Origin of the sequence: Salinivibrio proteolyticus (assembly GCF_001996165.1) — a bacterium.
GTDB lineage: Bacteria > Pseudomonadota > Gammaproteobacteria > Enterobacterales > Vibrionaceae > Salinivibrio > Salinivibrio proteolyticus.
Genome location: NZ_MUFP01000002.1, coordinates 57,672 through 173,014, shown reverse-complemented (window position 1 = coordinate 173,014; position 115,343 = coordinate 57,672). Strand labels below are relative to the sequence as shown.

The 115,343-nt window shown below is 49.4% G+C and carries 95 protein-coding genes, 1 tRNA gene, 1 pseudogene and 1 riboswitch (2 of these 98 cut by a window edge); of the genes and pseudogenes, 53 read left to right on the top strand and 44 right to left on the bottom strand.

Annotation, left to right across the window (positions count from 1 at the left end; genetic code table 11):
* The 3 genes from BZJ19_RS02140 to BZJ19_RS02130 form a co-directional block, all read right to left on the bottom strand.
* Nucleotides 1–676, bottom strand: partial view of a GNAT family N-acetyltransferase gene (locus BZJ19_RS02140; RefSeq protein ID WP_077674461.1) — the start only. It extends 1,349 nt beyond the left edge of the window; 676 of the gene's 2,025 nt are visible here — the first part of the coding sequence; its start codon is at nt 674–676; its stop codon lies off the left edge, out of view.
* Between the two features lie 98 nt (nt 677–774).
* Nucleotides 775–1,749 (bottom strand): ParB/RepB/Spo0J family partition protein, encoded by a 975-nt coding sequence (locus BZJ19_RS02135; protein ID WP_077674460.1) that lies wholly within the window; start codon nt 1,747–1,749, stop codon nt 775–777.
* A gap of 9 nt (nt 1,750–1,758) precedes the next feature.
* Nucleotides 1,759–2,967: a ParA family protein gene (locus BZJ19_RS02130; protein WP_077674459.1), complete on the bottom strand. Its 1,209-nt coding sequence runs from the start codon at nt 2,965–2,967 to the stop codon at nt 1,759–1,761.
* 1,341 nt (nt 2,968–4,308) lie between these two features.
* Between BZJ19_RS02130 and BZJ19_RS02125 the strand changes: the two genes are divergently transcribed.
* The 3 genes from BZJ19_RS02125 to BZJ19_RS02115 all read left to right on the top strand — a co-directional run bounded on the left by BZJ19_RS02125 (nt 4,309) and on the right by BZJ19_RS02115 (nt 8,270).
* On the top strand, nt 4,309–6,285 hold the full coding sequence (locus BZJ19_RS02125) for a replication initiator protein RctB domain-containing protein (protein WP_077674458.1): 1,977 nt from the start codon (nt 4,309–4,311) through the stop codon (nt 6,283–6,285).
* A 285-nt stretch (nt 6,286–6,570) separates the two neighbouring features.
* The gene (locus BZJ19_RS02120; RefSeq protein WP_077674457.1) at nt 6,571–7,440 is read left to right on the top strand and encodes a DMT family transporter; all 870 of its coding nucleotides are present in this window, start codon (nt 6,571–6,573) and stop codon (nt 7,438–7,440) included.
* Nucleotides 7,441–7,625: 185 nt separating this feature from the next.
* A complete protein-coding gene (locus BZJ19_RS02115; RefSeq protein ID WP_235608126.1) occupies nt 7,626–8,270 on the top strand; it encodes a GNAT family N-acetyltransferase in 645 nt (214 codons plus the stop codon).
* On the opposite strand, the gene BZJ19_RS02110 is transcribed toward BZJ19_RS02115, so the two are convergent.
* Nucleotides 8,238–10,505 carry a bifunctional diguanylate cyclase/phosphodiesterase gene (locus BZJ19_RS02110; RefSeq protein WP_162274207.1) on the bottom strand — a complete coding sequence of 756 codons (2,268 nt, stop codon included), beginning with the start codon at nt 10,503–10,505 and terminating at the stop codon, nt 8,238–8,240. The two genes, BZJ19_RS02115 and BZJ19_RS02110, sit on opposite strands and share 33 nt — an antisense overlap.
* A gap of 462 nt (nt 10,506–10,967) precedes the next feature.
* On the opposite strand from BZJ19_RS02110, the gene BZJ19_RS02100 reads away from it, so the two are divergent.
* The 4 genes from BZJ19_RS02100 to BZJ19_RS02085 all read left to right on the top strand — a co-directional run bounded on the left by BZJ19_RS02100 (nt 10,968) and on the right by BZJ19_RS02085 (nt 15,755).
* Nucleotides 10,968–11,756, top strand: a complete 789-nt coding sequence (locus BZJ19_RS02100) for an HAD family hydrolase (RefSeq protein ID WP_077674454.1) — start codon at nt 10,968–10,970, stop codon at nt 11,754–11,756.
* Between the two features lie 17 nt (nt 11,757–11,773).
* On the top strand, nt 11,774–12,040 hold the full coding sequence (locus tag BZJ19_RS02095) for a DUF3081 domain-containing protein (RefSeq protein ID WP_069586758.1): 267 nt from the start codon (nt 11,774–11,776) through the stop codon (nt 12,038–12,040).
* Between the two features lie 62 nt (nt 12,041–12,102).
* Nucleotides 12,103–13,998 carry a PAS domain-containing sensor histidine kinase gene (locus BZJ19_RS02090; RefSeq protein ID WP_077674453.1) on the top strand — a complete coding sequence of 632 codons (1,896 nt, stop codon included), beginning with the start codon at nt 12,103–12,105 and terminating at the stop codon, nt 13,996–13,998.
* On the top strand, nt 13,995–15,755 hold the full coding sequence (locus tag BZJ19_RS02085; protein WP_077674452.1) for a putative bifunctional diguanylate cyclase/phosphodiesterase: 1,761 nt from the start codon (nt 13,995–13,997) through the stop codon (nt 15,753–15,755). The genes BZJ19_RS02090 and BZJ19_RS02085 overlap by 4 nt, the downstream gene beginning before the upstream one ends.
* 35 nt (nt 15,756–15,790) lie before the next feature.
* Here BZJ19_RS02085 and BZJ19_RS02080 read toward each other — a convergent pair whose 3' ends face one another.
* Nucleotides 15,791–16,312 carry an NADPH-dependent FMN reductase gene (locus tag BZJ19_RS02080; RefSeq protein WP_077674451.1) on the bottom strand — a complete coding sequence of 174 codons (522 nt, stop codon included), beginning with the start codon at nt 16,310–16,312 and terminating at the stop codon, nt 15,791–15,793.
* A gap of 173 nt (nt 16,313–16,485) precedes the next feature.
* Nucleotides 16,486–16,586, top strand: a riboswitch (TPP riboswitch).
* A 61-nt stretch (nt 16,587–16,647) separates the two neighbouring features.
* On the opposite strand from BZJ19_RS02080, the gene thiD reads away from it, so the two are divergent.
* Nucleotides 16,648–17,505, top strand: a complete 858-nt coding sequence (gene thiD / locus BZJ19_RS02075) for a bifunctional hydroxymethylpyrimidine kinase/phosphomethylpyrimidine kinase (protein ID WP_077674450.1) — start codon at nt 16,648–16,650, stop codon at nt 17,503–17,505.
* A gap of 83 nt (nt 17,506–17,588) precedes the next feature.
* On the opposite strand, the gene BZJ19_RS02070 is transcribed toward thiD, so the two are convergent.
* Entirely contained in the window at nt 17,589–18,614 is a 1,026-nt protein-coding gene (locus BZJ19_RS02070; RefSeq protein WP_077674449.1) for an ion channel, read from the bottom strand.
* 167 nt (nt 18,615–18,781) lie between these two features.
* Between BZJ19_RS02070 and BZJ19_RS17375 the strand changes: the two genes are divergently transcribed.
* The 5 genes and pseudogenes from BZJ19_RS17375 (at nt 18,782) to BZJ19_RS02050 (ending at nt 22,603) form a co-directional block, all read left to right on the top strand.
* Nucleotides 18,782–19,882 (top strand): methyl-accepting chemotaxis protein, encoded by a 1,101-nt coding sequence (locus BZJ19_RS17375; protein WP_077674448.1) that lies wholly within the window; start codon nt 18,782–18,784, stop codon nt 19,880–19,882.
* An 81-nt stretch (nt 19,883–19,963) separates the two neighbouring features.
* Entirely contained in the window at nt 19,964–20,866 is a 903-nt protein-coding gene (locus BZJ19_RS02060; RefSeq protein ID WP_077674447.1) for a homocysteine S-methyltransferase family protein, read from the top strand.
* Nucleotides 20,867–20,988: 122 nt separating this feature from the next.
* Nucleotides 20,989–21,084, top strand: a pseudogene (locus BZJ19_RS16955) (IS5/IS1182 family transposase); the annotation flags it as partial.
* Between the two features lie 77 nt (nt 21,085–21,161).
* Nucleotides 21,162–22,079, top strand: a complete 918-nt coding sequence (locus BZJ19_RS02055) for an IS5 family transposase (protein WP_077674494.1) — start codon at nt 21,162–21,164, stop codon at nt 22,077–22,079.
* Between the two features lie 116 nt (nt 22,080–22,195).
* Nucleotides 22,196–22,603: a hypothetical protein gene (locus BZJ19_RS02050; protein WP_077674446.1), complete on the top strand. Its 408-nt coding sequence runs from the start codon at nt 22,196–22,198 to the stop codon at nt 22,601–22,603.
* Between the two features lie 89 nt (nt 22,604–22,692).
* Here BZJ19_RS02050 and BZJ19_RS02045 read toward each other — a convergent pair whose 3' ends face one another.
* A complete protein-coding gene (locus BZJ19_RS02045; protein WP_077674445.1) occupies nt 22,693–24,342 on the bottom strand; it encodes a phosphoethanolamine transferase in 1,650 nt (549 codons plus the stop codon).
* Nucleotides 24,339–24,704 (bottom strand): diacylglycerol kinase, encoded by a 366-nt coding sequence (locus BZJ19_RS02040; protein WP_077674444.1) that lies wholly within the window; start codon nt 24,702–24,704, stop codon nt 24,339–24,341. Before BZJ19_RS02040 ends, BZJ19_RS02045 begins: the two co-directional genes overlap by 4 nt.
* A 292-nt stretch (nt 24,705–24,996) precedes the next feature.
* Here BZJ19_RS02040 and BZJ19_RS17035 point away from each other — a divergent pair, with 292 nt between their 5' ends.
* Nucleotides 24,997–25,170 (top strand): DUF6435 family protein, encoded by a 174-nt coding sequence (locus tag BZJ19_RS17035; RefSeq protein ID WP_106406577.1) that lies wholly within the window; start codon nt 24,997–24,999, stop codon nt 25,168–25,170.
* Here the strand turns inward: BZJ19_RS17035 and BZJ19_RS02035 are convergent.
* A complete protein-coding gene (locus tag BZJ19_RS02035) occupies nt 25,167–26,978 on the bottom strand; it encodes an ABC transporter transmembrane domain-containing protein (RefSeq protein WP_077674443.1) in 1,812 nt (603 codons plus the stop codon). The two genes, BZJ19_RS17035 and BZJ19_RS02035, sit on opposite strands and share 4 nt — an antisense overlap.
* Before the next feature lie 29 nt (nt 26,979–27,007).
* Nucleotides 27,008–27,433 (bottom strand): nitric oxide-sensing transcriptional repressor NsrR, encoded by a 426-nt coding sequence (gene nsrR / locus BZJ19_RS02030; protein ID WP_069360987.1) that lies wholly within the window; start codon nt 27,431–27,433, stop codon nt 27,008–27,010.
* A 108-nt stretch (nt 27,434–27,541) separates the two neighbouring features.
* Between nsrR and hmpA the strand changes: the two genes are divergently transcribed.
* The 3 genes from hmpA (at nt 27,542) to arfB (ending at nt 30,073) form a co-directional block, all read left to right on the top strand.
* Nucleotides 27,542–28,726: an NO-inducible flavohemoprotein gene (gene hmpA, locus BZJ19_RS02025; RefSeq protein ID WP_077674442.1), complete on the top strand. Its 1,185-nt coding sequence runs from the start codon at nt 27,542–27,544 to the stop codon at nt 28,724–28,726.
* Nucleotides 28,727–28,869: 143 nt separating this feature from the next.
* Entirely contained in the window at nt 28,870–29,565 is a 696-nt protein-coding gene (locus BZJ19_RS02020; RefSeq protein ID WP_077674441.1) for a pirin family protein, read from the top strand.
* Nucleotides 29,566–29,659: 94 nt separating this feature from the next.
* A complete protein-coding gene (gene arfB, locus BZJ19_RS02015) occupies nt 29,660–30,073 on the top strand; it encodes an alternative ribosome rescue aminoacyl-tRNA hydrolase ArfB (protein ID WP_077479607.1) in 414 nt (137 codons plus the stop codon).
* 5 nt (nt 30,074–30,078) lie between these two features.
* Here arfB and BZJ19_RS02010 read toward each other — a convergent pair whose 3' ends face one another.
* Nucleotides 30,079–31,074 (bottom strand): GGDEF domain-containing protein, encoded by a 996-nt coding sequence (locus BZJ19_RS02010; protein ID WP_235608123.1) that lies wholly within the window; start codon nt 31,072–31,074, stop codon nt 30,079–30,081.
* Between the two features lie 92 nt (nt 31,075–31,166).
* Here BZJ19_RS02010 and BZJ19_RS02005 point away from each other — a divergent pair, with 92 nt between their 5' ends.
* Complete coding sequence (locus BZJ19_RS02005; RefSeq protein ID WP_077674439.1) at nt 31,167–32,216, top strand: linear amide C-N hydrolase; 1,050 nt, start codon at nt 31,167–31,169, stop codon at nt 32,214–32,216.
* A gap of 136 nt (nt 32,217–32,352) precedes the next feature.
* Nucleotides 32,353–33,360, top strand: coding sequence for a substrate-binding domain-containing protein (locus tag BZJ19_RS02000; RefSeq protein WP_167370401.1), 1,008 nt, complete (start codon nt 32,353–32,355; stop codon nt 33,358–33,360).
* 21 nt (nt 33,361–33,381) lie between these two features.
* Here the strand turns inward: BZJ19_RS02000 and edd are convergent, their stop codons facing one another.
* Nucleotides 33,382–35,175 (bottom strand): phosphogluconate dehydratase, encoded by a 1,794-nt coding sequence (gene edd, locus BZJ19_RS01995; RefSeq protein WP_077674437.1) that lies wholly within the window; start codon nt 35,173–35,175, stop codon nt 33,382–33,384.
* Entirely contained in the window at nt 35,172–35,693 is a 522-nt protein-coding gene (locus tag BZJ19_RS01990; protein WP_077674436.1) for a gluconokinase, read from the bottom strand. Before BZJ19_RS01990 ends, edd begins: the two co-directional genes overlap by 4 nt.
* 152 nt (nt 35,694–35,845) lie before the next feature.
* Between BZJ19_RS01990 and BZJ19_RS01985 the strand changes: the two genes are divergently transcribed.
* The 3 genes from BZJ19_RS01985 to BZJ19_RS01975 all read left to right on the top strand — a co-directional run bounded on the left by BZJ19_RS01985 (nt 35,846) and on the right by BZJ19_RS01975 (nt 39,466).
* Nucleotides 35,846–37,225, top strand: coding sequence for a GntP family permease (locus tag BZJ19_RS01985; protein WP_077639737.1), 1,380 nt, complete (start codon nt 35,846–35,848; stop codon nt 37,223–37,225).
* Nucleotides 37,226–37,234: 9 nt separating this feature from the next.
* Nucleotides 37,235–37,849: a bifunctional 4-hydroxy-2-oxoglutarate aldolase/2-dehydro-3-deoxy-phosphogluconate aldolase gene (locus tag BZJ19_RS01980; RefSeq protein ID WP_077674435.1), complete on the top strand. Its 615-nt coding sequence runs from the start codon at nt 37,235–37,237 to the stop codon at nt 37,847–37,849.
* A 276-nt stretch (nt 37,850–38,125) separates the two neighbouring features.
* Nucleotides 38,126–39,466 (top strand): transporter substrate-binding domain-containing diguanylate cyclase, encoded by a 1,341-nt coding sequence (locus tag BZJ19_RS01975; protein WP_162274206.1) that lies wholly within the window; start codon nt 38,126–38,128, stop codon nt 39,464–39,466.
* Between the two features lie 15 nt (nt 39,467–39,481).
* Here the strand turns inward: BZJ19_RS01975 and BZJ19_RS01970 are convergent, their stop codons facing one another.
* The 5 genes from BZJ19_RS01970 to BZJ19_RS01950 all read right to left on the bottom strand — a co-directional run bounded on the left by BZJ19_RS01970 (nt 39,482) and on the right by BZJ19_RS01950 (nt 44,453).
* On the bottom strand, nt 39,482–40,375 hold the full coding sequence (locus tag BZJ19_RS01970) for a type 2 periplasmic-binding domain-containing protein (RefSeq protein WP_077674433.1): 894 nt from the start codon (nt 40,373–40,375) through the stop codon (nt 39,482–39,484).
* A 169-nt stretch (nt 40,376–40,544) separates the two neighbouring features.
* Nucleotides 40,545–41,681 (bottom strand): M20 family metallopeptidase, encoded by a 1,137-nt coding sequence (locus BZJ19_RS01965; RefSeq protein ID WP_077663179.1) that lies wholly within the window; start codon nt 41,679–41,681, stop codon nt 40,545–40,547.
* A gap of 8 nt (nt 41,682–41,689) precedes the next feature.
* Nucleotides 41,690–42,157: a YjiG family protein gene (locus tag BZJ19_RS01960; protein ID WP_069587510.1), complete on the bottom strand. Its 468-nt coding sequence runs from the start codon at nt 42,155–42,157 to the stop codon at nt 41,690–41,692.
* Nucleotides 42,154–42,891 (bottom strand): nucleoside recognition domain-containing protein, encoded by a 738-nt coding sequence (locus BZJ19_RS01955; protein WP_077479598.1) that lies wholly within the window; start codon nt 42,889–42,891, stop codon nt 42,154–42,156. The genes BZJ19_RS01960 and BZJ19_RS01955 overlap by 4 nt, the downstream gene beginning before the upstream one ends.
* Before the next feature lie 314 nt (nt 42,892–43,205).
* Nucleotides 43,206–44,453 (bottom strand): SLC5/6 family protein, encoded by a 1,248-nt coding sequence (locus tag BZJ19_RS01950; RefSeq protein WP_069587508.1) that lies wholly within the window; start codon nt 44,451–44,453, stop codon nt 43,206–43,208.
* Nucleotides 44,454–44,943: 490 nt separating this feature from the next.
* Here BZJ19_RS01950 and rihA point away from each other — a divergent pair, with 490 nt between their 5' ends.
* Nucleotides 44,944–45,879, top strand: a complete 936-nt coding sequence (gene rihA / locus BZJ19_RS01940; RefSeq protein ID WP_077674431.1) for a pyrimidine-specific ribonucleoside hydrolase RihA — start codon at nt 44,944–44,946, stop codon at nt 45,877–45,879.
* 86 nt (nt 45,880–45,965) lie between these two features.
* Here rihA and BZJ19_RS01935 read toward each other — a convergent pair whose 3' ends face one another.
* The 3 genes from BZJ19_RS01935 to BZJ19_RS01925 all read right to left on the bottom strand — a co-directional run bounded on the left by BZJ19_RS01935 (nt 45,966) and on the right by BZJ19_RS01925 (nt 50,016).
* Nucleotides 45,966–47,549 carry a S8 family peptidase gene (locus BZJ19_RS01935; RefSeq protein ID WP_077674430.1) on the bottom strand — a complete coding sequence of 528 codons (1,584 nt, stop codon included), beginning with the start codon at nt 47,547–47,549 and terminating at the stop codon, nt 45,966–45,968.
* 377 nt (nt 47,550–47,926) lie between these two features.
* Nucleotides 47,927–48,430, bottom strand: a complete 504-nt coding sequence (locus BZJ19_RS01930; RefSeq protein ID WP_069587504.1) for a hypothetical protein — start codon at nt 48,428–48,430, stop codon at nt 47,927–47,929.
* Nucleotides 48,431–48,579: 149 nt separating this feature from the next.
* On the bottom strand, nt 48,580–50,016 hold the full coding sequence (locus tag BZJ19_RS01925; protein WP_077674429.1) for a coniferyl aldehyde dehydrogenase: 1,437 nt from the start codon (nt 50,014–50,016) through the stop codon (nt 48,580–48,582).
* Nucleotides 50,017–50,353: 337 nt separating this feature from the next.
* Between BZJ19_RS01925 and BZJ19_RS01920 the strand changes: the two genes are divergently transcribed.
* From BZJ19_RS01920 to BZJ19_RS01905, 4 genes are all read left to right on the top strand, one after another.
* Nucleotides 50,354–50,695 carry a (2Fe-2S)-binding protein gene (locus tag BZJ19_RS01920; protein ID WP_077454934.1) on the top strand — a complete coding sequence of 114 codons (342 nt, stop codon included), beginning with the start codon at nt 50,354–50,356 and terminating at the stop codon, nt 50,693–50,695.
* Nucleotides 50,688–52,067, top strand: coding sequence for an FAD/NAD(P)-dependent oxidoreductase (locus tag BZJ19_RS01915; protein WP_077674428.1), 1,380 nt, complete (start codon nt 50,688–50,690; stop codon nt 52,065–52,067). The genes BZJ19_RS01920 and BZJ19_RS01915 overlap by 8 nt, the downstream gene beginning before the upstream one ends.
* A complete protein-coding gene (locus BZJ19_RS01910; RefSeq protein ID WP_069587500.1) occupies nt 52,064–53,320 on the top strand; it encodes an NAD(P)/FAD-dependent oxidoreductase in 1,257 nt (418 codons plus the stop codon). Before BZJ19_RS01915 ends, BZJ19_RS01910 begins: the two co-directional genes overlap by 4 nt.
* Before the next feature lie 227 nt (nt 53,321–53,547).
* Nucleotides 53,548–54,543 (top strand): chemotaxis protein, encoded by a 996-nt coding sequence (locus tag BZJ19_RS01905; RefSeq protein WP_069587499.1) that lies wholly within the window; start codon nt 53,548–53,550, stop codon nt 54,541–54,543.
* An 88-nt stretch (nt 54,544–54,631) separates the two neighbouring features.
* On the opposite strand, the gene BZJ19_RS01900 is transcribed toward BZJ19_RS01905, so the two are convergent.
* Nucleotides 54,632–56,014, bottom strand: coding sequence for an alanine/glycine:cation symporter family protein (locus BZJ19_RS01900; RefSeq protein WP_201249163.1), 1,383 nt, complete (start codon nt 56,012–56,014; stop codon nt 54,632–54,634).
* A 411-nt stretch (nt 56,015–56,425) separates the two neighbouring features.
* Between BZJ19_RS01900 and trhO the strand changes: the two genes are divergently transcribed.
* Nucleotides 56,426–57,406 (top strand): oxygen-dependent tRNA uridine(34) hydroxylase TrhO, encoded by a 981-nt coding sequence (gene trhO / locus BZJ19_RS01895; RefSeq protein WP_077674427.1) that lies wholly within the window; start codon nt 56,426–56,428, stop codon nt 57,404–57,406.
* A 152-nt stretch (nt 57,407–57,558) separates the two neighbouring features.
* Entirely contained in the window at nt 57,559–59,199 is a 1,641-nt protein-coding gene (locus BZJ19_RS01890; protein ID WP_157891149.1) for a diacylglycerol kinase family protein, read from the top strand.
* Here BZJ19_RS01890 and BZJ19_RS01885 read toward each other — a convergent pair.
* Nucleotides 59,142–60,524, bottom strand: a complete 1,383-nt coding sequence (locus BZJ19_RS01885; RefSeq protein WP_077674425.1) for a sigma-54 interaction domain-containing protein — start codon at nt 60,522–60,524, stop codon at nt 59,142–59,144. The two genes, BZJ19_RS01890 and BZJ19_RS01885, sit on opposite strands and share 58 nt — an antisense overlap.
* A gap of 239 nt (nt 60,525–60,763) precedes the next feature.
* On the opposite strand from BZJ19_RS01885, the gene BZJ19_RS01880 reads away from it, so the two are divergent.
* The 3 genes from BZJ19_RS01880 to BZJ19_RS01870 all read left to right on the top strand — a co-directional run bounded on the left by BZJ19_RS01880 (nt 60,764) and on the right by BZJ19_RS01870 (nt 62,628).
* On the top strand, nt 60,764–61,339 hold the full coding sequence (locus BZJ19_RS01880; protein ID WP_077674424.1) for a BON domain-containing protein: 576 nt from the start codon (nt 60,764–60,766) through the stop codon (nt 61,337–61,339).
* A 51-nt stretch (nt 61,340–61,390) separates the two neighbouring features.
* Nucleotides 61,391–61,672 carry a sll1863 family stress response protein gene (locus BZJ19_RS01875; protein ID WP_069587494.1) on the top strand — a complete coding sequence of 94 codons (282 nt, stop codon included), beginning with the start codon at nt 61,391–61,393 and terminating at the stop codon, nt 61,670–61,672.
* 95 nt (nt 61,673–61,767) lie between these two features.
* On the top strand, nt 61,768–62,628 hold the full coding sequence (locus tag BZJ19_RS01870) for an EamA family transporter (protein ID WP_069587493.1): 861 nt from the start codon (nt 61,768–61,770) through the stop codon (nt 62,626–62,628).
* A 98-nt stretch (nt 62,629–62,726) separates the two neighbouring features.
* Here BZJ19_RS01870 and glpD read toward each other — a convergent pair whose 3' ends face one another.
* From glpD to BZJ19_RS01850, 4 genes are all read right to left on the bottom strand, one after another.
* On the bottom strand, nt 62,727–64,268 hold the full coding sequence (gene glpD / locus BZJ19_RS01865; protein ID WP_077674423.1) for a glycerol-3-phosphate dehydrogenase: 1,542 nt from the start codon (nt 64,266–64,268) through the stop codon (nt 62,727–62,729).
* A gap of 312 nt (nt 64,269–64,580) precedes the next feature.
* The gene (gene glpK, locus BZJ19_RS01860; protein ID WP_077674422.1) at nt 64,581–66,101 is read right to left on the bottom strand and encodes a glycerol kinase GlpK; all 1,521 of its coding nucleotides are present in this window, start codon (nt 66,099–66,101) and stop codon (nt 64,581–64,583) included.
* 65 nt (nt 66,102–66,166) lie between these two features.
* Entirely contained in the window at nt 66,167–67,045 is an 879-nt protein-coding gene (locus tag BZJ19_RS01855) for an MIP/aquaporin family protein (protein ID WP_077482021.1), read from the bottom strand.
* Nucleotides 67,046–67,338: 293 nt separating this feature from the next.
* On the bottom strand, nt 67,339–68,061 hold the full coding sequence (locus BZJ19_RS01850) for a riboflavin synthase subunit alpha (protein ID WP_077674421.1): 723 nt from the start codon (nt 68,059–68,061) through the stop codon (nt 67,339–67,341).
* A 153-nt stretch (nt 68,062–68,214) separates the two neighbouring features.
* On the opposite strand from BZJ19_RS01850, the gene BZJ19_RS01845 reads away from it, so the two are divergent.
* Together BZJ19_RS01845 and BZJ19_RS01840 are read left to right on the top strand one after the other, a co-directional pair.
* Nucleotides 68,215–70,389, top strand: a complete 2,175-nt coding sequence (locus BZJ19_RS01845; protein WP_162274205.1) for a TonB-dependent receptor domain-containing protein — start codon at nt 68,215–68,217, stop codon at nt 70,387–70,389.
* A gap of 167 nt (nt 70,390–70,556) precedes the next feature.
* A complete protein-coding gene (locus BZJ19_RS01840) occupies nt 70,557–71,570 on the top strand; it encodes a 2-hydroxyacid dehydrogenase (RefSeq protein WP_077454924.1) in 1,014 nt (337 codons plus the stop codon).
* A gap of 82 nt (nt 71,571–71,652) precedes the next feature.
* Here the strand turns inward: BZJ19_RS01840 and yiaY are convergent, their stop codons facing one another.
* Nucleotides 71,653–72,801 (bottom strand): L-threonine dehydrogenase, encoded by a 1,149-nt coding sequence (gene yiaY, locus BZJ19_RS01835; RefSeq protein WP_077481489.1) that lies wholly within the window; start codon nt 72,799–72,801, stop codon nt 71,653–71,655.
* Nucleotides 72,802–73,086: 285 nt separating this feature from the next.
* On the opposite strand from yiaY, the gene BZJ19_RS01830 reads away from it, so the two are divergent.
* Nucleotides 73,087–73,719 (top strand): YiaD family glycine zipper/OmpA-like lipoprotein, encoded by a 633-nt coding sequence (locus BZJ19_RS01830; protein WP_077674492.1) that lies wholly within the window; start codon nt 73,087–73,089, stop codon nt 73,717–73,719.
* Between the two features lie 56 nt (nt 73,720–73,775).
* On the opposite strand, the gene BZJ19_RS01825 is transcribed toward BZJ19_RS01830, so the two are convergent.
* A complete protein-coding gene (locus tag BZJ19_RS01825; protein WP_077674419.1) occupies nt 73,776–75,332 on the bottom strand; it encodes a cryptochrome/photolyase family protein in 1,557 nt (518 codons plus the stop codon).
* A 143-nt stretch (nt 75,333–75,475) separates the two neighbouring features.
* Here BZJ19_RS01825 and BZJ19_RS01820 point away from each other — a divergent pair, with 143 nt between their 5' ends.
* The gene (locus BZJ19_RS01820; protein ID WP_235608121.1) at nt 75,476–76,054 is read left to right on the top strand and encodes a hypothetical protein; all 579 of its coding nucleotides are present in this window, start codon (nt 75,476–75,478) and stop codon (nt 76,052–76,054) included.
* A gap of 85 nt (nt 76,055–76,139) precedes the next feature.
* The gene (locus BZJ19_RS01815) at nt 76,140–76,802 is read left to right on the top strand and encodes a glutathione S-transferase family protein (protein WP_077674418.1); all 663 of its coding nucleotides are present in this window, start codon (nt 76,140–76,142) and stop codon (nt 76,800–76,802) included.
* A 38-nt stretch (nt 76,803–76,840) separates the two neighbouring features.
* Here the strand turns inward: BZJ19_RS01815 and BZJ19_RS01810 are convergent, their stop codons facing one another.
* On the bottom strand, nt 76,841–77,449 hold the full coding sequence (locus BZJ19_RS01810; RefSeq protein WP_077674417.1) for a glutathione S-transferase family protein: 609 nt from the start codon (nt 77,447–77,449) through the stop codon (nt 76,841–76,843).
* 185 nt (nt 77,450–77,634) lie between these two features.
* A complete protein-coding gene (locus tag BZJ19_RS01805; RefSeq protein ID WP_077674416.1) occupies nt 77,635–78,132 on the bottom strand; it encodes a GNAT family N-acetyltransferase in 498 nt (165 codons plus the stop codon).
* A 266-nt stretch (nt 78,133–78,398) separates the two neighbouring features.
* Here BZJ19_RS01805 and BZJ19_RS01800 point away from each other — a divergent pair, with 266 nt between their 5' ends.
* Nucleotides 78,399–80,006, top strand: coding sequence for a peptide ABC transporter substrate-binding protein (locus BZJ19_RS01800; RefSeq protein WP_077674415.1), 1,608 nt, complete (start codon nt 78,399–78,401; stop codon nt 80,004–80,006).
* Between the two features lie 774 nt (nt 80,007–80,780).
* Here BZJ19_RS01800 and BZJ19_RS01790 read toward each other — a convergent pair.
* Nucleotides 80,781–80,856: transfer RNA gene (locus BZJ19_RS01790), tRNA-Asn, on the bottom strand.
* A gap of 236 nt (nt 80,857–81,092) precedes the next feature.
* Here BZJ19_RS01790 and BZJ19_RS01785 point away from each other — a divergent pair.
* The 3 genes from BZJ19_RS01785 to BZJ19_RS01775 all read left to right on the top strand — a co-directional run bounded on the left by BZJ19_RS01785 (nt 81,093) and on the right by BZJ19_RS01775 (nt 84,446).
* Complete coding sequence (locus BZJ19_RS01785) at nt 81,093–83,006, top strand: metallophosphoesterase family protein (RefSeq protein WP_077674491.1); 1,914 nt, start codon at nt 81,093–81,095, stop codon at nt 83,004–83,006.
* A gap of 64 nt (nt 83,007–83,070) precedes the next feature.
* A complete protein-coding gene (locus BZJ19_RS01780) occupies nt 83,071–83,310 on the top strand; it encodes an HP1242/YdcH family protein (protein WP_069586641.1) in 240 nt (79 codons plus the stop codon).
* Nucleotides 83,311–83,324: 14 nt separating this feature from the next.
* Nucleotides 83,325–84,446, top strand: a complete 1,122-nt coding sequence (locus tag BZJ19_RS01775; protein WP_077674413.1) for a PQQ-dependent sugar dehydrogenase — start codon at nt 83,325–83,327, stop codon at nt 84,444–84,446.
* A gap of 5 nt (nt 84,447–84,451) precedes the next feature.
* Here BZJ19_RS01775 and BZJ19_RS01770 read toward each other — a convergent pair whose 3' ends face one another.
* Nucleotides 84,452–85,204, bottom strand: a complete 753-nt coding sequence (locus tag BZJ19_RS01770) for a PilZ domain-containing protein (protein ID WP_077674412.1) — start codon at nt 85,202–85,204, stop codon at nt 84,452–84,454.
* A gap of 233 nt (nt 85,205–85,437) precedes the next feature.
* Between BZJ19_RS01770 and BZJ19_RS01765 the strand changes: the two genes are divergently transcribed.
* Nucleotides 85,438–86,451, top strand: a complete 1,014-nt coding sequence (locus BZJ19_RS01765) for a glycine betaine ABC transporter substrate-binding protein (RefSeq protein WP_069586638.1) — start codon at nt 85,438–85,440, stop codon at nt 86,449–86,451.
* A gap of 67 nt (nt 86,452–86,518) precedes the next feature.
* On the opposite strand, the gene BZJ19_RS01760 is transcribed toward BZJ19_RS01765, so the two are convergent.
* A complete protein-coding gene (locus BZJ19_RS01760) occupies nt 86,519–87,358 on the bottom strand; it encodes an isopenicillin N synthase family dioxygenase (RefSeq protein ID WP_077639767.1) in 840 nt (279 codons plus the stop codon).
* Between the two features lie 191 nt (nt 87,359–87,549).
* Here BZJ19_RS01760 and BZJ19_RS01755 point away from each other — a divergent pair, with 191 nt between their 5' ends.
* Nucleotides 87,550–87,927, top strand: a complete 378-nt coding sequence (locus BZJ19_RS01755; protein WP_077639768.1) for a glutaredoxin family protein — start codon at nt 87,550–87,552, stop codon at nt 87,925–87,927.
* A 167-nt stretch (nt 87,928–88,094) separates the two neighbouring features.
* On the opposite strand, the gene BZJ19_RS01750 is transcribed toward BZJ19_RS01755, so the two are convergent.
* Nucleotides 88,095–89,510, bottom strand: a complete 1,416-nt coding sequence (locus BZJ19_RS01750) for a Na+/H+ antiporter NhaC family protein (RefSeq protein WP_077674411.1) — start codon at nt 89,508–89,510, stop codon at nt 88,095–88,097.
* Nucleotides 89,507–90,667 carry a trans-sulfuration enzyme family protein gene (locus BZJ19_RS01745; protein WP_077674410.1) on the bottom strand — a complete coding sequence of 387 codons (1,161 nt, stop codon included), beginning with the start codon at nt 90,665–90,667 and terminating at the stop codon, nt 89,507–89,509. Before BZJ19_RS01745 ends, BZJ19_RS01750 begins: the two co-directional genes overlap by 4 nt.
* 320 nt (nt 90,668–90,987) lie before the next feature.
* Here BZJ19_RS01745 and BZJ19_RS01740 point away from each other — a divergent pair, with 320 nt between their 5' ends.
* Nucleotides 90,988–91,419 carry a putative pterin-binding protein gene (locus tag BZJ19_RS01740; RefSeq protein ID WP_077674490.1) on the top strand — a complete coding sequence of 144 codons (432 nt, stop codon included), beginning with the start codon at nt 90,988–90,990 and terminating at the stop codon, nt 91,417–91,419.
* A 59-nt stretch (nt 91,420–91,478) separates the two neighbouring features.
* Nucleotides 91,479–93,401, top strand: coding sequence for a putative bifunctional diguanylate cyclase/phosphodiesterase (locus BZJ19_RS01735; protein ID WP_077674409.1), 1,923 nt, complete (start codon nt 91,479–91,481; stop codon nt 93,399–93,401).
* Here BZJ19_RS01735 and BZJ19_RS01730 read toward each other — a convergent pair.
* The 3 genes from BZJ19_RS01730 to BZJ19_RS01720 all read right to left on the bottom strand — a co-directional run bounded on the left by BZJ19_RS01730 (nt 93,398) and on the right by BZJ19_RS01720 (nt 96,621).
* Complete coding sequence (locus BZJ19_RS01730; protein WP_077662651.1) at nt 93,398–94,756, bottom strand: hypothetical protein; 1,359 nt, start codon at nt 94,754–94,756, stop codon at nt 93,398–93,400. The two genes, BZJ19_RS01735 and BZJ19_RS01730, sit on opposite strands and share 4 nt — an antisense overlap.
* Nucleotides 94,757–95,057: 301 nt before the next feature.
* Nucleotides 95,058–95,549 (bottom strand): SixA phosphatase family protein, encoded by a 492-nt coding sequence (locus BZJ19_RS01725; protein ID WP_077674408.1) that lies wholly within the window; start codon nt 95,547–95,549, stop codon nt 95,058–95,060.
* A gap of 127 nt (nt 95,550–95,676) precedes the next feature.
* Nucleotides 95,677–96,621: a chemotaxis protein CheV gene (locus BZJ19_RS01720; protein ID WP_077674407.1), complete on the bottom strand. Its 945-nt coding sequence runs from the start codon at nt 96,619–96,621 to the stop codon at nt 95,677–95,679.
* 402 nt (nt 96,622–97,023) lie between these two features.
* Here BZJ19_RS01720 and BZJ19_RS01715 point away from each other — a divergent pair, with 402 nt between their 5' ends.
* Nucleotides 97,024–97,953 (top strand): chemotaxis protein, encoded by a 930-nt coding sequence (locus tag BZJ19_RS01715; protein WP_077454906.1) that lies wholly within the window; start codon nt 97,024–97,026, stop codon nt 97,951–97,953.
* A gap of 276 nt (nt 97,954–98,229) precedes the next feature.
* On the top strand, nt 98,230–98,535 hold the full coding sequence (locus BZJ19_RS01710; protein ID WP_077481972.1) for a DUF496 family protein: 306 nt from the start codon (nt 98,230–98,232) through the stop codon (nt 98,533–98,535).
* 70 nt (nt 98,536–98,605) lie between these two features.
* On the opposite strand, the gene BZJ19_RS01705 is transcribed toward BZJ19_RS01710, so the two are convergent.
* A complete protein-coding gene (locus BZJ19_RS01705; protein ID WP_077674406.1) occupies nt 98,606–100,327 on the bottom strand; it encodes an IucA/IucC family protein in 1,722 nt (573 codons plus the stop codon).
* Nucleotides 100,328–100,531: 204 nt separating this feature from the next.
* Here BZJ19_RS01705 and BZJ19_RS01700 point away from each other — a divergent pair, with 204 nt between their 5' ends.
* From BZJ19_RS01700 to BZJ19_RS01675, 6 genes are all read left to right on the top strand, one after another.
* Nucleotides 100,532–102,697 carry a TonB-dependent receptor gene (locus tag BZJ19_RS01700; protein WP_201249162.1) on the top strand — a complete coding sequence of 722 codons (2,166 nt, stop codon included), beginning with the start codon at nt 100,532–100,534 and terminating at the stop codon, nt 102,695–102,697.
* Between the two features lie 112 nt (nt 102,698–102,809).
* A complete protein-coding gene (locus tag BZJ19_RS01695; protein ID WP_077674404.1) occupies nt 102,810–105,476 on the top strand; it encodes a GNAT family N-acetyltransferase in 2,667 nt (888 codons plus the stop codon).
* Between the two features lie 10 nt (nt 105,477–105,486).
* Nucleotides 105,487–106,806 (top strand): lysine N(6)-hydroxylase/L-ornithine N(5)-oxygenase family protein, encoded by a 1,320-nt coding sequence (locus BZJ19_RS01690; RefSeq protein ID WP_077674403.1) that lies wholly within the window; start codon nt 105,487–105,489, stop codon nt 106,804–106,806.
* Nucleotides 106,806–108,017: an MFS transporter gene (locus tag BZJ19_RS01685; RefSeq protein WP_077674402.1), complete on the top strand. Its 1,212-nt coding sequence runs from the start codon at nt 106,806–106,808 to the stop codon at nt 108,015–108,017. The genes BZJ19_RS01690 and BZJ19_RS01685 overlap by 1 nt, the downstream gene beginning before the upstream one ends.
* A 234-nt stretch (nt 108,018–108,251) precedes the next feature.
* The gene (locus BZJ19_RS01680; RefSeq protein ID WP_077674401.1) at nt 108,252–109,070 is read left to right on the top strand and encodes a phosphate/phosphite/phosphonate ABC transporter substrate-binding protein; all 819 of its coding nucleotides are present in this window, start codon (nt 108,252–108,254) and stop codon (nt 109,068–109,070) included.
* Nucleotides 109,071–109,073: 3 nt separating this feature from the next.
* Nucleotides 109,074–110,711, top strand: a complete 1,638-nt coding sequence (locus tag BZJ19_RS01675; RefSeq protein WP_077674400.1) for a HAMP domain-containing sensor histidine kinase — start codon at nt 109,074–109,076, stop codon at nt 110,709–110,711.
* A gap of 15 nt (nt 110,712–110,726) precedes the next feature.
* Here the strand turns inward: BZJ19_RS01675 and BZJ19_RS01670 are convergent, their stop codons facing one another.
* From BZJ19_RS01670 to BZJ19_RS01655, 4 genes are all read right to left on the bottom strand, one after another.
* Nucleotides 110,727–112,343, bottom strand: a complete 1,617-nt coding sequence (locus BZJ19_RS01670; protein WP_077674399.1) for an EAL domain-containing response regulator — start codon at nt 112,341–112,343, stop codon at nt 110,727–110,729.
* A gap of 5 nt (nt 112,344–112,348) precedes the next feature.
* Nucleotides 112,349–113,671: an ATP-binding protein gene (locus tag BZJ19_RS01665; protein WP_235608119.1), complete on the bottom strand. Its 1,323-nt coding sequence runs from the start codon at nt 113,669–113,671 to the stop codon at nt 112,349–112,351.
* Nucleotides 113,672–113,735: 64 nt separating this feature from the next.
* Nucleotides 113,736–114,878, bottom strand: coding sequence for an HDOD domain-containing protein (locus BZJ19_RS01660; RefSeq protein ID WP_077674397.1), 1,143 nt, complete (start codon nt 114,876–114,878; stop codon nt 113,736–113,738).
* A gap of 269 nt (nt 114,879–115,147) precedes the next feature.
* Nucleotides 115,148–115,343, bottom strand: partial view of a sphingomyelin phosphodiesterase gene (locus tag BZJ19_RS01655; RefSeq protein ID WP_077674396.1) — the 3' portion only. The gene runs 812 nt beyond the window's last position; only the last 196 of its 1,008 coding nucleotides appear in the window; its start codon lies off the right edge, out of view; its stop codon occupies nt 115,148–115,150.

Sequence of the window (115,343 nt, the reverse complement as noted above, 5' to 3'; positions counted from 1 at the left end):
CATCCGTTGTGCCCAGCTGCCGTTTGGCATGCGCGAACAAGGTAGTGACATTGGCGGGGGTTGGTGACGTCACCACAATCTGTCTTGGCGCTTGTAAGGCTAGCTGCGCTGCCGCCATTCCCATCGCCGCGGATTTGCCACGCCCACGATCCGCGGTCAGCAATAAGGGGCGACGGCGATGCCCAGTGACCACTTTTTTTAATCCGTCAACTGCATCTTGTTGTGAAACGAGATGAGATACGTCGGATAAAGACGGAAGGGTGGGCGCCCGCCAGCCTTGATGTGAAATCCAAGCCACACTATCCGTATTTTGCAAAAGCCCTAGCATTCTTCTGACCGATAACGGTAACGTCGCCACATCGTCAGCCACCTGCAAGATGATCAGTGAGCCGGCTCGACAGCAACCACTGATGGCACAGAAAGCCTCGCTATTAAATTTATCATCAACGTCTACCAACAGATGACCACACTCTTGCCCCAACCATTGTTTGGCTTGCCGCCAGCTGATGACATCTGGGAGATCCTGACTTCCTACGCGACGCACTGACGCTTCTCCTAACGCTAAGAGAATCTCAGCCACCGACCGCTCTGAGACCACCAGTTGACGATGCGAGCGGGCTTGGGCTGTTTCAATGAGTTGAGAGAAAAACTGGGACAACAGAGAAGTGGCCGACATGAAATGCCTAATCGAGTAGCAAACAATAGACTGATCATAACTGAAAGCAAAAAAAACGGCACGCAATGCGTGCCGATATTCAATCGTGAGGTCGAGGCTTATGCGTTATCGAGCTGCTCTTTAATCAATGCAAGAATACGTTCGGCTTGCTGATCATCAATCTTTTTAAGGTTGATGCTTAAACTACTGCCTTTGCGTCGATACGCCGCACGGCCTTCCACTAAGGTCGTTGATTGCTCTTTTTGCTTTGCTTTTGGCGCAACTAACTCATCCTTGAATTGCTCAATATGCAAGGTTACTTCTCGGGTAATACGCGTCACGCCCTGCGCATCCACTTGTTGCCACAACGGCGTGTTTCCCAGTTTATCCAATAGTGCCTGCTGTTGACTGTTGTCTAAGCCAAAGAACAAGCGATGTAACTTCACTATGGTCGGACGGCCAAGTTCGGCGACACTCGGATAGGCTTGCAGTAATGGTAAGGGTAGGGCAGCGGCTTTCAACGCACCACTGACCAATGCTTCACTGCACTGACAGACGGTTGCCAGCGCTTTTTGATCAGCCACTTCGCCACTATCCAACATAGCTTGCATCTCTTTACCTCGTTCGTAGAGCGACAGAGGCTTATGCGCATTGGCAACATCGGAGAGAAATTTTGCATGACGCGTACTGATACCTTTCGCGACATAAACGAGGAAGTCTTGCTCTGCAATCAAGCACGACATGCGACGGCGGCTACCGTCCAATACCTCAATGCGTCCATCATCTAACCAACGTCCCACCGCGGGGTATTGCTGACCGCGGTCTTTGAGCGTGGTGAGAATATCTGATAGCGCAAGCTCATTAAGAAACGACTGCTCTCGGGCGTTCTTATCAAATACCGTGGTTTTCTCAGCGATATCTGCCGCCGGTACTTTAATTAACTCAAATTCAACAGTGTGTTCGCCGGCCACGGCCAGCTCAATCACCGCTGCTTTTTCGCTAGCCGCTTTTTGCGCTTCTTGCGTGGTGGTTGCGCGTCGCTTATCGGCCTTAGCAAACAAACGTGCATTCAAATCGGAAGTTTTAATCGCCATTTTTATTTATCACTCCTGATTGAGCAATGCCCAGTGACTATGTAGCACGCGCTCAAGCTCAAGCCCAACACGGTGCACCGCTTCTTGCGCAGTTGATAGCGTCTTCTTACCTCCCTCAAAGTCTTGCGAGGTCAAATCAAAAACAGTGCTATACGTATCTGCACAAGTCTCAAACGCGCGGCTTCGTGGAATCGTCGCCATCATCACTTGGTCACCCAAAAGGTAGTTCATTTCAGTCAACACTGAAATTTGCTTTTTATTGTCATCTTCAAACATAGTTGGCATCAAGCGTACAAACTCGAGACCATGCCAATCTTCAGGGAACATTTCATACACTTGAGGTAAGTGCTGGAAAAAGTTTACCGTTGATGCCCAATCCAAACGCTTGGCGGCACACGGGATCACCAACGCATTCGACGCATACATCGCATTCCAAACAAGGGGATCGATGTGCGGGCCCGTATCAATCATGATCACGTCGAACTCATCACTGATAGGGTCAATAACCTTCTCTTTAAGTAGTTCGACGACATCGAGCGACTGACTGCTTGCCAATGCTTGCCAAGCTTCTGCGTTGAACATGGCATCTTCAGGAAAGGCAGCCATGGTTTTTAAGTTTGGATATTGCGTCGGCAGCAAGACATTACGCATCATAAAATCTTTATCTGCCGCTTGGGGGGTATTATCCAGCATGACGTCGACCGCCGAATAAATCCCTTCCTGTTCCGTCAGGCTGATTTGTGGGTTGAGGAACAGGCGCAATGACCCTTGGGGATCCAGGTCAATTAAACAAATGCGATAGCGCTTTTCCAAGTTTAATGCCATACACGCCGCCAGATGCACCGCACTCATTGATTTACCCGTTCCGCCTTTCTGGTTCTGGATGTTAATCACCCACGGCTTATGGGCTTTTCCCTTACGCTCATGAAAAGAGGGGACATTGGCCGCGTCCATGATTTTATGAGCTTCATCTAAGGTAATCGAGTAGTGGTTTGCATTGTTCTTGGTGAACTGATGCCCTTGCTGCTCCATACGAGAAATTGCTTCATCCAGCTTACGACGGGTTAAGCCAGATCGGGTTTCCRTCAACGCTTTTGRCATTGGTGGAAACAGCTGATCATGTCGCTCTTCCATCACAATTTCGACGCGATCAGACTGAACTTGTTTCGTCTGCGCAGCGATATTGCGAAGGTTTTCAATCGTCTTTTCCCTATCCATCTTCTTTTCGCCATCATGAGGAATAATTGGCGATTGTACAGCACTAAGAAGCAAATACAATAAAAAGCTGAACGCATAGCAATCAAATAAAGATCCTGCTCACAATTGTTATTCCAGCGAATATAAGGGCAGTTTTGGCCGCCAGAATCAGCCTACTCGTGTAGGAAAAGCGCCAAATATTTAAAATGTCACACTGTCACTTATTTACAATGTAAACGGAAACATTTCACGGAAGCTTATTTCATGATGGACAAATTACGGATAGTGTCATTTCAACCCTAATTGTCTGCCTGATGAAACTTCACGATTCACTTTTCTACTTCGTTTGATGCCCCCAATAGCCTTTAACATGGCTTTTGATCATTTTTCCCGAAAACATGATCAAGGCAGATGCGATGTAAAGCGTAGTAACCTTGATCATGCTTGCGCTATCAGTATCCCTGTTAAGGAACGATGATCAAGTGACATATCCGTTGAATTTGTCGGCAAATGGACGCTCAACAACACCACTGAACACGGAAAAATGATCAAGTGAACCACAACAAACGGGCTCTTCCCTATTCTAACCGGAACGATGAAGCTAGATGGCTAAAATACGGTTAATGTCAGATATAGCAAGGGATCGCAAAGGATCGTATCACCATTCCGCGGCTACAGTAGGCTCTCATTCATCGCTACGTATACGATCCAGCAGCACGATCGCCATCATGATCATTGTTCCGCAAGTCGGACACATATCTCAGCCTCGCTAATCTACTGTGAATGTCATTTCAATTTTAAGACCAAACGCTCCCTATCCCTCCTCGTCTGGTGACAATCTCACCGATATTGACCGGGAAAGCTGGAAATGACGCTAGCTTGATCATAGTTCCATACCATAAACAGCCGCTATCCCACGTATTTTGGCTAGGATAATCACACAAGGTAATACTTGCCTGTGGATAAAGTGTGTGTGGGCCATGATCATAGTTTCAATCGATTGATGATCATCGCTTCGCGCTATTGATGATCATTGATACGGGCATTACATGATCATCGTTGGTGACGTATGTTGATCATGCCTCCGACCTTGTGTTGATCATGCTTTCGAGGGTGTCAAAAAATAAAACTCTAATAAACAAACACTTAAATAAAAATCGCCTCATGGATCAATAGATCAGATCATCAAATTAGATCAGTTAAATCATAAAGATCAGTTAGAAGCACTAATAAAAAAGATCTTTCTTTTATGATTTTTTTTTATTAGGATTTATCTGGAAGTATGGTCAATTTACGGTCTTTGCTTATTTGACTATTCTCGCTCTTCAGTGAGCAAGCTATCGGGAAAGGAACGAACTGCACATGAGCAGCACCAAACCAGAAAAAATACTGATTAAAGCCCCACGATCGCACAAAGACGGGCATCTTTTTGAAGTGCACGCTCAACTTGTTGACTGGCTTGCTCAATATGAGCATTTTAAAGGGGTAACCAAAAGTATTCTTGAGTTACTGAACCTGATTTCAGTCCGTGGTTTTTCCTCCCAAGATGGCTATGTATCAACCACAGAATTGGTCGATGCCACTGAAGGCCAACTCACCCGTGCCGCGATTCAGCAACGACTGCGAGCGGCTGTCAGCCTAGGGTTATTCGTCCAACAACCGGTGCGGTTCGAGGAAGGCTTAGCAGGCAAAACCATGCTTCACCGCTTCGTTAATCCTAGTCGTTTAATCTCAACCCTCGGCAGTGCGGGATTAATGACAGAGAAAAGCCGTGATGTGGTCAAACAAAAACGCTCGAAGGCATTGGCACAAAACCAAGTGAATCGCCAACTGCTCAGTGAGCATGGTCTAGGCACGCCTCCCACGATGCCGGATGAGAAAGATCAGATTTTGGTATCGCCGACCAGCTGGGCTGGGATCATTGACCAAGCATTGGCTCCGCCGCGAACGAAAAAAAGTTACCAAAAGTCGATGGTTGCGATCAGTGGCACCAAAGCGATCATCGAGACACGCTCAGCGAAGTCTATCATGACGGTGGACGATCTGATGACCTTGTTTGCGCTGTTTACACTGACAGTGCAATACCATGATCATCATCTGCCCAGTTATGAACTGCAGACGCAGACCATCGGTAATAAAACGCCAATCTATATTACGGACATCCTGCAGCTGCGCGGTAAGAAAGACAGTGGTCCAGCGCGAGATGCCATCCGTGAAAGTATCGATCGGATTGAATTCACTGATTTTCAGTTGCACGAGCTGACGGGACGTTGGTTGAGCGAAAACATGCCGGAAGGGTTTAAAAGTGACCGTTTCCGCTTCCTGGCACGCACCATCACAGCCTCCGAGGAAGCCCCAAAAGAAGGGGATGATGGTGAAGTGAAGATCAAACCGAATCTGTATATTTTGGTCTGGGAACCGTCGTTTTTCGAAGAATTGATGACTAGGGACTATTTCTTCTTGTTCCCCCCCGAGATCTTGCGTCAGCATACCTTGGTCTTCCAGCTGTATTCGCTCTTCAGAAGCCGTCTGTCGCGTCGTTTAGAAGATTCCTTGTTGCTGAGCGAGCTAAACCAGAAAATGGCGAGAAACATCGAATGGCGCCGTTTTTCGAGCGATCTCATTCGAGAGCTTAAAAAGCTGGCTGATGGGAAGGTGACGGATGATGTGTTTGCGGTGAATCTGTGGGGGTATCATCTGACCCTTACTCGCGAGGATGATAAAAAGTATCCTGACTACCGGATGGATATTAAGTGCAATGTGGATGAAGTGATCCGCTATTCACGGGCCAAGATGTATAACGAAGGTAAACGATCGCTAGCGCCGACCATGCCGAACCCGCTGCGTAATGAGATTTTACCCAAACAAGACCTTGATCAGCTTTCCGGGATCATTGATGGGGAGTTTGAACCCATTCAACGCAAAGAAAAATCCAGCGGTCGGTTAGGGCGGCGTGTAAAGTTACGCAAGCATTTGGTTGAAGTGAACGCGGATGAGCTCACGATCGTGTTGTCGAAATATACCTCGGAAGAAGCCCTACAACGCAGTATCACGGCGTTATCCGCAATGACGGGGCATCCAGCGTCTGTGATCACGGAAGAATGCCAAGGCTATTTAGAAAAGCTGGATTGGCTGATGGTGGGTGATAATGTGGTGCCGTACGAGACGCTAAGCCGTACCATTGAGTTTTATAACCAACAGCAGCAAGAGCGTCATCTTTCCATCGAGCGACTGATCTCTGGCTTAGCCGTACGTCGTAAAGTCTGTCAGCGCGTGTATGAAGGCCATTTAGATGGGCAAGTATTAAGCGTACTTGATGAGATCGCCTCAGGGCGTTGACCTTACCGTTTATCATGTCAATAAGGATTGGCAGTAAGTTAACCAAGCGCTGACAATTGCCAAAGTAAGGACGATATACTCAATCTCGATAGATACCTTTGTCCTATTTGATGTCCTCGTCGACATCCTTTGGCACTTATCTCGCCAGCGGGCCCTTGCCCGCTTTTTCTTTGTCTGAACAACACCTCCTAGCATGAAAGCCCAGTCAATTAGGCGTTTCATTGGTGAGTTTACAGTGTAAACTGCCTGCTTTTGCTTCATTGATTTTTGTTGTTTCGGAGATCTATGCCTGTTTTCTTGCCCTTTGCGGCAGTGTCGATTTGGGCGATGAATACCATCGTCAACAAGATGGCGGTGGTGGTGATTGCTCCTGGCGCCATGGCTTTCTATCGATGGTTCTTTGCGATTTTAGTGCTTACTCCCTTTTGTCTGCCGACTTTATGGCGACAACGACGTGCGGTGTTTAAATTAGCACCCCGCCTAGCGGTGTTGGCGTCACTGGGTATGGTGATCAACCAATCGGTCGCCTATTTCGCAGCACAAACGACTACCGCCACCAATATGGCGTTAATTATGTCGTTGGTCCCAATGCTCAGTTTGCTATTTAGCGTATGGTTTTTGAACCAACCTCTAACACGTATCGCAATCGCTGGCGCGATATTGTCCTTCTCGGGGCTTGGGTATATGCTCACACAAGGTCAGCCCATGGCGCTGCTTGAAAGCGGTGTCACTGTCGGTGACGGACTCATGTTGATTTGCGCGTCTGCTTATGCCTTGTATTGTGTATTACTCAAACGCTGGCCGATGTCGGTTTCTAATTGGGTTTCTGTGTATGTACAGGCATTGTTTGCAGTATTGATGCTCTTGCCTGTGCTTTATGCCGCGCCCAGTGCTGATATTGTTCCCGACGCATATCCCTTGGTGGGCTTTGCGGCCGTTGGCGCGTCGGTGTTGGCGCCTGCATTGTGGCTTAATGCGATCGCGCTCAATGGCGCTAGCCGTACCGCGATGTACATGAACTTATTACCCGTACTCACCGCAGGCATTGCCATGATATGGCTTGATGAAGTATTAACGTACTATCACCTCATTGGTGGCAGTTTGGTGCTTATCGGCGTTGGATTATCGCAACGATCTACCCATCCAACACGCTGACAACCGTCTACACTTGATAAATGAGCGTAGTATCAACCAAGGGTGTTGATAGGAGGTGAGCGATGTGGTGGTTAATTGAGTTAGATTGGATGCCTTTATGGGTGACGCCTGCGCAAGGCCGCGTGAAGTCATCGGCCTCATCACCGATTATTTGGTAGTGAACCCAAGGAGAAATCGTTACGAACATGGAAGTGAAGGAAATGGAGACGCCGCGGGTAACGATTCGACCCGCCTTTCGTCGTGAAGCGGCCTATTTCTGGCGTCAGATTTATCACTCTCGCGCGTGGAAGCAGTTTGACGCGCCTTATATTCCTCTCGAACCTGTCTCATTTTGGTCCTTTCGGTTTGGCCTGTTCCGACGTTTTATTGTTGGCGACAGCGCCAAAGTCATTTGTGTGGATGAACGTCCTGTGGGCTATGTGACCTTCTACTGGGAAGACAAACGCACACGCTGGCTTGAAGTGGGGATCACTATTTTTGACCCCGCCGATTGGGGTAGGGGCATCGGTCGTCGCGCGTTGACCTTGTGGGTGGATGAGTTATTTCGCTGCCAAACGCTTAACCGGATAGGGCTGACTACTTGGTCAGGGAACCCCGGTATGATGTGCTGCGCGAAGGCGTTAGGCATGAAAGAAGAAGGCCGGTTGCGTTCGGTGCGCTTCTTTCAAGGTGAGTACTATGATGCGTTACGTTTCGGTGTGCTTCGCGAAGAGTGGTATGGGTTACATCACGCCTCTACCCAGCCTGGGATCCATAGTGTCTCTTTAGACGCCCAACCCGTGCCGCTTGCCGCGGCATCAACCATGCACAAGCATCATACGCTGGTGTGATGCTGGCATCACCTGTTTGTCGATGGCGTGACTCTCAAGCGGGCGTGATAATACATAGCCTTGCAAGTAATCACATTGATGAGCACTCAGCCAAGCAAGCTGTTGCCGTGTTTCGACCCCTTCTGCGACGACACGCAAATCAAGCGCATGGGCCATGGCAATAATCCCACGACACAAAGGGGCTGCTTTGCCGGTTGGCTGATCGATATCCATGATAAAGCTGCGGTCCATCTTCACCACACTGAATGGATATTGGCGCAATAACGATAACGACGAGTAGCCCGTACCAAAATCATCCAGATAGAGCTTCACACCCAATTGATGGAGACGCTGGAGGTTTGTCGCGACACACTCGGAGTGTTCCAGCAAGGCGGTTTCTGTCATTTCTAAAGCTAAGCACTGAGGTGCAAATCGATGGCGTGTGAGCAAGTCTGCAATGTCATCCGCAAAGGAGCTTGCTTGGCATTGCTTAGCGGAAACATTAACCGTAATTGTTGGACACTGACCGGTAGGCAAACGCTCACTCCAGTCATCAAGTTTAAGCGCGACTTGCTCCAATACCCATTCGCCCAATTCGATGATGTAGCCGGTTTCCTCTGCGATAGGAATAAACTCAGCGGGCGAGATGGTCCCGAGGGTTGGATGGTACCAGCGTAATAGCGCCTCGGCGTGGCTAAGTGTTTCATTTTTTCCATCGAAAATAGGCTGATAAGCAAGCGTGAACTGATGTTCGACGAGGGCCTTTTTAAGATCTTGCTCGACAATAAAGCGGTGTTGCACTTTGGCCAGCATCGCAGGTTGAAATATCGCGAGACGCTCTCGCGTGAGCTTAGCGTGATACATGGCAATATCGGCTTGCTGAATAATATCAAGCAACGAGGCATTGGCGTTATTCACTGTCGCGATGCCGATACTGGCACTGATATTGAGAACATGCTCGTCAACGGAATAAGGCTGACTCAATGCGCGAAGCAACTGTTTGGCTTTGGTTTGTGCCAATGCCAATGCACAATCTTGCTCGAGCAAGACAATAAACTCGTCGCCACCAAAGCGAAAGATACGCTCATCGGGGATGTAACGGCTTAATCGCGACGCGACACGTCTAAGTAAGGTATCGCCGACCACATGCCCGAGGGAGTCATTAACGGCCTTAAAACGATCGAGGTCGATAAACAATAGCGTAAAGCTTGTCGCGCGTTGGGCTTTCAACATCGCCAGCATACGTTCCAGCATGCTATCGAGCGCCGCACGATTGGACAGCCCAGTTAAACTATCGTGCCGAGCTTGATGATACAGCTGGCGTGTTTGATTGGTTACCAGTGCCTGTGCCAGCGTGAGTCTGTTCGCATAGGACCAGAAACTCGCCAAAATAGACAGCCCCAACGCAAGCACCAAAATGCCAACTAAAATGGCATAGCGACTTGCAGCACTTCGAGATTGAATATCAAAGAACTGAACCACCAGCCCCTCTTCGCTACCGGGAATGGCAATAAGATCGGTATCTGCGCGTTGATTTTGCCAAGGATGCAGACGCGCGGGTGAATGGGTGGAAAAAAGCTGCTGATGCCCAAACGCTTCTTTGGCCGTCATAGCCATCGCTGGAGACGGGGTGTCGCCTTGCCAAAGTGCCGGGAAAAAGGAGTTGAAATACAAGGTGGTCGCAAGATAGCCCCGCAACTGACCATCAGGTTCGGTAATCGCGGCAAACCAGCGCACACCGTACCCATGCTGATCACTGATGAGCATAGCCTCTGGTTGGCGTTTGAAATAGGCACGCTCCATGGTCACAGTGTTGTCACATTGGGCATCGGCACGCCAACCCAGATAGCCATTTTCTTTTGCTTTAGGCGACACATAAAGTGCGGGGAAGGTGTCGTTACGCATTACCCATTGGCACGCTTTGCGGCTTAATGGCGGATAAGGCTGAACCGGATGACGTTGGGCAAAAACATCACTGAGCTCAGCACGGTTCACGCGAGGCAACCACATCACACTATCAATCCCAGCATTATCTCGGGTATGGGTATCAATGAATCGGTGAAATGCCGCTTGGGAAGGGCCAGTTTCTTGCTGTAAAAAGAGTTGCGCAGAAAGTTGTAGCTGATAAATATGTGAAAAGGCTTTGCTGAGCACATGACGCTGTTTTTCAACTTGTACCGAGAACAAACCGTGTTGACGCTGTATGTCTAGCGTGTAAATTAGCCAACTGGATAACCCCGCCAGCGCAATAACCACGCCGAATCGCCAAATAGGCTGTGATCGCAAAAAGCGCATAATCAAGAAAACAACGTATGACAACCAATGAGGCGATAAGGGTAAGGTGCCTCGATGACAATTTTGATGGCATTTTGTGTCATTTCTGTGAACGCTTGCTTGGATACTGGGTGATGACGGCGATCGGCGTCGTCAAAAATATGACGTATTTTTTATACAGTCAGCAGGTCGGTATCACTGGACGCAATAAGGCAAAAATGTGATGCGAGTCACTCATTGGTTAGTGGCTTGATTAGGAAACGAACTTTTGAAAAGGGTGGTTGATTATTCATTCTTCTCGCGCAGATTCGATACATTATGCCTGATCTTTCGATAGGGGATCACGACCTTCTCTGCTAACTTCTAGTGAGTCGATGGATGACACACTCTCGACAACACCTCTGTTCCTGCCGAGTAATAACACATTGATTGTGGGGGAGTTCCATGAAAAAGTTGGAGAATGTCTCTGCGGTATGTTTCGATCTGGATGGGACCCTAGCGGACCCATTTGACGACCTTGTTGACGCGATATCGGGCATGTTGAAAGGGCTCGATCTACCACCTGAAGATCCGAATACGATCAAAGACTGGATCGGCGATGGCGCAGATTTGTTGATCCACCGGGTGTTAACACGCCAGATCAATGGCCGCGTGTCAGATGCGGTCTTGAATCAGGCGCGCACACTTTTCCTGTCCTCCTATCTGGGCAAAAAACCGCCAAAAACACGACTCTATCCGGGCGTCCTCGAGTGCTTGAAAGGACTGGCACGTCGACAGCTGCCCATGATCTGTACCACGCACATGCAAACTGTTCACGCCAATAGTTTGTTAAAAGCGCTCGGCGTGAGCCACTTTTTCACGCGGATTGTAGGAGCTGATGCGATTGCTGCCTTGCAATCGGGTCCCGATGCCATCTACGAGGCCGCGGCGATTTTACGCGTTGCGCCTACAGAGTTATTGGTTGTTGGGGATGCAGTGAATGATGTTCAGGCCGCAAGGTCGGTCGGATCGCCTGTTGTTTGCGTGACTTACGGCTATAATTACGGAACAGAGATAGAGAAAGCGCGTCCCGATCTGACCCTTGATACACTCGCGACGCTGCCCAATATCATAGAAAAGCCGGTGCATTCACGCGAACAGGGACCAGCAACCACTGTTCCATCGCATCCGGTCATCGCGTCGCCTTTGCCGTCTCACTCCTTGCGCCGGGGAGGTGATGCGCCATTCCGATAAACGGTCAGGAGGGAAGCGTGAAAAACGAACTAGATCCTGCATATCTACTTCGCGCCTACGAGATAGTGACTCAGTTTGGAGAAAAAACCGAACAAGGACATCGCCTAGATGGTATTGAAGCCTTCTCAGATTATGACGGCTACACCATTTATTTAGCTGGAAATGGCGTACAGTTACGGGTGGGGTTTCACAATACATATCACCTGGATTATGAGCACGAAAACCTTAAAACGCAGTTCTTGAATAAGGTCGATGCCTTGGTGAAAAACTATCGACAGTCGTGACCAAACATTCGATAAACGCCCCGCCATGGGGCGTTTTTTTTGGCCGATGATCAGGATTTGTTATGGATAATCAAATCGTTAAGAAAAGCCGTACCGACAAACAGTGCGTAGTGACAGGCACGGATGCTCACTATCAAGCACTAGTGGCGAGTGCAGCCGCTGCCATTTTGGTGATTGATGAATCAGGTGTGATTATCGATGCCAATCCCTACACCCACACGTTGCTTGGCTATGACCATCGGCAACTGGTGGGCAAAAATGTGGAATGCTTGATGCCGCCAGAGCATGAAGGTAAGCATCAGCATTATCTGATGCAATACCTTACCGGTGGCGAAGCAAAAGTGATTGGAACTGGGCGGCGAGTTAAGGCCCGTCATGTCGATGGGCACCTCGTCCCTGTACACCTTGCGGTCAGTGAAGTACAGATAGACAATCGACGTGAGTTTATCGGCATCATGTCTGATCTCAGCGCGCTCACGCAGGCGCAAGCGAGTGTAAAACACGAGCGCAACCAGCTGAAAACCATCATCAATGCGATTGCTAATCCAGTGTTTGTCCGTGAGCTAGGCGGACGATATACCATGGCCAATCATGCGTGTGTCCAGGCCGTTGGGGTCGATAATGTGGAGGCGTTATCTGATGCCTTTGCTCAGTTATTACCCGAAGGAGGACGCGAGACGCTCAACGCGCTGGATCATCAACTGACCATGAATGGCGAGCCGGTGCATACCGATGTAACTCTGAACGATGGCCGCACCTTTAAGCTGGCGAAAACCCTTATCCATCACCTTGAGGGTGAGCCATATGCCATTGTGACTGTCGCGTATGATGCCACCCCACTTCTTAATGCCATGAAAGACGCGGAGCGGGCGAACCAAGCGAAAAGTGACTTTCTTTCTGCAATGAGTCATGAATTACGCACCCCGCTTAACTGTGTGCTTGGCTATGCACAATTATTAATGAATGCGACCTCGCCGGCGTTAGAGGCCACTCAGCAACAATACGTGGCGCAAATACACCAAAGTGGCCGTCATTTACTCACACTGATTAATGATGTGCTGGATCTTGCCAAAATCGAGGCGGGAAAAATTTCCCTCAATCCAAGCTGGGCACCTTTGCGTCCGATGATTTGCGAGGCTGTCGATTCGCTGTTGCCCCTTGCTCATCGCCAGACGGTGAGTTTGCGCCATACCCTACCGGACGCACTTAACGGCGATATTTACGTCGATGTGACCCGATTTAAGCAAGTGCTGATCAACCTCATTAGCAATGCGATTAAATACAACCATGCCGGTGGACGTGTCACGGTATCGACCCGTCAGCAAGCCGAAACGATAACGATCGCGGTGACGGACACAGGCATTGGTATTGAACAGGATAAGCTGAGCGCGTTATTTGAGCCTTTTAATCGCTTAGCTGCAGAGCAAACCCATATTGAAGGGGCAGGAGTAGGGCTTGCGGTCACACAGCAATTGATTGCGCAAATGCACGGTGAGATCACCGTGAGCAGCGAAGTCGGAAAAGGGAGTTGTTTTGCCGTCACCTTTCCCTATCGTGGCCAGTCGTTGACCGAGATAGCGTCTTCATCCACACCATTCACCCTTACCCAGCCGCATCGAGTGCTTTTTATTGAACCAGACGTTGCACAGCAACGCTTAATGGCCGATTGGTTCGAAGATTGGCCGTTACTGACCTTGACCTGTGTCCATGATTTATCGTTGGCAGCCGCGATGGCGCATACCACACCGCCCTCACTGTTCATGGTCAGTTATGCGGTGCTTGATGACATGGCAGATCAGGTTCAGTCGCGACTCGGTGAACGGCCCATGATCGTGGTTAACGTTCCGGACACCGAATCTATGCAATCGCATAGCGATAGTATTGTGACTTTGGCTTCACCGGTATCGGGTACGGCGTTGGGCCGAGCGATGCAAACACTTTTGGAGGACAGGGCATGACACGAGAAAAATCCCAAGCGCAGATCCTGATCATTGATGATCGACCGGAGAATGTCGACTTGTTGACTGCCATGTTGCTGCAATCTGGCTATCAACACATCACAGGCCTTAACGATCCACGCCTTGTGACCGATTACCTCTCCCCGGTCCCCGATTTAGTTTTGCTTGATATGCGTATGCCACAACGCTCGGGACTGGATGTACTCGATCTGTTGAACAATACGCTCGGTGAGCACTGTCCCCCAGTGATGGTGCTCACTGCCGATAGTGATAACAATCTGCGCAACCAAGCCTTATGTCGTGGGGCCATTGATTATCTCACCAAGCCGTTTGACCATCATGAAGTGCTTCAGCGCATCCATAATATTCTTCATTTTCAATTCAAAACCCTGAAAGAGCGTGATCAAGCGGCGCGTTTGCAAATGTTAGTGAATAAGCAAACCGCGGCATTACGTACCCTGTCTTTAACCGATCCTCTAACCAATCTACCCAATCGACGTGCGCTGGTGGATGCGGCTGAACGTCAACTCACAAAGGGGATGGTGACCGTGTTTATGATCGCGTTGGATGGGATGGAGGCGGTAACACAGCATCAAGGCCACTTAATGACAGAAGCGCTGTATAAGCACCTTGCGGGGCTGTTGGCCAGTAGCTCGGTCGCAAGAGGCCGGCGTATTGGCGTCTGGGACAACACTCGTTTGGTGATGTTAGTGGAAGGAGATATCACTGCCATTGACGCACTTGCCAAGCGGATGTGTCGATTATTGAGTGGTCATCACACCCTTGATGGCCGTTTGATGTCGATGCACTGCCATGTGGGAATAGCCCAAGCGGAAGGGGAACATCACGATGTGGAGCAACTCTTTCGCCAAGCGATTCTAGCCATCCCGACCGATGACACCGAAGTGGGTCATTACCACCAAGAGTTGGATGCGCAATCGCAACGTGAGCATATGATCCGTAATGGACTTAGCCCTGCCCTTGAACAAGGGGGTCTGTCTTTGGTCTTTCAGCCCAAATGGGATCTCAATACTGGCAGTATGGTAGGTGCTGAGGCGTTATTGCGTTGGCGTCATCCACAACTGGGAGCGATCAGCCCGGCCGAGTTTATTCCCATTGCCGAGCGAAGTGCCGATATGATCCAACTCGGCGATGCAGTTTTTTCTATGGCGCTGCGTGCGCTGGTCCGTTGGCGAGAGCAATACACCTTGCCCGAGACGTTTCACTTAGCCATCAATGTCTCTTCCCAACAACTTCGCCACGGCTTTGCAGACAGCATTCTTGCCCGCTGCCAAGCGCTGGAAGTACCCACCCAAATCATTCAGCTTGAGGTTACTGAATCGGCATTAATTCGACATATGTCGGTGGCGCTTAAAGAGTTACAACAGCTCCGTGATGCGGGGATGCACATTGCGCTTGATGATTTTGGCACAGGCTACAGTTCATTGAGCTATTTGAAACAGCTTCCTGTGGACTGGGTGAAGCTTGATCGTAGCTTTATTCAAGACCTTGCATCCAACGCCAGTGACAAACACCTTGTTGGCAGCGTGATCGACCTAGCGCATGGGTTCGGCCATGGTGTGGTGGCCGAAGGCGTGGAAGAAGTTGGCCAGCAACAGATTTTGCAGCGTATTGGCTGCGATCAAGCGCAAGGCTTCTTGTATGCCAAACCGCTGGGATCAAAACAGTTTGAACAGCTTCTGCAAACCGGATGTGAATGCCCAGCGACGGCTATCAGTGCGCCCGTGTCTGGATAGCCGTGGTCATCATCGGATTAGAGATGAGTCATGCGTTAGAGGTGGCTGATAATGGTATCGAGGCGCTGATTAAACTCGGTGTCGGTCACCAAGCCTGACGTGGGGTCAAAATGCTGGTGAAAACTCGGCAGCGATACGGTCCCTTTAACCTCAGCGGCAAAATAGGGAGCAGAGTGCTGGGCGCTGGTAAGAACACTCTGTGCACCACTCGGGCCAGGTGAGGTGGCAAGCATGATCACCGGCTTGTGCTGAAAGACTTTACCATCAATACGCGAGGCCCAATCAAACAGGTTTTTATAAGCTGCCGTGTAACTGCCGTTATGCTCAGCAAAGGCAATGACAATCAAATCGGCCTCGCCGATGGCGTGGAAAAATGCCTGCGCCTGCGCTGGAATGCCCTGATCGTTTTCACGATCTTCGCTATAAATTGGCATTTCAAAATCGTTCAGATCGAGAAGCGAAATATCAGCATTGGGGATCTGTTTGGCGACGTAATGGGCCAGTTGTTTATTGATTGAGTGGCGACTGTTCGTCGCGCCAAAGGCCAGTACTTTCATTGGTTATCCTCTTAAGTTAAGTCTTGTGATTGTCACGGAGCAATTATCAGGTAAGTGCCACTTTAAAACCTCAATATTAGTTGAGGTCAATACTGGATGAAAATCAACGTGAAAAGCGTGACGGTACGGTATGCGTAAGGCTTGCGCTTTATCCGTAGGATGCATATCCTGAACACAGTTAGTCGGGGAGCAAGTAATTGCTGAGACTGCGAAAGCAGGACCCGTAGAACCTGATCCAGTTAGCACTGGCGGAGGGAACTGACACGATCAGCGCACAAAGTGATGCATACTGCCGTACTTTGTCTCCTTCCGCCCCTGATGATTAAGGGGCCATTATGAACCTATCTCCACCTGTTATTCTCACCATTGCCGGCTCAGACAGCGGTGGTGGCGCGGGCATTCAAGCTGACATTAAAGCGATTTCAGCGACCGGCGGCTATGCGTGCTCGGTGATCACCGCGCTAACCGCGCAAAATACCTGCGGTGTCGAGGCCGTCTTGGCGGTTGAGCCCGATTTTGTGCGCGCCCAATTAGATGCAGTGTTATACGACATGCCGGTGCGTGCGGTGAAAATCGGTATGCTGGCCAATCAAGCGATTATTCGTGAAGTTGCTGCTGTGCTGGCACGGTCGCCACACTTACCGGTGATTTTAGATCCCGTGATGGTCGCGACCAGCGGCGACCCTTTGCTCGACGAGCAGGCCATGACGGCGTTGATTGAAGAGCTTATTCCGCGAGCAACGGTGCTCACTCCCAACTTGCCGGAGGCCGCTCGCTTGACCGGTCAGCCTGTGCCTACCTCTATAGAGCAAATGCATGAGCTGGTGCCGGCACTTCGCCATCTAGGCTGTCCTTACGTGATGCTCAAAGGAGGCCATTTACACCAGATGCCCGAGAGTGTCGATATGTGGATTAGCCGAGATACCTGTCAGACCTTGCGCGCACGCCGCATTGAAACTACCAACACCCATGGCACCGGATGTTCACTGTCTGCTGCAATCGCCTCGTTTTATGCCCAAGGGATGACGCCTATCGAGGCCGGGCGAGCGGCTAAGCAGTATTTGACAGAGGCTTTAGCGCATAGTCAGCAGCTAACGGTCGGAAGAGGCGCTGGGCCGGTGCATCATTTTTACGCTTACCCTGATAATTTGTGTCTGTCGCCAGCAGAGCATGCTGTCGCGGAATTGCCCTGAGACGAGATGGAAACGATCCGCTGCAACCCAAGTGGGGCAGCGGCATCGAAAAGAAAACAGCAAAGATGCGTTGGACGCGTCCGTTAGGCGGCAGACCAATGTGGTAAACGCTCGGCGGCGATATAAAAGATGCGATCGCCCGGTGCCACTTCAGTGTGTAGGCGAGGGTTCAGGGTGATCCCATCGCCTTTGTCGAGACCAATTAAGGTTGCATCATGCTCATGCTTTAATTGATTAAACAAGGTGCCGACATCGGTTGCACTCGCATCGGTGGGGTAGCGGGCACAGTATTGGGTCATCCCTTGAGCCGTGCTCAATAGCTCGTGATGTAATTGGCTTGAACCGGGATCAACGGCCGCTTTTGCCAGCATTTCTACCGACACAGACGGCACACATTCAGCGTGCGGATAGTGCTGCTTCAATATTTGGCTGAGTGCATCATCTTGAAAATACGCGAGTAAATGAGCGGAAGGGTTTTTGTGAGCGCAGAACAGAGCCGCAGAAAGCGTAATATCGTCTTCTGGGTTATCGATAATAATGCTAGAGGCACTGTCGATGCCGGCGCGCGCTATGCCCTCTGCATCGGTAAAGCTGGTCACGCGCACAAACTCCACCTCGCCAGGCAGCGGATTTTCCATTTCAGGACGGACACAAAGCACGATCGGGCGCTCGCCATGAATACCGCTTTGCAACAACCGGATTAACTGAATGGTACGCTGGCCGTTCCACCCCAAAACTAAAATATGATTTTTCACAGTAAGACTCCGTTTTCCTTGTAATCCACGTCGCCAATAATCCACTAAAGCACTGGTCACATGCCCAATCACCACCGCAAACAGACCGAGCCCACCGGGAATGATCCAAAAGGCGGTAATCCACTGTCCTGCCTCGGTGGCGGGCGAGTAATCGCCATACCCCACGGTAGAGGCGGTGACCACTAAGTAATAGATGTAGCGACTGAGTGACTGAGTCATCTCAGTTTCACCCGCCGATTGTAAAAGCAGCCAGCCAATGACGCCGTAGGCAAGTACGACCAATCCGAGAATACGCCCGTTTAAATGGGCGAAGTGGCTGATAATCCAACGTTTAAAAAGCAACCAAAAGGTCATAGTGTCTCGCTCATTCGCTATGGAAACGCCAGTATGAAGGGATTTCTTATGGGTTTACAGTGTAAATCAACGCATTGGCGTTGAGAGGATCACAGTTTAATCGATTACAAGCGCATACATATGCATAAGGCGTACAATGCAGATATTACCGACTAGGAGGATTTCGCGTGTTTACATCTCGTCGTCAACTCGAACAAGAGCAACAAAAACGTACTGAATTACAACTAAAACTGGAGCAAGTCAATGCCCAAATAGACGCGCTATACAGCGAAAAAGCGACGTTAGAATCGGAGCTGGCCGTGGTACAAAAAAAACGCCAAACCGGTAAAGCGATCGACGCTAATCTGTGCCATTTTGGTGATTCGATTACCGCGACCCAATCTTCGCTGGCGACTCTGGCAGAAACTATTAATGGTGAAAAAGAGCGTGTGACGGAGGTGAGCCATCAGGCGGCGTCATGTGCCGAACAAGTCAATGATCTCGCTCGGCATGTGCAGTCATTATCCGCGCAATGCCAGCAATCGTCGGAAGCAATTCGTGCTCTTGACCAACACGCACAGGAAGTCAGTGGCATTGTGAACTTGATTCGCGATGTGGCCGACCAAACCAATCTGTTGGCCCTGAATGCGGCGATTGAAGCAGCCCGAGCTGGCGAGCAAGGGCGGGGGTTCGCCGTGGTGGCTGATGAAGTCCGTAACCTCGCCGAACGCACCTCCACCGCTACGCAAGATATTACTCAGCTGGTGGAGAAGATTCGCGCCGGGAGTGGGCATGCGTGTACGCTAACCGATCAGCTTGCCAGTGAAGCGATCAAATATAGCGAGCAAGGCCAACAGGTGGCAGATGCGATGGCGACGCAAAGTGAGCAGGCGCAGCACAGTCGAACCACTATTAAAGCATCGGCATTGCGTGCCTTTTGTGAACTGGCAAAACTCGACCATATCAGTTTTAAGTTTGCGATTTATCGTGTGGTGCTCGGTGAAGATAGCATGAACGCCGATGACGTGACCGACCATACCCAGTGCCGCTTAGGGCAGTGGTACGACCGCGGCGAAGGACGACAGTACTTCGCCCAGTTACAAAATTTTAAAGCTATCGCCGCCCCTCATGAGCAAGTACACACTCACGCGAAAGCGGCGGTAGCAGCGTTTCATGCACAGCAACCCGAGCAGATGATCGCGGCGCTAACAGGGATGGAGAGTGCCAGTATGACGGTGATTGATAAACTTGAACATCTGGCGATTGAAGGCAGCGAAGAAGTCGCGTAACGCGATGAGTGTGAAATAGCGACACAGATGGTAATCTCATCCTAAATCAAGGATAAAAAGCCGAAGGAGGCTGAAGTTACCATGACGTCGATTGCATTACTCGATGGTGGCCTAGGGCAAGAAATTTATCAGCGAGCGCCACAAGTGAGCTCACGGCTTTGGTCGGTGGCGGTAATGTTAGAGCATCCGAATATTGTTAAAGACGTACACAAAGACTTTATCCGGGCAGGCGCCAAAACGCATACTCTCAATACCTATCCGGCCACTCCAACACGCTTGGCGAAGGCGGGGTTGCTCGATAGCATTGACACCATCTATCGGCAGGCGTTTTTTGCATTGCAACAAGCCATCGACGAAACCGGTGAGGACGTTGATATTGCCGGTTGCTTACCCCCTCTAGTCGGCAGCTATCTTGGTCAGCCCAAGCGTAGCTTTGAAGACATGAAAGCGGCGTTTGCTCATATTGCGCGCCTACAGCCTGACGTGGACGTCTTTCTTATCGAAACCATGAGCAACACACTCGAAGCGCGCGCAGCCTGTGCCGCCGCTCGCGAGCAAGGTAAGCCTTATGGCGTTGCATTTCGTCTCGAGGCTGATGGTAACTTGCGCTCTGGCGAGTCACTCAACGAGGCAATGCGCGCCGTGGCCGACTACGCCCCCACAGCGGTGATGCTTAATTGCTGTGATCCAGCCGTATTGACCTCAGCAATGCCACACATGGCACGGAACTATCACACCGTGGGTGGCTATGCGAATGCCTTTAAATCCGTGGATGATATGGCCAAAGGCAGCAAAGCCGATGCGCTAGAGGCCCGTGAAGATCTCTCACCGCTAGTGCACACTGAGCGAGTACAACAATGGATCGCCGACGGTGCCCTCGTTGTCGGCGGCTGCTGCGAAATCACCCCCGCCCATATCCAACACCTCACGCAAACCCTTGAACAATCTCACGAGATCATCAAGTTTTCGCAGTTAGCAGATTAACTCGCTCCCACGCTCCGGCGTGGGAATGCATACGGTGTTTGAACGGCGTTGTTTCCCAAATCATTGAACTTATCACTCTAGCGGCGATCAGATCATCAACGCCTCAAAACAGGTCACCAATGATGAGCAAAGCCAAGTACAAAATCAGCAATTGGAAGCAATACAATCAGGCATTGGTTAACCGTGGTTCGATTACCTTTTGGGTTGATGACGCCGCGGCGTTGTTTCCCAAATCATTGAACTTATCACTCTAGCGGCGATCAGATCATCAACGCCTCAAAACAGGTCACCAATGATGAGCAAAGCCAAGTACAAAATCAGCAATTGGAAGCAATACAATCAGGCATTGGTTAACCGTGGTTCGATTACCTTTTGGGTTGATGACGCCGCTATCCAGACTTGGTACTGCAAAGAGCATCATGGCAAACGAGGCAGAGGCTTTACGTTTACCGATGGTGCCATTGAAACAGCACTGATGGTTAAAGGTATTTTCAAGCTCCCTCTTCGCGCCCTTCAAGGCTTTCTCGACTCGATATTTGGTTTGATGGACGTACCGCTAAAATCGCCGTCATACAGTTGTATCAGTAAACGGGCGAAGACGGTTGAAGTTAACTACCGATTACCCAGTCGTGGGCCCGTTGCTCACGTCGTCATTGATGCCACCGGTTTAAAAGTGTTCGGCGAGGGAGAGTGGAAAATGCGCAAACATGGCAAGGAAAAACGCCGTGTTTGGCGCAAGCTGCATCTCGYGATTGACGACAGTACACATGAAGTGATTTCTGCCGTCGTTAGCTTAGCGTCTGTTGGTGACAATGAAGCCTTGCCGACGCTGCTCAACCCGTTACGCCGAAAAATTGCCCAAGTCAGTGCTGACGGCGCTTACGATACGAAAGTCTGTCATCAGGTGCTCAAGATAAAAGGCATCAAACCGACCATTCCACCGCGCAGCAATGCGGGTTACTGGGAGGACGGCCACCCTCGCAATGCAGCCGTCAGCGCCTTGAAATCGGGTAACTTAGAAGACTGGAAACAAGAAGAGGGTTATCACCAACGCTCTCTGTCAGAAACAGGCATGTCCCGATACAAAACATTAATCAGCCCTCAGCTGACACTGCACAATTACGATGCCCAAGTTGGCGAAGCATTGGCCAACGTGAAAGCGATAAACAAAGTCATAAGACTCGGTATGCCTGTTAGTTACCGAGTTAATTAACGGGATAAATCCCATCCAGATCAGTGCTTTAGGTGAATTATTTGATCAACAACGCCGATTGTTCCCCGAACACCGCTACATTTTGTGCCATCTAAAAAGCAGTTTTAAGGCACACTATGAAATCTATCGCTCTCGGTCTCCTGCTCGCATTAGGTCTCACTACTCAAGCGGTGGCGAAAGAAAAAACCAATATCTCGGCGGGTCTTGCCGTCGACCAACAACTGAGCGCAGTACTAGAAGTCGACGATCAATACCGTTTTACCCTCGGCAATGGCGGCACCGCATTTGATTACCTTTTTCAACACGGCACTTTTAATAATCCCGATATCCCGGTTGATTGGTATGTGGGCGCTGGTGGCTGGGCCGAGTGGGATGACGACTATGGCGTGCGTTTGCCCATTGGACTCGATTGGGCCATCAACAAACAGATCAGTGCTTATGGCCAAGTGCATCCTGAGGTTAATTTCCACGGCGGTCCAGAGTTGCAACTTGGCGGCGCGTTGGGCGTAACCTACTCGTTTTAGATAAACCTATGCTCATCACGCCAAACCATGCACATCGGCGAGCCTTATCAAGGCTCGCCCTCTTTTAATAATGATGTCTTATTCAGCTATTACATCCGGCATGAAGAAAATATGTCATTATCGGGCTGATAGACACGTGTTTCTATGTCCATCACGCCAAGTAACGAATGAAAGATATTATCGTGAGAGTAATGGCCTGCTTCCATCGCCTTTTCACGCAAACACGAGGCGTTGATAGACTTGGCTTGCTTAAAACCATCGGAGAGCCATACCATCAATGGCACTTTCTTCTGGTAATCAGGGGCGAAACGATAAGGAAGGCCATGCAAGTAAACACCATTCTCACCCAATGATTCACCATGATCAGAGACATACATCATCGCGGTGTTATACTGATCACTTTTCTCTTTTAATGTTTCAATCACTTTGCTCAACACATAGTCCGTATAGCGGATGGTGTTGTCGTAGCTGTTGATAATATTTTCTGTTTCGCAGTTTTCAATATCTGAGCGCGCACAGTCAGGCTGGAAATACGCCATCTCTTTGGGATAACGCTGAAAATACGTGGGGCCATGGCTGCCAATAAGATGTAAAAATATCATACGATTACCTTTCATCTCGTCGATATCTTTACCAATACTTTCAACAAGACTCATGTCGTAGCATGTACTACCATTACAGAGCTTATTATTTCCACGCCTATCGACCTCTATATATTTTACATTTTTAGCCACACCTTTATCACCACCATCATTGTCTTTCCAAAGCACATCAACCCCAGCGCGTTTTAATACATCAAGTACATTATCTTGATGTTCAGCGATATCACGATCAAATGTATGGTGTGATAAATTTGAAAACATACAAGGAACGGAAATTGCCGTTGCCGTGCCACATGAAGCAACATCCTGAAATGAAATAACACCCTGCTCAGCGGTATAAGGATTGGTTTTTCTACCATAACCGTTGACCTGATAGTTTTGAGCACGTGCGGTTTCACCAACAACGAAGATAAATACACTAGGCTTATCCAATGACTGATGAATCGCTAAGTCTGATTGCTTCGCATCTTCGCCCAGCTTTACGTAAGGTATCGGCGACGAAAAGTATTGCTCTTTCACATAACCAGAGAGACTATAGACATATTGTGTCGGTATAATCAATTTTCTAAGGTAGCTATTGTTTCTTCCTACGGATGCATAGTCTTGATAGTAAAAAACAAATATAATCGCAAGCGAAATTACCGATACAGTGATGGATATTAGCTTATCCCGTAATAGAGGCAGCCACACTTTTCCGGCTGGCTGGATGGTGCAGCGCATTATAAAAATAGCGGGAGTCACACCAATGGCCAGCACCCAAACAAGTGCATAAAAACTTAAATATGCACTTGCCTCTCCGGCATCTGTTTCGACAATATTAGTTATCATATCTTTATCAAACATGACACCATAATTGTACTCAGCGTAACATACCATGCTTGAGAGGATCACTAAAATAACAAAAAAGGGTTTAGTTATCCTCGGCCAAGAAAATAACGAAAAAACAATATTTAAAGCAAAGAATAAGAACAGCGGGATAGAAATAACAAAGCCCGACTTCACCTCTTCAAGTAATAAAAAAATACTTTGCAACTCTTTATAAAAGGGAACATTCATCACAACGGAAAAATAGATCGCAGCCAATGCAGTAAACATCGTGATGCTTATGCCGATTTTATTATTATAACTTTTTCTCATTTTATATTTACCGCACATGACATCCACACAAACAGGGCGAGAACAATTGAAACAAACWCGGCAGATGAACCAATATCCTTTGCCTTCTTACTGACTACGTGCCACTCATCACCGATACGATCGATCGCGGCCTCAATGGCTGAGTTTACTAACTCAACAATAAGGACAAGCCCTAAACTCGCTACCATTAAAATGCGCTCGGTCGAGGTGACTGGAATAAAGTAGGCTGTGATCATAAGAACAAAAGCAATCACACTTTCTTGCCGAAATGCCGCTTCAGACTTCCACGCCGACTTTAACCCCATCACTGAATAACCTGTCGCATCTATCATTCGATAAATGCCGGTTTTTCCTGGTTTCATGTTATTTTTACTGTCTGGTTATTTGAGAAGCGCTTGAATATATAGGAAGGCGTTTAAATACTCTGTCCATACTTTGTATGGCTGTGTCATCGTTTGTCGATCATAGTGAGAGTTGGCGAGCAATATGAGCAACATCATTTCATCTAAATAAACGGGCAATATATCTATTAATCTAGCCAGACTCACTCAACAATAGTAAGTAGATACAATAAGTATTCAGTGCAAAGTCGCTGTCATCCAAAGATGAGGTTAGATCGTAATCATAGCCGTAACCCTCAAATTAGGACGCGACATGCTCTCATTTTTAAAGCCAAATCCGGTTAAAAAGCTTAAAAAACAGTACGAAGCTAAGCAGCAACAAGCCTTTCAGGCGCAGCGCAACGGCGATATTCGTGGATATTCATTGCTCACCGAAGAAGCAGAAAAGATTGACCAACAAATCAAAGAATTGGAAAACAACGCTTAGCCATTTGAGACATGGCTAAACTGCCGTTTTACTAAGCGTTGGTACAGAGGGCAGCGTGCCAGCAGGTCGGTATGGCTGCCTACATCAACAAGCTTGCCTTGATCCATCACGACAATGCGGTCAGCATGCTGAATGGTCGATAAGCGGTGAGCGATAATCAAGGTAGTGCGGTCACGCATTAAAGCCGCCAAGCCTTGCTGCACCGCATATTCACTTTCGCTATCAAGTGCGCTGGTGGCTTCATCGAGCAATAAAATTCGTGGATCCTTGAGAATCGCGCGGGCAATCGCAATTCGCTGCCTTTGCCCACCCGAAAGCCGTACGCCTCGCTCACCTAAAAAGCTGTTGTAGCCGTCCGGTAATTGCTGAATAAACCCATCGGCATGCGCTTGAATCGCCGCCTCTTTGACGGCGTGTTCACTGGCGCCTGGCCTGCCGTAGCGAATATTGCCTATTACATCATCGCTAAACAGAGCGGGTTGTTGTGGCACCAGTGCCATTTGTTGGCGCAACGCTTGCGGGGATAAGCGACGAATATCTTGCCCGCCCAGCCTAATCGCACCTGACTGCGGATCATAAAAGCGTTGCAGTAATTCAAATACGGTTGTTTTCCCCGCTCCCGACGGTCCGACTAAAGCGACGACTTCACCGGGCTGAATCACAAGGTTCAACGCATCAATCGCCGCTTGATGAGGACGCGTGGGATAATGAAAATGTACCGCTTCAAAACGAATATCGTTGCTTAATGATTGAGCATCGACACTCGGCGAGGTGGCGGGAGTGCGAATATGGCTTTGCACGTGCAACAGTTCCACCAAGCGCTCCGTCGCGCCTGCCGCACGCTGCAACTCCCCCATCACTTCCGACAAGGTAGCCATCGAAGAGGCAACCATGATGGCGAAAAACACAAACGCACCCAGATCCCCTGCTGACATAGTACCTTGAATCACATCGCGACCGCCGACCCACAACATGCCAGTAATGGCGCTGAACACAATCACGATCACGCCGGAAATAAGAATGGCTCGTTGTTTGACGCGCTCGCGTCCGATCTGATAGGCGCGCTCCACCTCTTGACCAAATGCGGCTTTGGCGTGATCTTCTACCGCGAAACTTTGCACGGTTTTAATGTTTGTGATGGCTTCACCGGCGTAGCTGCCTACATCCGCCATCGAATCTTGGCTTTGCCGCGATAACGCCCGCACACGACGACCATAGATAAGTATTGGCACCAAAATAAAAGGCACGGAGGCCAGCACAATCAAGGTCAGTTTAATATTGGTGGCAAACAGCATGATGATGGCGCCCACACACATCAGTGCACTGCGCATTGCCATGGAGAAGGAGGAACCGATAATATTTTGCAGCAAGCTGGTATCTGTGGTGATCCGCGACATGATTTCGCCACTACCGTGGGTTTCAAAATAGCTCGGATGTAGGCCAATCACATGATCAAACACCGCTTGGCGAATATCGGCACTGACCCGTTCACCCACCGATGACACCAGATAGAACCGGAAAAAGGTGCCGATCGCGATCAATACCGTGATCAGCAAAATAAACTGGACCGCATTCCCCAGCTCAACCAGTGATTGCTGTGCAAAGCCTTGGTCGATCAAAAGGCGAACGCCGTGTCCGACCGAGAGCGTCAATGACGCGGTAAACACCAAGGCCAGCAATGCCGCGCTCACTTGCCAGCGATAAGGGCGAACAAACGCGATGAGTTCCCACAGAACAGTCAGATTTTTACTGTTGCGACTTGAGGAAGATGGCGTCGAGGCGGCGCGCGTTAAAGCGGAATTAGCCATAAGCTCTACTTAGTGCTGTCCTTGCACATTTAGGGGCGAGTGAGCAGGATCATTAACTCGCGATTGTCGTTGATAAGCGCATCGATGGTGCATGCATCTAACTCCTCTAAAAAGGCTTGCTTGGCTTTCGCTAAACGCTCTTTTAAACGGCACGCTGGGGTGATATGACAAAACTCAACCGAGCAATTGACGAGCTCCAACGGTTCAAGATCGCGCACCACTTGCCCCACCGTAATCGCGGTCGGCGCTTGCAGTAGACGAATTCCCCCGTTCTTCCCACGCACCGTTTGAATATATCCCAACTGCCCTAAACGGTTGATGACTTTCACCATATGATTGCGCGACACACCAAACAAGCGTGTCACCTCGGTGATGTTGGTGAGCTCACCCTCTGGCAAGGAGGCCAGAAAAATCAGGGTGCGWAGTCCGTAATCTGTAAAGCTGGTTAGTTGCATGTGCGCCTCTTGCTGCTTGGTCAAATTGTAATTCTTCTATTGATTAAAAGATATATTTGAGATACAACTTAAAACATGCATTGAATATACATGTTTATAGAGACGCTAATGTTAAGCCAACAAACCATTGATATTGTTAAATCAACTGCTCCTGTACTCGCCGAAACTGGCCCTAAGCTGACAAGCCACTTTTACCAAAGGCTATTCCACCATCACCCTGAACTAAAAGACATTTTTAATCTGCGCCACCAGCAAAATGGCGATCAGCGGGAAGCACTGTTTAACGCAATTTGTGCCTATGCACAGAACATTGACAACTTGCCCGCTTTACTGGACGCGGTAGAGAAAATCGCTCACAAACATACTAGCTTGCTAGTCCAAGCCGAGCACTATCCAATTGTCGGTCAGCATTTATTGGCCACCATTGATGAACTACTTTCGCCGGGACAAGCCGTGCTTGATGCATGGGCTGAGGCCTATCAAGTGCTCGCGGATGTATTTATCGCCAAAGAGCGGCAGCTTTATGAAGATAGCCACGCCAAAATCGGTGGCTGGCAAGGGCAGCGAGCATTTACTTTGATTGAAAAACGTCCTGAAAGTGAACAGGTCACCAGTTTTGTATTTGCCCCTCAAGACGGTCAGCCCGTCGCGCCTTTTACGGCCGGGCAATACATTGGCATCGTGGTCAATCATACTGGCTTTGAACACCAAGAAATTCGCCAATACAGTTTGTCACACGCGCCGAACGGCCAGCATTATCAGATTTCGGTGAAACGGGAGCCACAAGGTCAGGTTTCCAATTACTTACATGATGAGTTAGCCGTTGGTGGTACTGTGATGCTCACACCACCGGCAGGCGATCTCAAACTGAACGTGGATCAGGATACGCCCGTGGTATTAATTTCTGGCGGGGTGGGCGCAACGCCAATGTTGGCGATGCTGGAAAGCCTTACCGAGCACAACGCACCTGTCACTTGGCTGCATGCTACCGAGAACGGCAAACTGCATGCTTTCAATCATCCAGTTCGCACTCTCACCCGTCAGTACGCGCATATTCAGACGCACATTTGGTATAACCAACCTCAACCCTCAGATACGCTTGAACAAGACTTTGATCATACCGGATGGGTGGATCTCACTGCGGTGAGCGATACGTTCAGTCCAGCTACGGTACAGGTATATCTCTGTGGCCCAGTTGGCTTTATGCGCCATATCCAAGCGCAACTTCGCGAACTTGGCGTTCCTGACGAACAGTTCCACTATGAGTGCTTTGGACCACACAAGGCCTTGTAGTGCTTTATTAAGCTAGGGTTATTCAGCTTTTTAGAACAAGATGCTCAATCTTACGCCGTGTTCGCACGGCGTTTTTGTTTCTACACTGCACCTATTGTTCAGTGTCACCGCTGTTCAACATCGAATCAGTGAGGAGAAGCATTATGATCACAGTACGTCACGCCAACGATCGCGGTCAGGCCAACTTTGGCTGGCTACAAAGCCGCCATACTTTTTCATTTGGTAGCTATTACGATCCCCATCACATGGGTTTCTCTGCACTGCGTGTGATCAATGATGATATCGTCTCGCCTGCCGCAGGCTTTGATACCCACGGACACCGTGATATGGAAATCATCAGTCTGGTGCTAGAAGGGGAAATAGAGCACAAAGACAGTCAAGGCAACCGACAAACCCTACCGGCTGGCGAGTTCCAGCTGATGTCGGCTGGGCGCGGTATTTATCATAGCGAGTATAATGCATCGTCAACCCAAGCCTTGCGCTTTCTGCAAATTTGGATTGAGCCCAATGAGCAAGGCGGAGAGCCGGGTTATCAGCAAAAAGACTTTGGTAAGCAGGCTGGCTTTACCGTCATCGCGACCCCAACCGGAGAAAATGGCACCTTACGCATCAAACAAGATGCGCGTTTGCTACAGCTGATTCTGCCGCCCAGTGAATCGGTTACCTTGCCTTTGGAGGCAGGACGCCATGCCTATGTACATCAAGTCGCGGGCACGCTCGACGTTGAAACGACATCTCTGGCCCCCGGCGATGGTGCAAAAATTGAAGATATCCATCATGTAACTTTTAGCAATAAGGGCAACGAAGCCAGCCAAGCACTGGTGTTTGATCTCCCCTAACGCGCGGATTCAGCCGCTCTGGCCTGCCGGTCTATTTGCGCGGCAGGCCTTACTCTGTGTACACTGCGCCCTTTCTTAATATATGAGAGGTTGAATGCTCACTCTATCGAATAAGGTGGCAATTCCCGACAATGAGATTGAGCTCACGGCCATCCGCGCCGCAGGGAAGGGCGGGCAAAACGTCAACAAAGTATCGAGCGCTATTCATCTGCGCTTTGACATCCAAGCCTCGTCACTGCCTGATGCGTATAAAGCCCGATTAATGGCTCTGTCTGATTCGCGCATCTCCAAAGAGGGCGTCATAGTCATAAAAGCGCAAAACTATCGCACTCAAGAGCTAAACCGAGAAGACGCGCTAGAGCGCTTACAGGCGTTAATCAAAAGCGCGATGGTAGAGCAAAAAAAACGTAAACCCACCAAGCCTACCAAGGCCTCACAACGACGCCGTGTGGATGCTAAAAAACGTAAGAGCCAAACTAAGTCACTACGAGGAAAGGTGGCTCCTTAACCGTTTCACGCCACCACTTTATTCCGACCACCCGCTTTAGCCGCATACAAGTTCGCATCCGCTTGCCGGTTAATTTCTTGGGCACATTTTGATGCCTCGCTTTGCGTGATCCCGATACTGACCGTGACTGGAATGGCGCGCTGCTGATAAACAATGGGGGTTTTCGCAATACTCTTGCGGATTCGCTCTGCCATCGTCAGCGCATCATGATGAGAAACACCTTCTAAAAGAAGACAAAACTCCTCTCCCCCTTGCCGGAATACATTGTCACYCCCCGCGACCTCAACCATAGTGTTCACCACCGATTGCAACACGACATCACCGCCGTCGTGGCCATACTCATCATTAACCGCTTTAAAATGGTCAATATCCAGTACCAAAAGATGAAACGCTGTCTGCTGGTCTTGTAATGCTTGATAACGATGCTTCAAAGCAAGGCGGTTATTAGCTCCGGTTAGCGGGTCACATGTAGCCAGTTTACTCAGCTTGTTTTCCGCCAATACGCGATTGATTTCATAGGCATGTGAGACAACGGCAATGGTGACGTAACAAAACGAAAAGTTAAGCATCATCGTCAACATATCGAAATACTGCTCGGCATAAAACTGAAAGGCGATATTAACTATTTGGATGAGAAATAAAGAAACAGTGGCCAAAAACCCCGCTTTGTATCCTAACAGTAGGTAATAAATAATGGGGAAAATCAACGTCCAAAAGAACACGCCAGTGTCCGTTGGCTTCAAAACCGTTCCCGCAATCACCAATAGTGTCAAGCTGGCCGACATGATGTATTTGTGGCCATTAAAAATGGTCGTTTTAGAGGTTTGTCGATATACGTGCCAAGAGTAAAGCGCGTACAGCATCACAAATGACGCATAGATATAGCTTTGACTAACAAGGATATTACCAATCGCCACCAAAACCGCTAAACCACCCACCCCAAGGCTCAATCCTTTCAGCACTTTGAGGCGCAACTCAAAACTACTATTGAGCTCACTCATTTCCACTATCCATTCTCTTTGGCCCAATTTTTTGACATAACCTATGATAGCCTTGTTCATATAACATGTTAATAATAAAGGTATCAGTGAAAATGTGTACACGCATATTTAATAATCTAAATCGTCAGTTTCCTGTCACTGCGCGCAATATGGACTGGTTTTGGCCCATTAATACCTATTTCTATCGTTTCCCAAAAGGTATGAAAAGTCGAGGACTCGACGCCAAGTCTGCTAGCCAGCTCGGTATTGGTAAGCATCAGATTCTGCAATGGCGCTCGGAATACGCTAGTCTGGTCACCGTTATGGGTAGCGACAAGAAAGGTTATGCCGCAGTGGACGGCCTCAACGAAGCCGGATTGGCTGTAAATGGCCTATATGACTCAGATGTCAGTTACGGGCCGGCAACCGGAGACGGACAATTTTTGAGTGCTAACCGCTGGGTGCAATTTGTATTGGATTGTTTTGCCAACGTTCATCAAGCGATTCAGTTTTTTACCTCAAACACGATCACCATCGTTTCAGAGCGCTTACCTGATACATCGGAAACCGACTCCCATTTGCACCTATCACTTTCCGATGCCGATGGAAATGCCGGAGTGATCGAAGTGCGAGACGGCGTTTTTCAACTCTATGAAAGCCATGACGATACCGTTGTGACCAACCAACCCGACTATAAAACGCAACAAACGCTGAAGGCTTACTGGAATTATACGTGGGGACTTGACCCCAACAATCCTATTGCTCACCCGGTTTATTCGGCACCCGGTGGCAACAGTGCTACGCAACGCTTTGAGCGAGCGAGCTACTACTTAATCTTTAGCCAGCCCGCGCAAAACCGGCGTGAAGCGGTTTATCAAGCACGTTCACTCGTGGCTACGTGCGCCGTTCCTGTCAATTTTAACCCTTATCACACAGAACAAGCGTCTTACACCATTTGGACCAATGTGGCTGATCATCGTAAGAACGTTTATTACCTTGCCAACACCTTAACCATGGACACAGTATCGATACGTTTTTCATCGGACCAACAATATTGTGAGCGACTACAGCTGCAAGAAGAAAAGTCGACAGAGTCCGTTTGCCCTCTTCAATCGGGTGATGTGAGTTGCTATCTGACCAAATGTGAAAATCCATTCGTCTAACACTAATATGGAGCAAACGCCGTCAAACTCTTGTCTAGCGGCTTTGTTCTCATCCCCGATAACACCTCATACCTTTTTGCTTGCTTATCCGACATGGGATTGCTCTAATGTTACAAGTAACATTTTCAGCTAGTGCATTGAGATGAAAGACAAAAGAAATCGCGCTACCTTACAAGATATTGCCGATCGCGTTGGGATGACCAAAATGACAGTCTCACGCTACATGCGTAATCCTGAGTCAGTCGCGCCCGCGACACGCGACAAAATTGCGACGGTGATTGAAGAGTTGGGGTACATTCAAAATCGCGTCCCTGCGATGCTGTCTAAATCATCAAGTAAAGCCATTGGTATTGTACTGCCCTCGCTGTCCAACCAAGTCTTTGCTCATTTGGTACAGGGAATTGAACGCGTCACCAAAGCGCATGGCTACGACATTTTGATTACGCACGCCGGTTATAGCGAACAGGCAGAGGAAGAGAAAATTGCCTCTTTGCTGTCTTATCAAGTGGATGGCTTGATCCTCACTGAAACTAACCACACCCCACGCACGTTACAAATGCTAAAGACTGCCGCTGTTCCTGTGGTAGAGACAATGGAGCTTCCAGAAAAGCCAATTGATATGGCCGTTGGGCTTGATCATGGGCAAGCCGCTTATGATGCGGTTCAAGCCATGATCAATAAAGGGAAAACGCAGATCGTGTACTTGGCGGCTCGGTTAGATACCCGTACTCAGCTGCGGCAACAAGGGTACGAACGCGCGATGATACAAGCAGGACTAACCCCTCGCTGTGTTGCCACCGAAGAGCATTCTTCATTTAGCTTAGGCGAAACGCTACTCAACCAAACCTTAGCTCAGTATCCCGACTGTGACGGGCTGTTTTGTACCAATGATGACCTCGCCGTTGGTGCGTTACTCGCGTGTCGTTTCAAAGGCATTGTTGTTCCACAAACTCTCAGTATTGTTGGTTACAATGCGCTCGATATTGGCACTGTGGTCAGTCCTACACTCACAAGCGTCGCGACGCCGCGTGATTTGATTGGTGAGCGCGCTGCGACACTGTTGATTCAAGCGTTAAGCGGCGAAACTATCGCCGAAAAAATACAGGCTGTCCCACATACCATCACAAGCGGCGGCAGCTTATAACCATCACCGTTAACTGGGCGATCACGAAAATAAATAGCTCGCCCCTTCGTCGGCGCGTGATACCTGCTGACGCGCCGCAGCAAACCAATCACGTCCCCACGTATGGGTCGCTTGAGGCGGCTCTGCTACGGGACGCTGAGATAAATCAGCATGGCAAGTCAACTCGCCAGCCTTCGCGTCCAATGTGATCATATCGCCGTCTTGCACACTCGCCAATGCACCGCCATGCATGGCTTCAGGACAGACGTGTAAAGCGGCAGGGACCTTGCCCGATGCACCCGACAACCGGCCATCTGTCACCAGTGCGATCTGATAACCCATTTTTTGTACATTGCCAAGAATAGGCATGAGCTTATGCAGCTCTGGCATGCCATTCGCGGCAGGGCCATTAAAACGCACTACCACAATCACATCTTGGTTGAGCTCACCACGCTGATAAGCCTGCTCGACTTCGTGCTGACAATCAAACACCCGCGCGGGCGCACAAACCACACGGTGCGCAGGATCCACGGCAGAGACTTTGATCACTGCATTACCCATATTGCCAGACAGCATGCGCAAACCACTGGTTGGACTGAAGTGTGAGCCGGGCTGAGCGATGACCGCTGTGTCGGTTGATGGAGGGGCGGCCTCCCAAACAAGCTGCCCCTGAACTAATCGTGGCGTGGTCAGTTGGTCGCTAAACTGGCCGACGGCAGGCAAGGTATCGGCATGTAGTAACCCAAGGGTATGCAGATGCGCCATCAGCGTGGGCACGCCCCCTGCCGCCTCAAAGGCATTAATATCAGCCGGCCCGTTGGGATAGACCCGAGCCAATAAGGGCACAACATGAGAAAGCGCATCCATATCTTCCCAGGTTAGGATGATGCCAGCGGCACGCGCTATCGCCACCAAGTGAATCGTATGGTTAGTGCTACCGCCCGAAGCCAACAACGCGACCACACCGTTTACTACGCTTTTTTCGGTCACCACATCGGCGAGAGGTCGATACGTCGCACTTCCCGCACATTGGGAGGCTAACGCTGTTGCCGCATAGCGGGTCAGCGCTTGGCGTAATGCAGAGTTGGGGGCGACAAAAGCCGCACCGGGAAGGATCAATCCCATGGCTTCAAGCACCAGTTGATTGGTGTTGGCCGTGCCATAGAAGGTGCAGGTTCCCGAACTATGATAAGCTTGGCATTCCATGGCCAATAAAGCCTCTTTGCCAAGATTGCCTGCCGCATAGGCTTGGCGCACCGCCACTTTTTCTTCGTTACTTGTCCCTGAGGCCATTGGGCCGGAGGGTACAAATAAGGTCGGCAAATGGGCATAAGCGAGCGCTCCCATCAGTTGTCCTGGGGCAATTTTATCACAGACACCAAGCAGCAATGTTGCATCATATACGTTATGACTCAGCGATATCGCGGTTGCCTGTGCAATCACATCACGTGAAAACAAGGACATTTCCATCCCCGGCTGGCCCTGTGTGACGCCATCACACATCGCGGGCACACAGCCTGCGACTTGCGCCGTGTGGCCCAAAGGTTGAAGCGCCGCTTTGATTTGTTCAGGGTAGTCAGCATAGGGCGCGTGCGCGCTAAGCATATCGTTATAGGCGCTGATAATCGCCACATTGGCGGTGGTCATATCCAGCATGTGTTGTTTATCTTGCTGACACGATGCCGCCACGGCGTGAGCCATGTTGCCGCAAGACAGAGTGGTACGCGCCTTCCCTGTATCAGCTTGCTGTTGAGTCTGACGCAAAAACGCGGAGCGCGTCGATTGGCTGCGCTGGCGTAACGCCTCTGTCACAGCCATTAAAGTCGGGTGTGTCATTTCCGAGCCTCCTTGGCTGCTAAGGCATGCACGGCACGTGTCACCACAGTATCAATGTCTGCATCAATGGCAACGCGGACAACATCAGGCTCATCGTCACCCGGCGCCTCCAACGTCGCAAACTGGCTATCCAGCATATGGGTTTTCATAAAATGCCCTTTGCGTGCTCTGAGTCTTGCGAGGATCAGTACATAATCGCCGTCGAGAAACAAAAAGGTGACGTTCTGGTTGCCCTCACGAATGAGGTCGCGATAACGACGTTTCAAGGCAGAGCATACAATCACGCCATATTCTTGTTTGTGTTCGAGACTGAAAGCAGCGTCACGGATCCGGCATAGCCATGGCGTGCGGTCATCATCGTTAAGCGGCTGCCCACTTGCCATTTTCTCGATATTTGCCCGTGGATGCAGATCATCACCATCGATGAATTTGGCCTTAAAGCGCGCTGCCAATTTCACGCCTAGGGTGCTTTTTCCCGAGCCACTGACGCCCATCACAATCACACTGCCAATTGCCATACCGACTCCTTAGCGAGATTTTAACCAGATCTCATTTTTGATAACGCATTCAATAATTGTCTTTATCTTAGTGTGGTTACCGGTAACATGTTACCGGTAACTATGAGATTTGTGAAGTTTGACACAAACATCCTGGTCGGAAGAGGTGAGCCATGGAACTACTCGCACAAAGCCCTGAACCCACTACCCTACTCTTGATAGCATTGGGCGCTATCGCACTGTTATTACTCCTAATAATGAAGCTGAAGGTGCATGCATTTGCCTCTCTCACGCTAGTCAGTTTAGGTACCGCATTAGCCACAGGGATCCCTGTCGATAAGGTGGTTCCAACCATGATGAGCGGCTTTGGCGGCACCTTAGCATCGGTCGCTTTGCTGGTCGGGCTTGGCGCGATGATCGGGAAGATCCTCGAAGTCACCGGTGGTGCGAATGTGCTCGCCGATACACTGATCGCTCGGTTTGGCGAAGCGCGTGCTCCCTTTGCACTCGGGATCGCCTCGTTACTGTTCGGTTTCCCTATCTTTTTTGACGCTGGGCTAATTGTGATGATGCCCATCATGTTTAGTGTCGCGAAACGCTTAGGTGGCTCCCCCATAAAGTATGCTCTTCCCGTCGCGGGGGCGTTTGCGGTTATGCATACCTTCGTTCCGCCACATCCCGGTCCAGTTGCTGCCTCAGATTTACTCGGCGCCGATATGGGCCTGCTTCTCGTCGTCGGGCTGCTGGTTTCGCTCCCCACTTGGTATTTAGGGGGTTATTTATTTGGCTTGTATGCGGGTAAGAAATTCAATATCCCACTCGCAAAAGCGTTTTTAAACACCGAAGTCATGTTTAAAAGCAAAAAGGATTACCCCGCCTTTTCAACTGTATTAATGATTTTATTGCTCCCAGTGCTACTCATTTTCCTTGATACAGGCCTGAACGCGCTGAGCGTGGCGGGTATAGTCAACGGGGAGAGTGCTTGGGTCGGCTTTTTGCGTATGCTGGGTAAAACACCCGTTGCACTGCTCATCACCCTATTGACCTGTTTGCTGGTCTTCGGCCAAAAGCTGGGTAAGAGTAAAATGGAAAAGCTGTGCTCTGATTCGTTAGCGCCAATTTGTGCCGTCATTTTGGTGACCGGCGCCGGCGGCATGTTTGGGGGTGTCTTGCGCGCGAGCGGTATCGGTCAGGCACTTGCCACCATGCTATCAGACACAGGTATGCCAATCATTCTGGCTGCATTCGTGATTGCCACCTGCTTGCGCGTTGCACAAGGCTCCGCCACCGTTGCACTGACCACCACGGCCGCACTTATTGCGCCTACCGTGTCGCATACTGTGGGTTTATCTCAATTGGATTTGTGTTTTATTGTCATCGCGATTGCAGGTGGAGCAACCGTTTTATCGCATTTCAACGACTCGGGCTTTTGGTTGGTGTCGCGCCTGCTCGAAATGGATGAAAAAACCACACTTAAAACTTGGACTGTGATGGAAACCCTGCTCGGAACCATCGCGTTTGTTATCGTAGCGCTGTTAAGCGTTTTACTGTAAGGGATCCTCATGAATGAACTAAATCAACGCCTTAAGGCGATACGCATCGTGCCGGTAATTGCGATTAATAATGCGGAAGATGCCGTGCCGCTTGCCAAAACCTTGGTCGATAATGGCCTACCCTGCGCCGAAATTACTTTTCGTACAGAGGCAGCCGCAAACGCTATCCGTCAAATGCGCGATGCGTATCCCGAGATGCTGATTGGTGCCGGAACCGTGCTCACACCAGCGCAAGTCGACGCCGCGATAGATGCAGGCGCGGATTTTATTGTTAGCCCCGGACTCAACCCCATCACAGTAAAACATTGCCAACAACGTGATATTCCCATTATCCCGGGGATTAACAATCCCAGTTTAGTCGAGCAAGCCATGTCGCTTGGGCTGGATACCGTGAAGTTTTTCCCCGCGGAAGCGTCAGGCGGTATTGCGATGTTAAAAGCGCTTTCTGCGGTGTATCCCGTCAGTTTTATGCCGACCGGTGGCGTGAGTGAAGAGAACGTGAGCGATTATCTCGCCTTACCCACAGTGCTGGCATGCGGTGGTACTTGGATGGTGCCCGCTACGCTCATTGATGCTAAAAAGTGGGACGAGATTGCGCGTCTCGTCCAAGCCGTAGCGGCTTAACTAAACCGATGGCCCGCCACGTTTGTGTGGGCCATCGCGCTTCCATTTCATCCCATCTCTTTTCCTTCTGTGAATAGCACCGACCAATAAACGTCGATCCTCTCCACCAAGTGTTTATTTTATTCGTATACTGTTTAAAGAATATTCACCCCATGTTGAGGTGAATCTGACTTTCGTAGGATAAGGGTAGGGTCTATGTGGAAACCGGGTGCTTGTTTGCGGTGGGCCCAGCGGGTAGTTTTCACACTCATATGCTGTATAACTCTCTCAGTCAGTGTGTCTGTTCACGCTACGCGTGCGGACGACCAATCCACCGTTAAACCGACTCTAAAAGTTGCGAACTCTCACTCCTGGCGACCCTTTTCATATCTCGACCGCAACCAAGAGCCCAAAGGTATTTTAGTTGATTTTTGGCAAGAGTTCGGTAACCGCAATGGCTATGATATTGAGTTTTTACTGACCGATTGGCAAACCTCCATTGACTTGGTGCGCTCTGGACAGGCCGATGTACACGCAGGGTTATTACAGTCACCAGAACGCCTCACGTTTATGGACTTCGGTACGCCGCTTTTTGCCATCGACACGCAAGTTTTTTTCAGTCAATCCATGATGGGCACATCCGCTGACTATGTGCTTGCTGGTGAGACAGACAATGTGATTGGCGTGGTCAAAGGTGGGTACGAGCAAGAGTTTATGGAAACCACGTTTCCTTTGGTTTCATTACGCCTTTTCCCCAACAACCAAGCGATGCTTGATGCGGCATTATCCGGCGAGCTACAAGCTTTCGTCGCTGATTTACAAGTCGCGAATTATCACCTTTACACCACCACCAATCAAAATCTCTTTATTCCGGTTCGTCATCTTTACACCGAAACCCTTTATGCAGGCTTTGCCAAGGGCAACACGGCCTTGCTCAATCAAGTAAGTAATAAATWTAACTGGCTAGATGATGATACCAAACGCCAACTCCTCAACCGTTGGGTTTACTATGACGTTGAGACCGTTTATCCCGCTTACCTGTTTCCCACACTGATCACCCTCGGCGTCTTGATCGTGGTCAGTTATATTTTGCTGCTTAAACGCAATGTCCGCCAAAAGACGCGCGCGCTACAAAGCGCTAATGGCCAGCTCCAAGAACAAGMCATCACCGACTCATTGACACAGCTACATAACCGACGCTTTTTTTATCAGTGTTTAAAAGACAAACAAGGGGAGCCTAAAAACATGGCGCTGATGGTCTTTGACATTGATGATTTCAAAGCCTTTAACGACGGGTTTGGTCACGCGCATGGTGACGAAGTGATCTGCTTTGTCGCGGAAACAGCCAAGAGTCTTCTTCCCAATGATGCGGTACTTGCGCGTATTGGCGGTGAGGAGTTTGGGGTTCTTCATCCCTTTTCCAGTGCTGAACGTGCACTCTCGCAAGCGCGGTTATTGTGCGATGAAATTGCGCGACAAAGCCTCGCGCGTTTTAATCATCCCATGCCTGTGACGATCAGCCTAGGCGTAGCCTATTATCCTGATGGGCTCAGTGATAGCGAGATTGTCGCAGCAGACAAAGCTATGTACCAAGCCAAAAAGCAAGGCAAGCACTGCGCCGTAGTCAATGTTATTTAACCACAATGCCGTCGCTTACTGACAGTCACAAATGCCTTTTCTATTAAGATAATGGGGTAACCAGTACTCTTCTTGATCGAGGTATGGCACTTGACCAATGAAGGGGTTCTTAATATCAATAATAGTGCGTGTATCAAGATTTAAGAGGCGGAGTGACTGCTCAAAATAGCGGTCAAAAATCGCTGTGAATGTGCCATTTTCAATCAGACGATTCAGTCCAAGCTCAATACGTTCTGCTAATGCCTTATTGCGTTTATTAACGTAAAAGTACTCAACATAAGGATAACGGAGGACAAAAGACTCTTCGAGCACCATATCCGGGTAACGGTCCTTGCGCGCATGGTATTCCGCTACGCCTTCGCCCAACCCTCTGGGGAAAAGCTCAAATCGATTACCCGCCATCAGCATTTGGAACAAGCCATCGTAACGTAAGCCTTCGACCACTTTCAGCCCCGCTGCAAGTAAAATAGGCTTGTCTGCCCAGCCTTGCCCAAGTCCAAACCGATACTCGCGGAGGTCGTATATTGTTTCAACTTGCCGTAATGCGGGTTGCTGATCTTGATGCGTTAGCATTACACGCCAGCCCAGCATGCCTTTTTTAAGCGGTATCGGTATGGCTAACAGAAGGTTGTCCAACGCCTTCGATGAATTGTCACGAATAATGGTAACGCGACGGCTGTTGGAGGCCAGCTCTCGAACCAAACGTTCTTCACTCATGACCGTGTCAGCTTGTCGAATGAGATAATCACCATCGGTTATTGCAAGTGCTTGCCGCAATAGCTCCCATTGGTAATTGTAACGTGTATCCGAATCGGATTCTGGCTTGGGATAGATAATCTCAAGCGGGACGGCATAAGCAGACGAGCCCAGAAAGAAAACAAACAGCCAATACCACACATGCACTTTCATCTCTCCCCCCCGACATCTGCATACATCACACAGGCGATTGCGTGCACTCATCAACGAGTGCACCGATTTAACAAGTATATGCACAAATTGATGAACAGGCGGTGGAGGTTGGCTCACGGAGCCTCACAACAAAAAGGCGGCCACCTGTTTGTAGCCGCCGACAGGGTAACTAGCGATTTTTTTGCTCAGCGAGCCGAGACAGTACACGGGTGAGCAATCGTATTCTGGGTTCCACCGAGTCCAGTTGAAGGTATTCGTCGTCGCTGTGGAAATTCGCCCCAACTGGCCCAAAACCATCCAAACTGGGGATCCCAATGGCAGCGGTATTATTCGCATCAGATCCGCCACCTACCGCTTTCCAATGAATTGGAACACCTTCATCAAATGCAGCCGCTTCGACAAGATCCATCAAGTGCTCTGTTTCAGGCGTCGGAACCATTGCCGGTTTATAAGCTTCGCGAACCAATTCAATGGTGACATCAGGCGTGTAAGGATGAGAAGCGCGGGCTTGGATGGCTTGATCGAGCGCATCATAGGCGGTGTTATCCCAGAATCGAATATCAACCAATGCCGATGCATGAGCGGCCACAATATTCGCTCCCGTTCCGCCTTCAATCACGCCCGCATTAATACTGGTGCCGGCCTCAAGATCTTTCATACTATCGAGCGTCACCAGCCAGTGAGCCAACTCTGTGATCGCGCTACGTCCTTTCTCTGGTTCATTCCCCGCGTGCGCCGCACGGCCTGATATGGCTATTTTATACCGTGCCATGCCTTTACGCGCTTTCACTAAACCACCATCAGCCCGCGCTGCCTCTGCCACCAGCACATAACGTGCATCGCGTGCAACGGACGCCAGCCAGTCACTAGAATGTATCGAGCCCACTTCCTCATCGGGATTCATACAAATGCAAATGCTGAGTGCATCACGTTCAGCGTGCGGCAATGCGCGCAATGCATACACGATATTCAGCAAGCCCGATTTCATATCGGATACACCCGGGCCGTAGGCAAAGCCCTCTTCCACATGCATCGGGCGCTCAGCTGCTGTGCCTTTTGGAAACACAGTATCCATATGGCCAATCATCATTACATCAATATGCGGGTCGGTGGGCTGGTTTCGGATCTCCAATCCAACCCCTGCCTCACCACAATCTACACGCTTAATGTGCCAGCCTGTCATTTGTTCATACTTTTCAGCCATCAAGGCTGCAATCACCTCAATGCCGTCGCGCTGGAACGTGCCACAGTCGACGTTCACCAGAGGCGCTAACTCATCCAAGTAGCGTTGCAAAGAAAACATCATCATGCCTCCTAAAGTAAAAGATTCATTACCCACATCGCACCAAAAGCATTGAGAATCGAAATGCCAACCATGATGGGGATATAACGGCCTTCGGTACCAATCGGGCCCATCACTCGGCCGATGTATTGCACTTGTGAGCCCATTAAATAGATAGCGGGGACCAAAATCGCAATGTGGCTGCCGGTGAGAATGCCTTGGTCAAACAAGGTGATCACCACACCAACCGCGCCTCCCATTGACATCCATGCCCCCATTAGCACGGCAGCCGCTTCGCCGGGTAAGCCAAACACCGCCATCACAGGCGAAAACACCTCACCCATCAAGCCTAATAACCCGGTAATTTGGAGCGCCTTGATAATCACAAACGCCATGACTACATTAGGAACCGTCGACGTCGTCGCAATGTGCCAACCTTTTTTTGCCCCTTCGACAAAGATGTCGGTGATCATGGGTTTACTGCTGGAAGAATGAGTCATGACGCGTGCTCCTCTTGATAGGATTGAGACTTGTCTCGCTGTGGCCCTTTACCCTCAGTGATATTGAGGTAGACACGAAATACATTGGCGCCGATGAACTTAAACAAGAAGATCACACCAATCGCAAGACCAATCGACGAGGTCACGGCCAACGAGCCATCTGACAGCGTCAGAGTAAACAGCACCGCACCCGATGAGAAAAAGTTGACGATGGTTGCCCCAGCCGTGAACTGAAACATGGTGAACACATCCGTTTCCCGTTTGGTCAAGTACCCCTCATCTTTGAGTTGACGCGTCATCGCCGCCCCCGCATCTGTGCTCTGCATAGAGGCAATTAATGCCAATCCTGAGTTGCCGGGAATGCCCAATACTGGTTTCAATAGCGGAGTTAAGAGTCTGCGCGCCGCATCAAGTGCCCCATAGTGCTCAAGCACACTGATCATACCGAGTGCGAACATCACGGTAGGAATAAGGGTCAGCGCAAAAATAAAACCGTCTCGTGCACCACTCCCGCCTTTACCGCGAAGTGACGTCGTTGCTACCTCTACCGACCCATCGGCCGCCGCTGTCGCTTGATAAGCCACCTGCCCGAAGGATCCGTTCAAGGTGGTAAAATCAAACACGCCGTACCATTGATTGGATTGTAACAATCCCGAGAAAAAAACGATCGCAAAGACCAGAGCCAAGTAACATCCCCATGTCACTTGTCTGTCTGTTTCGGTTGGATGTGTCATAAACCGCCCTCATGCTCAATCAACATTGGGCTTATCATCGAGGCAGACACGGAAACGAAAGTTGATAATTATCAACCTATTGTGTAAGAAGGGAGATAGGATTTACATAATATGGGCTGATTCAAAACCTAACAAATTAAGCCAAACTAAAGAGTGATGAATGTGACACTAGCGGCTGATTTTATTAGGTTTATCTGTCACTACTAAAGGATGCGCATAAATCGCTTCGGATAAGAAATTCACTAGAAATACATAAGTAAAACTAATAAAAAAGCGCCCGAAGGCGCTTTTTCGTCGGGCGACAGCGTACTGACTTAGCCCATCAGGTTATAGAGTAACGCAGAAATCGCCAGCATACCGGTCACAAAGATAAAGTAAGTACCGACTTTACCGCGATACTGTGCCAGCGCTTTGACTTTGTAAGCCGCGACAGTGGGCATAATAAAGAGGATCATCGCAATCACAGGCCCAGACAGTGCGCCCATCATGTCGAGGATGCTGGGGTTAATCACCGCACACCACCAGATGGCAAAGAACATCACCACAACACCCAGCTTATCCGCTTGCTTGTAGGTCAGCTTGCTATGTTTGGTTACCAAACCATTCAAGCTTTCACGCGCGCCAAGGAAATGCCCTAAAAACGACGATGTGATCGCAATGAATGCGACAAGCGGCCCCAGCGTACCGATAAAGGGATTATGGGTGACGTTAGCAAGATAAGAAAGCACAGACACATTTTGCGCTTTCGCTTCCGCCATTTGTGCTGGCGTGAGCGTCAGCACGCACGAGAATACAAACAAGAGCACAAAAGCAACTAACATCACGCCTGCGCGCTTAAGAATTTGCTCTGACTTGCCTTGCGCGTCATTGCCATAGTGGCGACGCTGAATGTTAGCAAAACTTGAAATCGCCGCTGCATGACTAAACGAGAAGATCACCACAGGGACCGCAAGCCACAGGTTAATGCCTAGCTCACCCATCGGCGGTAGGCTCAAGTTAGGCGTTTGCCACGATGGCACAAGATAAAACGACAAAAACGCCAAAATAGCCACCAAGGGGTACACCATAGCGGCGAAAGCACGCAGCATGAGGCGCTCTCCACCCAGCATGATCGCAATCATGCCCGCCACTAACACACCGGACAATAAGATACGATTAGGAGATACCCATCCCAGTTGATTGACTAAAAAGCTGTCTACCGTATTGGTTAATCCGACGCCGTATATCAATAAAATGGGGAAGATAGAAAGGAAATACAACACCGAGATCATCCGGCCCGCATTGGCACCAAAATGCTCGGCGACCACATCGGTAAAATCTGCATCTTTATGGCGAGAGGAGAGCACAAAACGTGCAAGCCCGCGGTGTGCCATAAAGGTCATGGGGAAAGCAAGTACCGCCATGATGATTAACGGCCAGATCCCACCCATACCCAGGTTAATGGGAAGGAACAGGATCCCAGCACCGACAGCGGTACCAAAAAGGCTGAGCGCCCAGTGGGTGTCATGTTGGGTCCAACGAGTGGATACACTCTTTTCGGAGACTTCTATAGTTTGGTTCACGTCAAACTCTCTTATTTATAATATTTTGTGCGGTTGCATAGTAGCGAGTTCGACCGGATATATCACACAGATGTAATAGATATATGTACTAATTGTTTTGTTAAAAACTTGTCACATAAACTGGCAATATTTTTAATAACCAAATTATTCATCTGATATAATGCATTTTATTCAGAACAATTAACCAAATTATTAACAATGTTTAGATTGATTGAATTGTTTGCAAAATGATGTAACTACCACATTTTAGTTCATAGCATGTTGACATATTGTTATGTTAAGCATCACGTTTTTTGATGATATCTTTTTCATCTGTTACAAAGCTCACCCATCCATCCTCAATAGGACGAGCTGGCTCACAGTCACCACTCCAAATCACACGTAGCGTGACTAAATAACGAAATGAGCGGCTGGTCCTAATCAGCACAATCGCAACCAACGCCAGTCCGCGCAACGCCACAACCAAACACACAATAAAAAGGAGTGTGCAATGGGTGAACCTATTATTATTGATTGCGATCCGGGACACGATGATGCTATCGCGCTGGTGATGGCTTGTGCACTCGATCAGCTCGCGATTAAGGCCATTACCACCTGTGCTGGCAATCAAACGCTGGATAAGACGCTATATAACGCCAGACGGATCCTCACCTTATTAAATCGCCACGACATTCCTTTCGCAGGGGGAGCCCATAAGCCCCTGCTGCGCGACCTTGTGGTGGCGAATAATGTCCACGGTGAGTCAGGGCTTGATGGCCCTGAACTTCCTGCACCCGCGATGGACGCTCAACCCGATAATGCCATCAGTGTGATGGCTCGCGTGTTAGAAGCTAGCCATCAGCCGATAACCGTCGTCGCCACCGGTCCGCTAACCAATGTCGCGCTGCTGCTTGCGACTTATCCCCACCTCGCCAATCGCATCAAGCGTATCGTTCTCATGGGTGGAGGGGCCACATTGGGGAATTGGACCCCTGCTGCCGAGTTTAATATTTATGTTGACCCTGAAGCCGCTCACCGTGTGTTTCATTCAGGGATCCCTATCACCATGTTTGGCTTGGATGTGACCCATCAAGCCTTGGTCAAAGATGCCGACGTTGCCACTATCCGCGCCATTGATAACCCCGTGGCACAGACCGTCGCGGGGTGGCTGGAATTCTTTATGCGTTATCACCGCGATCCCAAGTGGCAACTCGACGGCTCTCCCCTCCACGATCCTTGTACGATTGCTTGGCTTATCAAGCCTGAGTTGTTCGATTGTGAATCCGTATGGGTGGATATAGAAACACAAGGCAAACTCACCACTGGAATGACTGTGGTTGATCGCTATCGAGTGACCGGTCATGCCGCTAACGCTGATGTGGCGATGAAGGTCAACCGTGAAGGCTTTATCTCGTTACTGTGTGATTGTCTAACCCAATACAGCTAATAGGCGCTCATAAAAAAGCGCGGCAATCGCCGCGCTGTCTATTCGGTATAAGTCATCATGGTCGCGCCAACCGCGCGCACCGGCTACTAATATCGTGCCGTAACGCTCACACCGCTAAAGGCGGTATAACCATTTAGCATGACATGATAACGACCCTTCTGGGTGCTCTGCACAGTGCACACTTCACTGTTGCCATAGTTGTATGGACGACAGTCCCAGCTCGATAGCGTAGGTTTGGCGCCATAGCGAACATATAAGTCTGCATCACCCGACCCTCCGCTGATATTCACGCTAAGGCGCTGACCGGCTTCTACATCCACGTAGAAAAAGCGTTGCGCACCTTGCCCACCAGAGATGCCCGTGACCGGCTGACCATTTTTAAGCTCATCTTTAGGATCCGGCGTTGGACCACAATCCGGCTCACAGCTACTGTCAGCTTGGCTATAGAGCAATTTGTTAACCGTTCCGCGCGTGTCACTAATCTTACCTACACTGGCACGGTTACTAATCAAGCTTGCTACTTGTGCAGGAGATAGGTTGCTGTTTTCTTGCAAATATAAAGCCGCCACACCCGCAACATGAGGGGTCGCCATCGAGGTACCGCTGATGGTGCGATAACCACCGTCATACCATGCTGACTTGATTTGAGAGCCCGGCGCAAACACATCGACACAGCTTCCCCAGTTTGAGAAGCTTGAGCGGCTATCGCTGCTGGTGGTAGAGCCCACGGTGACACCGCTTGGCTCACGGGCCGGTGAGCTGTTACAGGCGTCGGCATTGGAATTCCCTGCTGCCAACATAAAGCTCACACCCGATTGCACGGCACTGGCAACCGCTCTATCCAGTGCGGTCGATACACCGCCACCCAAGCTCATATTTGCTACTGACGGTCCACTGGCATTGGCAGCCACCCAGTCAACACCGCCAATCACCCCAGACGTTGAACCTGAGCCGCTACAACTAAGAACTCTCACCCCAACGATGTCGACATTTTTGGCAACACCATATTGGCTACCCCCGATAGTACCGGCCACATGGGTACCATGACCGTTACAGTCTGAGGCGTCATTGTCGTTATCAACAAAATCATAGCCAGAGCGAGCACGACCGCCAAACTCAACATGTGACGTTGTCACGCCAGTGTCAATTACATACGCGGTCACACCTGTGCCATCAAAGTTGGTACTGTAATTGTTATCCAAAGGCAGGTTGCGTTGGTCAATGCGATCCAACCCCCAAACTGGGTTGCTCTGGTTCGCGTTTGGGGTGATTACCGGGTCCAAGGAAATCGTTTTGTCTTGTTCGATAAAATCAACTTGTGAATCCATGCGTAGCGCACGCAATTGCTCTGGTGTTAATTTAGCCACGAAACCACTCAGCGAGCGATCAAACACTTTCTCAACCTTAACTGCGTGTTGGTTGACCATGCTGGAAACCGTTTGCTGTGTGAAGGTTTTTAACGCTTGTGGGTCATCACTGAGTGTCATTGGTTGCTTAAACACCACAATGTATTGGTCCTCAATACCCTGCTTGTCTGATGCAACCACTAATGGTGCTAGCGTTTGCTGCTGAGAAATCGCTTGTTTACTTTCCTCTTGTTTTGCGAGCACAGAGGGCGAAGCAGTCACGAGTGCAGATGCGATACAGCAGCTAAGAACATGCTTTAACATATTGTATTCCTTACAATGGTTAAACGTAGAAAGTTATAATTGCCTACAAAAAACAACAAGCACGCTTATAAAGTTATGCATCAAAAAGCATTTTTTCTGTAGTGAGATTTGCTTTATTTGTGCAATCCATCAGCATTATTGACTACATTGTTATTTACAACTTATTTAACCTTTTGTTTACAATGCGAATTCGCGTGCTCGACACAGATCTAAATGTCTCAATGAATAGACATTTGGGATCTGTTATTTTTGACATGTTGCACAAATGAGATGAAACTTGATTCAATCTTGTATACAGAGAGTGAGCATTGATCCAACAAAAAAGCCAGCGACATAGCGCTGGCGCAGAAAAAGTTAACAAATTGATTTAGATAGGGTTAGTTTGGTTCTTCATGAATTAATACGCCGCCTTCGAGCGCGCCCACAAGGACATTGGGTACGCTCGCGTCTTCGGATGTCACCGCAACACGTGTACCGGGACCAATTGCAGAGATAGGAGCTGCCATCATGAGAGGACCCAGTTCCTTGTCATAGCCCAACTTCCATGATGGTGCAGCGGCGGCGTGATCATTGGCGTAAAGTCGACACTTGTTTCGGTCCGGATCAATTAAACAATCCAGACCATACTCGACGTCATCATAAAAAAACGACCACTGATAATAACCAGCGTTAACACTGCAAGGCGTCTTGATAAAGCTTAAGGCCTCGTTGGTATCTTGAGTCAGAGTCAGAAAGCGCTGCGCATCTGGCACCATCGCCAAATATCCCAACGATTGTCCGTTGACATCGGTCACTGCGAGCTTTACCTCTTGCTCAACCATCGCGCGCTCATGATCGCCAATATCTGGCAACATAGAATCGGGTTGTACTGAAAACGCCATTGTGTCGCTCCTTTGGTTGCTTCGCACCACTCTTAACAGTTATGTAACAACCAAAGATATAGATCAATTTCTCGGAAAAGTTTAGTGATGCGTTCAGTAACTGGGGAAAGCACTCATATCGCAACGCCTTATCGTGCAAATTTGCAGACTTACCGCATCAGCCACCAGCGCATTAAGCGTTTATACCAACGGTTGTAAGGAGGTTTAACCAAAAAGCTGGTGTCCCATTTATTGCGAGTGAGTACGGTCTTACTGTGACTAAAGGTATAAAAGCCCTCGACTCCGTGGTAATGCCCCATGCCGGAGTCGCCAATCCCGCCAAAAGGCGCATCTTCGGCAGCGACATGAAACAAAGTTTCATTAATACCCATACCGCCGGCGTGAAGCTGTGTGGTGACTTGCGTGCGTTTCTTCGCGTCATTGCTCATCAAATACAACGCGAGCGGTCGTGGACGCGCCTGAATATAACTCAACGCCTCAGAGAAATCTTGATAGGTAACCACAGGCAGAAGCGGGCCAAAAATCTCTTCTTGCATCACCCGCATATCATCGGTGACTTGGGTCAACAACTGGGTCGGCCAGCGCTGGTTTTCAGCGGTCGGCACGGCTTGTTGGTCGAGTGCACACCAGCGACGCGCGCCCCTATCAAGGGCATCTTGGAGTGTTTCTTCTAACCGTGTCGCTTGAGTTTGGTTAATAATCTGGCTGTAATCCGGGTTGGTTTCAAAGTCAGGATAGAGGGCTCGAAACGCGTGTTGATAGGCGTGGATAAAGGCCTCTTGGCGATGTTCAGGACAAAGCACATAATCGGGGGCAACACAAATCTGCCCAGCGTTTAAACACTTCCCGTAAATGAGCCGCGACACAGCCACATCCATGTCAATCTGATCATCAATAATCACCGGTGACTTGCCTCCCAATTCGAGGGTCACTGGTGTCAAATTATCGGCTGCAGACAGCATGACTTGCCGTCCAACCTGGGTTGAGCCGGTAAAAAAGAGATGGTCGAACTCTAACTCAGTAAAGCGGCGTGATACTTCAACTTCCCCCTCAATCACAGCCACTTCAGTTGGGCTAAAAACCTCAGCGATTAAGGCGCGTAATACTCGATTGGTGTTAGGCGTGAACTCCGAAAGCTTAAGCATTACCCGATTGCCGGCCGCCACCGCGCAAATAAGGGGGCTGACTGCTAGCATAATTGGGAAATTCCAAGGCACGATAATCCCAACTACACCTTTGGGTTGTTGATGCACCACTAATTGCGTTCCCAGCAGAGTTATCCCAGTACGCCGCTTTTGCGGCTTCATCCATCGTTTTAATCGACGGCGGGTGTAATCAATTTGGTGCAGTAAAGGAAGAATGTCGGCTATTTCAGTATCAACGGGGGCTCGATAACCGTAATCATCACTCAAGGCTTGTTGTAACGCAGGTGACTTTTTCTTGATGGTCTGACGCAAGCGCAGTAGCGCATCTCGCCGATAAGGATAATCTAAAAATGGTGTTTGAGAGGCTTGCGCTTTCTGCGCGTCGAACGTCTCGCGCATCCTTCTTACATCTTCCAACCATTCAGATCCTGACTCCGTCATTCTCGTCTCCTGATTATCACCGTTACTGATCCTCATCACTCATTGATGACATAACCAATCCTTTCACGCAATAGCACGTACTCCCCCCACATCGAGTGTTCACTTTCACATCACTCAATAAAACAGATCGATATCATGATAATGATCACAATAGTTTTTATTTTTCCTTAATTTTTGTGAGGAATAACGAAAACGCAACAAAAAGTAACACGCATTTCACGACTCGGCTATAACATACGCCTCGCCTAACAAATAAGACAATAAGGTCCCTTCACTTAAACAGGTGTAATGGGTGTCATCACTGTCCCGACAACATACCAATGAGCAAATTAAAACGATGAAACGATCCCAAGACATTACCGATGCAGTTGGCAAAACCTTCTCGATCCGTGTCAATGGCGAGACGGTTCCAGCCATCGCTGGAGAAAGCGTGCTAAGCACCTTGCTTGCGAGCAATATCCGTGCGCTATCTAAAAATGATTATGGCCGATTAGCCAGTGCCTATTGCGGCATGGGCGTGTGTCATTGCTGCACGCTGGAAATAAACGGCCGCCATAAACAACGTGCGTGCCAAGTCGCCGTTCAGCCGGATATGGATGTCCGCACTGAAGCCAACATTGTGGTTGAAAATAAGGATCTTGAAAGCAGTACCGTCGAGCAAGGAGAAACCCATGTCTAAACCTGTTGTTATTGTTGGTGCTGGACCTGCCGGCTTGTCTGCCGCGGTCACACTGGCCAAGCACAAGGTCGCGAGTATTATTCTTGATGAAGCGCCCAAACCCGGTGGCGTCGTCTACCGCGGTCCATGGCGAGATACTGACGCGCTGCCTCATTTGGATGATAAATGGAAAGCCACGTCACAGTCCCTGCGCGAACAATATCGCCAGCATCAGGATTTGATTGACCTACGTAGTTTGACGCGGGTACTGGGGCCAATGGCGGATCAACACCTCCTCACTGCCCATGAAGACACGCTATCAACGATTGACTATGAGCAATTGATCCTCGCCACCGGTTGCCAAGAGCGCAGCATTCCCTTTCCCGGCTGGGATATGCCTGGGGTGATGCTTCTGGGTGGTATCCAACTTCAAATAAAAAGCGGCTTGGTCCGTCCCGGTCACCGCTGCGTGATCACCGGCACAGGGCCTTTGCTTGTCTTGGTCGCTTGTCAGCTTCACAAAGCCGGTTGTGATATCGCGGGTATCTATGAAGCGGCGCCATTCAAAGACTTGGCACGTGAAACGCTCGCCCTCCTTAACCGTCCACAGCTCGCGCTAGATGGTCTGTCCATGATGATGTATCTCAAACGCCACCATATCCCGATGCATTACGGTTGGGGCGTAGTTAAAGCCTCGGGTGACCCCCAAGTCGAGCACGTCACGGTTGCCCCCTACAGTAAAGATTGGCACCCAGATGTTAGCCGTGCCGAAACCATAAATGCTGATGTACTTGGTGTGGGTTACGGCTTCGCGGCACGCTCTCAGCTTGCGCAACTAATGGGACTAGATATGCAGTACGATCATATGAGCGGGGCGATCCCCGTGGTGGACGAGTGGCAACGAGCCAGTGTCGACAATGTTTACTGCGCAGGTGATACCGTAAAATTTGCCGGCGCAGAAGCCGCCATGTTGGAAGGAAAGATTGCGGCATATTCAGCACTGAAGGCACGCAATATTTCAATGCCGAATCTTGATAATGAGTTTAAGGCTCTGCGTCATCAGCTCGAAAAGAGCTACCGTTTCCGTAAAGGCTTTGATACGGCAGGCTATCGTCGCCCAGGCCTGCTCAGTTTGCCGGAAAAAGACACAGTGATCTGTCGCTGCGAACAAGTGAAAAAGGCGGACATTGATAACGCCATCAATCAAGGCGTCAAGGATGTGATTACGTTGAAAATGCGTACCCGCGTCACCATGGGTGACTGCCAAGGAAAAACTTGTGCGCACTATTGCTACGACCGACTCAATGAGAGCACGACGTCGCCTCAGCCTTTGATTCGCCCTCGATTCCCACTCGACCCTATTCCTTTTGCTGCGTTGGAGGATGACGCATGAAACAGTACGACATCGTAATTTGTGGCGGCGGCGTGATCGGCGCATCGGTGGCTTATCATTTAAGCCGCGAGCGCGACTTATCCATCGCCGTTGTGGACTATAAATACCCCGGAAACGCCTCACGTGCGTCAGCCGGTGGCCTATGGGCGATGGGCGAGTCAACCGGCCTTGGTTGCGGCGTTATCCTGTTTAAAACCCTTTCTAAGCAGATGCAAGAAAGCGGCGAAGGTGGATCACCAGAGATCAAACCGCACATTATGCCCAAGCCGTTCTTCGATATGGCGATGCTGTCTAACCAGCTCTATCCGGCATTGTATGATGACCTGATGACGCATCACGGTGTGGACTTTAAGTTTGAGCGTACCGGTCTGAAGTTTGTCATGTTTGATAAGTACGACAAACTCTATGCCGAGCACATTGCGGCCGCCATACCTGATCGCCAAGAGCATGTCCGCTGGGTGTCTCAAGAAGACCTTCACGCACAAGAGCCTAACGTGTCGCGCGCGGCAATTGGTGCGATGGAGTTTGAGGGGGATCACCAAATCAACCCCTATCGCCTCAACGAGGCCTATTTGGAAGCAGCACGGCAAAACGGTGTCGAGCTATATCTCAATACCAAAGTTACGGGTGTGGTGAGACAAGGTAACCGGGTTGTCGCGGTTGAAACAGAAAACGGCAAGCTAGGTTGTGGCACCATGATCAACGCGGGTGGCGCATGGGCGGAAAAACTCAGCTTGTGGGCAACGGGCATGCCAATGCCTGTCTTCCCAGTCAAAGGCCAAGTGATCGTCTCTGAGAAGCTACCGAAGCTTTTAAATGGTTGTTTAACCACCAGTGATTGTTACATCGCTCAAAAAGATAACGGCGAAGTCTTGATTGGCTCAACCACCGAAGAGCGTGGTTTTGATACCACCACAGACATCAAGTACATCAAGCAGCTGGCACAAGGCGCCATGAAGTCTATCCCCGAGCTGAAAAAGATGAATATCAAGCGCTGCTGGGCAGGCTTGCGTCCGGGCTCACCGGATGAACTGCCAATTCTTGGTGCAGTGCCGGGTATTGACGGTTACCTCAATGCATGTGGGCATTTCCGTACCGGTATGTTGACCTCTGCCATCACCGGAAAGGTGATGAATGAAGTGGTACGTGGTCTACCAACGACCATTGATCTTGAACCCTTCTCCTACACGCGCTTCTTGAATGACCAAGGAAAAATGATCGGTAACTATCATCTTGAAGTCGCGTTACCTTAATTCCAATTACATGGTCCCAACCACTAAAGCCTGCCTCAGTGCAGGCTTTTTTTGTTACTAAGCTGTAACTTACCGCTGATTTCCAAGACGAATTTAGCGTGATAGACCACAGAACGCCGTTCGATTATTTGGCAAATATTGTCGCTTTATTGATCACAGGCTTATACTGGTTTTATCGCTGTGTTTGTCAGCAATCTTCGCTGTTATCGATAGGAAATGTGGTAGGCATGAACGACGAGCCATCAAAGAACGCAATACTGACGGAAAGTGGCACTAACGAGCTCGAGATCATCGAGTTCCACCTTATGAAACAACTTCCGGACGGCAGTACTAAAACCTGTTACTACGGCATCAACGTCGCCAAAGTCCGTGAAGTCATTCAAGTGCCTGAAACAACCGATTACCCCAATGCACAGCCTCATATGATTGGCGTGTTTTCTTCTCGTGAAAAACTCACTCCCTTGATTGATCTTGCAGGGTGGCTAGGGGTGCCAACCCGCCCTGAGAAAGACAATAAGTTTGTGATTGTCACCGACTTTAACAACATGACGAACGGGTTTTTGATCGACAGTATTAGTCGCATTCACCGTATCTCATGGGAAGCGGTAGAGTCACCCAGTCAATTCCTTGAAGCCGGTGAACAAGACTGTGTGGTCGCGGTGGTTCGTAAAAACAACAACCTCATCATGATTCTCGACTTTGAAAAAATCATCGCCGACATCAACCCAGAGTTGAGCATGGAGAAATATGATGTAACCCAAGACCGCAGCGTCAATATTTCCGAAACCAGTGCGAAAAAGCGAGAAGCAAAAACCGTATTGGTGGTTGATGACTCTGCCTTTATCCGCAGCCTGATCGAAAATACGCTACGTTCAGCGGGCTACAATATTTTGTCTGCGAAAGACGGTGGCGAAGCCTTTGAGAAGCTGATGGAGTTTGAGAAAATCGCGAAAGAAGAAGGTGTGGCGATCACTGAATTTGTGGATGCCATTATCTCAGATGTCGAGATGCCACGCATGGATGGTATGCACTTGGTCAAGCGCTTACGCGATAATGACACCTACAAAACCATGCCCATCGTAATGTTCTCCTCCATCATGAGTGAAGACAACCGCGCTAAAGCCTTACAGCTTGGTGCCAATGACACCATTACCAAGCCAGAAATTGGTCGCATGGTCGGACTAGCAGACAAGTATATCTTTGGTGCCCCACTCGACGATTGATAACGCTAGTGCTCGCCTACCACGCCTGTGGCTCTCACCGTAATAAAAAAGGCTGCCGTCTAGGCAGCCTTTTGATTATTCACTTAATTCAAAGGTTAGTGGCTTGTGAACCGCTATGCGACTGATAGCGTCGGCCACTGAAATAGGCCTTTGCGGCTTGGTTTACCTTCGGCGCCAACAATAGGCCAGAGACCATGGTCGGCACCGCCATCAATCCGTAAGCTCCGATCAAGAACAAGAACACCACATCTAGCGACACCACAGCCCCCAGCACGACCAGTGAGAGATACAGATACTTGTAGTACTGGCCGGCTTTTTCACCGAACAAATACACAAAGCACTTATAACCGTAATACCAGAAGGTAAAGACGGTGGTAAAAGAGAGGATAAGCACTTGTGCCGCTAGCAACCACGCGCCTGGTGCACCAAACGCCGTTTTGAAAGCCGCCATGGTCAAACTCACGCCTTGCATGCCCTCAGCTTGATCGAGCACACCAGTGACGAGAATGACTAAGGCGGTACAGCTACAAACAATTAAGGTATCGATGATAGGACCCAAGCTCGCCACCAAACCTTCACGCACGGGCTCATTGGTTTTCGCCGCACTGTGTGCCATGACTTCAGTGCCAATCCCTGCCTCATTAGAAAAGGCACCACGACTCACACCGATAATAATCACACTCAGTACTCCACCAAACATCGCATCCGGTGAAAATGCACTGGCAAATATAGACTGGAACACACCGGGCACTCGTTCCGCATTAAGCGCCAACGCGGCTAGCGCCATGATCATATAGCTTCCCGCCATCAAAGGCACCAAAGCCCCAGCGACGTCAGCGACACGCTTAAGGCCACCCCAAATCACCATGCCGACAAACACCGCGAGAACAATGCCCATTCCCCACGAGAAGGCACTGCTCTTTAACCAAGCGACCCCCGGAAACAGTTGAGTTTGCACCACAGCACCAAGTTGGTTGATCTGAAATGACGGCACAAATCCCATCAGACCCGCAATGGCAAACATCACCGCCAACCATTTAAACTTCGGGCCTAACCCATGCTGAACCGTATACATGGGGCCACCGTGTACATTTCCCTTGGCGTCTTTGTGACGGTACATGACTCCCAGTGTGCAGGTGTAGAACTTGGTCGATACCCCCAGTAACGCGGTGAGCCACATCCAAAAAACCGCCCCCGGTCCACCCGCACTCAGCGCCAGTGCGACGCCCGCGATATTGCCAAGACCTAACGTACCGGACAGTGCTGCCGCTAAGGCTTTGCGATGAGATAAATCACCATGACCGCTGCCATCATCCACTTTACCGGTTAATAGCTTAACGCTGTGCGCCATGTAACGAAAAGGTGTGAGCTTTCCGTACAGAGTGAAAAACAATCCGCCACCAACCAGTAAGATCAGCATCGGCTTTCCCCAAATAAAGCCTACAAAGGCATTAATCCATTCTTCAATCATGTCTCGCATCCTTTCTTGATGCTTGGCTAATTACTTTGCTCTCTAGACTCCGGCCTAGTCGATGCACGCCAACCAGCAAAATAATTAGACCATAAAGCAATAAATTCTTACTGGCGTGACTAAAAACCCATCCAAGCTACGGCGAAATCCGCTATATCGCGACCAAAACCCAGTCTATATGTGACTTTTGTCGCATTAATAATGCACTAAGATGAATAATTACCGCAGCACTTTGATTTGAACACAAATAAATAAACCGACCCGCACCTATCCAAAACAACACGGGCACAAAACGTTTAACCTTACTTTTCGCCGGTGTTTAGCCCCAGTGCCATTCGCTATACTTCGCGCGTCTTTTAAACCCACAACCCATGCACTGGATTTACGCTCCAGCCAGCAAGAGGAAACAACATGTCCGCCTACGTTATTTGTGCGCTATATAAGTTCGTCACCCTTGATGACTACCAAGACCTCCGCGCCCCGCTGCAAGAGGTGATGGAAAAAAACCAAGTGCGCGGCACGCTACTGCTCGCGAAAGAAGGGATTAACGGCACCGTCGCCGCCCGCCGTGAAGGAATTGATGCCCTGTTTGCTTGGTTTAAAAACGATGCTCGCCTTGCGGACATTGGCTACAAAGAGTCCTTTGAAGACAGCCAACCTTTTAACCGCACCAAGGTAAAGCTGAAAAAAGAAATCGTCACCATGGGTGTTGAGGGGATTGATCCTCGCCATACAGTCGGCACCTACGTGAAGCCGACGGAATGGAACGATCTGATTAGCGATCCTGAGGTGCTGGTCATTGATACACGGAACGACTACGAAATTGAAATCGGGACCTTTGAGCGTGCAGTTAACCCTCATACCGAAAGCTTTCGTGATTTTCCCGAGTATGTAGAAAAGCACCTCGATCCAAGCAAGCATAAAAAAGTCGCCATGTTCTGTACCGGTGGCATTCGCTGCGAAAAATCAACGGCCTTTTTGAAGGAAAAAGGCTTTGACGAGGTCTATCACTTGGAAGGAGGGATCCTAAAATACCTCGAAGAAGTGCCTGAGAGTAATAGCCTTTGGAATGGCGAGTGCTATGTGTTTGATGGCCGCGTGGCGGTAAATCATTCGCTCGAGAAAGGATCGTACGCGATGTGTAATGCATGCCGCCTACCCATTACTAAAGCCGATATGGAAAGCGAGCACTACGAGCAAGGCGTATCCTGTCCAAAGTGTCATGACAAGCATACCGAGGAGCAGAAAGCGCGTTTTCGTGAGCGCGAACGTCAAGTGCAACTGGCTCGCGAGCGCGGAGAGCAACACGTCGGAGGCGAAGCGAAACACATTATCGAAGCGCGGCGTGCGATGAAAAAGCAAAAGAAACAAGCACAAAAGAAAGACGCTTAATCAGTCCATAACTGATACGAGACTTTACACGGCACGCAATGATAGCGTGCCGTTTTCGTTTCTATCTCCTCTCCTGCTAGGCTATAGTCGTCATTGACGATACCTAGGCGAATCATACTGATACGCACACGGATGGCCTGCAAGGAGAACATGTGATCGTTGGCCCACTCTACGCGCTCATCGGCGCTGCGCTCATTTTAGTCACAGTTTGGACACCTTGGCTTGCTCTCGATGTACTGCTGCTTTGGAGTGGCATCGCCTTTATTGCAGTGAGTCTTGCATACTGGCGTAATCAGCCGCGCCTTTTCCGCAAGCGATACACCGGCCAACTCCCAACCCTCATCCATGGGGTATTTGCGCCATTTTTCGTTTGCACGCACCTTTATAATCGCTGGGCACGTCATCGTGATACCGAACCTGCTATTCAAAAAATTGCATCCGGCCTTTATGTTGGTGCTCGGCTGACTCGTCACGATCTAGACTACATTCAAACTCAAGGCATTGGCGGCATTTTGGACGTTACCGCTGAATTCGAGAGCTTAAACAGTTTTAGCGAGACCCGTGAAATCAGTTACCTCTCGGTGCCTGTCCTCGACCATGCGTATCCTTCCCGTAGCCAACTGATGCGAGCGTTGCAGTGGATCCATCAGCAACGCATGCGTGGCGAGACCGTGGTGGTGCACTGTGCGTTAGGCCGTGGTCGCTCTGTGATGGTGGCTGCGGCATATTTATGGGCCCTAGAACCGGACAAAAACCTCAACAGCGTGCTAAACAGCATTCGTTCAATACGTCCCAAAGCTCAGCTTAATCGGCGCCAATTTCGGGCACTATCACGCTTCCAGCAAGACGGCGCATTAAGACTTGATCGACCCATTGCTTGGATTATCGCCAACCCAGCAGCGGGTGGTGGTAAGTGGCAAAAGCACAAACGGTATATTCAAGACTATTTAGGCGAAGGCTATCGCGTGGTGGTCCATCATACTCGCCACAATCGACGTACCTATCAACTTGCGTGTCGCGCCGTGGCACACCATGCCGATGTCGTGATTGCCGCAGGCGGGGATGGCACAGTCAATGCGGTAGCGCGTGCGCTGATTAATACCGACACGCCGCTCGGGGTACTGCCCCTTGGCACCGCCAATGCGCTTTGTCATGCACTTTGGGGGATCAAATCAAAATTTCTCAGCATTGATGCCGCTTGTGAGGTGATTCTCGATGGCACCCCTCATCGCATCGACACCGCACGTTGCAATGGCCGTGTCGCGTTATTGGTTGTAGGTGTTGGCTTTGAGCAGCAAATGATCCGCTATGCGGCGCGTGAACAAAAAAACCAAAGTGGGCAATGGGCCTATTTGCAAGGGTTACTGGGTGCGGCAAATCAAAATGCCAAAATGACCTTATCGATTCGTATCGATAAGCAGCCCTCTCAAACCATTGAAACCACCAGCATGGTTATTGCCAATGCCGCCCCAATGACAACCTTGCTTGCCCAAGGCCGTGGTCAACCGAATCACGCGGATGGCAAGCTCGACGTCACTTGGTTGACCCCATCGGCAACCAAGACTGGAACAGTTCTCTCTCTCGCTGAGCTCGCCCTTACCAGCTTACTCGATACACCCGTCGGTCGCTTCACACATCACCAACAGGCGACCCATGTCGCCGTGCGCTTTCCGCATACCACCGACTATGTCATCGATGGGGAAATTTATCGCGACCGTAAGCTCGACATTCGTATTCAGCCACGATCACTATCGATCCTTTCTCCCGCTGTTGAGGACGAAGAGACTGATTGATACTGATTCAGTTTGTTGTATAGCGTTTTAGGGCTAATACCAAGCACTTCAGCCGTGCGCGTTTTATTGCCATCACAACGGGCCAAGGTTTGGGTAATGGCTAAGCGCTCTAGCGCGTCTAACGTAAGCGATTCGGGTAACATCATCGCCGTCGGTGTATTGGTAGGCATGCTCACCGCTTGCGGTAAGTCATCGGGCAAAATCGTCTCAGCACAAAGCAAATAGCCGTGCTCAATCGCATGTTTGAGTTCGCGAACATTGCCGGGCCAACGGTGGGCATTTAAGCGTTTTATCGCTTGAGGGTCGATCCCCTTCTGGGTGTGAAATTGATGATTGAGTTCGGCCAAAAAATGGGTCGTCAGTGCCTCAATGTCCCCTTCTCTCTCCCGAAGGGGTGGCACATTGACCACAAACTGGGCTAAGCGATAGTAGATATCTTCACGCAATCGTGAGGATGCGATTGCTTGTTGTGGGTCGCGGTTAGTCGCCGCGACAAGACGAACATTGGCGCGTTGATTATGTGTCGAGCCCACTGGGCGATATTCTCCGGACTCCAACACACGTAGCAACTTTACCTGCAGCGCTTGTGGCATTTCGGTGATTTCATCAAGAAAGACGGTGCCGCCTTCCGCTTGATGAAAAATACCCGCGTGATCTTGGTGTGCCCCTGTAAATGCGCCTTTCACATGACCAAACAACTCGCTCTCTATCAACTCAGGGCTCAGTGCCCCGCAGTTAATCGCCATAAAGGGGGCGTTAGGGTCACAACCTAATCGATGTAAGGTTTTCGCAACATGCTCTTTACCCACCCCACTCTCGCCAACAATCAATACGTTAGCACCGGTTGGACCCAGCCGTTTTAAGACTCGATACAAATGCCGCATGGGCGATGAACTGCCAAGCAAGTATCCGAACTGGTTCGCTTGACTCGTCAATATCGGTTTACTCGCTCGACAAGATTGTCCTTGCTGCATCAGCGTGTCATCGATGAACGCCTGAATCAACTCGGGATCCACGGGCCGCCGAAAAACCGTCGCGACACATTGTTGCGCCTTGGCATTCCAGTCGGGATGCGGGTCGCCACGGCTGAGTAAAAGCCACTCTGTGTCAGGCGATTGTTCCATCCGTTGCCAGATAAGCTCCGCATCGTCTCCCAATTCATCAAGATCACACACTACCAGATCCGCAGGCGCGGCTCGCCACGCCCGAAGTCCCTGCTTCACGTCCGTAACTCGTGTCGTGTCGATATCTGCCTGACGCAGTAAGTCGGTCATCCAGTTTATATCTTGCTCGCTTAACAAAAGAGCGACAGAAATCCGAGACATCACCGAGCCTCCTTGATGGGTGTTTCGTTACCGTGCCATAGGCGGACGGCTCTCTCAACAATGAAAGTCATTTTTACAGATTCATATGTAAAAATTACAGATCACTTGACTTAGCTCTCAGCAAGAAAAAACAAAAACTATTTATTTTTCAGTTAATTGAAATGTTGGCATGGCCTTCGCAGTAGACTCTTTCAGCAACACCACGAGGTTGCTCAAATTCATCAAATAAGGAGGGTTCAATGAAGACGACTCCGCAAGGTCGATTTCATCCTTTATTTGTCGCAATGGGGTTTGCACTTGCACTGGGTGCCACCAGCGCGCATGCAAGCAGCAACAATCAATGGCAAGATCAAGCCAAAGACGCTTGGATTGACGGTAAAGCTGAAACCATGCTGTTGGTAAACACAAACCTCAATAATTTCGATATCGACACAGATGTAGAGCAAGGTGTGGTGATACTCACAGGTCAAGTGGATACTGAACTGGATAAAAGCTTGGCCAGTGGATTGGTCGAAAAAATAGACGGCGTGTCCGGGGTTAAAAACGAACTCACTGTCTCGCAACAAGCAAGCCAAGCCGCCGATCTCGGTCAGACTGTCGTCGATACCAAAATTGCGGCGTCACTGAAGACAAGCTTGCTACTCGACCCAGACATCAGCGGCACCAACATCGAAGTGTCTGTTGATGATGGCGTTGCCACACTCTCTGGCAAGGTAAAAAGCGATGCGGCCCGCGATTTAGCCGTATTAATGGCGGAAAACGCACAAGACGTGGAACGTGTGGTCGATAATCTTGAGATAACCGGAAATGCATAAGCAATGACGGTAAACGTCATCAAATGCCACTGACTTAACCGAGGAGGGATTATGCGCCGCCAAGAGATGATTGATAAGTTCCATGAACGCTTACATAGCTGGAACCAAGAAATTGATAAACTTGAAGCAAAAGCGGATGTTGCCTCCGCGCATGCAAAAGCGGAATATCGCGAAACCATAGAGCATTTACGCGCCCGCAAAGCACAAGCGAAAACGCGCATCGATGAATTGCAAGATGCAAGCGATGAGGCATGGGATGAAATAAAACAAGGGGCAGAGCAAGCTCTCGGCTCGCTAAAAAGTGCCTATGACTCTGCCAAGCAGAAATTCTAACTCTGCCATGAAAGCAATAAACGCCGCTCCTCGGGGGCGGCTTTTTTATGTCGCTATGTTAAGGTGAGCCTTGTTGAGGGCAAGGAGGAACAATCATGCAGGCTCCCGCACTGTTCATAGCGATTTTAAGCGTATTTGGCGCAATGTGTGCCATTCAATTTGGCGCTTCGTTTGCCAAACAGCTATTTCCTCTAGTGGGTCCGGTAGGTACATCAGCATTACGTGTCGGCTTTTCGGCATTGCTGCTCTGCCTCGTCTTTCGGCCTTGGCGCCAATGGCCGCGAGGCCGACATTGGCGAGCCATCATCGTCTACGGCAGTTGTCTTGGCGGCATGATGTTACTGCTCTATCTAGCCATCGAACGGATCCCGCTTGGCATTGCGGTAGCACTTGAATTTACCGGCCCGTTGCTCGTGGCGTTGCTGTCCATTCGACGGGCGCGTGATAGTCTATGGGTTATTTTAGCGGTGGGCGGGGTCATCACCCTCTTACCCGATCTTTCTGGTGTGGATGCGCTTGATCCGATTGGCGTCGCCTACGCGCTTGCTGCGGGTGGCTGCTGGGCAGGCTACATCCTTTTTGGCCAAAAAGCAGGCAACCTTGCACCCGGTGGTGGCACAGTGGCACTGGGCATGAGTATTGCCGCTTTATATCTGGTACCAGCCGGTTATATCGCGACCGATGGCGCCATTTTGCAATGGCATTTATTGCCTTTAGGGATTGCTGTCGCGTTGATCTCTAGCGCCATCCCTTATTCGTTAGAGATGATTGCCCTTCGCAATATGCCCAAGCAAACCTTTAGTGTCATGATGAGTTTAGAGCCTGCAGTGGCAGCGATGGCGGGCTTGTTGGTGCTCGACGAACAGCTTGCGCTTCGTCAGTGGCTCGCCATTGGTATGGTGATCACCGCTTCACTCGGCAGCACATTATCGGCAAGACGCTCACGCACCCATTAAACAAATAGGCAAGCCGACAGACAGGTGCTTAAACTAAAAAAGGTGCCGCCATGGCACCTTTTTCATCTTAGTTCGAGTCTTGTTGCAATCCAGCCGTGTTAGCTCGCTTCACTGAGCGGCACGGTACGCACACTGCCTCGCTGTTGCTCAATATAATCCGCAATCGCGGCTTGTTGCGCTTCGGAGAGATATAAGCCGAGTTTAGTTCGACGCCACAGTGCATCTTCGGCGTGCTGCACAAATTCGTACTTAATCAGATAGTTGAGCTCAGCCTGATACACACCGTCTGCGAATTGATGGCCCATGTCAGCTTCGCTTTGACACCCAGCGAGCATTTGGTGTGTACGTGTGCCATAGGTATCTGCAAAACGTTGTGCCGTCACTTGCGCTAACCAAGGATAACGCTGCATAAACGATGCTGCTAACTGTTCGCGTGTGCAGCTAAAGTCGCCGCCCGGTAGCGCACCATTTGCGGTCCAAGGCTGACCCATCTTATCAAAGAAAGGCGCCAGTTTGCGCATGGCTGACTCTGCCAACTTCCGGTAAGTGGTGAGTTTACCACCGAAAATCGATACGAGCGGCGCTTGATTGCCCTGTTGCTCCAATTCAATGGTGTAATCCCGTGTGATCGCCTGTGGCGAATCAGACTCATCATCACACAATGGACGCACACCACTATAGCTCCAAACGACATCGTCTCGAGATAACTGTTTGGTAAAGTGCTGGTTAACCACATCGACCAAGTAATCCACTTCGGCATCATCAATTTTCGCCGCACGCGGATCGGCTTTGTGCTCCACATCCGTGGTACCAATCAGAGAGAATTTATCCAGATAAGGGATCACAAACACAATGCGACCATCGTTGTTCTGCAAGATGTACGCCTGTGGGTCTTGATGAATGCGTGGCACCACAATGTGTGACCCTTTGATCATACGAATACCACGAGGTGATTTCTCGTGCAGGCTATCATCATAAAACTGCTTAACCCACGGGCCTGTCGCATTCACCAAGGCTTTCGCTTTGCGCTCGAATCGCTCTCCCGTGTGGGTATCTTCTAAGGTGACACGCCAAATCGTATTCTCACGCTCTGCCGCGACCACTTGGCAATAGTTACGGACTTCGCCGCCTTTCTCACGGGTGTATTGCGCATTCAGTAATGTCAGGCGTGCATCATCCACCCATGCATCCGAGTATTCGAAACCAATCTTCATTTCGTCTTTCATATACCCAGTTTTGGCCAGATTTACTTTATGGCTGCTGGGCAACGTAGAGCGTTTACCAAGATGGTCATAGAGAAACAGACCACAACGAATCATCCACGCGGGACGTAAATAGGAGCGGTGCGGCAAACGAAAGCGCATTGGGAAAGCAATGTGCGGCGCTTTGTTGATCAAGACTTCGCGTTCGGCCAAGGCTTCAGACACAAGGCGGAACTCGTAGTGCTCTAGATAGCGCAAACCACCGTGGATTAGCTTAGAGCTTGCAGAAGACGTCGCTGACGCAAAATCTTTTGCGTCGTACAGGCCGACGTTCAGACCACGGCCTGCTGCATCGGCTGCGATACCCGCACCATTGATGCCTCCTCCGACGACCAGAATATCGAGTAAAGTTTCGTTATGAGTAGTTGGCGTAGTCATTGTTAGTCGACCTTGTTCCTTTTTGAGCGAACGAACATTTATTTATGGGTTTAACTGTATATCAACTTTCGTTTTCGGTCACTAAAAATGTTCGAAAAAAACCTATCGTCTGTGACTAATGTAGAACAATAGTTAACAACCTGAATGATATGTAAACTAAATACCGGCCTATTACGTAGCGTCGAACGCATTTTGACGGGAAGGTTGTCTATATCAGTCTGTTTTTGTAGACGTTAAGGCATGCATGAGAATAGCGTCTGGAATGATAAAAAAAGGGCGCGAATACGCGCCCTTGAGGAGAGGTAACGAGGATTAATCTTCGTCTTCGTTGTGCAGCGACGCCCAAGCTTGCGCACATTTCACCGCGCGTTTCCAACCACGGTAGCGACGGTTACGTTTTTCTTCGTCTTGATGAGGCTCAAAGCTTCGATTCAGTTTCGCTTTGTCTTTTAGCTCGCCCAAGCCGTCCCAGAAGCCTACAGCCATACCGGCAAGATAAGCGGCACCCAGTGCGGTGACTTCAGTCACTTCAGGGCGATGCACTTCGGTATCCAAGACATCGGCTTGGAATTGCATCAGGAAGTCATTCGCCACCGCACCGCCATCAACGCGCAGTGCTGCAAGCTTGATACCCGAATCTGCTTGCATCGCATCCAACACATCACGTGTTTGATAAGCAATACTTTCCAAGGTAGCTCGGATAATATGGTTAGAGTTAACACCACGTGTTAAGCCAACGATAGTCCCTCGGGCATACGCGTCCCAGTATGGCGCGCCAAGACCGGTGAAGGCAGGCACAACATAGACACCGTTTGACGTATCGACTTTGGTCGCGAAGTATTCAGAGTCATGAGCGTCTTCTAACACTTTTAGCTCATCACGGAGCCACTGAATCGAGGCACCGCCCATAAACACCGCCCCTTCTAACGCATAAGCAGGTTCGCCTTGTGGACCACATGCAACCGTCGTCAGCAAGCCGTGATTGGAAGTGACTTTTTCTTGACCAGTATTCATCAGCAAGAAACAGCCCGTCCCGTAGGTGTTTTTCGCTTGGCCAGCCTCAACGCACATCTGACCAAACAAGGCCGCTTGTTGGTCACCTGCAATACCTGCAATCGGGATCCGCGTACCGCCTTTACCCCCGATGTTGGTTTGACCGTACACTTCGGAAGAGCGGCGTACTTCTGGCATCATTGATGCGGGGATACCCAGTTCATCCAACATTTTTTGGTCCCAACACATGTCGTTGATGTTAAACAACATGGTTCGAGAGGCGTTGGTATAGTCAGTAACATGAACACGGCCTTGCGTCATCTTCCAGACCAGCCAGGTATCAACAGTACCAAACAGCAACTTACCGGCTTCAGCGTCTTCACGGGCTCCTTCAACGTTGTCCAAGATCCACTTCACCTTGGTACCAGAGAAGTAAGGGTCAAGCACCAACCCCGTATTATCACGGATATAGGACTCAAGCCCACGACCACGCAACTCTTCGCAGATCTCAGCGGTACGACGACACTGCCAAACGATGGCGTTATAGATAGGCTTGCCCGTTTCCTTATTCCATACCACCGTGGTCTCACGCTGGTTAGTAATACCGATACCGGCGATTTCATCACTGCGGATCCCGGTCTTACCTAAGACTTCAATCAGCGTTGAACTTTGCGTCGCGTAGATCTCCATTGGGTCGTGCTCAACCCAACCTGCTTGCGGGTAAATTTGGGTAAACTCGCGCTGAGAGACACCGACAATGTTCGCATCATGATCCATCACTACAGCACGAGAGCTGGTGGTGCCTTGATCAAGGGCGACGATGTACTTTTGCTCAGACATAATATGATCCTTTTGTTCTCTGTTATTTTAGTCGGTTTGGCGCCAATCGGCGCCATCCGTATTGTTTATGCATTCACTTCACGTGCGTCAGTTTCTTTCGCCTGCACCAGTGCTTCTTCATCGTCTTCACACTGATTTGGAATCGTGCAGCCGTGACCCGCTTGAGGTAGATAAGGCGCGATCGCTTTTGGATACAACCAGCCACCGAAGCAAGCACCTAGGATTGGCGCAACGATGGGAACAATAAAGTAAGGAATATCACGCGCACCAGTTAGGGCGTAATCCCATCCAGCTAGGTAAGCAAAAAATTTCGGACCGAAATCACGCGCGGGGTTCATGGCAAATCCGGTCAATGGACCCAGTGAACCACCAATAACCGCAATCAGGATACCAATCAGCAATGGGTTCATTGGCCCACGCGCTGCACCGTTGTTTTCATCACCTAACGCCAAGATGCCGAACATCAACACGGCGGTAATCACAAATTCGACGGCCATCGCGCCCATAAAGGAAATGGCAGGATGTGCATAGGTTGAAAAAATCCCGGCGGTGGCTAGCGCTTCAGGGCTACTGCGTACAATGTTATTGGCCAGTTCATACTCGACAAAGAGGTTGCTATAAAGGCTATAGACCAGTGCCGCCGAGGCAAAGGCACCGAGCATTTGTGAAACGATATAAGGCACGACCTTGCTTTTTTCAAAGCCGTGAAAAGCAGCCAGTGCAATGGTGACAGCCGGGTTGATGTGCGCGCCCGACACCCCCGCGGTACAGTAAATGGCAATCGCCACCCCGAAGCCCCACACAATACTGATTTCCCATTGGCCGAAGTCGGCGCCTGTCAGTACCAGGGCGGCGACACAGCCCACACCAAAGAAGATGAGCAAGCCCGTGCCGATAAACTCGGCGACGCACTCTCCTAATAAAGTCGACGCTTTTCTGTTCATGATGATTATCCTTGTCACTGTTAGTAGGGTTACACGTTCAAAACCACACTGACATTTTGCATACTCTCATCATCTCGAAAACAAAATAACAACAAAAATGAGCGTTCGAGCATATATCGATGAATTGTTGCTGACATTTTTGTTAAGCACATCATCATTTGAGCAGGTTCGCGCACAATTTGAGCAGATCGGAGGAGTGGATGACGTTAACGCCACGTAAAATCGGTCAACATCTCATCAAAAGAAAAGGAGAGCCGAGGCTCTCCTACTCACGGTGCTGAAAACACCATGGTTTATTGGTCGTCCGGCTTGGACAAGGCTTGCTGGGCCGCATGGCCAATCGCATCGATATCGGCGTTGTGCGAGGCTAAAAATCGCTCAAACAAAGGCATCAACGCGCCCATCTTTTCGTCAATGGCATCTCGCACGGTATCAACCACCACTTGCGTGCCGCGTTCGATTTCAACATTGATCGCTGTCCCCGCCTGTTTGGCCTCGAAGGTTGTCATTCTGCGCGTCTCTGGGATCAACCACACCTCGAACCAAGCTTCGTTTTTATTGACGTCAGATACCGTCAAACTGGCCCCGTTGAGCGCAATGTAGCCTTTCGGGAAGATGTACTTCATCCATTCGTGAGGTACAGAGACGCGAATGCGATAGTTATCGTCAATCTGTTGAACGTCTAGAACGGTAGTATTGAAATCAATATGGCCAGATAGCGGGTGCCCACCCACTTCTGCCCCTTCTTTGGCCGCGCGTTCAGCATTCACCGTGTCGCCCACGTCTACCGCTTTTAATGTGGTGACGGCAAGGCTTTGCAACATCACATCAAACCGTACCAAGGTTTCATCAAGCTGCTCAGTAACCGTTAAACACACACCATCGATAGCGATGCTGGCACCAATTTCAAGCCCCTCGCAAAATCCAGCGGGGAAGCGGATATCCAGAGTTCGTAATCCACCCTGATCGCGGCAGCGCTCAATGGTCGCGACCGCTTGAATAATCCCAGTAAACATAGCCGTTCCTATCGTTAATTTTGGCTCATCATACTGCGAAGTCGCTGTATTCGCCACTCACTCAATAAGTGATAATCACTATCATTAGCATTGCTAGATTGACGAGTTAGGCGTATAGTGCGCGCTTTTATGCGTCAGTAAAGTTTTATGAGCATGCAGTATCCTCTTTTACGCTTTGCCATCTTGGCAGCGCTTTCCATGAGTGCCCAAGCCGCGAGTACCGACGGCACATCTGTTCCCAAAGAGATTGAGACCGTCAAAGTACAAGGCGAGCAGCTAAAGCACCCAATTACCCTTATCTCCCCAGGAAAATCCACGTTAGAGCTGGATGATATTCAACGCGAACAAGCCCACAACATCGGTGAACTGGTAATGAAAATGCCAGGCGTATCACTTGATGGTGGTGCGCGCCCGGGTAGCGAACGCATTAATGTCTGGGGATTCTCACACCCTTCCGCGCTCTCGATCCGTGTCGATGGCGCTCCCGTCGGATTTCAACAATATCGCTATGGCAGCTTTTTTCTTGACCCTCAACTGCTACGTTCGGTACGCCTTGTCAAAGGCGACCATAACGTTCGCGCCAGCCTTGGCGCTTTCGCGGGCAGTTTTGTGATGGAAACGAAAGAGGCATCTGACTTTCTTGACCCAGATTCATCGATTGGCGCCATGGCGCAAGCGGGTTTCAACAGTGTGAACCAACAATGGAAGCGCAGTGTCACCACCTATGGTGCGTCTGACTCTGGGTGGTCCGTACTATTGCATGGCTCTCGACGTGATGCCGATGATATCGAACTAGGCAACGGTGATGTTTTTACCTTCTCTGGCTACCGTCAACACAGTTTGCTGGGTAAAATTCGCTATCAATCCGACGCACACAATATGATGTTCAGCCATACGCGCTATGATGACCAAGGACGAAAGCCATGGGCAAACCGACGTGGTGCCATGCCATCGGTAACCGCCTATAAAATAAAAAAGTATGGTAGCTACGATGCCGCGTTGTTTGCCGCCTCAGTGGACAATCATTATCGCGAATACACCAGCACCCTCAATTACAACTACCAGCCTTACAATGATTACATTGATACCAGTGTCGTCATTGCACACTCACAAAATCATCGCTATTGGGAACGCCCGGATAGTACCTATCAGTCTTACATCACATCAGGCCAATATGGCCACCAAGTCTGGTTATCCTATGAGCGCTGGTTTGCCGAGCTAACCAACACTAGTCACTTCGGTGATCACGAAGTCATGGTGGGGGCGCAGTATCAGAACCAAGACAGAAACTCGCACGTTTACAACCATACTTATCGCAAAAAGCCAGAAAAGAACTATGGCTACTTTACGCCATACTTTGAGCCCTCGGGCGAGCAACAAACCGCCAGTGTGTTCGTTCAAGATAAGTACTTTATTACCCCAGATCTCGAACTCACCGCATCGCTGCGCTACAGCCATATTCGTTCTCAAGGGGTCCCAAACGCCGCGCCAGACTATAATGACCCGTCCGTTGGACACGATTACAGTGCGGTCTCACATCAAGGTTGGGAACCGCGTATTGCATTAACCTACGATCTGAGTTCAGCCACGCAAATTAAAGCGGCTTATGCCTATGGTTTAAAAGCACCGACCATTGATGAGCTCTACACCGTGCAGTTTTCGAGAGCGTCTAAGCGCGCTGCCACCAGCCGCGATCTCTCAGTCACACGTATCAATGCCTATTTATTGGGCGTGTCTGATAAGCGTCAGAATGCCTTGTTCGAAGGGGATCACCTAGCAACAGAGGTGACACTGTTTTGGAATGATGTCATTCATGACGTTGCGCAGCGTCGTGGGATCAATGCGACCAAGCAAAAAGAAGGCTACTACACCAACCTCGACGGACTCTATACCTACGGATTTGATGCACAGGTACAGTATCGTCTCAACGATTGGTTTACAGATGCCTCTGTCTCTATGGTACGCGGCAAACACAAAGGCTCATTGCGTGACAGTACCGGCGACGACGAGTATTGGTATGACAATCCGCCCCTCAGCGCCTCACTCGGCGTGGGTCATCAATTGACCGATACGATTGAAATCGCGTGGCAGGGCCAATACTGGGATGAGCAAGACCGTATTCCAGAGAATCCCTCACTGCACACAGCCAATGTGGAGAGCGACGCCTACTTCTTCCAAAACCTCTATGGAGAATGGACGCCGCGTGACGACTTTACGCTACGCGCCACCATCGCGAACCTGACCGATCAGTATTACACGCCCTACCTATCTGCCGGTGTGCCCGCTGCCGGACGCGATGTACGCATAAACGCCACCATCAAGTTCTAGGCTATCCTTCACAGCAAGATAGCCGAATAAAAGCCGCCTGCGCGGCTTTTATTCGTTTGGACCAACATCAACGCCTTTAACCTGATAAATATCATGGTTTATTTTGGATCCAAATCACGGTATTTATAACGATTCTTTACCTCCCCCGACTTATTCGGAGGCAACACATGACGACCATTGCCGTATTTAGTGCCAAATCTTATGACAAGGCCGCCTTTGCTCATGCTAACCAAGCGTTTGGTTACACACTCGAGTTTCATGATTTTCAGCTCACCGCCAAAACCGCCAAAATGGCCCAAGGGGCGGAGGCTATTTGCGCGTTTGTTAATGATGATCTTTCCCGCCCTGTGCTAGAGATTTTAAGTGACGCCAATATCAAACTGGTGGCGTTGCGATGTGCTGGCTACGATCGCGTCGATTTGGAGGCCGCAAAATCGTTGGGGATCACCGTCGTTCGCGTACCTGCCTATTCTCCCGAATCGGTCGCGGAGCACACGGTGGGCATGATGATGTGCTTGAACCGACGCTTTCATAAAGCCTACCAACGCACACGCGATGCCAACTTTGAACTCGATGGCTTAGTCGGGTTTAACTTTCACGGTAAAACGGCTGGGATCATTGGTACGGGTAAAATTGGGATCGCGACCCTGCGGATCCTAAAAGGGCTTGGTATGCGTTTGTTGTGCCACGATCCTTACCCTAACCCCCTTGCGATTGAACTCGGTGGTGAATACGTCTCGAAAGAAACACTGTTTGCCGAAAGTGATGTGATTTCTCTGCACTGTCCAATGTCCAAAGACAACTATCATCTGCTCGGCGAGCGTGCTTTTGCTCAAATGAAAAAGGGAGTGATGGTGATTAATACCAGTCGCGGTGAATTGCTCGATTCAGTGGCCGCCATTGAAGCCCTCAAGCAAGGCCGTATCGGTGCGCTTGGTCTTGACGTGTATGACAATGAACGGGAGCTATTTTTCCAAGACAAGTCTAATGATGTGATTGTTGATGATGTATTCCGTCGCCTCTCTGCATGCCATAACGTGTTATTTACCGGACACCAAGCGTTTCTCACCAAAGAAGCACTGCACAATATCGCAGATACCACGCTCACTAATATTCATACCGTCCTGAACGGCGAGTGTTGCGAGAATCAAATTGCAGACGTCGAAGATCGCAGTGACTAACTTGCTTTAAACGTCGACCGTATAGAAAGAAAAAAGGCCTGAATAATCAGGCCTTTTTAGAGTTGGTGTCATATCTAGGAAACTACATCGCTTCCATAAAGATTTTGGCGATTTCCTCGTGCGTCGCTTGCTTCGGATTGGTGAAACCACACGCGTCATTCAAGGCGTTTTTGGTCAACACATCAATGTCTTCTTCTTTGGCGCCGAGTTCGCGCAAACCAGCTGGGATCCCAACATCGGTGGCCAATGCTTGAATGGCTTGAATGGCGGCTTTCGCGCCTTCCTCGGCATTCATACTCTCTGTATCGACGCCCATTGCCGTGGCAACATCCCGTAAGCGCTCCGCACACACTTGCGCGTTGTAGCGTTGCACATGGGGTAATAGAACGGCGTTACACACCCCGTGCGGCAAGTCATAAAATCCACCTAGTTGGTGCGCCATCGCATGCACATAGCCCAAAGACGCATTGTTAAATGCCATACCCGCCATAAACTGTGCGTAGGCCATCTGCTCCCGCGCCTCTAGGTTTTGGCCGTCAGCCACTGCAGTGCGCAGGTTTTCTTGAATCAGTGTCATTGCTTTCAGTGCAACTGCGTCAGTGATCGGCGTAGCGGCGGTCGATACGTAAGCTTCAATCGCATGGGTTAATGCATCCATGCCGGTCGCCGCCGTTAATGACGCCGGTTTAGCCAGCATCAGCTCAGGATCGTTGACGGAAATAATCGGGGTGGTGTGTTTATCAACAATTGCCATCTTAATGTGGCGCGCTTCGTCGGTGATAATACAAAAACGCGTCATTTCTGATGCGGTGCCCGCCGTCGTATTAATCGCAATCAGCGGAAGTTGTGGCTTGGCAGACTGGTCCACGCCTTCATAATCACTGATATGACCGCCATTGGCTGCCACCAAAGCAATACCTTTGGCGCAGTCGTGCGGCGATCCGCCACCTAAAGAGATCACACAGTCACATTGGTTCGCTTGTAAAAGCGCTAACCCTTGTGCCACGTTTTCAGTGGTTGGGTTGGGCTGTGTGCCATCATAGACCACACAATCGACTTCTCGGCTATCAAGCAAAGCGGCGATTTGCTTTACCACACCAATTTGATTAAGGACTTTATCTGTAACGATAAGGGCTTTTTTAAATCCATGTGATTGAATCGCGTCTGCGGCTTCAGAAAGGCAACCTGCGCCCATAAGGTTAACAGCAGGGATAAAGAACGTGCTCGACATGACCATTTGCTCCTTTAGTCGGGATCATTGCGGCCCAGACATGACAGGGCCTTTTATGGTTTTTGTTGTAACACGCTGTTTGCTCATCACATTTTGATCCAGCGCAATTTGCACGGCAGGTTGCAGGGAAAAGAAGACAAAACTGAGAACTCTGTCAGTGGTCTTCTGTTAAGTGTTTAAAACACCATCACTAATTCATAAATTTGACACTTTCTTGAAGAAGAGTGTCTAAGCTGAAGTAAATTAAACTGACCACCGTTTGGTTATAGTGAGAAAACAATGGGAATGAAATGCAAACTAACTGCGGTTGCCGTACTGACCGCATCACTGGCCCTCACTGGTTGTGAGTCGATGTCGAACACCCAAAAAGGCGCGACAATTGGCGCGATCACTGGGGCCATCGTGGGAAAATCGACATCAAACCATAAAGGCAAACGTGCCTTTATTGGCGCAGCTATCGGTGCCATTGGCGGTGCAGCTGTCGGTAATTATATGGATCAGCAAGAGCAAGCATTCCGTGAAGAATTGGCGGGCTCGGGCATTCAGGTAGTGCGTGAAGGCGACAATATTCGCTTGATCATGCCCTCAAACATTACGTTCGGGTTAGATCAGGATGCAATTGCGGCCGATTTTTATCCTAAGCTCAATGCCATTGCTAATGTGATGCGCAAGTACGACAAAACCTTCTTGAGCATTGAGGGTCACACAGACGACACGGGCGCAGCGGCCTATAACCAGCATTTGTCGGAACGCCGTGCCATGAGCGTTAAACGCTACCTCGCCAGTCAGTCGATCGACAATGCACGTTTGTACACGTCCGGTTTTGGTGAGACACGTCCACTGGTTGCGAACAACAGCGCGGCAAACCGTGCGCTCAACCGCCGTGTTGAGATTCAGATTGTGCCAAACACGCAATAAGCGCGACGCGATTTATGACCGCCCTCACGCTCCAGTTGAGGGCGGTCATAACGGCATCAAAGCGCATCAAGATTGGCAAGCAATTCATCCGCATGCGCCAAAATCTGGCTTTGCTGCGTCTCTGACATCTTATCCCAATTTCGATACGGCATGGCTGTGCGTGGGTTACGGGCAAATTTGTCGCGATGACGCGCCATGAAATGCCAATATAACGCGTTGAGTGGACACGCCTTAGGACCAACTTTCTCTTTCACATCGTATTCACACCCAGCACAATAGTCACTCATCCGGTTGATATAGGCGCCACTGGCCGCATAAGGTTTCGTCCCCACAATGCCATTATCGGCGAACTGCGTCATTCCGCGCGTATTCGGCATTTCGACCCACTCGATCGCGTCAACATAGATTGAGAGATACCAATCATCCACTTCATCTGGGTCGACGCCCGCAAGCAGACAGAAGTTTCCTGTCACCATGAGTCGCTGAATGTGATGGGCATACGCTGTCTCTAACGATTGCGTAATCGCATGCGAGAGACAACGCATTTTGGTCTTTCCATCCCAGAAAAATGCCGGCAATTGACCTTGCGCACCAAGTGCATTTTTTTGTGCATAATCAGGCATGTTCGCCCAGTACACACCGCGAACATATTCGCGCCAGCCTAAGATCTGTCGGACAAACCCTTCAATCTGAGCAAGATTGATATCCTCATTTTGGCGGTAATGATCAATCGCAGCTTGGATCACTTGCATGGGGTGAAGCAGCTTGGCATTTAACGCAAAAGAGAGGCGGCTGTGGTACAAGCTCCACTGATGAGGGCTTTGCCCTGTCATCGCATCTTGAAACTGGCCAAACAGCGGCAGGCAGTAGGTGCAGAAATGGTTAAGGAGCGCTTTCGCCTGCTGGCGAGTCACCGGCCACATTAATGCTGGCGCCGAACATCCGATGGTTTTAACCTGATGGCACTCAATACGGGTGAGAATATCGCTGACATCATTGGCGAAAATCAATGGCGCAGGAATCGCATCAAGATCCGCTTTTTTTAGCTTATTACGATTTTGCTGATCATAATTCCACTTCCCGCCCTCAGGCTTATCCCCCTCCATTAAGACATCAAACTGCCGACGCATATCGCGGTAGAAAAACTCCATTTTTCGTTGCTTACCGGCGGTGAACTGGGTGGCAATCTGTGAAAAGGGTAAGAGAAAGTGTTCCGTCTCGACACACTGGGATTCAACCTCATTGGGTAAACGTAATTGTTCGAGTTGCATCGCGAGCCGATACTCATCAGGACGCTGATATTCGAACCGATCGACTTGATAGTGCTCACAAAGAGCGCACAGCAAGGCGGGCAAGTCTGGATAGGCTTGCGTGTCATCCAGAGTGAGGTAGTTAACATCATGCCCAGCCTTTTCAAGCGCACTAGCAAACTGCGCCATTGCAGCAAAGAACGCACAAACCTTCTGGACATGATGGATCACATAATCGGTTTCTTGTTTAAGCTCGGCAATAACATACAACACTCCCGGATCGTGTTGCTTAAACCATGAGTGGCTGGCATTCAGTTGATCACCGAGAACCAAACGCAGGGTGTGATAACGAGATTGAAGCACAGGTACCTCAGTCAGTACTGATTGAAATAATGGCTAACATACGTAGAAGATAACGTTTTCGATGACAGAAAACCGAGCTAGGCTTGAATATTCGCCGAAACGCTCTACATTGAAGCAGACGTTGTGACCACGCAGACCTTTTCATGCCAAAAGCCATCATTCAACTTTGGATTCTTGTCGGCTATTTTATGATGGCAGTGCCCACGCATGCGATGAATGAACCTCTCAATACATTCGTGCAAGACTTACGTTTTCACGGCTATGTGGACAACTACGGCAATGTAAAACTCCGCTTTTCCCCCATCACGACCTTACCTGCGGGGTTAAAAACGCAAGGGTACTTAGATATTGAAGCTAGCGATATTTCGCGACTGCCTCGCGGGCTGGATATCGGCGGTTACTTAAATGCAGCAAATACGCCACTAACACGGCTACCGCGGCTCAAAGTCGGTGGCTATATCAACCTGACCAATACCGCAGTAACCGCATTACCGCCAAACCTCGTCGTGCGTGGCGACCTCAGTCTGGTCAATACGCCTCTCACCACCTTGCCAAGACGCTTGTACGTTGAAGGCAACCTTTATCTTACTAACTCGCCAATTAGCGCATTACCCGACGATATTTACGTGGGAGGCAATGTATACATTCGCGGTACAAATATTTCATCCGTGGATCCGGAATTGCGCATTCAAGGCCGAGTACTCCCACCACCAAATCAATGAATTGAACCAAAAGGACTGATCGAAATAGCAAGGCTATCGTATCGATAGCTGAGCCTTTTTAAACTTACAGTCAAAGATATTCCTTATGATTATTATTCATCACCTTGAACAATCGCGTTCTCAGCGTATTGTTTGGTTGCTTGAGGCACTGGGTGTGCCCTATCAAATCAAGACCTACTCGCGTGACCCCAACACCAAGTTGGCGCCCCCCGAGCTCAAACGTGTTCACCCTCTGGGCAAAGCACCTGTGATTGAGGATGAAGGGACGGTCATTGCAGAGTCGGGCGCGATCATTGAGTACATTTTGGAAAAGTATGGTGACGGGCGCTTACAGCCACAAACACCAGAGCAGAAAGGTCACTATCGCTACTGGATGCACTATGCCGAAGGGTCTTTGATGCCAATATTGGTCATGTCATTGATTTTCAGCAAAATCCCAGAGGCACCGATGCCCTTTTTTGTGCGTCCCTTGGCAAAAAAGCTGATGAAAGGCGTCACCGACCAGTTTATTGCACCCCAGCTGCGAGACCATCTTGCCATGATCGAACACCACTTAACGACGCATGATTGGTTGTGTGGTGACATACTCACAGCGGCAGATATTCAAATGAGTTTCCCATTAATCGCAATGCGTCCTCGTCTAGACCCACAGCAACACGGTCATATTGTTGCGTATCTTGAGCGCATTGAACAACAGCCTGGCTATCAAAGCGCCCTGTGTGTTGTGGGGCCGCTAAAAACGCTTTAAGCCCGCTAATGCGGGCTTAATCTTAATAAAAATCATGGTTACGCAGGTTGGGTGTGACGAGCCTGAACGACCCAGCGTTGATAACCTGATGATGATTTTAGTTGCTGGTACCATTGCGACACGTGCGGCGGCAAGGTCATTGATGGCGCCACGGCAAGAGAGTGGACCACAGTGCCAATTGCAATATCGGCGAGCGTCATCATATCAGAGATTAAATAGCGACGCTCGGCAAGCTCTTCGTTCAGCTTCTCTAAGTCGTAGCGGCACTGCTCAAGGGCCGACTCTCTCACCTTGGGATCGCTCGATGCTTCCAAGCAAGCGCTTTTAACCGTAGGCTGAAACGAAGAGAGGCACCAATCCATCCAACGTTCGTAGCGCGAGCGTTGAAACGCGCAATCTGGGTACCACATTTTATTGCCATAGCAGGCAACCAGATAGCGCAAAATGGTGTGCGATTCCCACACACTGTTTGGGCCGTCTTCTAATACCGGCACCTGACGCATCGGACATTTTTGTGCCAGTGCATCAGCGTCTTGGGCATTATGATGAATATCGACCTCATCCAGTTCGATACTTAAATCTAACTCATCAATCAGCCACATCACTTTTTGAACATTAATGGCAGAAGGGTGGCCATAAATCTTCATGATTACTCTCCTTGTTAAACGCAATACCTCAACGACTCAACGCGTTTTTTTGGGCCGATGAATGTCACTTTTCATCCCACCACAACGCCAGTCGTATCGAGATCAACCGCCAAGCATGATCCCTGCTTATTAGTGATTTATTTGAGCGTCGCATAATCCTTCTTTTTTAGCAAGTCATCGCGGGTTTAACCCACACCACCATCCTGACTGACTTTGTTATCGATTTTTTTCAACATAATATGCTGAGGACCTGCACTACCACCATGATATAACTCGCCCGTATCGGTGAAGCCTGCGCGTTGGTAACACGCAATCGCGCCCGCATTTTTGCAATTAACGGTCAGGATAAGACGCTGCGTCCACGGATAGCGTGGTTTGACATAATCCGCCAAGGCCATCATCGCGCGGCGACCCAGTGCATTACCTTGGTGGTGCTGATCGATAAACACCGCACGAACTCCCATATCACCTGAATGGGCAAAGTCGTATTGCGACGCGTAACCAGTATCAAGAATAAACCCGCCCACAATCACGGTATCTACCTCAATCAGGTGTAGATGAGCAAATTCATTGGCCGCCGCCAAGATTTCCTCTGGACGTCCGACAAAAGGCAGCTGCTCATGGGTAATAGAAAGGGATAAAAATGAGGCTAAGTCAGTGGGAGAAAATGGACGTAATAACACGGAAGACCATCCTTGAGTCTATGAAAAACGGTCAATTTATCATAAAACCGCCTAAGCTGTCCGAGGGTATTTGCCATGTTAATGCGCCGCGATCAGCAACCGCCATGCAGGATTAAATCGATATAAAAATAGACGTCACGATTTCACACTTTCCCTGTCGTCTATTTGTCATCTTTTTATCACATCGCTTTTCTTCGCTTACCATTTATGGTTAATCTATTGATTAACAAGACTTATTAACAAATCACTCAACCAAGGATGGAAAGATGAAATTAAAACTATTAGCAGGTTCATTGGCTCTAGCATTGTGTAGCTCAGCATTTGCAGCTCACGTCCCAGAAGGCGTGGAGCTTGCCGAGCAACAAACCCTTATTTGGGGGGTTTCTGGCGAAGTGCCTACGCTGGATCCGACCAAGTCCAGTGATACCGCCAGTAACAAAATTATCTCAGATTTGTTCGAGGGCATTACATCGCGCACGCCAAGTGGCGATATCGCACCAGGTTTAGCAAAAAACTGGGAAGTCAGTGAAGATGGGTTGACGTATACATTCCATCTACGCGAGGCGACATGGTCTGACGGTGAGCCCATTACAGCTGAAGATGTTGTCTATACACTACAACGTGCCGTCGACCCAGCAACCGCTGCGCCATACGCTTGGTATTTAGGCACCGCGAACATTCTCAATGCAACCGAAATCACCGATGGACATAAGCCAGCAAGTGCGTTAGGCGTGAAGGCGGTGGACGACCATACCATCGAGTTTACATTGGTGCGACGTACTCCTTATTTCCCCAATATGCTCACCCATTCTTCAACCTACCCTGTGCCAAAACATGCGGTAGAAAAGTATGGTGATAACTGGACACGCCCCGAAAACATGGTCAACTCCGGCGCCTACAACTTAACCAACTGGGTGATTAATGAGCGCATCGATCTTGAGCGTAATCCCATGTACTGGAACGATAAAGAAACGGTGATTAATAAAACATCGTATGTAACCTCCAGCGATGCTAACGCGGAATATAACCGCTATCGCACCGGTGAGATCGACGTGACCTTTAGCTTCCCGCTTGAATCCTATAAGAAAATCAAGCAAGAGCGTCCCGATGAATTCCTAACCATGCCGTCACTTGCGACTTATTACTATTTATTCAACACAGAGCGCGAACCGTTTAACGACGTGCGCGTGCGCAAAGCACTCGCCTATGCCATTGATCGTAATGTCGTCACCGACATTATTCTTGGTCAAGGACAGCAACCTGCTTACAGTGCAACACCACCAGCCATCAACAACTTCGAACCGCCGAAATTGGCTTGGGCGGAAATGACCCAAGAAGAGCGTTATCAAAAAGCAAAAGAACTCTTGGCCGAAGCGGGATACACTAAAGACAACCCTCTGGAGTTTGAATTGGTGTATAACACCATGGAATCCCACAAAAAACTTGCATTGACAGTAACGTCTATGTGGAAACGCCATCTACCGGTTAAAGTCAGCTTAGCCAACCAAGAGTGGAAAACCTTTTTGCAAAAGGTGCTACAAAAAGACTTTGATGTGGCTCGCGATGGATGGAATGGTGACTACAATGAAGCCTCAACTTTCCTGAGTTATTTCAGTAGTAAAGGTATGAATAAGTCCAATTGGAGCAACCCTGAATACGACAAGCTGCTTGACCAAGCACTCTCCGTTGTCGACCCAGAAAAGCGTAAAGCCTATTATCAGGAAGCGGAGCGCATTTTCGCCAAGGAGATGCCTGCCATTCCAATGTACTTTTACACGCGTAGTGTGATCAAAAGCCCTAAAGTAGGCGGCTACAATACGGAAAACCCCAACAACCTACGTTACACACGAAACCTTTATATCACTAAAAACTAATCAATAGTGATCGAAAAAAGCGTCACGCCTTGCGCGTGGCGTTTTTGTTTGTCGTAAGCAGAAGTGCGAAACGCACCGTATTCAAGCTGGTCAAGCCCGCACTCCGAAACTAAGAACGATAGATATAAAAAAAGCGCCAACCTCTCGGCTAGCGCTTTTTCTAAATTTGGCTCCCCAACTGGACTCAACGGGGGCGCCCAGCTCAGTGACATATTCCGCGAAGCGGAACAGTTAAAAATTTAGAGAGCATTGAATGAGCACCTATCTATACAATAAGCAGGCTCGAGGGAAAGACTAATTCATCAGCATTCTTTGATACTAACACCATAAAAAAAGCGCCAACCTCTCGGCTAGCGCTTTTTCTGAATTTGGCTCCCCCAATTGGACTCAACGGGGGCGCCCAGCTCAGTGACATATTCCGCGAAGCGGAACATTTAAAAATTTAGAGAGCATTGAGTGAGCACCTATCTATACAATAGGTAGGTTCAAGGGAAAGCCTAGTTCATCTGCACTCTTTGATACTCGTACCATAAAAAAAGCGCCAACCTCTCGGCTAGCGCTTTTTCTGAATTTGGCTCCCCCAACTGGACTCAACGGGGGCGCCCAGCTCAGTGACATATTCCGCGAAGCGGAACAATTAAAAATTTAGAGAGCATTGAGTGAGCACCTATCTATACAATAGGTCGGCTCGAGGGAAAGCCTAATTCATCAGCATTCTTTGATACTAATACCATAAAAAAGCGCCAACCTTTCGGCTAGCACTTTTTCTAAATTTGGCTCCCCCAACTGGACTCGAACCAGTGACATACGGATTAACAGTCCGCCGTTCTACCAACTGAACTATGGGGGAAATGTGTTTCGTAACAACGAGAAGGATGGTAGGCGATTGCAGCAAAGGGTGCAACCCCTTTTACGGTGATTTATCGCTTTTCATGTTTAAATGGCTAAAAAGGCGCCAAAACAAGCGATTGTCGTATACGTTTTGCATCCTTCCCCCAAAAAATGCCAAGATGACAAACAGACAGAAAAAGGAAACAAACATTGAATCCGGACGCCTCTTCCCTGCCCCGTTTTATTGCTGGCCCCATGCTACGACGAACCACTCAACACGAAGTCGTGGTATGGGCAGTATTATCAACGCCGCCAGACCAAGGCACATTGTCCGTTTTTGATGATCAGACCCTCCTCGCCGCGATGCCACTCTCCTCGGCGCAGCAATTTCGCGCTGGTAAGCACGCATGGGTGGTACTGGCTCATCTCCGATGTGCGCACGGGTTCCCGCTCGATATACCACTTCGCTACGACATGTTACTCGATCAAAAGCCCTTGTCCGAATGGATCCCGGATTTACTCTATGACGGTGAACGTTCGCCGCACTTCGTGATCCCCTCTCAAGCGAACTATTTAGCGCATGGCTCCTGTCGGCATCCGCACCATCAGTGTGATGATGCGCTGGCCACACTCGATGACAAACTCGCCAATGAGGATGTATCACAATGGCCCGATATGCTGATTATGAGCGGGGATCAGATTTACGCCGATGATGTCGCCACACCAATGTTGCAGCGGATCCGAGCTTTAATTGCTCGGCTGGAGCTCAAAGAGGAATACTTTGACGCCGCACCGATTGCACATTGCCGGGAACTCGATACGCATCCAGATGGCTACCTCAACCGAACAAAATTGTTGCCCGCACAGCGCGCACGGTATGGCTCTCTGTTCGAACGGTTAAAAGGGCGCGCACTGCCAATTTTCACCTCCCAAACAACCAGTAATCACCTGATTAGCTTTGCCGAACATTTCGCCATGTATTTACTGGTGTGGTCGCCAGAAGCTTGGCGCATCACAAATACGACCTCGGTAGCACTCAATCGCGTGTTAACGCCACAGCAACAGTCACGGTATCAGCGTGAAGAGCAAGCCCTGACTAAGTTTCAACACGGTCTTCCCCAAGTCAGGCGGCTGTTCGCCCATCTCTCTACCTATATGATTTTTGATGACCACGACATCACCGATGACTGGAATATCACCGTAGGCTGGGAGCAAGCTGCCTATCAACAGTCCTTTTCACGGCGCATTATCGGCAATGGTCTGTTTGCCTACTGGCTATGCCAAGGTTGGGGAAATGACCCTAAACAATTTGATTCCTCGTTTGTTGCGCTTGCGACGGCTTGCCAGTTTGGTGTGTCTGGCGATGACCCAAACGACAGTGCACACGACGCAATGATTGAGGCACTACTTCGCTTCGAGCATTGGCATTACAACGTACCGACAACCCCCTGTGTGGTAGTGCTCGATACCCGCACTCGCCGGTGGCGATCGGAGTCCAGTATGAATCGCCCATCCGGCTTGATGGACTGGGAAGCACTGATGGATTTTCAGCATGATTTACTTAAGCATGACAGTGCCGTCATTGTCTCGGCCGCACCAATGTTCGGGGTAAAGTTTATTGAAGTATTACAACGTATCGCGATTTGGCTCGGCAAGCCCACCATCGTCGATGCTGAGAACTGGATGGCTCATCCGGGCAGTGCCAATACCTTACTGAGTATTTTCCGCCACCAGCGTACGCCAACCAACTACGTGATCCTATCGGGTGATGTGCACTATTCATTTGCCTACGACATTCGTATTCGTTTTCGTACCAATAGCCCGCGCTTATGGCAAATTACCGCGAGCGGCTTTAAAAACAATTTCCCAGAGCCGCTGCTGAGTATTTGTGAATGGTGCGATCGTATTTTGTTCAGTCCTCGCTCACCATTTAATTGGCTCACCAAGCGAAAGCGCATGCGGATTGATAGGCGCGATCCTGACACCGCAGGTCCTAAGCGCTTGGTGAACGCCAGTGCTGTCGGGCTCGTCACTTTACAACCGGACGGTTCGCCACACACCATCAGTTTGCTGACGGCTGACGGCAAAACCATCCATTTTCCCGACAAAAAAGCCGCAAAAGCTGTCGAGCCTAGCGTCCCGCCTCTCGACCCGAATCAAGCAGACTGAAACTGGAGAGATCGGCAAAGCACGCCTAGCCTTAATAGCATCACAAGGTGAGAAGGAGGTGTTTATGCAAGGCGAAAATCATGCGCTTATCTTTGAGTTCCCAGAGTACCGTGAACGCATTCATGATTTGAAGGCGAACGATCCTGACTTCCAACTTGATGCCAAGCGTTATCATCAGCTCGATCATCATATTCGTGGTCTAGAAATGAAGCAGATCCCAACCAGCGACGACATTTTTACCGCGATGAAAAAGCAACGTGCACACCTTAAAGATCGCCTCTATCGTAAACTCAGCGTCCACTGATCAAGGAGGTCGTCATGCACCGGTTATCGTCGATTTTTTTGTTGATGTTCGTATTGTGCACGCCGTTGAGCGCGCACGGGGTGACTGTCGAGACGGAGACGGTCACTGTGAATGTCGAGGAAGTGAAAAGTGGTTTCGACCACCCATGGGGGATGGCCGAGCTACCTAATGGCGATATCCTGATCACTGAACGGAACGGCACCTTAAAACGCCTAACGCCTAATGGACTGACAGTGAACATATTAGGAGTACCCAAAGGCGTCTATCAGCAGGGGCAAGGAGGGCTATTTGATATTGCGTTAGCGCCTGACTTCCCCGCGACCGGCACCCTATACCTTTCTTACGCTGCAGAAGATGAACGCGGTCAAGCGGGAACAGAAGTGCTCAAAGCAACGCTGTCACAAGATGTTCTCATCAATAGCAAGGTCATTTTTACTGCATTGCCCAAACGCGGCGGAACCCGTCACTTTGGCAGTCGCCTATTGGTGACCCAAGAGCACCTTTACATCACGCTGGGCGACCGCGGCCACCGTGACCGCGCCCAGTTGATTACCGATCATTTGGGGAGTTTAGTGCGGTTAAACCTCGATGGCAGTTTGCCTGTCGACAATCCGTTCTCTGCTCACGATGCAAAAAAGCCCGAGATTTTTAGTTACGGTCATCGCAATGTGCAAGGTATCACACTCGATAATAATGGCAGCACTGTCTGGGCGCATGAACACGGCCCTCAAGGTGGCGATGAACTCAATATCATCGAAAAAGGGGTTAACTATGGCTGGCCGATCATCACTTATGGGGTGAATTACGGATTGGGCACACAAATTGGTGAAGGCACCGCGAAAGAAGGTATGCAGCAACCTGTCTATTATTGGGATCCGTCAATTGCACCGTCAGGCATGATCATGGTGGACAGTGATCGCTTCCCGATGTGGCAAGACAACCTACTGCTTGGATCGTTAAAATTTGGTCTGTTGGTGCGCCTAACCCTCGAAGACGGTGACGTGGTGAGCGAAGAGCGGCTATTTGATGGTCAGTTCGGGCGTATCCGCGACGTCATTCAAGCCAATGACGGCAGCATTTTGCTTCTTACAGATAAACGAAACGGCAGCTTACTGAAAATGACCCCGCGCATGTAAGAAGATTAAGACCAATTCAGAGAGGTTTCACCTTTATTATTGGTCACCGCTAATCGGTAATAGGTGCCATCGAAGGCAAGGTTGGTGATTAACCACGTACTGCGTGCCTTGCTACGATCGTCAAACTGAAAGCCACACAAGTAATCATCGCTGAGTAATCGGTGTGAGAGTATCGAACCATTAAGCGTGAGATCTTGATTCGGGGCGATATGGTCGAGGTTCAACGTTGCCTTTTTTTCTGGTGCTAATTTGGCGCCCATTGAACGGTAAGCAAATAAACATCCGCCAACCGACAAATCGCGTATCTCCACCTCAATCTTGCTCATTCCCTCTGTGGCAAGCGTCGCTGATAGCGCTACTGGAAAGCGCTTGTCTTGTCGCAACGGCGTGGCTGTCGCGCCTTCACGAAGAAGCTCAATGCACACAATACTGCAGTGGCTCTCGAGCACGCCTTGCACCTTGCCACTGAATCGGACTAGCGACCCATCTGCGGCCACACCATGCAATCGCACTTGAAAGCCTGGGTTTAAATATTGCCCTTTTTGCTGCGCAGATAGAGACGGGATTTGGGTGTAGCAATAACGTTTTCCGTCTGTGCCAAGCATAATGGCATTAAAGCGAAATAACCCTTTCATCGGCGTGTGCACATGCATACGCACTAAGGCTGCGCTTCCCAGCTTTAAAGCCGCTTGCGATCCCGACAGGGCGATTACATCATCTCGTTGTTCAATGGCGTTGAGCTGTTCTTGGCGTGGCATGTATGGTTCCTCGACAATCAGTCATCAAAGCAAAGGTGCGACGGCAACGCGCTCAACAACTTGTACGGAGGCGTACCAATAGCGTTTATAACGAGCGATTTTAACCTAAAGATCAAAAAATGTGTTTTTAGATTGTGATTCAGCACCTTGCGCTTCAACCAGTATAGACCTTGTATCAGACGCATGATACGTTTTGGTTTTGACCTAACACTAGCGACTTTCAAGGACGATCTATGCGACCCCTACTCTGTGCGCTCCTACTTTCTCCATTGTTTATCTCGACGCCAAACGCCTATGCCGATGAGCCAGCCTGCGGCGATGTCACGATTGCGGATATGAATTGGAATTCAGCCACCCTAATGGCACATGTTGATCAATTTATCCTCGCTAACGGCTATGGATGCGACGTTCGTTTGGTCCCCGGTGACACCATGCCAACAGGCGTATCGATGACAGAAAAGGGTGAGCCGGACATTGCGCCTGAGTTCTGGACCAACTCGCACAAAGCAATGCTCGATAAAGGGGTGGCTGATGGGCGACTCAAATACGCCGGCAATGCATTTAGCCAAGGCGGAAATGAAGGCTTTTGGGTGCCAAAATACATGGTGGACCAACATCCAGAGCTTGCTACCATTGAAGGTATTAAGTCACATCCAGAATTATTTCCACATCCTGAAGACCCCGACAAAGCGGCGTTTATGGGCTGCCCCGCCGGATGGACTTGCCAAATTTCTGCCAAGCACCTTTTTGATGCACTTCAACTGGGTGAAGCCGGTTTTGAGATGATCGATCCCGGCTCTGCCGCTGGCCTGGCTGGAACCATTGCTCGTGCCAATGATCGTCGTGACGCGTGGTTTGGTTATTACTGGGCACCGACGCCGGTGATGGGCAAATATGAAATGGTCGAAGTAGACCTTGGCGCAGAAGTTGACCTTGAGCACTATAAAAATTGTATCACTCAAGCGGAATGCCAGACCCCAAAAGTCACTGCATTTCCCACCTCTCCCGTGCACACACTCACAACAGCGTCATTTGCGGAGCAATCGCCGGTCGCCTTTCGCTACGTTCAGCAACGTGAATACGATAATAGCGTCATGAGCGAGATGCTCGCTTGGATGGATGATTATCAAGCTGATGGCGAGATCGCTGCCGATGAGTTCTTACGCCGCTATCGCGACCTTTGGCACCAATGGGTGAATGAAGAGGCCGCCGAGCGCATCGAAGAGGCCTTGGGGGATGACGCTTAACTTGCAATACGCGAAACGGGTCTAAATAAAAAGCCGAGGGACATATCACCTCGGCTTTTCTTTTCGCTTACAGAACGCCTAATTCACGCAAACGCTCAGTCAGGTAACTTTTCGCCGTATAGCGAGAAGACAACACCACATCCGGTTTCGGATGCAAAAACAGCGGTAACGAGATCCGTGCTTTGGTTTTATCTGCGCCTTCAGGATTAATCACGCGATGGGTGGTTGAGGGGAAGTAGCCGCCCGATGCTTCTTGTAGCATATCGCCAATATTGACAATTAAGTTACCGAAGTCACACGGCACATCTAACCAACGTCCATCTTTCGCTTTCACTTGCAAGCCCGGCTCATTCGCTGCCGGTAGGATGGTCAACAGATTAATATCTTCGTGCGCCGCGGCACGGATAGCACCTAGTTCTTCATCGCCTTTTAACGGCGGGTAATGTAATACGCGCAACAATGTCTGCTCACTCCCTGCAATCATGCTAGAAAGTGATTGTGAGTAGTGCTCACTGACGCTATCCGGTGACTGACGCTCAACCCATGACAACAAGGTCTCAGCCAAGCTGGTCGCTTGTTGATAGTAAGATTGCAGGTTGTCACGGAGGGCCGAAGGACACTGCCCCCAAGGGTAGTAGTGAAAAAATTCCTTTAAATCGCGCTTCGTGTGGCCTTTCGCCGTTTCCGCAATTTTAGAGGGGAAAAAACCATCTTGGGTATCGGGCTTAAAGGTAAATGCGTGTTTTTCCTCGGTGTTAAAAAAACCTTCCCATTGGTTGTAAATATCAGCCACGAGCTGCTGTTGTAGTGGGTGGTTTTTAAGCACGCCAAATCCCGTTTCGCGTAAGGATTCAACAAAGGCTTGCTCCGCATTGGGCGCTTGAAAGTCAATGGCTTGCAGTGTCATAGGGTACCTGTAATCGTTTGCTTATTATCGTGAGGTTGCAGGATGGTTAGTTTACCAGCCAAAAGGCGCCATACAACGCCACTGTGTTTCACATCAGAAACACATTGTCACCATTTAGAAACAAACCCTGATATAGGGTCACGTGCGCTGTCGTGTTAAACTCTGCACTTTGATACACACAGGGAGTGAAAATGGGTGTTATTCGTTGGATCCTTGGCCGGATCATTCTCGTTGTTGAAGCGCTCACTAAGCCTAAGCCACCAAAGCTGAACGCAGATCAGCACCAAGCTATGGTCGCGTTTTCAAAGCAAGTGACCTTATACCAATTTCAAGCATGTCCATTTTGCGTCAAAGTTCGCCAAGCGAGCCGAAAACTCGGACTACCACTAGCGGCCAAAGACGCTAAGCGCGATATGGCCGCCCGACGTGAGCTGGAACAGGGAGGCGGAAAAATTAAAGTTCCCTGTTTACGTATTCAACAGGGCGATGAGGTGAAATGGATGTATGAGTCAGATGATATTATTGCGTATCTCAATCAAGCCACGACTCCGATTACACAAGCTGATTGAATGATTAATTAGACAATATAAGGCTCGGCGTCTACATTTTATTAGACAACGAGATCAACCTTCGCTTGCCCCTTTTGCCCGAAAAGACTGACTCCATGGACTTGGGCATTAACAGACTGTCCTTGCTAACTCGCAAGGACAGCTTCTTTTTTCAACCGAGCCTGCGTTTAAGCACTTCCCAATATCGCAAACAAGACCGCAGTTACCACCCCCACTGCAAAGACATAAGGGAATTGCGTACGGATATGGTCGACGTGATCGTTACCCGTTGCCATCGACGCGACAATGCCAGTATCACTGATTGGTGACGTCATATCGCCAAAAATGGCCCCAGATATCGATGCACCAATCATCAAGTGCGGGTCAATGCCTGTCGCTGCACCAATCTGAATACCAATCGGGATCATGATTGCAAACGTGCCCCACGAGGTCCCGGTCGCCAGTGACATAATCGCGGCAATCACAAAGACAAAAGCGGCTGATAATCCTGCAGGTAGGATGCCATCAATCACTTCAGTGATGTAGTGCCCCGTATGTAAGTCTGCCGATAAATCCCCCATTAAAAATGCCAGCGACATAATTGCCCCCAGAGGCATCATATTCGCGTATCCGGCTAACAGGTGGCGGAAAAAGGCATCTAATGACAAGACACGCGTGCCGATAAAGAAAGCCATCGCGACCGCAGTCCCTGCCATCACCGCCCAAAAAACAGCGGTCGAGCCCGACCCAGAGGCAATATCGCCATTACCCGTGATAAACAGGCCCACCGGCACCATTAAAATGGTGCTCAGTAACGGCAAAACAAAATAGCTCACTTTGCCTAGCGGCTCATCATCGCGCTGATGATCGCCAGCAATCGGAAAGGCGCCTTCACGTAGTACTTGCCCAGCTGCCGCGCGTTGGTCCGCTTTCGCCATTGGCCCCCAACTCGCCCCAGTGAGTACATAAAACAGCACCGCCAGCAAGGAGAGCCATGCCATTAGATTGTATGGGATGGCGTGCAATAAAATGGTGAAGGGCTCGCCTTCAACATAACCTTTGCTGACTTGTACGCCGATAATTGCCATCATCGCAGCGCCCCAACCATTGATCATCACGCTGGAGCAAGTCGCGACGCAGGATGACTGGATCACATAGGCGAGCTTCTCGCGAGAAACGCGATAGTGATCGGCTAAATCACGACTCACCGTCCCCGCTGACATAATAGAAATCGAGCTCTCAATAAAAATCAGCATGGTGGTAACTATCGCGAGCAACTGCACCGCAATCGGATTTTTCACCAATTGAGCACGCTCAGTGAGCGCATGAATCACAGCCCGGGTGCCGCCTGTGACTTGGATAAGACGTATTAACCCGCCCACCATAAAGCAGAACAAAATGGTGCGCGTGTTCCCCGCACTGGCAAACACACTAATATAACTATCCAGTGCCTTCGCCACGCCTGCGAATGGAYTGAAATTCGCAATCACGGTATAACCCACCATCGCCCCTGCTAGTAGCGACAGAATCACCTGACGCGTGACCACAGCAAGTACAATAGTGACCAGTGGCGTCACCACCGTCCAGACGCCATAATCCGTCATGACGCCTCCTGATCGAGTGCGTGCAGAAGATCCTCAATTAAGTCACGGCTATCTTCAATGCCGACTGAAAGCCGGAAGGTGGTATCGAAAACTCCCATCGCCTCGCGTGCCTCTTCACTCATGGAGCCGTGAGACATGGACGCTGAATGGTTGATCATACTCTCCACACCACCGAGCGATTCAGCCAAGATAAAGTAGCGTAAGCGGCTTAAAAATCGCTCGCTTTCCACTCGCGTGCCTTTTAGCTGAACGGTAACCACTGCTCCCCCTGAGCGCATTTGCGTCTGACAAAGCGCATGTTGCGGGTGTGACGGTAAGCCAGGATAGAAAACCGCTTCAATGGCAGGGTGGTTTTCCAGCGCGGTCGCAACTTTTAGCGCATTATCGCATTGGCGCTGCATACGCAGATCGAGCGTTTTTAGTCCGCGTAACGCGAGATAGGCATCAAATGGCGAGGCAATCGCGCCGACCGTGGTTTTCGCAAAATCGATTTTTTTCGCCAACGCTTTATCAGCGGTGACCAGCGCGCCGCCAATCATGTCAGAATGCCCGCCAATGTATTTGCTGGTCGACAACATCACAATATCTGCCCCTAAACGCAGCGGCGTTTGGTTCCACGCAGTCGCAAAGGTGTTATCCACACAGGTTAATAACGCATGCTCGCGGGCAAACTGGCAAATCGCGGTAATATCGACGAGTTCTAACAACGGGTTGGTTGGGGTTTCAATCCAGATCATCGCCGTGTTCGGCTTGACCGCAGCCGCCACGGCATTGAGATCATTGAGATCAACATAATCGACACTGAGTCCATTATTGGCGGCGCGGAGTTTGTCGAACAAGCGATGCGTCCCCCCATACACACCGCGCATCGCAATAATGTGCGCGCCTGCCGGCAGCAGTTCTAAGGCCAAGGCCGTCGCTGCCATCCCCGAGGCCGTCGCCGTCGCATAACAACCTTGCTCGAGCGCCGCTAAGGCACTCTCGTAAGCCGAGCGGGTTGGATTTGCAACCCGCGAGTAACCAAAGTCGGCCTGATGGCTAAGGTCAGATTGAATGAAACTACTGGCTGTGTAAATCGGCGGGAAAGCGGCATTATGCCCCTTGTCCGTTTGATCACCACCGTGGACAGCTAACGTAGAAAAGTGGGGTTGTTTCATACTTTCACCCATTAAAAGAATATTGGTTTAATAATTGTTTTTATTTTAGCCATTATGACGACTCGCAAACAAACTGACATGATATTGTATGAGCATAATGATTGATAAATAGAATTATCTTCTAGCATATAAAAACAAGTTACTTTGCTAAGCCTACAGAATGCGCCCTCTACGCCCACACTTGAGTAAGCCAGTGCGTACAACTAGGTTTAATAGGGAGGGCTCAGGAGGCAAATATAATGGCAAACAGCACCATCACTGGCAGAGCGAAGTATCATCACTTCTTTCAATGGATATTGATTGTCGGATGGGTGATCGCGATGACCGCCAGTCGCACGGCGATTGCCAGTCCCATGCTTACGGTTACCAGTAAGGAAGGAATAGAGTCTTTTACGCGCGAACAATTGGTCTCGATGGCCGATCGTACCATTCAAACCGCTACGCCTTGGACGAAGGGCAAGCACGTGTTCCTTGGTGTCTCCGTACAAAAGTTACTCGCCATACTGGATATGCCACCAACGAAGCTAAAAGTGTATGCGCTCAATGATTATTGGGCAGAAATCACAATCGAGGACATCGAAAAATATAATCCTATTTTTGCCATCAAAAAGGATGGGCAATGGATGCGCGTTCGCGATAAAGGGCCGATATGGGTGATATACCCTTTATCGGAAGAAAACCTACTGGACAGTGAAATAATACACAGTCGTATGGTATGGCAAACCAATCGCGTGGAAATATTGCATGAATAGCCGCATGACAACAAGCCAGTCCTCTCTCGCTATAATTGTCAGCCTCTTTGGTGGGTGCCATGCTTAAACGTCCTGTAACTTGGTTCATTGCCTTTGTGTTCGCGATCTTTATTTTTGCAGTCGTAACGCTTTATCAGTTCAACCAAAACTACTCTCGCCAAGCAGTACGTACTCAGTTATCAGCTTGGGCATTAGCTCAAATGGAGCTAGAAACCTTGGAATTTCGTAATGATCTCGCCTTATACCTGCAAACTCAGCGCCGAGATCGCAGTAACCTCATTTTAAAGTACGATATTCTGTGGAACCGCTATGACACCTTTTTGACCAGTAGCGAGACGCAAACATTGCGGCAGACCTTTAATGCAACACCTGTTGTCGAAAGAGCATTCCGCTTACTAAGACGATATGAACAAGCGGTGTTGGAAGGAAACAAGCCTCGTTTGCAACTACTCCTTAGCGAAATGGATGCCATACTACCCGCCATTCGGGATTTAATGATTAACAACTTTATCGGGCCCGCCGCTATCAAGCAGCGCGAATACCTCGAGAACCAATTGAAAGGGATGTATCTCGCTGTTGGGCTGATTCTCACGCTGCTCGTGTTCTTTTCGGTTCGCATGTACCGTGACAGCATCAAGCAACAGAAAATGGCGTGGTTAGATAATGTGACGCAATTACCTAATCGCAATTATTTGCTGCATGCCCTTCAACAAGCCGCAACGAAGCAAACGATGCACACCCTTCTTGTCATTGATATCCGCCGCTTTAAAGACATAAATGATTTACTGGGGTATGAACAAGGAGACCATGCACTCACTAAACTCGGGCATAAACTCAATAGTATCTGCTCACCTTATGGTTATATTTGCGCGCGCTTGAGCGGTAATAAGTTTGCGGTTTTAACCACAGTTGATGGTCATCACCTGAGCTTTTTTACCCAACCACTACGCGATACGTTAAGGCATGCGATTGATGACATTTTCCCTGATGCGCGACTGACAGTTGCTATCGGTATCGCAAAGAGTTCAGACCTCGATCCTATCATCCACAAAGATGGGGATGCGTTTGCCAATACTCTATTGAACAATGCCGATCTCGCGTTGCTAAAAGCCAAAGAAATCTCTCCTTCAAAAGACAGTATCGTGGTCTTCAAACCTAAGTTCGAGGCCGATGCACGTAAACGCCGGCAACTGAACGATGATTTAAAAGCGCTACTGCTTGATGAAAGTCAGGATGAACTGTCTCTGGTCTATCAGCCGATTATATCGTCAGAGCCCAACAAACTGAGTTGTGAAGCATTAATTCGTTGGCGGCATCCAACCTTAGGCCCAATCTGCCCACAGTTATTAATCGATGTGGCGGAAGAAGCTGGTCTCGGACAGCGTCTTGGCACTTGGATCCTACGTCAAGTTTATGCGGCGATGAATACTGAGTGGCAAACCATCAATCAGCATATCGATGTTGCGATCAATCTGTCCGATTCTTTCTTCAGTGAGTCATTGCTCTCAGACGTGGTGAATATTTTTATGCACCACCCAGAGCAACGCAAACGGTTAGTGTTTGAAATCACCGAGACCATGACCATTGATGATATTGGTCGATTTAGCTTACTCATGAACCAGTTAAGAGACATTGGCGTCAAGCTTGCCTTAGATGATTTTGGTACCGGATGGTCATCGATGGCGGTATTGAATCACTTAAGCTTTGACAAAGTAAAAATTGATCGTAGCTTTGTCGAGCACATGGCAACTATTTCTCGTCAGCAAATACTGGTCGATACCATTTGTTATATGTCACATCAGCTCGGGATCCGCGTGGTTGCCGAAGGGGTTGAGACACAGGAACAATTGATCAATTTACAGCAGATGGGGGTTGATGAGTTTCAAGGCTATTACTTTTCCAAGCCACTCAGTGCCATTGATTTTTACGCTTTTTGTACTGACCACCTCAGTAAGAAAAATGCATTTTCATTAAAAAATTAATCTAAGATTTCTTCAATATCGACCACTTTCGATCGGTTTACAGTGATTTTCCAACGCTGATAAACCGTGGGCTGGTCTTTGATCTTTTGACAGCTCACCAAATTAAATTGGTGGCGTTTTTCAACCGAGTCTTTTAAAACCTGTCCATCGTTTAAACGATACAAACGCTGACTTCCGCGATCCATTAAACGTGAGAAAGAACGAAAATCGAGCTTCCATACATCTCGGGTCGTGTCATAGCCCGACAAAAAGCGGGTAGTCTCTAGCTGGGTTTTGACCTTTAGGCGCACCACGGCCTCTTCTTGTTGACGCAGCTTGCCACGACGCAGCTTTTTGACTTCATCCGGCAGCGCAGTAAAGTCGATGTAATCGAGCCACTCCAACTGCCGACCAATCTGTCTATTCGAGGTAGGGTCAATAAAGCGTTTGCGCCATTTGGGCCGCCCTTTACGAATCCATCGCCACAGCGCATCACGCAAATCATCTTTAAAAATTTCACGCAACGCATAAATCCCAGCCATCGCCAAGACAAACGACAAGGTAATCTCACCCAAATACTGCCGCGCCTGCACAATCACAGTCGTAACAAACAGCATCACAAACGCCGTCGCCGAAGCTTTCGCGAGTTTGTTGAGGTTCTTACCCAAGGCTTCCGGTTTTTGGCGAATGGTGACRGGAAATTCAATCAAACGACGTAACAGGCGCATTTTGTTAACCATGCGGGTCGGATCGCTGATAGCTTTGTCAGAATTGTAGCGATTGACTAAACGATGGGCTTCTTCCGCTTCACAAAGCTCCACCAGTTGTTGGCGGATGGTTTTATATACCGAGCCACGCGGCATATGTGCTAAAAGTGACAAGAACCTCTGCTCAGTCAGCCATGAGAGGTAATTATCAATGTTGTTGTAATACTTTACTAGCTTGGTATCTTGCGGCTGGTAACGGCGCAAACGGCGCAAGATTTCCACCGCCATTTCGATGGTATCTTCCAGTTGCTCGAGTGCTTCTTCGTCTTCCAATCCTGAGACCGACTCAAAAAAATCGTGCGTAGCTTTTTCTAATGAAAGCGCGTACTGATAAGCATACAAACTTAGGCTGACTCGATATTGCTCAGTGGGTAATTTTTCTCGGCTAGCAAGACGCGAGTGTACCAAAGGTAAGTGGTAGCGAGAGGTAAAGTAGGTGCGGCTATTAGATAGCACGCGGTGGTAGAATTCATCCTCATTCAGGACATGCTTACCAAACTTCAGCTCTCCCGGGACAAACAAGTAGAAATCGACTTCTTGTGCACTGATTTCCTCGTTCAGAATGGCAACGCGAACCGACAAGCCTTCATGTTTATCTACCGTGATCAATCCTACTCTCCTACTACTCAATGGAATGCTGATACGACAGTGTTAAAGGACTGCCTCAAAGCAGCACCATTATTCCACACCATCGGTCGATTGCGTCATCATAATGACAAATATATGACACATTATTGATGGTTAATTTATCGCCACTTTTTTGTTTTTCCTGCTCATCCCTGATGAGTACAGGGCTCAGAAGAAAGGTAACAAAGAAATTAACGGGGTTATCCACAGTTTTAGTAGATAACTTTTTCTCCTCTCATCTAAATGTAGTTTGTCTTCAACTAGATATAGTGCCTATTATGACTTAACTCGCTTGGCGCTTTGGCCAGTCGAGGTAAAGCAGCTGCGCATCCACCTCGTTGATCGCTTGCCACGATGTCGTCTCAAACGCCACCACGGCTACTCCAGACGTGGGTAAATTCTCTTTGCGCATACCCATCTGTTGGAGATAAAGGTTCAACGCAGGATTATGGCCAATCACCATCGCGGTTTGATGACGCTCATCCAACTGTTTCGCCACGATATTAATCGCGTCACTGTGCTCGGTATATAAGGCGGTGTCGACGATGATAGGCGGCTTGTCATTGAGAGTTTGTGCCACCAGTACCGCGGTATCTTTCGCTCGCTGTGCTGAGCTGGTTACAATGGTTTGAGGCTGCAATAACCAAGCATTAAGGCGCTCAGCCATCAAAGGGGCTTGACGAAATCCTCTTGGGTTTAATGACCGATCGTGATCGTCTAAGCTAGGATCATCCCAACTGGATTTCGCATGTCGCATCAAAAACAAGTATTTCATCCTGCCTCCTTAAACCGGGTGCGCTTTTCACATCAACATGGTTTTTTCTCCGTCACCCCACCTCGTTAATCAACAAAAAAGCGAGCCAAGGCTCGCTTCAAAAGGCACATTGCAGTCACGCGTTACCTTAGCTTGCCACCACTTCACGCAGCCGCTCTTGGACAACGTTCACGAGCAAATCAGGTTGAAACTTAGAGATAAACTGGTTACAGCCGACTTTTYCAACCATGGCCTCGTTGAAACTACCACTCAATGAGGTGTTCAGTGCGATGTAAAGGTTACTCATTCGGCTATCGGAACGTACCTCATGCGTTAATTTGTAGCCATCCATCTCAGGCATTTCAGCATCGGTGATCATTAATAAGATCTCATCGCTGACATTTTTGCCTTCATCACACCAACTTTTAAGTAATTGCAGCGCCTCGGCACCGTTTTTTTTCATGATGCATTCGACACCAAACTGAGACAGAGTATCACTGACTTGTGCACGTGCTGTTGACGAATCATCGACCACCAAGACACGCTGCCCTGCCATATAAGGTGTGAGTTGCGGATCGAGCACATCTTCTGATATACCAATTTCGTACGCGACAATCTCAGCCAAGATTTTCTCAACGTCAACGATTTCCACGAGGCGAGTTTGGCCATCGAAGTCTTGGCGAGTGATCGCGGTCAGGTAGTTATTGCGACCAGTGCCTTTGGGCGGTTCCATAATCTCATCCCAGCCCATGTTTTTGATATTGATGACTTGACCAACTAAGAACGCCTGTATCGTCCGGTTGTACTCGGTCACGATCACGTTGCAGTCATCCGACACCCCAATCGAGCCCATGCCAATCGACTGACGCAGGTCAATCACAGGAATTGACTTTCCTCGGATCATCGCCACGCCACGCACATTCGGATGCGAACCTGGCATTTGGTTGAGCCGGGGCACTTTAATGACTTCACGCACTTTAAAAACGTTGATGGCAAAAGGTTGCGTGGTGCCAAGATAAAACATTAAAAGCTCTAGGCGGTTCTCCCCCACCAGCCGCGTACGCGAATCTACCGAATCTAAAATATTGGTCATAGTTTGCTCAACCGTTGGTTTACTTCTTAAAAGGCGTATATCCGATGCGCGTGATAGCTCGAGGACGAGCACCTAATCATGCACTTTTGTCATTGATGTAACACGGTGACAAAAAAGCTATTACCTTTATTTTAGGTAAGAAATGACGACAGGCAACCTATTGCGCTGTGTCTGGCTCTGTCTTCGTGTTTTTCTGCGTCATTAGCCTAGCATGACTGCTGACCGGAAAGCGTGCGAAATCGCGCATTTAATTCACACTATCAATAAGTTTCAAATATGAGACAATAGTACGGAAAAATTTTATGTTCTGTCTAATCCCCCCTATCATAATGGGGAGATGTGTCTTACGCATAATGCTGATAAAATACACACCGTTATTACGATTACACGCAGAGTGATGCTATGAAGAGCAAAGCCAATCAATCACAAGGCATGTTGATGTTCCGCCTGACCCCGACGCAATCTTTTGCGATTGGGACCCTTAAGGTGCGGGAGATCATCCCTTTTCAGCCGCTAACGGATTTGCCCGGCTCTCACCCTACAGTGATAGGAACCACTAGTTTCCGTGGCATCGCCACTCCCGTCATTGATATGGCCAAAGCGATTGGTTACAAGCCAGTCGATAAGTCAGAATGGGAGTCATGTTACATTATCGTCACTGACTGCCAGCGTCGTGTAATGGGATTTTTGGTACGCGGCATCGAAAAGATCAGCGAGTGTGACTGGCGCTCGATCGCCGAGCCACCTCAAACGCTCGGGACCCGTGCGTTTCTGACTGGCGTGATGAAAATCGACGAAAAGTTGGTTCAGCTGTTGGATGTCGAATACATCATGGAGCATATTTTCCCATCCGATCCGGATAAACTGCACCCAGTTTTGTCGGATGTCGATCGTGAAAAGCTCAAGCCGATGAACATCTTGCTTGTTGATGATTCCTTAACCGCAAGAAGGCAGCTTTCTGAGGCGTTAGACAGTATTAATATTCCCTATCACGTCACCAACAACGGCTCAGAAGCACTGCAAATGATGAAAAACGCGGCGTCCGCTGGCAAGCCGTTTGACATAATTGTTAGCGATATCGAGATGCCCGGCATTGACGGTTATGAACTCGCCTTTGAAATCCGTAGCGATGACAAACTGGCCGAAGCGTACCTGATCCTCCATACGTCACTGTCGAGCGACATCAGTGTGGATCGTGCCAAACAAGTCGGTGCGCACGAAGCACTGACAAAATTTGATGCCACCGAGCTCGTTCAAGCCATGTTACGTGGCGCGATGCTGAAAACCTCTGGCTCTTCAGTAAAACTTGAAGGTACGCCAACCAACTACTGATCGCTGTCCTGCGCGGGCTGGCTTTGATATGTGTCATACCACTGTCAATGCCAGTCTGCTATCTTTGCCAACATCACGTTCTAATCGGGTATAAGGTGGTTTGGGCATGTCTTTCGCCAGTCTCTCCCCAATGGCACATCTCTGTGTATCCCAAATCAGATCCTTTATCGGTTCAATTGATGAAAAACTCCTCACTTCAAGCGCGAAAAGGCTGGGTTTGGCCGAGCGCTTGTGGTTTAATTTTTTCATACTTCAAAAAAATAGAAGGCGACTATGATGACCAGTGTATTTGAGATCGTTAAGCACTCACGACAAAAGAACAAGCTAAAACGCGAAATCCAAGACAACGACAAGAAGATCCGCGACAACCAAAAACGCGTTGTGTTGCTGGAAAATTTGCTCGATTACATCCAGCCTGAAATGTCCTATGAAGACATCGTCGAAATCATCAAGAATATGAAAGGTGATTACGAAGACCGCGTTGACGATCACATCATCAAGAATGCGGAGATTTCTAAGCAGCGCCGTGAAATCAGCCGTACTATCAAAGAGCTCACCAAGCAAAGTAAAAGCGGCAAGTAAGCCCAACTACTTCCACTGATTTGATTGTTAATACCCGCCTATTGCGGGTATTTTTCGTTAAGTATCCGCATTACGCCTCAGCCAGTGGATTGCGAATCGCCTCACCAAACATGGGCAACGGTCGCTCGTTACTATCATCGTAGCCAATATTAAATCTAACCCGATTGATACAAATCTTCTCTTTCGCCTCACTCAGCACGTCAAACAATCTAAAGCGTTCATTCAGCTGCGGGTGTGCCTGTTGATAACGACGAAGGGTGTCACCTAACTGACGATAAAATTCAGTCTCACTCACCCCAAGGGACACAAACCACGGCGAAATAAAACGTAGTGTGGTCACAAAATGCCCCGTATATAAATCATGCACCAGATAGTGTGGCGGCAAGTGCTTGATCGCCGCTCGCACGCGTTTATCTAAGCTGTCCAACTCTGGAAACGGTTGATCGACAAAGCGTAAATCACCATGAAAATCTTTGATCATGCAACCCACAGGGATATCGTCTTCCAGCACCACGGTAATATTTTGCCCATGCGCAACTAACCCAATCCCGTATTGGCACAGTAAGTGATAGAGGGGTACCACAACATGATCAAACAAACGCTGCAACCATTCGCTAGGCGTTAGTAAGGTGCGCGCAATCAGCGCTCCGACACAGCTGACCCCATCGCCACCCGCTTGCATCAGGGTCGCCATACTCATGGGTCGCTGATGAGACGGTAACAGGCTTTCGGCACGCTCACGCCAAACGCATCCCAACATTTCGTGATATTTGTAACAGCTGTCTATTTTCGCCTGATAAGGCTGCGGGCAGTACACACCGGCGACTTCCTGCTGTACATGCATGCCAAGACGCGACAATAACGCATCCTCACGCACACAGGTTGACAGCCATTTTGACAGCACTGGGCCATGGGCAATAAAGCTCCCCGGTACGCCGCGATAGCAAGAAGTATTGAGAATGGTTAACGCTGTTTTTACGTCGTACTTGCCTTGTTCATCCGCCCGACTCAAGGTACGAATAGACTGCTGTGGACGCCACTGTTCCTCACTTGTGCCGAGATCGATGATATCACCAGAGGCAAGTAATGATGCATATTGGCTGTAAATATAACGCTGCATCTGCCACGGATGCACCGCCATAATCAGATAATCATCCCGTTCATCGACCGCTAAGCGCGTCATGAGTGCGTCATAAGCGGCTGGTGATAGGGTCTCAGTGAGCAAAGAGGCCTGATCGAATCCATCCCCAAAGCCATAACGTGCGCACGCTCGATGTACAGCGAGATAATGCAACGCAAACGTGTTGCCATACTCAGGCGCATATTGCTGACGATCTTGCTGGCCCCAGCCTAATCGCCCTTTGTTGGCGAGCACCTTGGGGTGAGCATCCAAATAGGGCTGGCGATCGGTTTCTGATAACGTCACGAGTTTATCGGCTGTCAGGGTGCTAAGCATCGCGAGATGCTGTTGTTCCGCAATGAGTGTTTCTTGATACTCCTCGATAAATCCGCCAAGGTGCAAAGGCGCCATATCGATAACAGGCTGCAAGTCCATCACTAATGCAATCAGTTCTGGATGGTGGTTATCGCCCCGTGACACGCTGCCACTGTCTACCATCACCATTTCCCAAACGCTCATCGTGCCAGTAAACCGCCACTCTGCATCAGGCAGCGCCAACCTAAACTGGCGCCCTTCAAGGTGGTCAACCGTAATCGCATTTTCGAAATGAAGCTCACTGATCGCTTTTGCGAGCAGTTTCTGATTGGCTGTTTGCCAATAATTCCCCTGCATTTGTTACGTCCTTTATGCGTTATTTTTCACCGAATTAGATGAAATGTGGAAATTCGGTTATCAATGTATTGACAATGAGGGCAAATATCAATAATCATAATGATATCTATTATCATTTGATAATAAATAATTAGGTAGTGACGTAGACGTATCTGCAGGGACGCAGGCTCACTGAGCCCTGCAGCTTTATGTTGTATAAGGATAATGATGAAGTCTAAAAAAGTAGTTGGCCTCTCACTGACCCCACTGGCCTTAGTGATTGGCGCACACCTTGCCCATGCCGCCCCTTCTGCGGCCAATACCGAAACCATCATCGTAACTGGCAGTAAAATTCAGACCACGATCGCCGATTCCGCCAGCACCAACTGGGTGATCACCAATGAAGAACTAACCCGTGAAATTCAAGGCGGTGAGTCATTAAAAGGCGCGCTCGGGAAGCTGATCCCAAGCTTTGACTTTGGTAGCACCAACGCACGTACCAACGCCTCACAGAATTTGCGTGGCCGCAGCGCGCAAATCATGATTGATGGCGTCGCACTGAATGCCGCTCGCACCATCAGCCGCCAACTGGATAGTATCGACCCCTTTAATGTCGCACGTGTTGAGGTACTGTCAGGCGCAACCTCCATTTATGGCGCGGGGGCTACCGGTGGTATTATCAATATCATCACCAAACGAGGTGAAGCGGGTGATGCGCAACTTGAGGTTCACACCGGCGTCACCACTGGGTTTAACAACAGCGACGACCTGACCAAAAAAGCCGCGGTCGCGGTATCCGGTGGCAGTGATACCTTGCAAGGGCGCTTATCCGTAGCGTATGAAGGCAAAGGCGCGGCCTACGACGGCAATGGCGATCCTATCCTGCCCGATGTGACTCAAACCGATACCCAATTCAATGACAGCATTGATGTGATGGGTAGCTTGGATTACACCCCTGATGACGAACAGCACCTTTCCCTAACTGCTCAATACTATGACAGTCAGCAAGACAGTGATTACGGGATCTGGTTTGAAGATACGACCGATCTAAAAAGTGACGTTGAGCGTCGTAAAGGACTCAAACTTGATGAGCAACCATTCACTGAACGTTTGATGCTCAACACCCAATATAGCCATACCAATGTGCTAAATCATGCTTTGCTCGCGCAAGCCTATTATCGAGAAGAAACCTTCGGCTATTTCCCGTTTCCGCGTAACGGTCTATTTAGCGGCTCAGAGCAAAGCAACGATGTTTACGGCCTAAAATTCTTACTGGAGAAAAACTGGGATAACCTCACGCTGAACTATGGGTTGGATTACAGCAAGGAAGAATTTCGCGCCAAGCAATACGTCTATGATTCAACAACCAGTGCAACAAGCCATGGTTTAGAGTTTGAGAAAAAGGGCACGATCGGTCGTTATCCTGACTTTGATACCCAAAATGCCGGTGTGTTTGCTCAAGCAGACTGGGCCGTTAATGATAAATTAAATGCCTTTGCCGGATTGCGCTACCAGTACACCAAATACAAAGGCAGTGACTTTATCGGCTTCACCCAGCAAGCCTATATACTCCTCGGTTTATTACCCGATGCTGATGCCATCCCTGGCGGCACCACAGACAAGGACATTTGGCTCGCAAATGCGGGACTCAAGTACGACCTGACCGACAACCAACAAGTTTGGGCCAACTTTAGTCAAGGCTTTAATATGCCGGACCCAGGCAAATTCTACGGCAAAGGCAAATATTCAGGCGGCACCCTCACCAATAGTGTGAGTGTTCAAAACACAGAATTGGACGGCGTAAAAACCAACTCCTTTGAGCTAGGCTGGCGAACCCAGCAACAAGACTACAACGCGCAAGTCGCCGCGTACTACTCAATTTCGGACAAGTCGTACAAATACAACAGCGATCTCGATGTCACGTTAGATAGTGACAAACAGCGTATTTATGGCCTCGAAGGGCAAATCAAATACTACCTCACTGACACTTGGTATAGCCGTGCACAGGGCCACTTAGTGCAGAGCGAAATCAAGAATAGTGGCCATTGGGATGAGCTGAGTATCTACAATGCGAGCCCTTCTACCGCGATGGCGGCAGTGGGTTACGATAACTTCGATTGGGGTACAGAGCTCAACCTCCAACACGTTGGCGATCTGTCTGATGAAGATGGCGACCGCCTTGAGGGCTATGAGCTTGTCGGCCTCAATGGTTACTACACGTTGCCGGTCGGCCAAATTAATTTCGGCATCCAAAATCTGTTTGATAAAGACTATCAAACGATTTGGAGCCAAAAAGCTCAGAAAGTCTATAGCGGCCTCGCTAGCGCCGACATGTTTGACTACGCCGGTGTGGGGCGCACCTTTAGCTTGAGCTACAGCGCCACGTTTTAATTGTATTCCTTTTCGCGCCCAGTCATCGTTGGGCGCCTTTTCTCCCAATTTTTTTAGCCCATATTTGCACAACAACATTGCCCCAGTAAGCCCGTGTCTGTAAGGAGTTGAGATGACACACCCCCTGAGTTTGAATGCGTTTTTCAATGCGTTGTTTGTCGAGCACCCGCACACGCGTGTGATAAAAGGTCGGCCTGACCACGCCTGTTTCCCATGCCAACAGGGCGAATTATTATTACCGCTCACCTACACCTCCGCTGCCGGCCGTCATCGCTATCAAGGGGACATACTGTGGCGCGGTACCGAAGGTGAAACTATCCCTACCACCTTTGCCGATGCGGTTTGCCGTATCGCGCAATCAGTGCCTGAGGTCAGTAGCGAGCGTCTCGATCGCTTTGTATCGCGTGCAAGTCAATCTGACGCCTATGTGCAGCGGGCAGAGGCACATTGGCAACATACGTTCGCCGACCGCTGGCCTCAGCGTTTTATCGAATCGGAGCAGTCTCTGACCGGCGGACATAGCATGCACCCAGCCCCCAAAAGCAATGAACCACTGACGCCTGAACAGCAAGAGGCATATCTACCCGAATTTGCGCAGTCATTTGCGATTGAATGGTTTGCGGTTTCGCCGGAGCAATGGACAGGTGAAGGGGTTAACCATGATGTACTCGACACCTTGCAGTCGCTGTTTGTGGATAGCGTGGGCTTAATCCATGCGGCCAATTTGCCCCGAGGCTGGCTTCCCTTGCCCATGCACCCTTTACAGGCGCAAGCGTGGCGTGACAGTGATGACGCACACACACTCAAAAATAGCGTGATTGATTTAGCCTTGACCAGTAGTGGCTGGCTGGCGACCTCATCGTCACGCGCCATTTATCATCCCGACCATCAGTGGATGTTAAAAGTCTCTCTACCTGTCAAGCTCACTAACTCGGTACGGCTATTAACCGCCACTGAAGCCAAGCGTGGTGCCTTACTGAGTAAAATGCTCAACGCAGCCCCCGGACAAACGCTGCAGCAGCGAACTCCCACCACGACTTTTATCGAAGAGCCTGTCTGGTGCACCATTTTGTCTGCGCAAGGCGAGCCTTTATCACTGCCTTTAGTGAGCTTGCGTGACAATATATTCGCCCACCAAGCCGATCAAGATGTCCACCTGCTCGCCAGCATCAATCAATCGCATGAGCAAGGCAGTCAAATTGGCGCACTGATCGCGCAAGCCGCACAGCATCATCAATGGTCACAGCACGACGCTGCACACCATTGGTTAGTCGCCTTCTTAGACCATATTCTGTATCCCTTGTGTTTGGCACGCAGCGATTATGGCATCTTGTTACTGGCCCACCAGCAAAACATCTTGCTGCGTACCGCGCACGGTTTGCCTAATGCCATGATGTACAGAGACTGCCAAGGTATTTGGGTCACCGACCCGGCCCCGACGCTGTTCCCCGACGCATTCAGTGAGGGGTTACCAAGCTGTTACGTACCAGCCGACAAGGTTGACCCGTATCTGAGTTACTATCTGATTGGTAATACGCTAATCAATACACTTTCCGCGATCAGCGAAGCCACCGGTGTCACCGAGCAACGTTTGTGGCAGGTCTGCCGTCAAGCTTTCGCAACTTGGCGAGCGAGCCATCCTGTGGATAGCCGCCTGTATGACTATCTTCTCGACTCGCCGACCCTGCACTGGAAACGGAACTTCCACACTTTCCTCGCCGATCACAATGAAGCGACACTGGCCGATCCCAGCCAAATTTACACGGATATCGGTAACCCATTTTATGGTGATAACGCACTGGGCTCATGGATATTTAAACCGGTCAATCTTGATCGCACCGTGGGACTTCGCAGCCACTCGCTCGACGCGCCATATCACCTCATCGACGTAATGGAGCATGGTCAAGCCAAAGCGACCTTCGTGCTGCACCAACCGGACAATGACACCGCGACACTAACCACGCGCTATTGCAATGATGAATCACTCTGGTGGTCGGCCGTTGAACACGCCTTTTATCAGCATCAGTGCCAAGCACTGCATGCCAGTGATTACCCTCACGCTCTGCAATCCGTCGTCTCCCCCGGCACACCACTGACGCTGTCGCAGTTTAAACAGCACTGCCCGATTTGGCACCAAGCTCAGGCCCCCTCCAATGAGGGATACCAAACCGCAGACAACGGCTTAACCCACCCAACGCGGCCTGAAAAGCCACAAGGTGTGTTCTATCGTCGCTACTTTTATCACCTCAAACGCACCCTGACGCTGCGTCCGGTAGAAACAGAACGTGATCTTGCATGCTTTCACGCATGGCATAACCATCCGGATATTGCCCCGATTTGGGAATTAGAGGGCTCGCTCGACTTTCATCGCCAATATCTACAAAAGGTGCACCATGACGCACATCTTATCCCCGTGATTGGCGAGTTTGATGGACAGCCTTTCGGCTACTTTGAAATTTATTGGGTAGCCGAAGACCGGCTTGGGCCTTACTACGATGTCGATGCTTTCGATCGTGGTATCCATATGCTGGTCGGCAATCCTCACTTTTTGGGACGTCAGTTTTTTAGTACTTGGGCGCAATCGCTCATCCACTACTGCTTTTTAGCCGAATCTCGCACCTTAAATGTGATGGGAGAGCCGAATGCGGCTAATTGGCGTGTGGTACGCATTAGCCGTGGCGTAGGCATGAAAAAACAAAAAGAATTCGATTTCCCRCATAAGCGCGCCGCGCTATTGCAATGTGAGCGTCACGACTTTTTCGCGCAGTACGCGCAATAAGGATGTAGTTATGACAAGGCATTATTCTGTTTTAGGTATCGGGCTTGGCCCCTTTAATCTCAGTGCGGCGGCACTGCTGGCTCCCCACACTCAAACGATTTCAAGTTTGTTTGTTGAGCAAAAGCCACGCTTTGCGTGGCATCCCGGTTTATTGCTCGATGATGCAAAAATGCAAACCTCGTACCTGAAAGACATGGTGACGGCAGTTGATCCAACCAGCCCCTATACGTTTATTAATTATCTGGTTAAAACCAAGAAATTCTATCCTTTTACGGCGCGGGGCGAACAGACGGTCTCACGGTTAGAGTTTTCAGATTATATGGCTTGGGTGGCTCACCAGCTTCCCAATACCCAATTCGACACACCCGTCGTTAACATTACGCCACACGGCTCAGGCTTCGCGGTGAATACACAACACGGACAATTGACCTGTGATCATTTGATCCTTGGTACCGGTACCCAGCCGTTTATGCCTGACTGTGCTGAACCATTTATGGGTGAGCAGGTCTTTCACGCCAGCGAACTGGCACTTCGACAACCAGACTTAAGGGGTAAAAAAGTCGCCATTGTTGGTGGTGGCCAAACCGGTGCCGATGTTTTTCAGCACGTCTTTGATGGTGAATTTGGCAAAGTTGCGCATATTGATTGGGTCTCTCGTCGCCCTAACCTCCAAGGATTGGATGAGAACCCATTTACTGATCAGTACTTTATGCCTGATTATGCAGAGCAGTTTCACGGTCTCGACCCCAAGGTCAAACACACTCAGCTTGCACAACAAAAGCTGGCCAGTGATGGGATTACCGAAAACTGCTTACAAGGGCTATATCAGCGCCTCTATCATGATAAATATGTACGCCGGTCACCGCCGTGGTGGCGACTGCTTCCAGGACAAACGCTCACGGGTATGCAATCGCATCCATCCGGTTACCAGTTAACCACAACGGCGACGTTGACCGGTGACATCGCAACAATCGATGCAGACGTGGTTATCTTGTGTACCGGATTTTCTCGTGCCCTGCCTCAGTGTCTCGATACCCTGCGCGATTGTCTCGAACTCGATGACAAAGGTCGGCCAAGTGTGAATGCGCACTACCGAGTAAAGATGCGTGAAGACTATACTCAGGCATTGTATATGATGAATGTCGGCACGCATTGTCACGGCATTATTGAGCCGCAACTGAGTCTTGCAGCATGGCGAGCCGCCACCATTATCAATGCGATTAATGGTACACCGATGTACGATATTGCCCATCACCACGGCCTGCTTGATTGGACATTGGCAGCGTCCTCCCCTGCCACACCTAAAATGCAAAAAGTAGCAGGTTGGTAATGGCCCACGCACACACACAAGCGGCGAGACAAACTGCAAGGTGGCAACCGATCACCTTGACGTTGATTGCTGCCTTGATGGGTATCGGTCAGAACGGACTCTTGGTCTCGCTTCCCTTACTGGTGGCGCAAGGTGGCTTTTCACTGTCGACATGGGCAGTGATTATTGCCGTGGGAAGCGTTTTGTTTCTCCCTGCCGCGCCATTTTGGGGACGAATGAGCGACCAACATGGTCCTAAGTTTGTGGTACTGCAAGCGCTAACCGGCATGGCGATTAGCTTCGCGTTATTGCTCGCCGCAACAGTGGGCGCGCAAAGCAGCGCTACCCAATGGCCTTGGTTGGCGCTTGCGATACTGGCACGGGTGATCTATGGCTTAACGGTCGCAGGGATGGTGCCTGCTAATCAGCATTGGGCCGTGTTACTCGCCGGCGAGGCACGCCGTATGCAAGCGATCACTTCCATTAGCATTGGCTTAAGCCTTGGCCGATTAGCTGGCCCGTTGATTGCCTCGGCAGTACTAGTGATCAGCCCCTACGCGTCACTGACGCTGATGCTATTACTGCCACTATTAGGAGCAATCGCTATCAGTATGATGCCTCACTGCGCGGATAAGAAGGACGAACCTCATTCATCCGCCCATCTATGGCTCGCGCCAAAAGCCATTTGGCCCTACATGGGTTACGGTCTTGCCGTATGTGCAGCGATTGCTCTGTTGCAATACAATCTCACCCCCATGCTCAATTACCTCACCGAATGGTCCGCCGATAAAGTTAGCCAAGCCATCGGCTATTTGCTGACGTTAAGCGGTATCGCCACCTTAGCCGTACAAGTGTTAGTGGTAAAAAGACAGCGTCTTAGTACCGAGCGTATGCTAAGCCTTGGCGCAATCAGTATGGTGATAGGTTATGCCTTGCTATTAGTGCCACATTTTGCGGCGTTAGTGCTGGCAATGGTGGTGATATCTGGCGCCTGTGCACTCCTGGTTCCCGCCTATACCAGCCAAGCGATGCAACGGCTCGACCATGAACCGGGAAGAGTCAGTGGTTATATCGCCATGGCGCATACACTGGGTTATGGGTTCGCCTCCTTGTTAGCAACGCTCACGTTAAATTATCCGCCGTTGCCTACGTTAACCTGCATTATGCTTTCTTGCGCCGTCATCATTGGGGTACTGACTATCAAACCCTCACGTCCCACTTTGTCTCGTTAGCCACCTGGAAATTTCATCATTTCGAAAGATGACTGCCACTTTTCTCGCCCTCGTATGCAAACATCAAGTTGTCATCGAGGGCGAGCAATGTGGCCTGAGTTCAGAAAGAAAAAAACGGTTCGTAGGTTACAACCTGATTTCATTGACTTAATCACACAGGATTGTATGGCAAGGATAGATACAGGTAACTACACTGTCTAATAGTTCGTCAGTTACTGGGTGAGAGATGATCAGATGAAACAAATTTTACTGTCATTATTGCTAAGCATTGCCGTTATTGGCAATGTTCAAGCGAGAGACATTACCTTTGGTATCGTGCCACAACAATCTGCTATTACACTGGCCAACAACTGGGGCCCGATTTTAGAATACGTCTCTCAACAATCAGGGTACAACCTTGTCTTTCGTACTGCCAAAGACATTCCCGAATTCGAAGGACGTGTACTCACCGGTGAATATGATGTCGCGTACATGAATCCTTATCACTACACGGTTTTCCACCAAAAACCCGGCTACCAAGCGTTTGCGAAGCAAAAAGATAAGCGGATTCACGGTATTTTAGTCGTCAAAAAAGAGGCGTCCATTACCTCCCTTGAGGAGCTAGATGGCAAGCGCTTAGCGTTTCCCTCACCAGCGGCATTCGCAGCCAGTGTGGTACCTCGCGCGGCGCTGAAAAATCAAGGCATAAACATTACACCGCAATATGTCTCGTCTCATGATTCGGTCTATTTGAACGTTGCGCGAGATTTCTTTGATGCCGGCGGAGGCATTGAGCGCACCTTGAATAACACCGATCCCGAGGTTAGCAAACAGTTGCGAGTATTATGGAAAACCCCCGGCTATACGCCTCATGCATTCGCATTTCATCCTGACCTTGACCCTCAAGTCGCCGATGCGATTAAAGCGGCCTTTCTCTCCCTCAATGACAGTGAAAAAGGCAAATCACTACTGGGTAATATCAGTTTTAAAGGGATAGAGTCAGCACAGAACGAAGATTGGGACGATGTAAGAGCGTTAAACATTACGCTATTGCAACACTTGCTGAGTGAATAACCCATGTCCTTGCGATTAAAGACTATCTTAGGTGTCGCATTGATTGAGGCGATCTTGCTGGCGATTCTACTGACATTGACCCTCAACTATTTAGAAACCACCAACTACCAAGGGCTCAACCAACGTGCCAGTTCAACAACCCAGTTGTTCGCCTCCACGGTAAAGAATGCGGTGTTGTCATTTGATCTCGCCACCGTCGATTCTTTTACTCAAGAGCTGCTCCATAACAGCGATATTATATATGTCGCTGTTGTAGGCGATGATGGGAGAGTCCTATCATCGGCCGGTGACCTTCCAGCTTCTTTTACGACGGACATTCTTGAGATAAATGCCCAATCTGTCACGGACGGGCTGTATGATGTACGCGCGACTATTTCCGAGTCGAACATTGAATTTGGCTCGGTCTGGATAGGCTTTGACCTGACCAGCCTACTTGGCCAAATTAAAGACGCGAAAAATTGGAGCATGCTGATTGTGCTGGGCGAGATGCTATTGGTGGCCTTATTCTCTTATCTGTTGGGAAACTACCTCACTCAGCGCTTATCAGAACTTAAAAATGCTGCCAATACCATCGCCAGTGGCGAGCGAGACGTACGCATTTCAACCCACGGGAAGGATGAACTGGCCAGTGTGGCCGCTGCGTTTAGTAATATGATTACAGCATTACGCGAGTCCGAGAATAAAACCGCGACCTACCAAAAACGGCTAGAAGAAGCCAACCAGACATTGGAAAGTAAGGTAGCGCGGCGCACGGCTGATTTAGTGCGATCTAATGATCAACTCCGTGAAATAAACCATCAACTCAAGCAAACGCAAGAAAAGCTGGTCGAAAGTGAGAAAATGGCATCCATCGGCACCATGGCAGCAGGGGTTGCCCATGAAATCAATAACCCCATCGGCGCGGTTAAAAGTAACCTGAAAATGTGCCAAGAATATCTCGACACCTACCAAAAGTGGACTGAGATTGCCGAGCACGTTATTCACCAATCAGAGCCGCTTGAAACCCTCACTCATTGGAAAAATCGCCACTATGTCGATGACCTTTATGATGATTTTAATGATAGCCTTGCCGATGCCAACGACTGTGTGCAACGCGTAATCAATATTGTTTCCGCCTTACAACAGTACTCCAGCTATAACCAACAAACACGCCAACACTTTCAAGGCGTTGAGATCTTTACGGTGATTGATGAGGCTCTGAACACTCTATCACCGCCGACTAATATCAAGATATCGATTGCCGCTAACGTGTATCAACTCCCCCGAGTTATGGGACGCTATGACGAGCTGGTAATGCTGTTTAAAGAAGTGATCAAAAATGCACAGCAAGCCTGTGAGCGCGGTACTCCAGACGTTGCACACAGTATTGATGTAGAGGGTGAAGACAATGGTGAATCGTGCACCATCACCGTGAAAGACTCGGGGCCTGGGTTACCGCATGATCAGAGTCATCGTGTTTACGACCCTTTCTTTACCACCCTGCCGGTTGGACAAGGCATGGGGCTCGGGTTGACGTATGTCTACGACATTGTCCGCCATCACCAAGGCGATATACAACTCACCTCATCAGTCCACGGCACCACAGCCGCTATCACCCTACTCCGACACAAAAGTGATGCTATCGCAAATCATGCCTCATGATGACAGTCTTCCTCGTTAATAAGGCGTCTCTTGTGCTTTAAAGTTAGCTAAAAACTCAAGGAGTTTATCTCCGCTGAGCGGTGCGCAAATTCCATAACCTTGTACTCGCGTACACCCCTTTTCTCTCAAAAAGTCGATTTGGTTTTGATTCTCGACCCACTCAGCGACCACCTCGACGTTCATCAGCCGAGCACTCTGACCAATTGAAGTCAGGATCACTTCATCCATTTCACTCTGACCAATATTGCGAACAAAGCGGCCATCTATTTTTATCACGTCAAAGGGGAGGTCGCACATGGACTCGAACCCAGCAAAACCAGTACCAAAGTCATCTAACGCACAGGAGATACCGAGTGATTTCAAACGCTCCATTTGCTGGCGCGTCAGTGAAAAGTCATCAATCCGGTCAGTTTCTACCAACTCGACTTCAAGATGTGTAATCTCATCGGGGTAGTACGGCAAAAGGTGCTGGATAACATCAACCACAAACCCAGTCTCTAATTGTTTTGCAGTGACATTAACACTCACCGTTTTCGCGTAACCTGCCTGACGTAGTCGTCCAATCGCTTCCAGTGCTTGCTCAAACATCGAGGTGGTTAACACACCTTCAAGCCGATATTGACTCAATAACGGCAAAAATCCCGCAGGGCTTTGGTAGTGTCCCACCGCAAGCCGGCGTCTCACTAGCGCTKCAAAACCATCTATTTCATTGGTTACAATATTTAACTGAGGTTGAAAGAATGCCTCGAAGTGCTTGGCCTCAATATCATGAATCAAGGCGCGTAACGATGCGTCGTCTTGATGTTCTTCAGGGCAAGGTAGCCAATAGAGCGCATCATAAAGTGGTATTTTTTCTGCTTTACGCGCCTGAACTGTATCAAAAGACAATTCCTGCCAAGAGCGAAGGGCACTGATCATTAATTGTGTCGACAGGCCTTTCTCTTCTGCGGCGTGCAAACTTTCAATCAGTTCGCTTAACAACCGGTGGCCTTCTGATGAATACTCAAATAGAGCAATAAATTTGTCGGCGATCCGATACCATTTAAATACCTCCAACTCATGCAAGTGTTCACTCACCCTTTGCAGACGTTGATTCCCCACCATCACCGACTCGGTTTCATTAAGATTACTCGTGCCTTGGTTATCAACAATCGCCACCAACCACGGTGTTTTTGCATCCACCGCCATACCTTGAATTTTCTGGTTGAGCGCCTCTTTTGAAAAGCAAGCCGTCAGTGTGTCGTTGGGCAAAGACGCGTGTTTATGGGTCAAAATGGTTTTCACCGTGTCACACAACACGTCGCGGTCCCATGGTTTGCTCACATACTGGCTCAACGCACCAGCATTAATCGCTCGAGAAACGCCCGGTAGATCGGCTTGCCCGGACAACATAATGGTCGCGATATCGGGATAACGTTGGTGAATACTAATCAGTAACTCTGCACCGTCCATATTCGGCATGCGGTAATCGGAAATCACAAGACCAATTTGATGTTTGGTTAAAATATCGAGCGCCTGCTGCCCCGACTCTGCGGTATGAATATGCGCCACAAAACGACGTAACTCTCGCTTTAATGCGCGCAAAATATGTGGCTCATCATCAACCAGTAAGATTTCCGTGTACGCCATCATGCGCTTTAGTCTCCTCTTATACCTTCTGCATCAGACGGGGCAATTTCGTCGGCGCAGCCATCGGAACAAGGCAACACGATAGTAAACGTGGTTCCTTTTCCCTGCTCACTTTCTACTGTTATTTGGCCACCATGCGCAGCGATAATATCGCGTGACACCGACAACCCAAGCCCGGTTCCCTGCCCCACAGGCTTGGTGGTATAAAACGGCTCAAAAATCGTCGTCAGCGCTTCATCAGGGATCCCGAGACCGGTATCTTTAATTTTTATCATTAAGTGCTCAACATCGAGAGGCGCAACATCGATGTTTATTTTCCCTTCGCCCTCAATCGCTTGGGCGGCATTAATCAACAGGTTGAGAAAAACCTGATTCAATTGCATAGGCTGACAAATAATGTCAGGTGTCTGTGGCGAATAGTTTCTCTCGATCTCAATGGCATACTTAATTTCGTTGTGGATAATCTTCAGTGTCGAGTCGATACCGCGACGAACATCGGTTGAAACCCATTCGCCATTATCAGCACGGGAAAACTCTTTGAGATCTTTGACAATCGTTATCACTCTCGAGATACCCTCTAACGACTCTTCAATGAGATCGCTGGCATCTTCGAGTAAATAATCTAACTGAATCTTATCTTTTAGCGCCTGCCTATCAGCGACTAACACCTTGTTCTCACTCGCATCAATCTTTTCATCCAACTGATGGACATAAGCGGAAAATTTCTCTAGATAGTCGTACAAGGTGCGGATATTTGAAGAAATAAAAGCGATAGGGTTATTGATTTCATGGGCAATTCCCGCCGATATTTGCCCAATCGACGCCATTTTCTCAGACTGAAGCAATTGGCTTTGAAGCTGCTTAAGCTCTGAAACCACTTCTTGATAGGCATCCGAGCTTCGTTTGAGTCGCTGACTATCCGACATGGTGGTAACTGAGTCTTGCTTCGGGGCCGCCAACATTGTGGGACGGTAAAAACAAATCGCAACCTGTGTTACCACACCACACGCTGACGGGATGGGAAGAAACTCAATGTCTTGCCACTTATGTGTGGCGTCGCTCCCCACTTCCAAAGATGTATCAACGATGACAGAGCCGGAGGAAAGTAATGGCGTTCGCGTCGAGAAAACCGAATCGATGTTTTGCTGTAAAAATTGACGATGGACTGGAAAGCATGCCAATAGTGAGCGTCCAACCACTGTACTTTGGTTTGCTGGTAAGCGATCAAGGAAGCTCGCGTTTGCACTCTCAATGGTGTACTCATGATCGACGATACATATCGCTATTGACAGTTGATTGAACAATGCTAGTGACATGTCGCTATTCTTCACGTTTTCCCTCCCTATTCAGTCGACAGGGAAAACCTATAGTAACGTCGAATACCAACCAGTACACTCAGATCGTCTCCTGATACGATTGAGTAAAAAACGCGCCAATATTCGCCGACCAAGACTGTAAAAGTTTCGCTTTCTCGATATCGTTCGCGTGAATCCACTGACGACAGTAATGTAGGAGTGCACCATCACTGGCCTGTTCACCGTCAGACAACAAAGACGCCTCACCACTGGCTAAAACGATTTCTGCCAATTCAAAATCGTAGCCCCATAAGATAACGATATAGCTGGACACAATGAGCGCAGTATCAAAGCGAGTGGGTAAATCACAGATGGGATTATTACCACTTTCCCGACAACCTAGCTCTCGTGCCATTAACTCTCCCAACGATGACAAGACAGATGCCAGATATAAGCGCTCAGCATGCGCTTTGTCGTGCCCTAAAAAGACACCCAGTGATTTGCTTAGATTAGCCAGTTCGATATGTTCGTCGACCACTTCATAGTGCTCCTTGGTCGACAAGTGCTGAAACGCATTGTGCCCAACCATAGTGGCAGCAATGGATTCCACTGATTGAATACCCAATCGATTGATCGCAGTTTCTATGGACCAAGTTCGGTTGCGAAAGCCCAGATAGGCCGAGTTAGCCAGCTGCAAAAGTCGAGCAACCAGAGGTGGCTCTTCACTCACCACCCGTGCAATTTGTTCCATGTCAGAGTTTGGATCGTTAATCGTGGCACGCAGTCGGCGGACACAATCAGGCAGAACGGGAAAGTCCTCGATACCGATGAGGCGATTGCGTGTTTCACTATCAATCGGCAATTTGTAGAGACGCTCAACACTGTTAAGCACATTAGCAAAATCCTCTTCAGAGAAAGGCTTAGGTAAAACAAAGTGCACGCTGGGGGTTGCCAATTCGGTGATCTTTTGCCTTGTATCTCCGGTGATCAGTGCTCTTACTGTGCCCGGAAAGCACCCGCGGACCTGCTCTAACAGTGCATCTCCCTTGAGTTTAGGCATCAATAAGTCACTAATGACTAAAGATGGTGATTGATCATTTAATACACCTTTCTCCCACTGGGTAGGATTTTTTACCAGACTAATCGTCCAGTCAGGTTTCAAGCGACGAATCACCCGACCAATTGCCTTCAGTGTGAGCTCGTCATCATCAACATAAATGATGTGGAAACGCGGCTTATCCATGTTTTCCTCGCACTTACTCTCCAAGTTACTTGTTGTGATAATTAGGCTACTTGTGAGCACATCATCAATGCCGTCGCGCCTATTATCACAGGCACCCTAAGGTCGAGATACGCATTTATCCATTCGCTAAGCATAGCTCAAAAAGCCAGTTTTTCTTGGCATACAACGAGAATTAAATAGTCTATTTGTGGAAAGGACGATCAGTGGCGAGGAAAAGTGGGCTCAACATAATTGAGCCCTATATGGCTGTGAGCTATGGAGAGCCCACCTTACTCAAATTCAAACTGTGCCATCACCGGATAGTGGTCGGAGAGCTCATTGTAATAACCATCATGGTAGGTTTGTCCAGCATCTTGTGGCCACTCACCTTCAAGGTAATCCCAGTACCACTGGTCTTTGGCGGTTAATGGCACCACCTTCATTTCAGGTTGATTGGCTGGCACGGCATGATCACGGCTCCACAAA

What these genes read in the sequence shown, in the direction of transcription:
- BZJ19_RS02135 (WP_077674460.1), bottom strand. Translation starts at nt 1,749, where the DNA reads ATGGCGATTAAAACTTCCGATTTGAATGCACGTTTGTTTGCTAAGGCC.
- BZJ19_RS02125 (WP_077674458.1), top strand. Translation starts at nt 4,309, where the DNA reads ATGAGCAGCACCAAACCAGAAAAAATACTGATTAAAGCCCCACGATCG.
- BZJ19_RS02120 (WP_077674457.1), top strand. Translation starts at nt 6,571, where the DNA reads ATGCCTGTTTTCTTGCCCTTTGCGGCAGTGTCGATTTGGGCGATGAAT.
- BZJ19_RS02115 (WP_235608126.1), top strand. Translation starts at nt 7,626, where the DNA reads ATGGAAGTGAAGGAAATGGAGACGCCGCGGGTAACGATTCGACCCGCC.
- BZJ19_RS02100 (WP_077674454.1), top strand. Translation starts at nt 10,968, where the DNA reads ATGAAAAAGTTGGAGAATGTCTCTGCGGTATGTTTCGATCTGGATGGG.
- BZJ19_RS02090 (WP_077674453.1), top strand. Translation starts at nt 12,103, where the DNA reads ATGGATAATCAAATCGTTAAGAAAAGCCGTACCGACAAACAGTGCGTA.
- BZJ19_RS02085 (WP_077674452.1), top strand. Translation starts at nt 13,995, where the DNA reads ATGACACGAGAAAAATCCCAAGCGCAGATCCTGATCATTGATGATCGA.
- BZJ19_RS02080 (WP_077674451.1), bottom strand. Translation starts at nt 16,312, where the DNA reads ATGAAAGTACTGGCCTTTGGCGCGACGAACAGTCGCCACTCAATCAAT.
- thiD (WP_077674450.1), top strand. Translation starts at nt 16,648, where the DNA reads ATGAACCTATCTCCACCTGTTATTCTCACCATTGCCGGCTCAGACAGC.
- BZJ19_RS02070 (WP_077674449.1), bottom strand. Translation starts at nt 18,614, where the DNA reads ATGACCTTTTGGTTGCTTTTTAAACGTTGGATTATCAGCCACTTCGCC.
- BZJ19_RS02060 (WP_077674447.1), top strand. Translation starts at nt 19,964, where the DNA reads ATGACGTCGATTGCATTACTCGATGGTGGCCTAGGGCAAGAAATTTAT.
- BZJ19_RS02050 (WP_077674446.1), top strand. Translation starts at nt 22,196, where the DNA reads ATGAAATCTATCGCTCTCGGTCTCCTGCTCGCATTAGGTCTCACTACT.
- BZJ19_RS02045 (WP_077674445.1), bottom strand. Translation starts at nt 24,342, where the DNA reads ATGAGAAAAAGTTATAATAATAAAATCGGCATAAGCATCACGATGTTT.
- BZJ19_RS17035 (WP_106406577.1), top strand. Translation starts at nt 24,997, where the DNA reads ATGCTCTCATTTTTAAAGCCAAATCCGGTTAAAAAGCTTAAAAAACAG.
- BZJ19_RS02035 (WP_077674443.1), bottom strand. Translation starts at nt 26,978, where the DNA reads ATGGCTAATTCCGCTTTAACGCGCGCCGCCTCGACGCCATCTTCCTCA.
- hmpA (WP_077674442.1), top strand. Translation starts at nt 27,542, where the DNA reads ATGTTAAGCCAACAAACCATTGATATTGTTAAATCAACTGCTCCTGTA.
- BZJ19_RS02020 (WP_077674441.1), top strand. Translation starts at nt 28,870, where the DNA reads ATGATCACAGTACGTCACGCCAACGATCGCGGTCAGGCCAACTTTGGC.
- arfB (WP_077479607.1), top strand. Translation starts at nt 29,660, where the DNA reads ATGCTCACTCTATCGAATAAGGTGGCAATTCCCGACAATGAGATTGAG.
- BZJ19_RS02005 (WP_077674439.1), top strand. Translation starts at nt 31,167, where the DNA reads ATGTGTACACGCATATTTAATAATCTAAATCGTCAGTTTCCTGTCACT.
- edd (WP_077674437.1), bottom strand. Translation starts at nt 35,175, where the DNA reads ATGACACACCCGACTTTAATGGCTGTGACAGAGGCGTTACGCCAGCGC.
- BZJ19_RS01990 (WP_077674436.1), bottom strand. Translation starts at nt 35,693, where the DNA reads ATGGCAATTGGCAGTGTGATTGTGATGGGCGTCAGTGGCTCGGGAAAA.
- BZJ19_RS01985 (WP_077639737.1), top strand. Translation starts at nt 35,846, where the DNA reads ATGGAACTACTCGCACAAAGCCCTGAACCCACTACCCTACTCTTGATA.
- BZJ19_RS01980 (WP_077674435.1), top strand. Translation starts at nt 37,235, where the DNA reads ATGAATGAACTAAATCAACGCCTTAAGGCGATACGCATCGTGCCGGTA.
- BZJ19_RS01970 (WP_077674433.1), bottom strand. Translation starts at nt 40,375, where the DNA reads ATGAAAGTGCATGTGTGGTATTGGCTGTTTGTTTTCTTTCTGGGCTCG.
- BZJ19_RS01965 (WP_077663179.1), bottom strand. Translation starts at nt 41,681, where the DNA reads ATGATGTTTTCTTTGCAACGCTACTTGGATGAGTTAGCGCCTCTGGTG.
- BZJ19_RS01960 (WP_069587510.1), bottom strand. Translation starts at nt 42,157, where the DNA reads ATGACTCATTCTTCCAGCAGTAAACCCATGATCACCGACATCTTTGTC.
- BZJ19_RS01955 (WP_077479598.1), bottom strand. Translation starts at nt 42,891, where the DNA reads ATGACACATCCAACCGAAACAGACAGACAAGTGACATGGGGATGTTAC.
- rihA (WP_077674431.1), top strand. Translation starts at nt 44,944, where the DNA reads ATGGGTGAACCTATTATTATTGATTGCGATCCGGGACACGATGATGCT.
- BZJ19_RS01935 (WP_077674430.1), bottom strand. Translation starts at nt 47,549, where the DNA reads ATGTTAAAGCATGTTCTTAGCTGCTGTATCGCATCTGCACTCGTGACT.
- BZJ19_RS01930 (WP_069587504.1), bottom strand. Translation starts at nt 48,430, where the DNA reads ATGGCGTTTTCAGTACAACCCGATTCTATGTTGCCAGATATTGGCGAT.
- BZJ19_RS01925 (WP_077674429.1), bottom strand. Translation starts at nt 50,016, where the DNA reads ATGACGGAGTCAGGATCTGAATGGTTGGAAGATGTAAGAAGGATGCGC.
- BZJ19_RS01920 (WP_077454934.1), top strand. Translation starts at nt 50,354, where the DNA reads ATGAAACGATCCCAAGACATTACCGATGCAGTTGGCAAAACCTTCTCG.
- BZJ19_RS01915 (WP_077674428.1), top strand. Translation starts at nt 50,688, where the DNA reads ATGTCTAAACCTGTTGTTATTGTTGGTGCTGGACCTGCCGGCTTGTCT.
- BZJ19_RS01910 (WP_069587500.1), top strand. Translation starts at nt 52,064, where the DNA reads ATGAAACAGTACGACATCGTAATTTGTGGCGGCGGCGTGATCGGCGCA.
- BZJ19_RS01905 (WP_069587499.1), top strand. Translation starts at nt 53,548, where the DNA reads ATGAACGACGAGCCATCAAAGAACGCAATACTGACGGAAAGTGGCACT.
- BZJ19_RS01900 (WP_201249163.1), bottom strand. Translation starts at nt 56,014, where the DNA reads ATGATTGAAGAATGGATTAATGCCTTTGTAGGCTTTATTTGGGGAAAG.
- trhO (WP_077674427.1), top strand. Translation starts at nt 56,426, where the DNA reads ATGTCCGCCTACGTTATTTGTGCGCTATATAAGTTCGTCACCCTTGAT.
- BZJ19_RS01885 (WP_077674425.1), bottom strand. Translation starts at nt 60,524, where the DNA reads ATGTCTCGGATTTCTGTCGCTCTTTTGTTAAGCGAGCAAGATATAAAC.
- BZJ19_RS01880 (WP_077674424.1), top strand. Translation starts at nt 60,764, where the DNA reads ATGAAGACGACTCCGCAAGGTCGATTTCATCCTTTATTTGTCGCAATG.
- BZJ19_RS01875 (WP_069587494.1), top strand. Translation starts at nt 61,391, where the DNA reads ATGCGCCGCCAAGAGATGATTGATAAGTTCCATGAACGCTTACATAGC.
- BZJ19_RS01870 (WP_069587493.1), top strand. Translation starts at nt 61,768, where the DNA reads ATGCAGGCTCCCGCACTGTTCATAGCGATTTTAAGCGTATTTGGCGCA.
- glpD (WP_077674423.1), bottom strand. Translation starts at nt 64,268, where the DNA reads ATGACTACGCCAACTACTCATAACGAAACTTTACTCGATATTCTGGTC.
- glpK (WP_077674422.1), bottom strand. Translation starts at nt 66,101, where the DNA reads ATGTCTGAGCAAAAGTACATCGTCGCCCTTGATCAAGGCACCACCAGC.
- BZJ19_RS01855 (WP_077482021.1), bottom strand. Translation starts at nt 67,045, where the DNA reads ATGAACAGAAAAGCGTCGACTTTATTAGGAGAGTGCGTCGCCGAGTTT.
- BZJ19_RS01850 (WP_077674421.1), bottom strand. Translation starts at nt 68,061, where the DNA reads ATGTTTACTGGGATTATTCAAGCGGTCGCGACCATTGAGCGCTGCCGC.
- BZJ19_RS01845 (WP_162274205.1), top strand. Translation starts at nt 68,215, where the DNA reads ATGCAGTATCCTCTTTTACGCTTTGCCATCTTGGCAGCGCTTTCCATG.
- BZJ19_RS01840 (WP_077454924.1), top strand. Translation starts at nt 70,557, where the DNA reads ATGACGACCATTGCCGTATTTAGTGCCAAATCTTATGACAAGGCCGCC.
- yiaY (WP_077481489.1), bottom strand. Translation starts at nt 72,801, where the DNA reads ATGTCGAGCACGTTCTTTATCCCTGCTGTTAACCTTATGGGCGCAGGT.
- BZJ19_RS01830 (WP_077674492.1), top strand. Translation starts at nt 73,087, where the DNA reads ATGAAATGCAAACTAACTGCGGTTGCCGTACTGACCGCATCACTGGCC.
- BZJ19_RS01820 (WP_235608121.1), top strand. Translation starts at nt 75,476, where the DNA reads ATGCCAAAAGCCATCATTCAACTTTGGATTCTTGTCGGCTATTTTATG.
- BZJ19_RS01815 (WP_077674418.1), top strand. Translation starts at nt 76,140, where the DNA reads ATGATTATTATTCATCACCTTGAACAATCGCGTTCTCAGCGTATTGTT.
- BZJ19_RS01810 (WP_077674417.1), bottom strand. Translation starts at nt 77,449, where the DNA reads ATGAAGATTTATGGCCACCCTTCTGCCATTAATGTTCAAAAAGTGATG.
- BZJ19_RS01800 (WP_077674415.1), top strand. Translation starts at nt 78,399, where the DNA reads ATGAAATTAAAACTATTAGCAGGTTCATTGGCTCTAGCATTGTGTAGC.
- BZJ19_RS01785 (WP_077674491.1), top strand. Translation starts at nt 81,093, where the DNA reads ATGCTACGACGAACCACTCAACACGAAGTCGTGGTATGGGCAGTATTA.
- BZJ19_RS01780 (WP_069586641.1), top strand. Translation starts at nt 83,071, where the DNA reads ATGCAAGGCGAAAATCATGCGCTTATCTTTGAGTTCCCAGAGTACCGT.
- BZJ19_RS01775 (WP_077674413.1), top strand. Translation starts at nt 83,325, where the DNA reads ATGCACCGGTTATCGTCGATTTTTTTGTTGATGTTCGTATTGTGCACG.
- BZJ19_RS01770 (WP_077674412.1), bottom strand. Translation starts at nt 85,204, where the DNA reads ATGCCACGCCAAGAACAGCTCAACGCCATTGAACAACGAGATGATGTA.
- BZJ19_RS01765 (WP_069586638.1), top strand. Translation starts at nt 85,438, where the DNA reads ATGCGACCCCTACTCTGTGCGCTCCTACTTTCTCCATTGTTTATCTCG.
- BZJ19_RS01760 (WP_077639767.1), bottom strand. Translation starts at nt 87,358, where the DNA reads ATGACACTGCAAGCCATTGACTTTCAAGCGCCCAATGCGGAGCAAGCC.
- BZJ19_RS01755 (WP_077639768.1), top strand. Translation starts at nt 87,550, where the DNA reads ATGGGTGTTATTCGTTGGATCCTTGGCCGGATCATTCTCGTTGTTGAA.
- BZJ19_RS01745 (WP_077674410.1), bottom strand. Translation starts at nt 90,667, where the DNA reads ATGAAACAACCCCACTTTTCTACGTTAGCTGTCCACGGTGGTGATCAA.
- BZJ19_RS01740 (WP_077674490.1), top strand. Translation starts at nt 90,988, where the DNA reads ATGACCGCCAGTCGCACGGCGATTGCCAGTCCCATGCTTACGGTTACC.
- BZJ19_RS01735 (WP_077674409.1), top strand. Translation starts at nt 91,479, where the DNA reads ATGCTTAAACGTCCTGTAACTTGGTTCATTGCCTTTGTGTTCGCGATC.
- BZJ19_RS01725 (WP_077674408.1), bottom strand. Translation starts at nt 95,549, where the DNA reads ATGAAATACTTGTTTTTGATGCGACATGCGAAATCCAGTTGGGATGAT.
- BZJ19_RS01715 (WP_077454906.1), top strand. Translation starts at nt 97,024, where the DNA reads ATGAAGAGCAAAGCCAATCAATCACAAGGCATGTTGATGTTCCGCCTG.
- BZJ19_RS01710 (WP_077481972.1), top strand. Translation starts at nt 98,230, where the DNA reads ATGACCAGTGTATTTGAGATCGTTAAGCACTCACGACAAAAGAACAAG.
- BZJ19_RS01705 (WP_077674406.1), bottom strand. Translation starts at nt 100,327, where the DNA reads ATGCAGGGGAATTATTGGCAAACAGCCAATCAGAAACTGCTCGCAAAA.
- BZJ19_RS01700 (WP_201249162.1), top strand. Translation starts at nt 100,532, where the DNA reads ATGATGAAGTCTAAAAAAGTAGTTGGCCTCTCACTGACCCCACTGGCC.
- BZJ19_RS01690 (WP_077674403.1), top strand. Translation starts at nt 105,487, where the DNA reads ATGACAAGGCATTATTCTGTTTTAGGTATCGGGCTTGGCCCCTTTAAT.
- BZJ19_RS01685 (WP_077674402.1), top strand. Translation starts at nt 106,806, where the DNA reads ATGGCCCACGCACACACACAAGCGGCGAGACAAACTGCAAGGTGGCAA.
- BZJ19_RS01680 (WP_077674401.1), top strand. Translation starts at nt 108,252, where the DNA reads ATGAAACAAATTTTACTGTCATTATTGCTAAGCATTGCCGTTATTGGC.
- BZJ19_RS01675 (WP_077674400.1), top strand. Translation starts at nt 109,074, where the DNA reads ATGTCCTTGCGATTAAAGACTATCTTAGGTGTCGCATTGATTGAGGCG.
- BZJ19_RS01660 (WP_077674397.1), bottom strand. Translation starts at nt 114,878, where the DNA reads ATGGATAAGCCGCGTTTCCACATCATTTATGTTGATGATGACGAGCTC.